This window comes from Streptomyces sp. NPDC088810, assembly GCF_044750305.1.
Classification (GTDB): domain Bacteria; phylum Actinomycetota; class Actinomycetes; order Streptomycetales; family Streptomycetaceae; genus Streptomyces.
Genome location: NZ_JBIVJQ010000019.1, coordinates 1 through 90482, shown reverse-complemented (window position 1 = coordinate 90482; position 90482 = coordinate 1). Strand labels below are relative to the sequence as shown.

75 protein-coding genes and 11 pseudogenes are annotated in these 90482 nt (G+C 69.5%); 41 read left to right on the top strand and 45 right to left on the bottom strand.

Features of this window, described 5'->3' with window-relative positions:
* Positions 1–287: 287 nt before the first annotated feature.
* Positions 288–683 carry a VOC family protein gene (locus ACIP4Y_RS37695; RefSeq protein WP_401401430.1) on the bottom strand — a complete coding sequence of 132 codons (396 nt, stop codon included), beginning with the start codon at positions 681–683 and terminating at the stop codon, positions 288–290.
* A 374-nt stretch (positions 684–1057) separates the two neighbouring features.
* On the opposite strand from ACIP4Y_RS37695, the pseudogene ACIP4Y_RS37690 reads away from it, so the two are divergent.
* The 3 genes and pseudogenes from ACIP4Y_RS37690 to ACIP4Y_RS37680 form a co-directional block, all read left to right on the top strand.
* Positions 1058–1189, top strand: a pseudogene (locus tag ACIP4Y_RS37690) (IS5/IS1182 family transposase); the annotation flags it as partial.
* Positions 1190–1421: 232 nt separating this feature from the next.
* A complete protein-coding gene (locus ACIP4Y_RS37685; protein ID WP_401401427.1) occupies positions 1422–1877 on the top strand; it encodes a hypothetical protein in 456 nt (151 codons plus the stop codon).
* A 473-nt stretch (positions 1878–2350) separates the two neighbouring features.
* Positions 2351–2554 carry a cold-shock protein gene (locus ACIP4Y_RS37680; protein ID WP_358648341.1) on the top strand — a complete coding sequence of 68 codons (204 nt, stop codon included), beginning with the start codon at positions 2351–2353 and terminating at the stop codon, positions 2552–2554.
* Positions 2555–4145: 1591 nt separating this feature from the next.
* Here the strand turns inward: ACIP4Y_RS37680 and ACIP4Y_RS37675 are convergent.
* Together ACIP4Y_RS37675 and ACIP4Y_RS37670 are read right to left on the bottom strand one after the other, a co-directional pair.
* A complete protein-coding gene (locus tag ACIP4Y_RS37675) occupies positions 4146–4328 on the bottom strand; it encodes a hypothetical protein (protein WP_401401424.1) in 183 nt (60 codons plus the stop codon).
* Positions 4329–4394: 66 nt separating this feature from the next.
* On the bottom strand, positions 4395–4562 hold the full coding sequence (locus ACIP4Y_RS37670) for a hypothetical protein (protein ID WP_401401421.1): 168 nt from the start codon (positions 4560–4562) through the stop codon (positions 4395–4397).
* Between the two features lie 253 nt (positions 4563–4815).
* Between ACIP4Y_RS37670 and ACIP4Y_RS37665 the strand changes: the two genes are divergently transcribed.
* Together ACIP4Y_RS37665 and ACIP4Y_RS37660 are read left to right on the top strand one after the other, a co-directional pair.
* Positions 4816–6771 carry an amino acid transporter gene (locus tag ACIP4Y_RS37665; protein WP_401401442.1) on the top strand — a complete coding sequence of 652 codons (1956 nt, stop codon included), beginning with the start codon at positions 4816–4818 and terminating at the stop codon, positions 6769–6771.
* Between the two features lie 383 nt (positions 6772–7154).
* Positions 7155–7424 (top strand): annotated as a pseudogene (locus ACIP4Y_RS37660) (hypothetical protein); the annotation flags it as partial.
* Between the two features lie 4 nt (positions 7425–7428).
* Here ACIP4Y_RS37660 and ACIP4Y_RS37655 read toward each other — a convergent pair.
* Positions 7429–7677, bottom strand: a pseudogene (locus ACIP4Y_RS37655) (transposase); the annotation flags it as partial.
* A 153-nt stretch (positions 7678–7830) separates the two neighbouring features.
* On the opposite strand from ACIP4Y_RS37655, the gene ACIP4Y_RS37650 reads away from it, so the two are divergent.
* Positions 7831–10017 (top strand): NACHT domain-containing protein, encoded by a 2187-nt coding sequence (locus tag ACIP4Y_RS37650; protein WP_401401419.1) that lies wholly within the window; start codon positions 7831–7833, stop codon positions 10015–10017.
* A gap of 152 nt (positions 10018–10169) precedes the next feature.
* Here ACIP4Y_RS37650 and ACIP4Y_RS37645 read toward each other — a convergent pair whose 3' ends face one another.
* The 4 genes from ACIP4Y_RS37645 to ACIP4Y_RS37630 form a co-directional block, all read right to left on the bottom strand.
* On the bottom strand, positions 10170–10676 hold the full coding sequence (locus ACIP4Y_RS37645) for a transposase (RefSeq protein WP_401401439.1): 507 nt from the start codon (positions 10674–10676) through the stop codon (positions 10170–10172).
* 444 nt (positions 10677–11120) lie between these two features.
* Entirely contained in the window at positions 11121–11609 is a 489-nt protein-coding gene (locus tag ACIP4Y_RS37640; RefSeq protein WP_401401416.1) for a hypothetical protein, read from the bottom strand.
* Between the two features lie 266 nt (positions 11610–11875).
* On the bottom strand, positions 11876–12322 hold the full coding sequence (locus ACIP4Y_RS37635; RefSeq protein WP_401401413.1) for a hypothetical protein: 447 nt from the start codon (positions 12320–12322) through the stop codon (positions 11876–11878).
* Between the two features lie 897 nt (positions 12323–13219).
* A complete protein-coding gene (locus ACIP4Y_RS37630; RefSeq protein ID WP_401401410.1) occupies positions 13220–13645 on the bottom strand; it encodes a DUF6003 family protein in 426 nt (141 codons plus the stop codon).
* A 146-nt stretch (positions 13646–13791) separates the two neighbouring features.
* Here ACIP4Y_RS37630 and ACIP4Y_RS37625 point away from each other — a divergent pair, with 146 nt between their 5' ends.
* On the top strand, positions 13792–14754 hold the full coding sequence (locus ACIP4Y_RS37625) for a hypothetical protein (RefSeq protein WP_401401407.1): 963 nt from the start codon (positions 13792–13794) through the stop codon (positions 14752–14754).
* 1394 nt (positions 14755–16148) lie between these two features.
* A pseudogene (locus ACIP4Y_RS37620) lies at positions 16149–16615 on the top strand (response regulator transcription factor); the annotation flags it as partial.
* A 10-nt stretch (positions 16616–16625) separates the two neighbouring features.
* Here ACIP4Y_RS37620 and ACIP4Y_RS37615 read toward each other — a convergent pair.
* The 3 genes from ACIP4Y_RS37615 to ACIP4Y_RS37605 form a co-directional block, all read right to left on the bottom strand.
* On the bottom strand, positions 16626–18116 hold the full coding sequence (locus ACIP4Y_RS37615) for an alpha/beta hydrolase (protein ID WP_401401405.1): 1491 nt from the start codon (positions 18114–18116) through the stop codon (positions 16626–16628).
* 516 nt (positions 18117–18632) lie between these two features.
* Positions 18633–19598, bottom strand: a complete 966-nt coding sequence (locus tag ACIP4Y_RS37610; RefSeq protein WP_401401402.1) for a hypothetical protein — start codon at positions 19596–19598, stop codon at positions 18633–18635.
* 187 nt (positions 19599–19785) lie between these two features.
* Positions 19786–20262: a hypothetical protein gene (locus ACIP4Y_RS37605; protein WP_401401399.1), complete on the bottom strand. Its 477-nt coding sequence runs from the start codon at positions 20260–20262 to the stop codon at positions 19786–19788.
* A 188-nt stretch (positions 20263–20450) separates the two neighbouring features.
* Here ACIP4Y_RS37605 and ACIP4Y_RS37600 point away from each other — a divergent pair, with 188 nt between their 5' ends.
* The 5 genes and pseudogenes from ACIP4Y_RS37600 to ACIP4Y_RS37580 all read left to right on the top strand — a co-directional run bounded on the left by ACIP4Y_RS37600 (position 20451) and on the right by ACIP4Y_RS37580 (position 24800).
* The gene (locus ACIP4Y_RS37600; RefSeq protein ID WP_401401396.1) at positions 20451–20660 is read left to right on the top strand and encodes a hypothetical protein; all 210 of its coding nucleotides are present in this window, start codon (positions 20451–20453) and stop codon (positions 20658–20660) included.
* Positions 20657–20986, top strand: coding sequence for a hypothetical protein (locus ACIP4Y_RS37595; RefSeq protein WP_401401393.1), 330 nt, complete (start codon positions 20657–20659; stop codon positions 20984–20986). Before ACIP4Y_RS37600 ends, ACIP4Y_RS37595 begins: the two co-directional genes overlap by 4 nt.
* Positions 20987–21131: 145 nt before the next feature.
* Positions 21132–22253, top strand: a pseudogene (locus tag ACIP4Y_RS37590) (methyltransferase domain-containing protein); the annotation flags it as partial.
* Positions 22254–23448: 1195 nt separating this feature from the next.
* Positions 23449–24204: an ASCH domain-containing protein gene (locus tag ACIP4Y_RS37585; protein WP_401401390.1), complete on the top strand. Its 756-nt coding sequence runs from the start codon at positions 23449–23451 to the stop codon at positions 24202–24204.
* Between the two features lie 104 nt (positions 24205–24308).
* On the top strand, positions 24309–24800 hold the full coding sequence (locus tag ACIP4Y_RS37580) for a CAP family protein (protein ID WP_401401388.1): 492 nt from the start codon (positions 24309–24311) through the stop codon (positions 24798–24800).
* Positions 24801–25372: 572 nt separating this feature from the next.
* Here the strand turns inward: ACIP4Y_RS37580 and ACIP4Y_RS37575 are convergent.
* A pseudogene (locus ACIP4Y_RS37575) lies at positions 25373–25603 on the bottom strand (transposase); the annotation flags it as partial.
* A 70-nt stretch (positions 25604–25673) separates the two neighbouring features.
* Here ACIP4Y_RS37575 and ACIP4Y_RS37570 point away from each other — a divergent pair.
* A complete protein-coding gene (locus ACIP4Y_RS37570; RefSeq protein WP_401401385.1) occupies positions 25674–26162 on the top strand; it encodes a hypothetical protein in 489 nt (162 codons plus the stop codon).
* Between the two features lie 143 nt (positions 26163–26305).
* Here the strand turns inward: ACIP4Y_RS37570 and ACIP4Y_RS37565 are convergent, their stop codons facing one another.
* The gene (locus ACIP4Y_RS37565) at positions 26306–26593 is read right to left on the bottom strand and encodes an ArsR/SmtB family transcription factor (protein ID WP_401401382.1); all 288 of its coding nucleotides are present in this window, start codon (positions 26591–26593) and stop codon (positions 26306–26308) included.
* Positions 26594–26915: 322 nt separating this feature from the next.
* Here ACIP4Y_RS37565 and ACIP4Y_RS37560 point away from each other — a divergent pair, with 322 nt between their 5' ends.
* A complete protein-coding gene (locus tag ACIP4Y_RS37560) occupies positions 26916–27092 on the top strand; it encodes a hypothetical protein (protein WP_401401380.1) in 177 nt (58 codons plus the stop codon).
* A 1003-nt stretch (positions 27093–28095) separates the two neighbouring features.
* On the opposite strand, the gene ACIP4Y_RS37555 is transcribed toward ACIP4Y_RS37560, so the two are convergent.
* Positions 28096–28464 carry a hypothetical protein gene (locus ACIP4Y_RS37555; RefSeq protein WP_401401377.1) on the bottom strand — a complete coding sequence of 123 codons (369 nt, stop codon included), beginning with the start codon at positions 28462–28464 and terminating at the stop codon, positions 28096–28098.
* A gap of 181 nt (positions 28465–28645) precedes the next feature.
* On the opposite strand from ACIP4Y_RS37555, the gene ACIP4Y_RS37550 reads away from it, so the two are divergent.
* From ACIP4Y_RS37550 to ACIP4Y_RS37540, 3 genes are all read left to right on the top strand, one after another.
* Entirely contained in the window at positions 28646–29107 is a 462-nt protein-coding gene (locus ACIP4Y_RS37550) for a hypothetical protein (RefSeq protein WP_401401374.1), read from the top strand.
* 925 nt (positions 29108–30032) lie between these two features.
* Positions 30033–30233 carry a hypothetical protein gene (locus tag ACIP4Y_RS37545; RefSeq protein WP_401401372.1) on the top strand — a complete coding sequence of 67 codons (201 nt, stop codon included), beginning with the start codon at positions 30033–30035 and terminating at the stop codon, positions 30231–30233.
* Between the two features lie 669 nt (positions 30234–30902).
* The gene (locus ACIP4Y_RS37540; protein WP_401401369.1) at positions 30903–31055 is read left to right on the top strand and encodes a hypothetical protein; all 153 of its coding nucleotides are present in this window, start codon (positions 30903–30905) and stop codon (positions 31053–31055) included.
* 40 nt (positions 31056–31095) lie between these two features.
* Here ACIP4Y_RS37540 and ACIP4Y_RS37535 read toward each other — a convergent pair whose 3' ends face one another.
* The 4 genes and pseudogenes from ACIP4Y_RS37535 to ACIP4Y_RS37520 form a co-directional block, all read right to left on the bottom strand.
* On the bottom strand, positions 31096–32856 hold the full coding sequence (locus ACIP4Y_RS37535) for a S8 family peptidase (RefSeq protein WP_401401368.1): 1761 nt from the start codon (positions 32854–32856) through the stop codon (positions 31096–31098).
* A gap of 772 nt (positions 32857–33628) precedes the next feature.
* Positions 33629–34453, bottom strand: a pseudogene (locus ACIP4Y_RS37530) (transposase).
* Positions 34426–36450, bottom strand: a complete 2025-nt coding sequence (locus tag ACIP4Y_RS37525; RefSeq protein WP_401401365.1) for an alpha/beta fold hydrolase — start codon at positions 36448–36450, stop codon at positions 34426–34428. Before ACIP4Y_RS37525 ends, ACIP4Y_RS37530 begins: the two are co-directional and overlap by 28 nt.
* 127 nt (positions 36451–36577) lie before the next feature.
* Positions 36578–37078 carry a GNAT family N-acetyltransferase gene (locus ACIP4Y_RS37520; protein ID WP_401401362.1) on the bottom strand — a complete coding sequence of 167 codons (501 nt, stop codon included), beginning with the start codon at positions 37076–37078 and terminating at the stop codon, positions 36578–36580.
* A 419-nt stretch (positions 37079–37497) separates the two neighbouring features.
* On the opposite strand from ACIP4Y_RS37520, the pseudogene ACIP4Y_RS37515 reads away from it, so the two are divergent.
* The 3 genes and pseudogenes from ACIP4Y_RS37515 to ACIP4Y_RS37505 all read left to right on the top strand — a co-directional run.
* A pseudogene (locus ACIP4Y_RS37515) lies at positions 37498–37632 on the top strand (DUF2267 domain-containing protein); the annotation flags it as partial.
* A 136-nt stretch (positions 37633–37768) separates the two neighbouring features.
* A complete protein-coding gene (locus tag ACIP4Y_RS37510; RefSeq protein ID WP_401401359.1) occupies positions 37769–38746 on the top strand; it encodes a GNAT family N-acetyltransferase in 978 nt (325 codons plus the stop codon).
* A 3-nt stretch (positions 38747–38749) separates the two neighbouring features.
* Positions 38750–39593 (top strand): IS5 family transposase gene (locus ACIP4Y_RS37505; protein ID WP_401401356.1). Its coding sequence is split into 2 segments (ribosomal slippage): positions 38750–39103 and positions 39105–39593, totalling 843 coding nucleotides; the frame shifts between segments, so codons are not numbered across the junction.
* Positions 39594–39891: 298 nt separating this feature from the next.
* Here the strand turns inward: ACIP4Y_RS37505 and ACIP4Y_RS37500 are convergent.
* Positions 39892–40719 carry a class I SAM-dependent methyltransferase gene (locus ACIP4Y_RS37500; RefSeq protein WP_401401436.1) on the bottom strand — a complete coding sequence of 276 codons (828 nt, stop codon included), beginning with the start codon at positions 40717–40719 and terminating at the stop codon, positions 39892–39894.
* A 2053-nt stretch (positions 40720–42772) separates the two neighbouring features.
* Entirely contained in the window at positions 42773–43048 is a 276-nt protein-coding gene (locus ACIP4Y_RS37495) for a hypothetical protein (protein WP_401401353.1), read from the bottom strand.
* Positions 43049–43130: 82 nt separating this feature from the next.
* On the opposite strand from ACIP4Y_RS37495, the pseudogene ACIP4Y_RS37490 reads away from it, so the two are divergent.
* The 3 genes and pseudogenes from ACIP4Y_RS37490 to ACIP4Y_RS37480 form a co-directional block, all read left to right on the top strand.
* A pseudogene (locus tag ACIP4Y_RS37490) lies at positions 43131–43315 on the top strand (DUF1343 domain-containing protein); the annotation flags it as partial.
* Between the two features lie 1348 nt (positions 43316–44663).
* Positions 44664–45635 carry an ankyrin repeat domain-containing protein gene (locus ACIP4Y_RS37485; RefSeq protein ID WP_401401351.1) on the top strand — a complete coding sequence of 324 codons (972 nt, stop codon included), beginning with the start codon at positions 44664–44666 and terminating at the stop codon, positions 45633–45635.
* Positions 45636–45754: 119 nt separating this feature from the next.
* Positions 45755–45976, top strand: a complete 222-nt coding sequence (locus tag ACIP4Y_RS37480; RefSeq protein ID WP_401401348.1) for a hypothetical protein — start codon at positions 45755–45757, stop codon at positions 45974–45976.
* Between the two features lie 297 nt (positions 45977–46273).
* Here the strand turns inward: ACIP4Y_RS37480 and ACIP4Y_RS37475 are convergent, their stop codons facing one another.
* From ACIP4Y_RS37475 to ACIP4Y_RS37455, 5 genes are all read right to left on the bottom strand, one after another.
* Positions 46274–46651 (bottom strand): toxin Doc, encoded by a 378-nt coding sequence (locus tag ACIP4Y_RS37475; RefSeq protein ID WP_401401346.1) that lies wholly within the window; start codon positions 46649–46651, stop codon positions 46274–46276.
* Positions 46651–46890, bottom strand: coding sequence for a hypothetical protein (locus ACIP4Y_RS37470; protein WP_058084289.1), 240 nt, complete (start codon positions 46888–46890; stop codon positions 46651–46653). The genes ACIP4Y_RS37475 and ACIP4Y_RS37470 overlap by 1 nt, the downstream gene beginning before the upstream one ends.
* A gap of 32 nt (positions 46891–46922) precedes the next feature.
* Positions 46923–47672 carry a WhiB family transcriptional regulator gene (locus ACIP4Y_RS37465; RefSeq protein WP_401401342.1) on the bottom strand — a complete coding sequence of 250 codons (750 nt, stop codon included), beginning with the start codon at positions 47670–47672 and terminating at the stop codon, positions 46923–46925.
* Positions 47673–47767: 95 nt separating this feature from the next.
* Entirely contained in the window at positions 47768–47992 is a 225-nt protein-coding gene (locus ACIP4Y_RS37460) for a hypothetical protein (RefSeq protein ID WP_401401445.1), read from the bottom strand.
* An 833-nt stretch (positions 47993–48825) separates the two neighbouring features.
* Positions 48826–48981 (bottom strand): hypothetical protein, encoded by a 156-nt coding sequence (locus tag ACIP4Y_RS37455; RefSeq protein ID WP_401401340.1) that lies wholly within the window; start codon positions 48979–48981, stop codon positions 48826–48828.
* A 2-nt stretch (positions 48982–48983) separates the two neighbouring features.
* Between ACIP4Y_RS37455 and ACIP4Y_RS37450 the strand changes: the two are divergent.
* The 5 genes and pseudogenes from ACIP4Y_RS37450 (at position 48984) to ACIP4Y_RS37430 (ending at position 52638) form a co-directional block, all read left to right on the top strand.
* Positions 48984–49635, top strand: a pseudogene (locus tag ACIP4Y_RS37450) (IS6 family transposase).
* An 810-nt stretch (positions 49636–50445) separates the two neighbouring features.
* Entirely contained in the window at positions 50446–50616 is a 171-nt protein-coding gene (locus ACIP4Y_RS37445) for a hypothetical protein (protein WP_401401338.1), read from the top strand.
* Between the two features lie 714 nt (positions 50617–51330).
* Complete coding sequence (locus ACIP4Y_RS37440) at positions 51331–51468, top strand: hypothetical protein (protein WP_401401336.1); 138 nt, start codon at positions 51331–51333, stop codon at positions 51466–51468.
* 334 nt (positions 51469–51802) lie between these two features.
* The gene (locus ACIP4Y_RS37435) at positions 51803–52213 is read left to right on the top strand and encodes a hypothetical protein (protein WP_401401333.1); all 411 of its coding nucleotides are present in this window, start codon (positions 51803–51805) and stop codon (positions 52211–52213) included.
* Positions 52210–52638, top strand: a complete 429-nt coding sequence (locus tag ACIP4Y_RS37430) for a hypothetical protein (RefSeq protein ID WP_401401331.1) — start codon at positions 52210–52212, stop codon at positions 52636–52638. Before ACIP4Y_RS37435 ends, ACIP4Y_RS37430 begins: the two co-directional genes overlap by 4 nt.
* A 55-nt stretch (positions 52639–52693) precedes the next feature.
* On the opposite strand, the gene ACIP4Y_RS37425 is transcribed toward ACIP4Y_RS37430, so the two are convergent.
* The 3 genes from ACIP4Y_RS37425 to ACIP4Y_RS37415 form a co-directional block, all read right to left on the bottom strand.
* Positions 52694–53953 (bottom strand): MFS transporter, encoded by a 1260-nt coding sequence (locus tag ACIP4Y_RS37425; RefSeq protein WP_401401329.1) that lies wholly within the window; start codon positions 53951–53953, stop codon positions 52694–52696.
* 49 nt (positions 53954–54002) lie between these two features.
* On the bottom strand, positions 54003–54761 hold the full coding sequence (locus ACIP4Y_RS37420) for a GntR family transcriptional regulator (protein WP_401401326.1): 759 nt from the start codon (positions 54759–54761) through the stop codon (positions 54003–54005).
* Between the two features lie 305 nt (positions 54762–55066).
* Positions 55067–55474 carry a DUF6191 domain-containing protein gene (locus ACIP4Y_RS37415; protein WP_401401323.1) on the bottom strand — a complete coding sequence of 136 codons (408 nt, stop codon included), beginning with the start codon at positions 55472–55474 and terminating at the stop codon, positions 55067–55069.
* Between the two features lie 300 nt (positions 55475–55774).
* Here ACIP4Y_RS37415 and ACIP4Y_RS37410 point away from each other — a divergent pair.
* The 4 genes from ACIP4Y_RS37410 to ACIP4Y_RS37395 all read left to right on the top strand — a co-directional run bounded on the left by ACIP4Y_RS37410 (position 55775) and on the right by ACIP4Y_RS37395 (position 58389).
* Positions 55775–56592 (top strand): IS5 family transposase gene (locus ACIP4Y_RS37410; RefSeq protein ID WP_401401433.1). Its coding sequence is split into 2 segments (ribosomal slippage): positions 55775–56120 and positions 56120–56592, totalling 819 coding nucleotides; the frame shifts between segments, so codons are not numbered across the junction.
* A gap of 62 nt (positions 56593–56654) precedes the next feature.
* Positions 56655–57590: an ADP-ribosylglycohydrolase family protein gene (locus tag ACIP4Y_RS37405; protein WP_401401319.1), complete on the top strand. Its 936-nt coding sequence runs from the start codon at positions 56655–56657 to the stop codon at positions 57588–57590.
* A complete protein-coding gene (locus ACIP4Y_RS37400; protein WP_401401316.1) occupies positions 57505–58179 on the top strand; it encodes a hypothetical protein in 675 nt (224 codons plus the stop codon). Before ACIP4Y_RS37405 ends, ACIP4Y_RS37400 begins: the two co-directional genes overlap by 86 nt.
* 51 nt (positions 58180–58230) lie before the next feature.
* Positions 58231–58389 (top strand): hypothetical protein, encoded by a 159-nt coding sequence (locus ACIP4Y_RS37395; protein WP_401401313.1) that lies wholly within the window; start codon positions 58231–58233, stop codon positions 58387–58389.
* A gap of 28 nt (positions 58390–58417) precedes the next feature.
* Here the strand turns inward: ACIP4Y_RS37395 and ACIP4Y_RS37390 are convergent, their stop codons facing one another.
* Entirely contained in the window at positions 58418–58723 is a 306-nt protein-coding gene (locus ACIP4Y_RS37390; RefSeq protein WP_401401310.1) for a hypothetical protein, read from the bottom strand.
* Positions 58724–58943: 220 nt separating this feature from the next.
* The gene (locus tag ACIP4Y_RS37385) at positions 58944–59090 is read right to left on the bottom strand and encodes a hypothetical protein (protein ID WP_401401308.1); all 147 of its coding nucleotides are present in this window, start codon (positions 59088–59090) and stop codon (positions 58944–58946) included.
* A 270-nt stretch (positions 59091–59360) separates the two neighbouring features.
* On the opposite strand from ACIP4Y_RS37385, the pseudogene mobF reads away from it, so the two are divergent.
* Positions 59361–61099: pseudogene (gene mobF, locus ACIP4Y_RS37380) on the top strand (MobF family relaxase).
* Positions 61096–61419, top strand: a complete 324-nt coding sequence (locus tag ACIP4Y_RS37375; protein WP_401401305.1) for a hypothetical protein — start codon at positions 61096–61098, stop codon at positions 61417–61419. Before mobF ends, ACIP4Y_RS37375 begins: the two are co-directional and overlap by 4 nt.
* A 113-nt stretch (positions 61420–61532) precedes the next feature.
* Here ACIP4Y_RS37375 and ACIP4Y_RS37370 read toward each other — a convergent pair whose 3' ends face one another.
* Entirely contained in the window at positions 61533–62081 is a 549-nt protein-coding gene (locus ACIP4Y_RS37370; RefSeq protein WP_401401302.1) for a putative phosphothreonine lyase domain-containg protein, read from the bottom strand.
* A 113-nt stretch (positions 62082–62194) separates the two neighbouring features.
* Between ACIP4Y_RS37370 and ACIP4Y_RS37365 the strand changes: the two genes are divergently transcribed.
* The 5 genes from ACIP4Y_RS37365 to ACIP4Y_RS37345 all read left to right on the top strand — a co-directional run bounded on the left by ACIP4Y_RS37365 (position 62195) and on the right by ACIP4Y_RS37345 (position 71486).
* The gene (locus ACIP4Y_RS37365) at positions 62195–63307 is read left to right on the top strand and encodes a hypothetical protein (RefSeq protein ID WP_401401299.1); all 1113 of its coding nucleotides are present in this window, start codon (positions 62195–62197) and stop codon (positions 63305–63307) included.
* Positions 63304–66564 (top strand): hypothetical protein, encoded by a 3261-nt coding sequence (locus tag ACIP4Y_RS37360; protein ID WP_401401296.1) that lies wholly within the window; start codon positions 63304–63306, stop codon positions 66562–66564. The genes ACIP4Y_RS37365 and ACIP4Y_RS37360 overlap by 4 nt, the downstream gene beginning before the upstream one ends.
* Entirely contained in the window at positions 66564–69356 is a 2793-nt protein-coding gene (locus tag ACIP4Y_RS37355; protein WP_401401293.1) for an RNaseH domain-containing protein, read from the top strand. The genes ACIP4Y_RS37360 and ACIP4Y_RS37355 overlap by 1 nt, the downstream gene beginning before the upstream one ends.
* 98 nt (positions 69357–69454) lie before the next feature.
* On the top strand, positions 69455–70237 hold the full coding sequence (locus ACIP4Y_RS37350; RefSeq protein WP_401401290.1) for an exonuclease domain-containing protein: 783 nt from the start codon (positions 69455–69457) through the stop codon (positions 70235–70237).
* Positions 70238–70703: 466 nt separating this feature from the next.
* On the top strand, positions 70704–71486 hold the full coding sequence (locus tag ACIP4Y_RS37345; RefSeq protein WP_401401287.1) for a Ku protein: 783 nt from the start codon (positions 70704–70706) through the stop codon (positions 71484–71486).
* Here the strand turns inward: ACIP4Y_RS37345 and ACIP4Y_RS37340 are convergent.
* The 14 genes from ACIP4Y_RS37340 to ACIP4Y_RS37275 form a co-directional block, all read right to left on the bottom strand.
* Positions 71464–72027 carry a cysteine hydrolase family protein gene (locus ACIP4Y_RS37340; protein ID WP_401401284.1) on the bottom strand — a complete coding sequence of 188 codons (564 nt, stop codon included), beginning with the start codon at positions 72025–72027 and terminating at the stop codon, positions 71464–71466. The two genes, ACIP4Y_RS37345 and ACIP4Y_RS37340, sit on opposite strands and share 23 nt — an antisense overlap.
* Positions 72028–73549: 1522 nt before the next feature.
* The gene (locus ACIP4Y_RS37335) at positions 73550–73819 is read right to left on the bottom strand and encodes a hypothetical protein (RefSeq protein WP_401401281.1); all 270 of its coding nucleotides are present in this window, start codon (positions 73817–73819) and stop codon (positions 73550–73552) included.
* 573 nt (positions 73820–74392) lie between these two features.
* Positions 74393–74644 carry a hypothetical protein gene (locus ACIP4Y_RS37330; RefSeq protein ID WP_401401278.1) on the bottom strand — a complete coding sequence of 84 codons (252 nt, stop codon included), beginning with the start codon at positions 74642–74644 and terminating at the stop codon, positions 74393–74395.
* Positions 74645–75468: 824 nt separating this feature from the next.
* Positions 75469–76311, bottom strand: coding sequence for a TniQ family protein (locus tag ACIP4Y_RS37325; RefSeq protein ID WP_401401276.1), 843 nt, complete (start codon positions 76309–76311; stop codon positions 75469–75471).
* Between the two features lie 77 nt (positions 76312–76388).
* Positions 76389–77423, bottom strand: a complete 1035-nt coding sequence (locus ACIP4Y_RS37320; protein WP_401401273.1) for a TniB family NTP-binding protein — start codon at positions 77421–77423, stop codon at positions 76389–76391.
* Positions 77417–79570 carry a transposase gene (locus ACIP4Y_RS37315; protein ID WP_401401270.1) on the bottom strand — a complete coding sequence of 718 codons (2154 nt, stop codon included), beginning with the start codon at positions 79568–79570 and terminating at the stop codon, positions 77417–77419. The genes ACIP4Y_RS37320 and ACIP4Y_RS37315 overlap by 7 nt, the downstream gene beginning before the upstream one ends.
* Entirely contained in the window at positions 79564–81378 is a 1815-nt protein-coding gene (locus ACIP4Y_RS37310; protein ID WP_401401267.1) for a Mu transposase C-terminal domain-containing protein, read from the bottom strand. The genes ACIP4Y_RS37315 and ACIP4Y_RS37310 overlap by 7 nt, the downstream gene beginning before the upstream one ends.
* Positions 81379–81419: 41 nt before the next feature.
* The gene (locus ACIP4Y_RS37305) at positions 81420–82259 is read right to left on the bottom strand and encodes a TnsA-like heteromeric transposase endonuclease subunit (protein WP_401401264.1); all 840 of its coding nucleotides are present in this window, start codon (positions 82257–82259) and stop codon (positions 81420–81422) included.
* Positions 82260–82448: 189 nt separating this feature from the next.
* The gene (locus ACIP4Y_RS37300) at positions 82449–83834 is read right to left on the bottom strand and encodes a DNA-binding protein (protein WP_401401261.1); all 1386 of its coding nucleotides are present in this window, start codon (positions 83832–83834) and stop codon (positions 82449–82451) included.
* A gap of 383 nt (positions 83835–84217) precedes the next feature.
* Entirely contained in the window at positions 84218–84832 is a 615-nt protein-coding gene (locus ACIP4Y_RS37295; protein ID WP_401401258.1) for a hypothetical protein, read from the bottom strand.
* A gap of 74 nt (positions 84833–84906) precedes the next feature.
* On the bottom strand, positions 84907–85578 hold the full coding sequence (locus tag ACIP4Y_RS37290) for an RNA polymerase sigma factor (protein WP_401401256.1): 672 nt from the start codon (positions 85576–85578) through the stop codon (positions 84907–84909).
* Positions 85579–85580: 2 nt separating this feature from the next.
* The gene (locus ACIP4Y_RS37285) at positions 85581–85892 is read right to left on the bottom strand and encodes a hypothetical protein (RefSeq protein ID WP_401401254.1); all 312 of its coding nucleotides are present in this window, start codon (positions 85890–85892) and stop codon (positions 85581–85583) included.
* A gap of 590 nt (positions 85893–86482) precedes the next feature.
* Complete coding sequence (locus ACIP4Y_RS37280) at positions 86483–89200, bottom strand: Helicase associated domain protein (protein ID WP_401401251.1); 2718 nt, start codon at positions 89198–89200, stop codon at positions 86483–86485.
* The gene (locus ACIP4Y_RS37275) at positions 89146–89712 is read right to left on the bottom strand and encodes a hypothetical protein (RefSeq protein WP_401401248.1); all 567 of its coding nucleotides are present in this window, start codon (positions 89710–89712) and stop codon (positions 89146–89148) included. Before ACIP4Y_RS37275 ends, ACIP4Y_RS37280 begins: the two co-directional genes overlap by 55 nt.
* Positions 89713–89864: 152 nt before the next feature.
* Between ACIP4Y_RS37275 and ACIP4Y_RS37270 the strand changes: the two genes are divergently transcribed.
* Positions 89865–90158 (top strand): hypothetical protein, encoded by a 294-nt coding sequence (locus ACIP4Y_RS37270; RefSeq protein ID WP_401401246.1) that lies wholly within the window; start codon positions 89865–89867, stop codon positions 90156–90158.
* Positions 90159–90482 lie beyond the last annotated feature (324 nt).

Here is a 90482-nt window from a genome sequence, read left to right as displayed (position 1 = left end):
AGCCCGAGCGCATGGACGAACTCCGTGCGGCAATCGGCATCGAGCCCTTCGACGAGTACGTCGCCAAGTTCGCCATGGCCTGACGCCCCCTTGCCGGTCGCGTCCGGTGGATTACTGCCCAGGCTCACCTGCCGACGGCAATGATCCGAACGGGCTGAGAGATCTCGTAGCTCCTCGCACACGAGATCAACTAGCTTCGCTGGTCACCAAGAAACCGGACAAAGCGAAGTTTGCGGCAGGCCAGATCACGGCGGGAAACCAACGTTGATCCCGTTCTGCAACAGGCTTTAGTTGCGCGGTGCCAGGGTGCGTAGGACGTCGAACTCGTTGCCCTCGGGATCTGCCATGACCACCCAGTTTCGGTCTGAGCCCTGGCCCACATCCGTCCTGGTGGCGCCGAGGCCGAGCAGTCTGGTCACCTCGTCCTCGGTGCTGCCGTCGATCGGGCTGACGTCGAGGTGAAGCCGGTTCTTCACGGTCTTGCCCTCGGGTACCTGGATGAACAGCAGGGTGGGGGGCATCTGGCGGGCCCGAACATCCTCGACGGTCGGCACCCAGGAGCCGATCTCGACCTTACCCTCGCTCCGGTCGATCACCTTGAAGTCCAGGACCTCGCACCAGAAGGCCGCGAGCCTCTCCGGATCGTGGCAGTCAACGGCTAACTCGGTGAACCTACTCGTCATGACTCTCCCAGATAGTGCGGACGGGGCTCAGAGTATTGGCTGGGCCGCCCGTCCGACAGATCCGCGATCTTCCTGACTGAATAGGGCCAAGAGACGGGTTTGACCCGGCATCAGATACGCGAGAAGCCCCTGGTAAGGAACAAGTCTGCGGAGATCACGTTCCGGAACCCAGGGGCTGCACGCGTTGACCAGTATCACCTACACCGCAACACTCGACGTCGGCAGGGAGACCGCCGAGACTCTCGCCCGGCTCTTGCGCGAGCACCGCGAACGGCTCGGTACCCGCAAGGGGGCCCGCGCTCTGGGCGTCTTGTCCGACCGGCTGGCCCAACTCGCCCGGGACAACGGGGTTCAGGTACCCACCGCCTACCGCTCTCGCCTACCAGGGCGGCAGCCCCTGGCTGACCACGGGCATCAAACGCAGGCCCGTGCAGGAACTCACCCCCACCGAGAACCGCACGACGTCAATCGCCAAAGCCATCCTCACCCTGGAGCGTCAAGGCTGAAGAAGCTCGATTGACCGATCCACTTTGGATCGCATTCATCATTGAATCGTGCGCGACATGTAAAATCCTGCCGACTTGCGATCAGGATTGCGGAGTGCTGCTCTGGAATAGGCAGGGGGTAAAGGGCTAAATGATCCGGGCTCGAATGGGTGGCGTTCAGCCCGAGGAGGGGGACGACGCGTCGTGTGACGACGGGATGCCCCGCGCTGCGACCCGCTATCGGAGGTTCACGATGACACAGGTCTCTTCTGCCCGCATTCCACTACGCCAGATCATGGCCGTGCTCTTGACGGCCGCCCTGACGCTCTCCCTCTCGGTGGTGCTCACCGTCACCTCGACGAAAGAAGCAGCCGCCTCGTGCTCCGCCAGCCGGTTCAACGGAACGTGGCGCTCGTCCGACGCGAGGCTGAAGCGTATCGACGTATGGCAGGGAGAGGACTGCCACCTGTACGCCAGGGCCTGGTCCGTCTGCGAGAACGACTCGTCGCATATCTGCAGCTGGGGAAACAGGAGAATGGGAGACAGTCCCGAGCCGAACTTCCAGTTCGTCGGATACAACTGGAGCAACGCCGATGAGGTGCTGCACCTGCGGATGCAGGACAGGTCTCACATCTCGGTGTGGGACAGCACCGACTACCACAACGGTAAGAAGGTCAGCTTCACGGTCACGATGTACAAGAGCGGTTGAGCCCGCGAAGGGCAGCAACTCCGCCCGCGCCGCTACTGGACGAGACCCCCTACCAAGACAGGTCGGGGCCTCGCCACTCGTCCCCCGCCCCCGACAGGATGCGAACCGCGCCGGGGTGAGCCCCTGTTCGCGGATCCCGTGCCGGCTCGACGGGGGCGGCGCGGGGCCTCCTACCAAACCAGGCTGGCTGTCCGTCCAACGTGGCACAGACCGGGCATCGGACGCCAGCCTGCGCATGGCGGCAAAGGCTCTGCAGCCCGGCAGCCGATCATGCCCACCAGGCAAGGCAGCAGAAGAAGGACCAGGAGCGGCAGGTACTACCGCGCGCGAGCTTGACCTGGGGTGTGTCGTCGGTCGGATAAACAGGGTGGTCAGGGGTACAACGGCTTCAGGCTCGTGCGGTGGCAGGAGCCGGAACCGGAACATGCCCGCTTTGCCGGGCTGTTCCCAGGCATGAACGAAGGATTGACGGTATGGCCAGCGGCACCGTGAAGTGGTTCAACTCCGAGAAGGGCTTCGGCTTCATCGAGCAGGACGGCGGGGGCCCGGACGTCTTCGCCCACTACTCCGAGATCAAGGGCACCGGGTATCGCGAGCTGAACGAAGGCGAGCATGTGACCTTCGACATCGGCCAGGGGCAGAAGGGCCCGCAGGCACAGAACATCGTCCGCGGCTGAGCGGACAGCACAAGCGCAGAGTGAGGCGGCTCTCCGGACCGGACAGCCGCCTCACTCATCCAGTGACGCAAATCCCGTCCGAGCTCCCCCCAATCACGGCTGCGGAGAACCAATGCAGGTCAGCACGTTGGCGTACCCCGCCGGCATCGGCAGGCGAGGGCTGGGGAGACGGCCTCTCGCGTCCTTCGCCGAGCACGGTCGGCGAAGCCCTCCCCGCGGCAGGTGATCTTGGCGTCGCCCGCGGGGTGTCTTGCCGCTCGGGTAACGGGCAGGCGAACTGATCGGCGTGCCGCATCCAGCAGCCACCGCCGCCCATGCCGCACACACACCCGCTCCCACCACGGCGCGTAGCGCCCCATCCGCACGGCCACCCCCCTACGCCGGGCCGTGCACAGCCGGCAGCCGAACCCCACCGGACCGACCACCGCGCCGGCGATACGCCACAGCCCCACCGGATCACCAGCCCCGGCGGGCAGCTTGGCATCCTCTTCCGCCCAGGACGGCAACACCCGCGCCAGCCCGCGCGCCGTCCCCCCATGCCCAAGCGGGTAGTTGCGCCACTTCCAGCACGCCCGCCGCACCTTCGCCTCCATCCCGTAGCGGCTGGCGATGCGGGCAGATCAGCGACGACGCCGTCTCCCTCCGCAGGGGGAGCGGTCCGCAGGATGCCGAGGTTACGGATCACTCCGCCACGGTCTGGTGCTCACCGCCCCCTGCGGGCGTTTTCGTAACAACTGTGCAGCGGATCAAGCGAACCGGATCTGCGCGGGGCTGTATAGATCCGCGGCCTGCTGCTGGCTTACCTATCAGACGGGGCGGGAGGCCATCCGAAGCCACCCATCGGCGCTGGCTTCCACCACCAGCTCGGGTTCCACCAGCGTCACGTCCAGCTGCTCCCGGCTGCCCCACGCGGCGGAGGACATCGGCGACGTCGTCGTGGTTCTTGGTGAGGAACTGCGCGGCGAAGTCGATGACCGAGCGGGCGATGCCCTCCGCAGTGTCCGACCCGGCCTGCGTCCAGATCCGCAGCGAGGTCACGAAGACGCGCCCGAGTCCTCCAGGGCGAAGGTGTCCTCGCACGGCTCGCCCGCGGCCGGGCCGGGCAGCGCGGTGATCGGGACGACGATCCGGGCCGCGACGTCGGCAAGCAGCTCGGGCTCCGCGGTTCGGCGCCGGCGAATTCACGGGCGGCGTCGACGTCGCCGGCCTGGACGGCCGGGAGGTAGTGGAAGGCGCTGATGGCCGCGTGCGGCATCGGGGCGAGCGGCGTGGTGTCGGGCATGTCGGCTCCTCAACGTACGGGCGCCCCGCTGATCGCGGCGGCCTCACATGGATCGTCTGTCATTGAAGTTGGACCCCGCACCAACAGCGTCGCCGACGCGTCCGCAGCTGTGCGAGCGCGTCGGCGACCTGCACCGCGAGGTGCTGGAACTGGTGCGTACGGCCCGACAGGTCGAGCAGCAGACGGACGCCGCGGCGACTCGTTGGAGACGTAGCCGTACTCCCGCTGGCGCCTTGAGATCTCGGCTCAGTCAGTGACGTCGCCGGGGAGGGGCATTGCAGGGACGGAGGCGTCGTGCACCTTCGAGTGCTAACGGATCTCGTTGCACTCGAACGCGCGGGCTTGGTCCAGCACCTCGATGGTGAGGACATCGATGTCCTGGATCGTCGGGCAAACGTCCCGGATGTCAACGTTCTGCGAGTAGTGACCAGGTACCTCGTCGTCGGCGATCGCTGGCGCGACGGCCATCCCAAGAGCGGCCGGCGTCAGCATCGATCCGGTGAGAAGCTACTTGTGGTTCACGGGCGTGTGCCTTCCTTGCATCCGGAGCTGCGGCGCCTAGTGGTAAGCGAAGAGGTGACTGCCCGGGACCTCGTCGCCGCCATTGACGACAAGCGTGAGGTACTGCGACGACTGCCGCTCCCACTTGACCTGCACGATCGTGTCCGCCCGTACCGTCCGGCTGCCGGAGAGGGTGCACTGCGCCCGCACCCACACGTCCTGCATCTTCTTGAGCTCTGGCCTCCCGTACCGCGGCTATGTCGACGTCCCGATTCTGCTGCTCCGTGATCACCCGGGCGACTTCGGGGAAGACCAGACGAGGTGCTCGACCCCCCACAGCACAAGGCCGGTGTCGGGTGGTGCCCCTGTGAGGCGCATACTCGGTGATCGTTGTGGTGCCATGAGGGCACTCGAGCGTGGTGATCGGTTCAGGGTTGGGAAGGGCATGGGGGACATGAGTGAGGCGAGTCGGCCGGTGATGCCGGAGACGGTGGACAGTCCCGCTTTGCGGGCGCAGCCGAACGGCAAGGCGGCGCGGTGGCTGCTGCGTCACCGGGTGCAGCCGGTGGGGCCGGCGGCTGGAGAGGCGCATGCCGAGCAGCATGCCTGGTGGAAGGTGATGTGCCTCACCGGTGTCGACTACTTCTCCAGCCTGGCCTACGTCCCGGCGATCGCGGCTCTGGCCGCAGGCGCCGTCTCGCCTTTGGCGACGTTGCTGATCGTGGCGTTGACGCTGCTGGGGATGCTGCCGATGTATCGCAGGGTGGCCAGGGAGAGTCCGCACGGGGCGGGGTCGGTGGCGATGCTGGAGGATCTGCTGCCGTTTTGGTGGGGCAAGCTGTTCGTGCTGGTCCTGCTCGGTTTCGTGGCCACCTCGTGGATCATCACCATCACCCTGTCCACAGCGGACGCTTCGGTGCACGTGGTGGAGAATCCCTTCTTCCCCGCCGCCCTGCACGGCCATGAGGTCGCCCTGACGGTGGCGCTGCTGCTGATCCTCGGCGGGGTGTTCCTGCTGGGCTTCAGCGAAGCGGTCAAGGTGGCCATTCCCTTGGTGGCCGTCTTCCTCCTCCTCAACGCCGTCGTCATCGCCGTCGGCGTGGCACATGTGCTCACCACCCCCGACGCCTGGTCGGCGTGGACCGGCTCCCTCACCGACCTCGGCGGCTTCGGTGACCTGGTGGGCCCGGCGCTGCTTGCGTTCCCCTTGCTGGTGCTGGGCCTGTCCGGTTTCGAAACCGGGGTGAGCATGATGCCGCTGGTGGCGGTCGACGGCGCCGACGCGCAACAGCGGCTCCAGGTCCGGATCCGTAATACCCGCAAGCTGCTCACGGTCGCCGCGCTCATCATGAGCGTCTACCTGCTGGCCGCCAGCTTCGTGACCACCGTCCTCATCCCTCACGAGCAGTTCGAGCCCGGCGGTGCGGCCAACGGCCGGGCTCTTGCCTGGCTGGCCCACGAACACGTCGGCGAGGCTTTCGGCACCGTGTACGACATCAGCACCATCCTCATCCTGTGGTTCGCCGGAGCCTCCGCCATGGCAGGCTTGATCAACATCGTTCCCCGCTACTTGCCCGACTACGGCATGGCCCCGGAGTGGGGACGCGCGGTGCGCCCGGTCGTCCTCGTCTACACCGCCCTGTGCATCCTGATCACGATTGCTTTCGAAGCCGACGTTGACAAGCAGGCCGGCGCCTACGCCACCGGCATCCTGGCGATGATGGTCTCCGGTGCCTTTGCCGTCACCGTGTTCGTCGCACGCAACCGCCGACGCGCAGCCACCGCAGGCTTCGCCGCGCTCACCGTGGTGTTGCTGTACGCACTGGTGGCCAACATCGTTGACAAGCCCGACGGCATCGCCATCTCCGGCTTCTTCATCATCGGCATCATCACCGTGTCGCTGATCTCCCGCATCTCCCGCACCACCGAACTGCGCGCCGACCGCATCGTCTTCGACGAGACCGCACGCCGGTTCATCTCCGACTCCCTCGCCCATGACGAGTCCCTCAACATCATCGCCAACCGCCGTCAGGCCGGCGACGAAGCCGAGTACAGGGCCAAGGAACGTGAACAGCGCGGCACCAACCCGGTACCGGGCCTGGCCGACGTGCTCTTCCTGGAGATCGACGTCGTCGACCCGTCCGACTTCAGCGACACTCTCACCGTCCACGGCGTCGAGGTCGACGGCTACCGCATCCTGCGTGCCCAGGCCCCGGCGGCGCCCAATGCCATCGCCGCCATCCTGCTGGCCCTGCGGGACGCCACCGGTGTGCGGCCGCACTGCTACTTCGCCTGGGCCGAGGGCAGCCCGTTGAAGCACATGTTCCGCTATTTCCTCCTCGGCCGCGGCGACACCGCCCCCGTGACCCGCGAGATCATCCGCAGCAACGAGCCCGACCCGGACCGCAGACCCGGCATCCACGTCGGCGGCTGAACCTTCATCCCCGCGCCCAGGCAAAAGGCTGAGGCTCCCCACGACGGGTCGGGGGTGCACCGCTTAGCGAGCGGCTGACCCGGTCACCGGCCGCCGGAACAGGAAAACGGCCCTCCACGCGCGCGCGTGCAGGGCCGTTTTCAGTGCTGTGCCGTCACCGGGTCACGGCTTGAGGACGAGCGTGTCGCTCGAGAGGCAGGCGCGATGACGGACTCCGGTGCCCTCTTCCGGCGTATCCGGCGGATCGAGTAGGTCCTGCTCTTGCTCGTGGCAGCCTTGGCAGCCGCCGGAGTCCTCGCTAAAGGCCGGGTTCGCGGCCTGACGAGCAGGGCCAGGCCGTGCCCGAGCAAAAGGCCGTCAGTGGCAACTGCCAGGCTGAACGGATGGACCGTGATGACGAGCAGCTGCTACGCCGCCGTGTCTACGGCGCCGACCACGACCAGCCCGGCCCGCGACCCGACGCGGCGCTACGCCGAACGGGTCGGCGGCCCGCTGGACGGCCTGCTGCTCGACATGACCGGCTGGATGCAGGACGAGGTCGACACCGGCGTCGCGCTGGCCACCGAGCTCGGGCAGTTCGGCGCCGCGGCCGGGCCATGTACGACCCGCGCCCCGGCAAACCAGCCCGCTTCCCCTGGAGCGGCGACATCCCGCGACCAGGATCCGGTCAAGGGTGCCGTCGGCCGCCCAGCGAACGAAGCGCCCGTGCACCGTCTGCCAGGGCCCGAACCGTTCCGGCAGGTCCCTCCAGTCCACACCGGTACGGAACTTGAACACGATGCCCTCAAGGACCTGGCGGTGATCACGCCATCTGCCCCGGGCGCGGCCTGCCGGCGGCAGCAGCGGCTCCATCACCACCCAGGCGGCCTCAGTTATCTCCCCATCCCTCACGGGACGCCCAACGATCGGATGATCGGAAAGACACCCCCTAGGGCTACCCGTGGCAGGATCAGCGCATGCTCAGCATGCCCCGGCCGGAGTCGACCGCGGATACGGCTCCGGTGGCGTCAGCGAACTCAAATCCCGGGAACATCGTCCACGGTCCCGCATGATCACTGTGTGAGACGTGTACTGAAGCAGGTCGGACTGCTCTATGTCGTCCTCGTTGGGGCGTTCCTGGCCTGGTACATCGCAAGCGGCCACAAGGTCGAGTTTCTGGTCACCGTGGTTTCCGCGTTCACTGCCCTGCTCGCGCTGCCCGTGGCAGTAGTCACCGTGCTCCACTCCCGCTCCGGCAATGCCGGGCCAGCACTCGTCCGGCTGGGGGACGTGGCCGACCAGCTCGCCCAGGCGGTACGTCAGCAGTGGGAGGCCGAGGCCCAGCTACGCCGCCTGAACGACCCTTTCCCGCTGCCGGTCACATGGGAGGCGGCCGACGCGGACCTCGTCGAATCGTGGTCGTACCTGAAGGAGCTGGCCGAGGACTGGCCCGGCCAGCGCCCCGAAGCCGACTCCGCGTGGGCTCTCAGCCCGACAGGGCTGGCCGGCAAAGGTGGCGACATCATCGAGGTCTTCGAGCGCGTACCCACTCGCCGCCTGGTGGTTCTCGGTGAGCCCGGTGCCGGAAAGACCATTTTGCTCATCCGCCTCCTCCTGGCCCTGCTCGAACGCCGTCCGTCCGGCGGCCCCGTCCCGGTCCTGTTCCACATGGCCTCATGGGACCCAGCCAGACAGGACCTGTACTCATGGATGGCCGACCAACTCATCCGAGACCACCCCGCCCTGCAGACTCCCCCCGCCCTTACCCCTCAACCCAGCCCCGGCACCGAGGCATGCGCCCTGCTTGAGCAGCGGCTGATCCTGCCCCTCCTCGACGGTCTGGACGAACTCCCCGAACCCGTGCGCGCCCTGGCCCTGCACGCCATCAACCAGTCGCTACCAGCCAGGCAGCCGCTGGTGCTCTCCAGCCGCTCCGCCGAGTACCGCCGCGCTCTGACCCCACCAGTGGGGACCACCGTGCTCCTGAACGGAGCCGCAGGCATCCGCCTCCTTCCACTGGAGCCCGCGAAAGCGGCCGCCTACCTGGAGCGCGACGCCGGCGGCCCGGGCACCGGAGCCGCCGCGCGCTGGAGCCGGGTCAATGCCTCGCTGGGCACCGGCATCCCCGCCTCCCAGGCGCTGAGCACCCCCCTCGGACTGTTCCTGGCCCGCACCATCTACAACCCCCGCCCTGACGAGCACCTCGTCGACCTCGCCCACCCCGACGAACTCCTCGACCAAGCCCGCTTCCCCACCCGCGAGCACATCGACACCCACCTGTTCACCGCCTTCATCCCCGCCGCGTACCGCCCCCACCCTCATCACCCCACCCGTTGGAGCACCGAACGAGCCCAGCGCACCCTCACCTTCCTCGCCCACCACCTCCAACACACCCTCGACGGCACCCCCAACTTCGCCTGGTGGCAACTGCCCAAAGCTCTCCCCAAACACGGAGTAGCGATCGCGGTCGGCCTTACGGCCGGGCTCATCGGCGGGCTCGCGGGCGGGCTCGGCTTCGGGCTGCCGTTCGGGCTCGCCAGCGGGCTCGTGTATGGGCTCGGCGCCGGACTCACCAACGGACTCCTGTTCGGGCTCCCATGCGCAGCGGGGGCGGCGTTTATCACCTCGTCCGCCAAAGAAAGAAATCCGAGTTCAGGGATCCGCTGGAGCTGGAGAGGGAAATCCTGGCTCATTTTCGGGCTAGCAACCGGGCTCGGTTTCGGGCTGGTGACCGGAGTCACGAATGGGCTCGCGGTCGGGCGCGGCTACGGGCTCGCACTCGGGCTCACGAATGCGCTTGCGGCCGGGCTCATGGGCGGGTTCATGGGCGGACTCAGGTCGGTACACCCCGACCTGGACAAGGCAGTGGGACCAGGCGCGGTCCTGGCTCGGGACCGCCGTACCTTTTCGGTCATGACGCTCGCGGGCGGGCTCACAGGGGTACTCGCGCTCGCGCTCGCGCAGATGCTCGTGCTCGTGCTCGCACTCGGGTACAGGCCCGGCCTCCCAACCACGCTCGAGTTCGGACTCCCGCAGGGCCTCGGGTACGGGCTCCCGTTCGGGCTCATGCTCGGAGTCGTTCGCTCGGTGTGGTTGGAGTTCCTGATGGCACAGATCGGATTGGCGGTACTGGGGCGCGTGCCCTGGCGTCTTATGAGTTTCCTGGCCGACGCCCACGAGCGGCGGGGCGTACTGCGACAGGTGGGAGCGGTGTACCAGTTCCGTCACCTCGATCTCCAGCGTCACCTCGCACAACACCAACCATGATCAGCCGCATTGTCGATTCAAGAACGCGGTCAGTAGTTCCCCCTACCGGCAAGTCCGGCCGCTCACGTCGGCCTGACTTGGAGCCAGCTACCGCCCACGCCGGGGGTGGCGACCCAGGGCTTCGGCGTAGTCGTGTGGCGTCCGGTTCGTGATCATCTGAGGCCGAGGAGTGCGAGGGGGCGGCGAGGGTCGCGGGCGTTGCGGCGAAGGCCGGCCGCGATGTTCTTCACTCCGGCCGTGCGGAGGCTCGGATGGCGAGGTTGCGCCAGGTGGCCATCGAGGGGCGCCTTGCCGGTCCGCAGCTGCGAGGCGTCCTCGGCGAAGGTGGTGTCGCTGACATGATGCAGGGCCTCGATCTTCCAGTGGCTGCGGACGAGTTCGGCGAGCTGGGCCGCGGTGACCTGCTCGGCGGTCAGGCTGGTGACGGCGTAGACCGTCTTGACGGTGGTCTTGCCAGTCTTGCGGTCGGTGCGACGGCGCTTGATCTGGGCGGCCTGACGGGCGCCGGCGAACTGGAGGCTGTTCACGGTGGCGGCCTTGACCCGGCGGATCTCGGAGCGGCCGTGGCCGATGCCGCGGGTGCGTCCCTGCAGCGGCATGTCCTGCCACGGACGGGACTCGAATTGTCGGCGCAGCTCCTTCTGGTTGCCCTTGACGATCCGTCACGCCCTGGCGGGCTCCACCGGCGCGAGGAGGGGCCCGGACCCTTGCAAGCCTGGCAAGGGTCCGGGCCCCTCCTCTGAGCACGCGTGGGCTCTTCGTCAATGTGCCCGCCGTGCGCTCGGTGCTGCTGCAACTGGCCAGGGCGCACAGGCAAACGGCCGCACCACCGAAGCCGAGTTGCTCCTCGGCCTGCGGCAAAGGCTGATCCATGATCCGAGCACCCAGCTGGGCGAAGGATTTGAAGCTCCTGCGTCGCGTAGGCTTTGGCTCGGCTTACAGCGGCCTCACCCAGGTCGATCGACGGAATGCCCGTGTACGCGACGGCCGTTCCGGACGGCCAACAGGGCCTCGGCCGCGGCCCAAGTCCTGGACCTCGGGCGCGACTGGCGGCTCGGCCAGGGCCTTGACCCCTACCCACTTGTTGCCAAAGCTGTGCGCAGTCACTGGTCCTCCTCCGCGGCGCGGCCCTCTCCCGCCATGAACCGCCAGGTGAGGGCGTGGCCCAGGATGATCAGGGTGATCAGCAGGACCGCCTCGGCCTGGATGGGGCGTAGCCGGACGTGGTCGGCGAGTTCGGGGGCCGCGCCGACGATCGCGATCAGGGCGTAGAGCAAGGTGGCGCCGGCCTGTTCCCAGGCGACGAAGTCGTCGCCGCGGGTGCGGGCCAGCAGCCGCAGGGTGGACCAGCATCCGACCACTGCGAGGACGATGAAGGCCCCCCGCCAGATCCGCGGCTGCTCGGCACCGCCGACCTGGGCGAACAGGCCCATCACGGCGGGCAGCAGGAAGGACAGGTACACGCCGCCGGCGACGCGGCGCTTAGCGGGGTCGCTCATCCAGTCGGTATGGCTCTGGACCACGTTCCACCAGAGGCCGACCAAGGTGAAGCAGGTCGCGGAGAAGAGGGCGTAGAAGGTGGTGATGTCCATGAACGACGAGGGTCGCAGCGCTCGCGGCCTCGACGTGGGCCCCACGCCCAGCGCCCGCCCGGACCCGCCAGTACGGACTAGCGCCGGCACGCGCCCCTCTGCCCAGGGGGCGCTTCCGCGGCGGCCGCGCCCCTGGAACTCCGCCAGACGTCATACGAACACCCAACCCGCACGGCCCCCTTCACGTCACGGCAACCGCTGCGACTGCCGCGCAACATGACGTCGATCTGCTCTCCATCGCTTGCGGTTGCGGCGATGCGGGCGGCTCAGAAGGTGTCGAGCGCGCCCACGGCCGCACGGATGTGGGCCAACCCGAGAGGCGGCCGCTCTCCGGCGCACCACCAGGAGAGCTGCCCCTCCACCTCGCGCGCATGCATGCCCAGTTTGTGTTCGACGCACAGGGGCCACGCCTGCCCTAGACGCTCAGCGACGGTATCCTGCGCGGCGTCGGCGACGATCGCCAAGGCATGAGCAAGGTCTTCGGCCACCTTTGGGTACAGGTGACCGCCGTGCCACTCGCCATTGGCCAGGGCAACGTAGACATACTCCGGCTCGCCCGCCTCGTAGGAAGGCTGGGCCACCAGTTGCAGGGGCCCCTGCTCAGGAAGAGTCACTGCCAAGTCCCGGTTGAGGAGCACAAGAGCCTCGTCCCACAAGGGGTATTCGCCCAGCGAGACGCGACGGAGCCCGGGACTATCGAAGAGAGCATGCATAGGGCCATCCTCCACTACAGGCAAACACCGCCGAGCAAGCTGCCGTCGTGTACCAGGGCGGTGTCCAGCAATGGGTGTGTGAACACATCCTCGGAATCGAGCCCGCCGGCGAGGATGAGAAACGAGCTCGGGGCATGGGTCGCGAAGCGGTAACGGGGACGGACCATGTACGCAATCCGTACCTTTATGTTGCGCAGTCCGTACGCGTGCGCGACGGCAAACGTCGGAAGCCACAGGCTTCCCAGCGAACCGGGGGGCGGTCGGCAGAGGCAACGAGTACCAACCCTACGGACTCCGGGGTGCGGCCCTGCCGACGGGCCGCTCGGAGAGGCGGACATGGGACAGATCGAAGAGGGACTGGAGCGCGGCGTTGCGTATGTCGCCGAGGCTGGTGATCCGACGCTGGTGATCCGGTGGGGCTGTGGCGTATAGCCAGCGCGGTTCGGTCCGATGGGGTTCGGCTGCCGGCTGCGCACGGCCCGGCGTACGGGGGCGGCCGTGCGGGTGGTGCGGTACGCGCCGTGGTGGGAACGGGTGTGCGTGCGGCACGCCGATCAGCCGCTGGAGCACCTCGATCTGCGTCGTTTGCCGGAGGCGGTGGCGGCGCAGCGGCGGTGGGCTTGGGTGGCGCGGCGGGCGGTGCGGTCCGGTGTGCAGCCGGAGCGGGTGTTCGCACTGGCGCAGGCGGTGGTGGCCCGGTGGTGGGAGCAGGCCCTGCAGCGCGCAGACGCAGAGGCCGCTGCGGAACAAGGTTTGATGGCCTGCGGGCGGTCCGCCCCGGCCCCGGGTGCGGCCGGACACTCCACCCGGCACTCAGGTGGCGTCGTGGCCGCTCGCCGGTCCGGTTGGATGGCCCTGGTGCGCCACGGGCGCCGGGGCGGGCTCCACGGCGTCTGATCAGCGAGCGGCGGCGGCCCTGACCGTGGCGATGTCCTCGCCGGTGAGCTCCGCGATGCGATCGGGTGCGAGGCCTGCGCCCAGCGCCCGGGCGAGCAACTCGTCGCGTCCGTGCGCGCAGTCGCGGTAGGCGAGGAGTTCGTCCTCGACCGCCGCCAGGGCTTCCGGAGCCGTCCGGTGGCGCAACCGGCTCAGTTCCTCTGCGCCGAGCGGAACCGGCAGCCGCTCCGCCTGCGCGGTGATGAGCCCGGTGTCCTCGGGAGGCACCACCCGCAACCGCGGGGACGTCGCCGACACGTCATGGGCGTCGAGCCACGCGCGGACCGCGGGCGTCTCCATGCAGTCGAGCGGCCCCACCACCGCCGGTGGCACGCCGAACGGCTCGGCTGGATCGTCCACGAGAAACAGGTATGCGTCATCGGTCATGGGTGACTCCTCGTCAGTTGCTCGGCGGCCGATCGCCCTCCCCTTACCCCGTTCGCGTCCCCTCAAGGGCGCGCATCGGCAGCCCAAGGGCTAAGAAACAGGTATTGAGCTTGTCCCCTTGACCTCGTCCCTGTTGGGGGTGAGGGATGGAGCAGGCCACCACACTCGGCTTCGGCCGGGTGTCGCGCACCAGCGTGCAGCGCCTGCGCCTGGCCCACCGCAAGCAGGGCCTGTGCAGGCTGCTCGACCACCGCACCACCCGCGCCTCCAGCCCCACCGGGCGAGCCGACGAACGGGTCGCCGCCGCCGTCCGCGAGGCGCTGCGCCGTCGGCGCGGCCGCTCACGGGGCACCATCAACGGCCTGTTCCCGCTGATCACCCAGATCCTCGAGGACCGGCACGACCCCGGCACGGTGCCCGCGCCGTCGCAAGCCACCCTGTACCGTCTGGTCACCGCCCTAGCCCGGCCCGGCGAACTGCCCACCGGGCCCGTCCGGCAGGTGCCCGCGAGCGTCGACGGGCGGGCCTTCACCCCCGCCACGGCGCTGCGGCCCGGTAAACAGGTCCAGGCCGACACCACCCGCCTGGACGTCCTGGCCCTCTTCGACGACGGGCGTCTGAACCACCGACCCGCCCGGTCCTCGCTGATCGTCACGGGTCCCGCCGCAGCCAGGAAAACGACCGCCCTCCTGAACGTCGGCCGCCCCTGCCACCTCGCGCACACCCGCACAAACCCCGAACCGCGTGGATCAGCCCACACTGGGGCACCCATCGCCTATGTCCCCGTCCCGCCCGGCGCCACCGCGAAAACCCTCGTCACCGAGTTCGCCCGCTACCTCGGTAGGCCCGTCGCCACCCGCATGAACCAGACCCAGATCACCGACGCCGTCTGCCACACCTCACCGCCGCCGACGTCCAGCTCGTCCTCATCGCCGAGCTCCACGGCCTCAACCCCGCCCCACCACCGGCGCTTAGACCGTCGACCCCCTGAAAGACCTCACCGAACGTCTCCCCGCCACGTTCGTGTACGTCGGCATCAACGTCTCCGACACACCCCTCTTCAGCGGAACACGGGGCGCCCATCCGCTTCGACCACCCGAAACCACTAACCCCACCCCACCAGCACGAACAGCCAGCGACTCGATCAGCCCCACGTCGAGCACCCACGGCTCGGCCCATCCATCGCCGCTGCTGAAGTACGCTCCCAGCTCCACACTCCACCCCCAGTCTGTGCTTCCTGGGGACATCGTTGACCGCGGCTCGCATGGCCACCGGATGGCGTACGGCCAGGGGTTCTGTGCCGCCTGCGGGCCGGTTTTGCGCACCCGGTGTCGCGCGCACCCGGTGGCCCGTCCGTCCGAGTCCGGCTTACGGGGCCACGGGGGTGGCTTGGGGAGACCGCCCCCGTGGCCCCGTAGCCGAGCAGCACGTCCCCTGCGGCAGGGGCCCCGGTCCGGTGTCGCGCCGGACCGGCAGGGGGCAGGGCCTGGCCGTGGGCCATGGTCTTCTGCCAAGCGTCCCCGGCGGCTGGATGGTTGTCTGGCGGCCCGGTCAGGTGTCGGCGGACATGGCAGTCTGTCGACGACCCCGGGCATGTGAGTTCGGGCTGGACGAGGCACGACCGGAGGGTCTGGTCATTCTGGAGCCGCCCTTCGGCCCACTCGTATATCGCGCACGGCTCGGAGGACACCGGCCCAGGCGGCCCGGTCAGGATCCTCGGGCGACGGTCCAGCAGGGCCTGGGCGGCCTTCTCGCCGGCACCGTTGGCGGCCGAGAAGTCGATCGACAACTGCTCACTGGCCGGCCGCCGACCAGTCAGGGCGCCGTGGAGGGCCCTGCGGGAGAGCCAGACCTTCGTCGGCGGCTGCCGGAAGCCGGCGAGACTTCCGCCGCCCGGTCATGGCGGGCCGCGTGCCTCGTGTCCGCCTCCGGGATGCAGCGCCGGTGTGTACCGGCGCCGGTCCGCGGCACAGGGCCGGTGCCGCACGGGCGCGGCTGCACACCCGGCTGCACCCGCGCTGCTTCACACCGCTGCTCCACGCCGATGGGTGAAGCGCTGTTGCTTCCCGCCGGTTGCGGCACGACACCGAGGGGCGCGGCACCTCCGGTACTGCTGCGTGTGCTGCCCGCGTCATCGGTCCGTTGCTGCAAGCTGTGCTGCCTGTGCCTGGTGCGTGAAGAGCCTGCCCGGTTGGTGCCGGCGGACAGCAGCCATGAACGGGTTCAGGCAGTCGGCGGTGGGCTCGGCCTCACCCCTTGGCATCGTTGCCGAACGTGCGGCCGCGCACCCCGGCGGCCGGGACACGGTTCGTGCCGTTCGCCCCGCAGACGTGGGAGGACCGCAGGCCCTCTTCCCGTACGCCGTGCCCTGCTTCTGGCCGTGGCGGCCTGACCGGACACCTGCCCGTCCCTGGGGGCCGCCGTGCGACTGCGCGCAGCGCAACACCGGCGGCGGACGCGTCGGGGCACCGGCCGGCGTCCCGCCCCGGGGTGACGGTGTCCGCTGGTCCGTGCCGCGTTCGCTCTGCTTGTCGCCTCGGCGCCCGGCGTGGAGGTCGTCGGTGAGGCCGGCACAGCCCGTGAGGCTGTGGTGGGACTGGTCCGCGCCCGCCGGGGCGACCTCGTCGTCCTGGACGTCCGCATGCCCGACCTGGTCGGTATGAACTGATCCGCACCGTGATGGCCGGCGCGGCTCTGCTCTCGCCCGGCCCGACCGCCCGTCTGATGGAGCGGTTGCTGCGCAGCCGCGCGTTCCCGCGGTGGGCGCGGTGGTCCTGGCTGCCTGTCCGTGCGGGAGCGGCAGCGGCGGGTCCTCACTCTGGTCACGTGGGGCCTCACCAGCACGGAGATCGCCGACTTGCTCAGGCTGAGCCCGCTGACCGCGTGGACCCGGGTGAGCCGCATTATGGGCTAGCTGGGCGTGCGGGGCTGTATCTGTTCATTGTGGCCTGCGAGTCGGGGCTGGTGACACGGGCGGCCGTCAGGCGCAGTAGGTGTCGGTGCCCGGCCGCTGCCCGGTTGCCAGGAAGCGGGAGACGGTGCGGTCGCCGCAAGTGTTGCCGTTGGCGAGGTAGGCGTCGTGCCCGGTGGAGTTCACTGTCACCATGACCGCGCGCCGGCCGAAGGCCTCGCGGAGTTTTTGGGCGCCGCTGAGCGGGGTCGCGACGTCTCGCTCGTTCTGGACGAGCAGGATGCCGGACGGCCCCCGGTCGGTGATCCGTACCGGCGCCTCACGCGGTGGATACGGCCAGGCGGCGCACGGCATCGCGTTGCGGGGCATGCCGGCGGTGAGCGGGTACGTGGCGCGGCTCTCGGCGACGTCCTTCTCGTACACGGCCTTGGACCTGGGCCACGCGACGTCGTTGCACAGCGTGCCGGCGCCGACGGCGGCGACGTTCTGCAGGACGGCCTCGGGCGGCGCCGCGGGCGCGGGTGGCACGGTGCCCTGCTGCGCGGCCCGTATCAGCTTGGCGAGCGCGGGGTAGCGGCTGGGGGAGTAGAGGCTGTCCAGCATGGTCTGGCGCAGGACGTTGCCGTTCAGCTCCTGCGGATTGGCGCCGGGCCAGGGGAGGGGATCCCGGTCGAGCCGGGCGGCCAGCCGCAGGAACAGCGGCCGGACGTCGGCGGCCCTGCCCGCGACGCGGTCGGGGTTGTCCGGCTTCGACGCCCACGCGGCAAAGTCGGGGAAGGTGTCCTCCACGCCCTGCTCGTGCCCGGCCAGCCAGGTGCGGGCGACGCGGGTGGGGTCGGGGTTGTCATTGCTGTCCAACACGATGCGGTCGGTGCGGTGCGGGAACAGCTGCGCGTACACGGCTGCGACGTACGTCCCGTACGACACGCCCCATGCGGAGAGCTTGCGCTCGCCGAGTGCGGCGCGGAGGCGGTCGATGTCGCGGGCCTCGTTGGCGGTGCTGAGGTGCCGGATCAGTTCGCCGCCGTTCGCGGCACAGGCGTCGGCCATGCGGCGGGCGGTGGCCATGTTCGCGTCCACCGAGCCGTCGGCGGCGGGCCAGGGGCGGAGCTTGGAGGTGGCGAGGTCGCCGTGGTCGAGCCCGCAGTCGACGGGCGTGGACGGGGCGAGCCCGCGTGGGGCGAAGCCGACCAGGTCGTAGGTGTCCGCGACGTCCTGGGGGAGTTTCTGCCCCTTCCCCGAGGGGTCGTTCAGACTGGAGCCGCCCGGCCCGCCGGGGATCAGCATCAGGGTGCCGCGCCGGGCCTGGGGATTCTCGCTCGGAATGCGCGAGACGGCGATGTCGATGCGGGGACTGTCGGGGTCGGCGTAGTCCATGGGGACTTGGAGGGTGGCACACTGCTGACGGGGGTCGATGCCGGAGCCCTCGCAGGCGGTCCAGGCGAGGCCCTGGGAGGGGCTCGCGGCGGCGGAGGCGGTCACGGGCGCGGTGACGGCCAGAAGGGCGGTGCAGACGCCGACGATGGCGACGTTGCGGATGGTGCGCGTGCGCTGCGTCATACGTCGAGCCTCGCGGATCTCAGGGGCCCGCCCCATCCGGGCAACAACCTGAAACGCCTTGGGGTTTACCCCACCATCCCCCTGACGGGCTCCACCCAGGCGGCGGCCCCGAGGAGGACACGGACCGTCGGCCGCCTTGCTGTCCCGGACGGGAACGTCACCGGGGACTTCCGTCGGCGACCTCGGCGCAGTTGCCGCCGTCACGGTTGCAGAAGGTGTTCCTGCGCCGGCGGGCGCCGCTCAAGGTTGTACTCACGCAGCGTCTGAAGTCCTCGGCCGCCCAGTGGCGGCGGTGCCCGCGGGCGGCGTGTCACCGGTGTGGGCGGGTGCCGAGCACGCGGAGCCCTCGCACGCGGCCCGCGGTGGTCCCGCTGCACTTGCGGGCGCTGCCTGGGCGGCGGTGGCCAGCTGCTGCTTCGGCAGGTGGTGTTCGGGTGTTCCACCCGGCCCCCGCCGCCACGGGGCCCGCCTTGCGGCGACCGCACACCGCGCGGGGGGCGAGGAGCGCGTCGCGGGTCACGTGACGCGGCAATGCCGTTCGTCCGCCGTGATGCCGTGCCGCTCCGGTTCGCCCGACGGGCCGACGCTGTAGATCAGGCCGTCCGGGGTGGTCAGCACACTGTGGGCGCTGATCTGTGTCGGCTGCCGGTCGCCGGCCGCCGACAGGGTCGTCACCCGGCCGTCCGACAGGAAGACGCCACAGTCACGGAAGACGCCTATCTCGCCGTCGCTGTTCGCCGAGGTCCTGCGCACGGGCGCGGACCGGTCCGCGGGGGCGAGGGAGATCGTCTGCCGGGCTTCGCCCGTCCCCGCCGAGAACGCCCCGAGCACGGTCGTGCTCCGGGAACTGGCGCAGTCACTGAGGAACTGCGGGACCTCACGGAGCTTCCTGCCGGTCGCCAGGTCGAACTCGACGGCCTTGTCGCCGAGCGTCCACATGGACTCGCGCTGCTGGGACAGGCAGCCGATGCTTCCGGGCAGGGCGTCGGAGACCAGGACCGGTGACAGCCGGGCGCCCGTGAGCCGGAAGCGGTAGGCGCTCCAGGTCTTCGCTGATCCGAACTGGACGGAGACGACCAGCGTGCTCCCGTCGTCGGAGACCCGCCCCATCGCGTCGCCGACCCCTCCGGCGAACTTCTTGCTGTGGAGTCTCCCGGACTCCGACCAGGTGATCGAGGACTCGTCCGACGCGACCCAGGTGTCCGGGTCCTTGGCCCAGTGGACGACCAGGGACCGGCTGGGCGACGTGCGGACCGTGGAGGCGGTTCCGGTCTTCCAGACGGTGTGCGTCCGCGTCTCCCGCTCGTTCATGTCGGGGGTCGCCGATATGACGGCGTTCGGGCAGGAACCCGCGCAGTGAACGTCGGTGGGGAAATAGCGGCTCTCGCGCCATTTCTCGCTGCCGTCGCTCGTGTATCCGGCCAGTACCTCGTGCTTCGTGTCGTACGTGATGTAACCACTGGAATCACCGTCGGCCAGCACGATGGAACGGTTTCCGGCAGGCGCTGCTTTCGATCCCGACGGCGCAGTGCATCCGGTGGCGAGAAGAAGTCCGCTCAATACCGAAGCCAGTACGAAAAGCCTTTTCTGGGTGCTCATGCGTTTCCCGGTGTCAGGGACACCGCTTGGGTGCGCAGCGCCGCTGCGCACCCAAGCGACGGTCGGCGGACTAGAACACCCAGGACTGGGCCTTGCACTCGGTCGGCCAGGTGTCGAGCGCGTACCAGCCGTGGACGACCAGGCGGGTCTTGCCCTTCTTGGTCACGGGACGCTGACCCTTGGGGTAGTCATAGCTGTACGAGTTCATGTCCCAGCGGATCGAACCGGGCTTCTCGTGTTCCCAGCCCTTCCGGCTGGAGCCGACGAGCAGCCAACTGGCCACGTCCGTATCCGAGCGGGACTTCTTGATGCCGTGGCTGCTCGGGTAGAAGTACCGGCTCAGGTGCTGCCAGGTCGTGCTCGTCTTCTTGGTGTAGTACGTCCGCACCTTGATCTTGGCGTCCGCCGTGGGAGTGAGCGAGGCGGAACAGGTGGCGTCCGCCTTGTGCGTGGCGGCGGACGCCTGCGGGGCCGCCATGCCGGCCAAAAGAATTCCGGCGGCGACCGGAGCCGCCAAAGTGGTCAGCCATTTCTTGCTGATGTTCACCGTGTTCCCCGTTCTTCGGCTTGTGCGATCATCCTTCCGTGTGAACGAGTGAGACGGCAACTGAGTTGAGTGTTCTCTGAGGTTCCGTTTTCCGCAGAATTTATGCAGTCGGCGTCTGCGTGAATGTGTCACAACAGCCGGATGCGTCGTACCAGATGACGGACTGTTGCGCGGGAATGTCAAGCGATGTGCCAGAGAGAATGCCGCAGCGCCGCTTCGTCGAACCGCTCCAGCAGGAGACGAGCCACCTCCGGGGCCGGCCCGAGCACGCCGGCGAGCACATCCGCCCCGGCCGCGCCCCGTGCGATGCGGTCCGGCAGGAACCCGGGGGCCAGGACGTACCGAGCGACGGCGACTCGACGCCGCCCGGAAGTTCGCCGCCGACCATGGCCCCGTGATCTACAAGACGTTCCGCGGCCTGCCCCGGGACGAGGAGGGCTACACCGGCGCGATCTGGGCCCAGCGCGTCGACCCCGACACCTTCGACGACTCCCTCGCGGTGACCGCGCACCTGTTCCAGGCGGAGATCCCCAAGACCGGCGACGTGCGCGTGACCGCGGCCGGTCGGCGGGTATCTGCCCGGCAGATGGCCGCACCGGACGGCGCATGGGACTGGCGCCGCGGTGACTGGGGCCAGCTCCTGCACGCCTCGTTCGCCGTACCGACGCCGGTCGAGGCCGCGCTGCGCAGCAACCTGTCGGCGTTCGGCCTGGTCTTCGGCTGATTCGACTTCGTCCCGGCGACGGCGACGCGGCGGAGGACTGGGTGCTCATCGGGTGCAACCCGAACGGCCAGTGGGACTGGCTGCCCGACGCCGACGATCACCACGGCGTTCGCCGACATCCTGAGCACGGAAGGAGGCGGAGCACATGATGCCCGACGACCTGGAGACCAACGCCGCCCGGCTGCCCGAGGCGATGGCAAAGGCCCTCGCCGAGGACGACGTCCTTGATGATTCCGGCTGGCGGGCGGCCGTGGAGACGGTGCCCACGCACCGGTTCGTCCCGGGCTTCTACCTGCCTGCGGCCGGGCTGGACGGGCAGGGACTGACGGTGTGGGAGCCGGTCACCGCCGAAGTCGACGATGGCCGGGGGCTGGCTGCCGCGTATTCCGACACGACGCTCATCACACAAGGAGTGGGCGCCCCGCCGTGCCGCACCTGCGGCGCCTTCCAGTCGGGTTCATCGCCGTCGACATCCCTACGACGAGCGACGGCAAGGTGGATGGGCGGACGTCGACGTGCAGGAAGGCCACACGGTTCTGGAGATCGGCACCGGCACCGGTTACTCCACCGCGCTCGCGTGCGAACGTCTCGGTTCGGCGGACGTGACCTCGATCGAGGTCGATTGCCGAGGGCTGGAGCAGGCCGCGAGCGCGCTGTACGGCTGCGGGTACACACCCACGCTGGCGGTGGCGGACGGGCTGTACGGCTACTGGCCTGAGGCCAGATTCGACCGGATCGTGGCCGCCTGCTCCTTCCGTGCGGTCCCCCCCCGGGCCCTGCTCGCCCAGGTGAGGCCGGGGGGAATATCCTGCTCAGTCTGTCCGGCTGGCTCTACGGCTACGCCCGCGTCCTGCTCACCGTGAACGGCGACGGCACCGCCGAGGGGCAGCTGCTTCCCGGCACGGTGTCGTTCATGTCCGCCCGCACCCACGCGGCGCCTGCGTTCGGCAACCCCGCCCACTGGGACGCAGGGCTCCCCGAGACCGGCCGGGCGGCCCGGCACTCCCCGCAGCGGATCACGACCGGGACCGTTGAGGCGTTCCACCTGCGCTTCCTCGCCCAGTGCGCGGTGCCGGACGCGCAGATGACAACCGTCGGCGACGTTGTGCACCTGGACGTGACGACCCGGATCCGCCGCCACCCTCACCCCCTCGAGGGCAGGTGGGAGGTGCGCGAGGCCGGCCCCGTGCAGCTGTGGGAGCGCATCGAGCGGGTGCTGTCCGCATACGACGAGGCGGGCCAGCTCGGGCCGGAAGCGTTCACGCTGCAGCCCTGACGGGCCTGTAGTCTCCAGGCGCCCGACGGAGGAATGTGACGGACCTCCGGCCGGGCGCGCCTGGCCTTGGGTGTCTCAGCCGCCCCTTCCGGCCTCGCACACGCCGCGTATGGCGTTGCGGATGTCCAGGGCTTGGCCTTCGCCGCGGCGGACAGCCCGCCTTCATCCGCGGCTCGTTCTCCTCCGCGACGGGTCTGCTCGCGGACCGCTCGCTGAGGCAGCACTGCGCCTGGCTCTGTATTGCCGCCCTTTTGGCCGGCCTTGCAGTGACCTGGCGGCACCACGACTGGCCTCAGCGCGTCACACGCGCGCCATCGAGCCGCCGGTGCACCATCGACAGCGTGGTCAGCAGCTCCAGCAACTCCTCGTCGGTGACCGTGCGGTGCAGCCGCGGCCCGTGCGCGGCGGGGTAGCGGTACGTGCTGAACTAGCCCTTGACCAGTTTCGCCAACCCTTCTGCTCATCCAGCTCGGGACCGGTGGCGTCCGCATTGACGGCCACCCGGGCCGTGCCCTGGCACGACAGCCGTCGTTGTCCTGGCTGGTGCCGCCCTTTACTTGCCGCGCTGTGCCGGCTAACTCGTGCTGGACATAGATCACTTGCACGATCCGGCCGCCCTGTCCCGGACGGAAGGGCGTACCGGCCCGGCGCCCGAAGCGGCCCCGACGCTGCCGGACGCGCAGGCTCACGACCCGCCGGGCTGCGTGCGCCGAGTATGCCAAGCCCGTTTGCGGCAGGCGGGAGAGCAGTACACCGCCGAGACGGGACGGTCGACGGTCGACCCCGGCCGTCGACGACGCCCCGCACTGGGGGCAGGAGGCCGTCACGTCGGCCTGCACCGCCTGGGTCCTCGTCCGGGCCCAACGCATCCGCCGCCAGTGCCTCGAACGGCACGCGGAAGAGCAGAACACCGCCATCGCCTTCGCCGTCGGCATGAGCGGATCACCGCACCCGCGGCACAACCGCGGCCCCGGATCGTCGTCCGTGATCACGATCAGCCTCAGCCTGGGCACTGCATCCCTGCCCACGGGACCACCATGGGGGTCAAGCCAAGGTAAGCCGAAACCCTGTGGAGCCCGCCTGCGTGGCGTGGAATGCTCTTGGGCGACTACTGAAGGAAGGAAAGGTCACAAAGGTGTACGTCCCGTCATCTGCACGAGCTCTCGATGATGATGAGCGTGAGCTCGTGGAACTGGCACGCCGGACCATAGACGCGCATACCGACGCCGGGCCCGACGAAGATGGGATCCACACGATGGGCGCCGCGGTCATGGCAGCCGATTACCGGATGTTCGCCGGCGTGAACCTCTACCACTTCACCGGCGGACCCTGCGCCGAACTCGTGGCTCTGGGAGCCGCGCGAGCCCAGGGCGCCCGCCAGATGCGCTGCATCGTCGCCGTGGGAAACCACGGGCGCGGGGTCATCGGCCCGTGCGGGCGCGATCGGCAGGTCTTCCTGGACTACTACCCCACCATGCGCGTCATCGTGCCCACCCCCGCGGGGCTCAGGTCTGTGCTCGCCGCCGACCTGATGCCGCTGGCTCAGCAATGGACCCCGGAGTCGGGCATGAACGTTCTCGACCCATCGCTCTACCAAGACCCTGAGACGGCCGGTCCCCCGATCATCCGGTTCAACCCCCGCTACCTCGAAGTCGTCCGCTCCGGCGCCAAGTCCACGACCACCCGCTTCCGGGACCCGGCGCAGCTCGGCCCGGCACGGCTGGTGTTTGAGAGCGACCCCGAAGTCGTCCTGGCGGCAGAGGTGACCGGTATCAGGCACTGCCTGGTCAGCGAACTCACCAACCAGGACGCCCAAGCTGAGGGACTGACGACCGCAGTCGAACTCCGGGAAGCCCTCAAGGGCCACTACCCAGATCTGGCGGGAACCGACGAAGTCGACGTCATCACCTTCCAGATCAACGACAAGACGGGCGCCGCCTAACCCGCGGATGCGCCAACGACGGCTGGGCCGCAAGTGACGACGTGCACTCAGAGACCAGAACCATCCCGCTGCCCTTGGGGGCGGATGTGGCCGCGCGAGGGTGCGTGACACCCTCCGGGATATCGCAAAGCGAGGAGTGCCTGGCCGCGCGCAACGCCTACCGCGCCCGGCATGGCGCCCCGTCCCTGGTCCTGGACGACGCGGCCATCGCTCACGCCGTGCAGCGTGCCCAGGCCGCCTCGACGCTGGACGGGCTGTCCACGCCGCCGGGACCGGGGGCGAAGGGCTATGGCGAGAACCGCTACTGGTTTGCCACCTACGAGAACGAGCCGGCCTCGTGTGAGGAGGCGGTAAGGCTCTGGTACGAGGCCCGCTGGACGGGCGGGTACGACTGGGACCGGCCCGGTTACTCGCCCGACACCGGCTCCTTCACCCAGGCCGTGTGGAAGGACACGGACGTGCTCGGCTGCGGCCGCGCCTCGGGGCGCCCGGAGGGTGGGGAGTCGTACCAGACGTTCATCGTGTGCAGCTACGGCCCGGCGGGGAACATCATCGGCCGCTTCCGCGACAACGTGGGAGAGCCCGTCGGGGGCTGACCACCCGGCGCCCGTACAGAGACCACGAACCCCGGGTGCACAGCGCAGCAAACCAGCCAACGCACGGACAGCACCGGACCCCGAACCTTCAGAGATCCGGGGTCTGTTCACGGTGCTGGAAGCGGTCAGTGGCTGTCCAGGACGGCCTGGAGGCTCGTCACCGGCCTGCCCACTCTGCCGCCACCCAGTCGCTCCAGGCATGCGAGCCGGTAGGGGGCGGGGAACCTCAAGCCCCCGCCCGAGCCGAACGCCCACAGCGGGCACCTGGAGCGTCAGCCGACAGCCAGGTGGCACCCCGCCACGCACACCGTCACCAGTACCTCCACCACCACCCTTCTTCGCGTGCTGCGCCACCTCGCCAAACACACCGCCCGTCCCTGCAGCGCTGCGGTCACCGAACTCATGGCCGACGTCTCCATAGCGGTCACCGCCGGATGGCTGCGCGAACCCAACTTCGACATCCCCTACCCGGACCGGACTTCGCCGACCGGATCACCGAACTCCTCGAAGCAGCCGCGAACAAGCCGGACGTCTCCGACACCCTCCCCGCACGATCCGCAGACTAACAAGGGCTAACACAATGAGCCGAGTTGTCGATGGGTGATTAGACAGCAGGCGAGTCTGAGGAACGCTTCGTGGATGTCGGCCCGTCGTTCCCATCGGATCCGCAGGCGTCGGAAGCCGTGCAGCCACGCAAACCTGCGCTCGATCACCCAACGGTAGATGCCCAGCGCCGTGCCATGCCGCGTTCCACGGCGGGCGATGGCCGGCATGATGCCGCGCTCGCGAACCTGATCGCGGTAGAGGTCGGGCTGGGACACGATGATTGGTTCGGATACCGTCCGAGCGATCAGACTTCACCAGGGGGATGGGATGAACGCAGAAACCGTCACCGCGGTATGCGCGGTCGTGATCGCCGTCGCGTCGCTGGTCGTCTCGGTCTACCAGACGCACGCTATGCGGCAACACAACCGCCACTCGGTGCGCCCGATACTCCAACTGCACCGCGGTTGGCCGCCGGGAGGTAGGGCGGGGATACGGCTCATCAACTCCGGACTCGGGCCGGCGGTCATCGTCGACAGCACGCTCACCGTCGATGACGAAGTGCTCGGCGCCTGGAACGCATGCAGTGTCGACCGCGTCCGAGACCGCCTGTCGGTGCGCCCATCCGCTGTGACCTTCAACCAAGGAGAGGTCATCGCCACCGATTACGAGCAGTACGTATTGAGTGTGGCCAGCTACGACCCGCAGAGCCACGCCGAAGTCGACGACCTGATCAACCGGCGGCTCACGCTCATAATCCGCTACGAGTCCCTCTACGGCGGAGAGAACTACACAGCCGTCCTAGGCCCCATCCGTTGACCGGGCGCTCCGCACCACGCCGCCGATCATTCTGTTAGAGCTTGAAAGGCGCAAAGATCGTGATTCCGGCAGGGTCAAGCAGTGGGTGGCCAGTGCTTCGCGCCTCTCGGCCGATATCAGACGTCGAAGCTCCTGGTTGACGATCACGGAAGAAACGGAGGGGGCGTGGCGGACAGGCCGGCCAATAGATCGTAACCGAGGGCGGTGCAGGCGTGCCAGACAAGCTTGCCGTCGCGGTAGGTGGAGATGAGCCGGGCCGCACGAAGTGCTTTGGTGTGCTCTGAAGCGGAGGACTTGCTGATGTCCAACTCTTCGGCCACCTCGGTGGTGGTGCGCTGCCTCACCAGTAGCTGAAGTACGGCGGCCCGCGTCCGTCCCAGCAGCGTGGCAAGACCGTCCTGGACGGAATCGTCACTACCTGGCTCAAGCAACGGAAAGGGGGGCTGACGCAGGGTAGAACAGGACGCTGGGGGCGTCGTCGTGCAAGGCCACAAGGGGGCGGCCTTGCCAGAGAACGGAGGGGACAAGAATGACGCCTTGGCCGGTCAGGAACCCCTCTGCCTCCTCAGGGCCGTCATAGATGAGTGTGGTGTCTTGCTACCTTCCCCGGGTCCCAGAGCTGCCAGCGTGCCCTGAATGCCCAGCTTTGCCATCCTCGAACGCCTCCCGACAAGGCCTACCGCTTCCCACGCGAGACCAGCCAGGTCATCGCACGCCGCTGGCGCGGCTTCCAGGCTGAGCCCGCTGGCAGTCGTGGCCTTCGCGCTGCACCACCTCGGTGCACTGCTGCCTGACCTGACGAGTGAGCAGTGGGAGCGGCTCGATGCCGCCGCCATCGCCCTGTGCTCCCGGACCTGCGAGTACCTGACCGGAGCGAACGGCACCGGCGACGATGCGTCCCCGCCCCTCGTACCCGACCCTGCGGACTGAGCCTCGGGCCGCCGGGCGGAGGCGGGCACCGGCTCCCACCAGCGGCAGGGCGATCACCGGCGTCGATGTCAGTGGTCGCCCTTATGCTGCGCCGCACAGCGAGGCATGACCCCGCTCATCCTTCAGGAGCGGGGAGTTGGACCCATGGCGCGCACCGGCCGACCGCGGAAGGACACCCGCGAGCCGGAAGAGATCATGCGGGCGGCGGGCCTGGAGCCGCTGGAGCCCTACCCCGGCAGTGACCGGAAGTGGCGGTGCCGCCACGTCGCCTGCGGGCGCGAGGTCACACCCACCTACGTCCGGATCAACTCCGGTGCCGGGCCCTGCCGGTGGTGCGCACCGAACGCGCCGGTCGACCCCGACGTCGCCGCGGCTTACATGCGGGCCGCGGGCCTGGAACCCCTCGGCCCGTACCCGGGAGTGGACACGCCGTGGCCCGTCCGCTGCCAGACGTGCGGAGAGCCCGGAACCCCCACGCTGGGCTCCATCCGGCAGGGGCAGGGCGGCTGCTACCCCTGTGGCCGGCGCAAGGCCAACGCGACGATGCGCCACGACGCCGAGACCGCGGCCGGCGTGATGCGGCCGGCCTGGAGCCGCTGGAGCCCTACCCCGGCACCGCGTTCCCGTGGAAGAGCCGCTGCACCAAGTGCGGGGCCGTCGTCTCCCCGCGCCTGGGCTCCCTGACCGGCCGGAGTCGGCGTCCAGCTGCAAGCGGTGCGCCGATCGCACCCACGGTAAGGCACAGCGCCACGACGAGGACCTGGCCGTCGCCGAGATGCGCGAGCACGGATTCGAACCCCAGGAACCGTACCGCGGGGTCAAGTACCCCTGGCGGTGCCTGTGCCACGGCTGCGGCACCATCCCGCACCGACCTTCGGATCCATCCTCGCCGGCCAGCGGATGCCGACGATGCGCCGACCTCCGCGCCGGTGCCGCACGACGGGAAGACCCCGAGCGCGCCGCCGCCTCCATGCGCGAGGCCGGCCTCGAGCCCCTAGAGCCCCTAGAGCCCTACACCACGACCATGACTCCCTGGCGCTGCCGCTGCACCACCTGCGGCCGCACCTCGACCCCCACCCTGGCCAAGATCCGCAGCGGCCGCGGATGCAAGTACTGCGCCCGCTTCGGCTTCGATCGCGCCGCGCCCGCCCGCGTCTACGTCGTCACCCACGCGCAGCACGGCGCCGTCAAGATCGACGTCGCCGGCGCCCTTCAGCGCAACGACCGCATCGCCCAGCACCGCCGCCTCGGACGGGCCCTGTTCCACGAACAGCACGTGCCCACCGGCGACGACGCCCTGTCCGTCGATCAGACGATCCTGCGCCGGCTGCGACCAAATGCCCAACGGCTGGACCGAGACGTTCGATGCCACCCGCGTGACCTCAGCCCACCTGCGGGACGCCATCCGGGCACACCAAACCACCCCGCCCCTACCTGGGCCCCTGACCCTGTTCTAGGCCCCGCCGCTCCCAGGCGGTATCCACCCGCGCGGCGGCGTGATCTATGGTCTTTACCGCACCAGCACTGATCTTCAGCAACGGGGAAATACGCACATGCGCAAGACAGCAACCCTCACCACCAGCCTGCTCGCGGCGGCGCTCCTGGCGACCGGGTGCGGCAGCGAGAAGAAGGACGACAGCCCGGCCAAGGAGAGCGAGGCCTCAGGGCGCACCTCGGCGAGCAGCGAGGCGAAGGGCTCGTCCTCGCGAAAGAAGAGTGTTCCGCATCAGGTGGTCTTCGAGGTGCGCGGCACGGGCGCGACCCAGGTCATGTGGAATGGGAACGGCAACCACTTCGAACAGGTGAAGCTGCCCTGGACCAAGACCGAGACCGTGCAGCTGGAGGGCGCCGAGCTGAAGGTCGGCGTCACGGTGTCGGTGGTGCCTGGCTCGGTCACGGGCCCGGACGGGATGCTCAAGCCAGCCCCGTGCACGATCAAGGTCGACGGCAAGCAGGTCGCTGACAACCAGGACGGCAAGTCCCCCAAGCCCTGCGAGTACAAGCTCAAGGACTGACAGCCGCTCCCTCCCCTGGCTCGCACCGGCGAAGCATTCACGCACGCCCTGCCGCACCGGCCCAGGCGATCCCCGCCGGACCCGGTTCGCGGCGCAGACCGCCGGTTCCCGGCCGTCCGCCTGAGGGCGACCGGCCGGGGTGAGGCCGCCACCCGGCTCGGCGGTTACGCATCCTCCTGCCGCCGCAGAGGGAGCCGAGGGATCCGGCGGAGTACATGGTCCCCGGCGTTTACATCGTCCCCGCGGAGCCGGCCGCGCGCCTCGCGAAGGGCGGTTTCCGGCTCTTCGAGGACGAGGCCGGGCGACAACCGCAAATATGAGAGGCTGCTCAGGCGCGCCCTGCACACCATCGAATGCCGTGAGCTCGACCCCAAGGCTGCCAGGCAGACGTTCGGACCCTTCGCGGACACCGTGGACGGCCGCGTGACCGTGATCATGGACGAGGGCCGGCTCCAGGCCCACCACCCCGGCCAGAGCGAGCTTCACCGGCTGGCGCGTGCGGTCCGTGAGCGAGGACCGGCAGTGGACGTCGTTCTGGTGGCGCCTCCGTCTGCGGGGTCCCTGGACGAGATGACCCACGTCGTGAGCAAGGCCGCCGAAACGGCCTCCAGGACGGGGCCGGCCGGTCGGCCTCGGTGGGTGTACGAGACGAGTCGGCCGCTTTGGCGGTCTCCGAGGGGTGACCGTGAGGTGGCAGTCGAGCGGTGAACGGCTTGGCCCCGGCAGGAGGGACCGACGCGCTTGCGGGATGGCGTGTACACACGCCAGGAGCGGACAGCCGAGCAGCAGCGCGGAGGGCCTGAGCTGGGGAAGCGGCCCGAAGAAATCCTCTCGGGCCGCAGTTCGGAAACTGGATACGCTTTTGCGGCCGGCCTGTGCGCCGACCTTCAGCCGGGCACGGCCCGGGACGAATCAGGGGGATCAGATGACCACCACGCAGACCTCACGTGAGGCAGCACCCGCGCCCGTCCGGACGCCGGGCAACCTCGTTGCCGTTTTCAGCGACGCGGCGTCCGCGGTGACGAGGGCCGTGCCCGGCGCGGCCCGGAACCTGCCGAGGCCTTTGGAGACCTTGACCTGGCAGGAGCCCCCCGCCCTGGAGGGCGCGGACGACGACGCGCGGTGACCGTACCGCACGGGCGCCGTCGCCTCTCGCCGCGCGGCTGATCCGCCCGGGCACCGGAACAGGGTCAGCGGTTGTGCCACGCGGCGTGGTTCTCATCCCACTGCTCGCGGGCCCGGGCCTGCTCCGATGCTGCGTCTAGACGCTCGTCCGCGCTCCGTCCTTGATGTAGGCATGGGCCGAGGACGAAGCGGCGTGGTAGCGGTGGCGCTGGCTGACCGTGATCACGGTCCTGGCGGTACCCGCTTGGTTCGGCATCGCCATCGCCGTGGACACGACGAGCCCTGCCGGGGGGCTTGGTCGAAACCGTGCGCGGAACTCGGTGCCCGCCTCGCTCGTATTCGGCCTCCTTGCCGGTGGGCGTCCTGGGCGGAGTTTTTTTACGTCGTGCCTGTAGCGGCACTGGAGTCCTCCCGAACCATGGGTGAGGAGGAAGATGCCGCGCGCAGGGTTACTCGCGGCCGCCCAGCAGGGGTCGGTGCGCAAGGCGTAGGACTCCCGCGGTGAGGCCGCCTTCGCGGTCCAGTCCGGGAGGGCGGCCCGCCGCTCGAGCCGGCCGGCACTCCTCGGGGCCGTGGCGCGCGCAGCCTCGGTCGCGCTGCCCGTACGGTCAGCGCGGACACGGCCCTGCAGCTCCTCAGGGAGGCGCACGGTGAGCCGGACACCGGCTCGATGCCGTCCGCAGCCTTCCTGGACGCCTCTGGCATGGGGGCCCCGACCGCGGCGTACACCGCCGCCGAGGCCCATCTGCCCTCTGCCGCCGAGCAGTTCGCAGCCCTGGCCGAACAGACCGCAGCCCGCCTTGTCTGGGGCCGCGGGCGGTGAGCTGTCGCCGGCGCTGTTCGTGCCGTACGCGGGCCCTGCGCTAGAAGGTCAGGTTCCAGGCGTCGATCTTGCCTGTGTCGGAGGCGGCGTTGTCGTTGACGCGCAGCTTCCAGGTGCCGTTCGCGACCTCCGAGGAGGCGTTCACGGTGTACGTCTGGGCGATGTTGTCGGCGCTGCCGCCGGCGTGGTTGTGCAGCGTGTAGACGCTGCCGTCCGGCGCCACCAGGTCGACCTTCAGGTCACCGATGTAGGTGTGCTTGATGTCCACACCCACCTTGAGGGTGGCCGGGGCGTTGCCGGTCACACCGGTTACGGCGATCGGGCTCTCCACGGTCGCGTTGTCGTTGACGGCGAAGTCCGTGAGGTTCTCGAAGTACTTGCCGGGCGGCGGGGTGGTCCCGACGGCCTTGAGGGCGTCGACCTGTCCTTCGCCGAAGAACGAGTTGTTGGCCGTCGTGCCCGTGCAGCGGCTGTCCGAGGGGCAGGCGATGTCGTTGGCCTGGGCGGCCAGCTTGGCGCGGAGCTGCGCCGGGGTGATGCCCGGGTTGGCGCTGGCGATGAGTGCCGCCACGCCGGCCACGTGCGGGGTGGCCATCGAGGTGCCGCTCTTGCTGCCGTAGCCGCCGCCGGGGACGGTGGAGTACACGTTGCTGCCCGGAGCCGCGACGTCGATGACGCCCTGACCGTAGTTGGAGAACGAGGCCTTGGTGACGCCCGTGCCGTTGGCCGCGACCGTGACCACGCCCGGTAGCTCGGTCGGGATGTCGAGGCAGGCGTTGGTGATGGTGCGGGTGACCGGCGTCGAGTCGTTCGGGCTCGCGGAGTCGGTCGTCTTGTGGGCGAGGTCGTAGTTCTCGTTGCCCGCGGCGGCGATCTGGAGGGAGCCCTTGCCCTCGGCGTACTCCTGGGCGCGCTTGACGCCCTCGACGATGGCGGCCTGGTCGATGTCGTCCGGGCAGTTGAACTGCCACGGGTCCGTGTAGTAGCTGTTGTTGGTGACCTTGAAGCCGTGGTCACCGGCCCAGACGAAGCCGCAGATGGTGTTCTCGGCGAAGAAGAAGGAGTTGCCCGGCTCGGCGACCCGGACCGCGGCGATCTTCACTCCGGGTGCCACGCCGACGACGCCCTTGCCGTTCTTGGCCGCGGCGATGGTGCCCGCTACGTGGGTGCCGTGCGTGTCGACGTCCCGCCAGGCGCCGGCACGGGTGTCGGGCTTGCCGTAGGCGCAGGAGACCGAGTCGGCCGCGTCGAAGTTGGGCGCCAGGTCCTGGTGCTGGTCGTCCACACCGGTGTCCAGGATGCCGACCTTGACGGAGGCGGAGCCTGGGTTCACGGCCCAGGCCTGGTCGGCCTTGATTTGGCTCATGTCGGCCCGGATCGGTTCTCCGGCCGGGGTCGAGGCCTGGGGCGGATTGGCAGGGAGTGCCGGGTTGTAGGCGTCGGCCGGGACGTCCGAGGTGCGCGTGGCGCCGACCTGCTGCACGCCGGAGACGCCGCGCATGGTGACGGCGAATCCGCTGGACGCCGAGTGGGCGACGATCACGCCGATGGCGTCGAAGTTGGAGAAGACGGTGCCGCCGTTGGACGCGATCGCGGAGCGTACCGCCGAACTGTCACCGGGGGCGGTGATCACGAGGTAGGCACGCGTGCCGGCCACCCAGGTCGCACTCTGGGAAGCCGGCACGGCGGCCGGAGCGTTGGCCTTGGCGGCCGGCCCGGTGGAGGGGACGACGGGAAGCGTGCCCGCGAGGGCTCCCGGGGCGCCGAACGCGAGGGCGGCGCCGAGCGTGGCCGCCAGCACCAGCGTGCGTCTAGGTCGGCTGGGTATGTGGGGTATCAATGCGTCCTCCGGAGACGGCCCGGCCGAGGCTGAGGGCACCGGCCGGGCCGTACGAAACGAGTGGTGGATGCAAAATGTCAGGTGCATGCCCCTGTCCGGAAGTACCTTTCCGTCCAGGGACGCTATAGGGGCATGGCTGAAAAGAGACGCGCTCCGGGCTCGGGAGGTCGGGATCCATCGGGAGCTCGGCGACGTCGACTGGGCCCTGGCACATCGAGGCAATCATGGATGCCGCCTACACGGAGGACGTGACCCGAGCCTTCCCGCTGAGCCCGCCAGGCGGCCACCGGCTGGTGACGTACGCAGAAACGCCTCGGTCCGCCAACCGGACACTCGACGAGAAGCGCGCGGCCGCGCATGCTGCCGCGTCCACCTGGACCGGTGACACCGGCGATATCAAGGGGGCCACCATCCTCATCGTTGACGACGTATTCACCAGCGGGTCGCAGCTCCAGCACGTCGCGCGTCGGCTCCGGGCAACCGGGTGCCGCCGACGTCCGAGGGCTGGTTCTCGCGCGGGTCCCCTGGAGCGGGTGACCTGCTCCGGCGGGCCATGTCGCCCAGGAGCATGATGATCCCCACGAACGTGCCAGCATGACGTCGTAGCCGAACGGAGGAGCTGTCCGCTCGGGCCTCGCACCGCCGTGAGACGCAGGTGCGCGATTAAAAGGTTGTCCCGTAAGTGATCTTGGAGGCGCTGCGGACGCTGGTGACCGGGGCACGGTCCGCTCGGTCATCCGGTGAGGGCGAGGTTGTACAGGCGGGCAATGCCGAGCATGGCGGGGTGGACGCCGTCGCCTTTCAGGCGGCAGTCGCGGAGGATCTTCCAGCCTTTCATTCGGGCGAAGGTGTGCTCGACGCGTGCCCGAACTCGCTAGTGAGACCGGTTGTGTTCCTCCTTCCAAGCGGAGAGTTCCTTGCCATTGGTGCGGTGGTGCGGTGGTGCGGTGGTGCGGTGGTGCGGTGGTGCGGTGGTGCGGGATGACGAGTCCGGTGCTCTGGTAGCCGCCGTCGGCAATGGTCACGGCGTGGCCGACGGCGTCCTTGGCGCCGGACTCCTCCCAGCCACGGGAGTCATGACGGTTGCCGGGCACGGGCCGGCCGACTACCACGACCATGCGGGTGTCGGCGTCTATGACGACCTGGTGGGCGGTGGAGTGCCTGTAGTTCTTGGACTGCTCGGCGATGCTGCGGTCGCGGGTGGGTACCAGGGTGCCGTCCACGATCAGCACTGCGCCCTTCGCGAACCGCTTGCGCGGCTTGAGCGCGAGCTTCGGACCGAGGTGGTCAATGACACGACTGGCCGCGGACTTCGACACACCGAACAGTGGCGCCAGTTGTTGCCGCAGCGTCAGGTTGGTCCGCCAGCACGCGGCGATCAGCAGCACACGGTCCGCCAGCGGCAGCTTCCACGGCCGCCCCCGTCTCGGAGCGTCCGCACCCTCCCTACGCAGCTGGGTCACCAGCTGCTCAAGACGCGCGGGCTCAGTCCAGTGAACGGGGCTATCCAGGACGGCTCCGCCGCCGTGATCACGCCAGCATTGCGGGGCGCCGCCATTCCTGTCCGAGGACATGGTGGTCGAGGAAGTTCAGCACCGTCTCGTACATGAGGCGAATATGGTTCGGCGCCCCGATGGCGTGGCCCTCGTCCGGGAAGTGCAGGAAGCTGACTTGAGCGCCGAGCCGCTGCAGATCGCTGTACAGGCTCAGTGCCTGGCCCATCGGGACTCGGTGGTCCTTGCCGCCGTGCACGATCAGTATCGGCGTGGTCACCTTCGCGGCGTGGAAGTGGGGCGAGTTGGCTTCGTACCGTTCGCGCTGCGTCCGGGGGTCGCCGAAGATCCTCCGGAAGTATGCGTGCATGTTCGTGTCGATCTGGAACGCCTCCAGATTCCACATGCCGGCGTGGGTGATGATCGCCTTGAAGCGGTCGGTGAGGGTCGCGGCCCGATTGGCCAGGTATCCGCCGTAGGACCAGCCGGCGAGGCCGGTCCTGGTCGCGTCGAGGTCGTCGCGTGCCAGTGCCGCGTCCGTCAGCGCGATGAGATCACGGTAGGGCTGACCGCCGTACTGGCCCCGGCCGCGCTCCTGCATGCGTTGCCCGTAGCCGGTGGACAGCGCCGGATCGGGTAGCAGCACCGCGTAGCCGCGCGCCACGAACGGCCAAAGGTTCCACAACCACGTCCAGGCGCTCCAGGACATCTGTGGTCCACCATGCGGGGCGATGATCAGCGGCGCTGGACGCTCGGCCGAGGCACCCTCGGGCAGCACGAGCCAGGCGCGCAACGGGAAACCGTCTTCCGCCTCGACGTGCACTTCGGCCAGCGTGCCGGGAAGCGGGTCGAGGTCGCCGAGGGCCTTGAGGAAGGCGGTTTGTTGATCGGCTGTGACGGCGTCCAGCCGGACCACTCGAGGCGGGCTGTCGATCGTGCTGCGCAGTGCATAGAGGGTAGTCCCATCGGGCGACACGCAAAGCGAGGCGTAGGCGCCGGAGGCCGTCAGGCGGGTGATCATGCCGTCCGCGTCGCGGCGGAAGATCGGGCAGTGGCCCCGCTCGTCACCGGTGAACCACAGCGTGGCGTCCCCACGGATCGGCGAGAGGACCGCCCGTCCCGGCCACGGCCAGTTGTCGAACTCCGGCAGAAGGTCGGTCTCTTCACCAGAAGCCAGGTCGAACGCCACCAGCGTGACTCGCCACGCCGTGGCGTAGGTCTCCTCCTGCTGGCGCTGGCAGACCAACGCCGAGCCATCGGCCGTGAACGCCAGGCGGTAGTACTGCTGACCAGGGCGCGAGAACGTGTGCCGCTCGACGCCGGTGGCCGCGTCGGCGACCACCACGACATTCGTGTCGGGAGCGCGGCCCGTCGCGGCCCGCGTGTAGGCCACCAGCGTTCCGTCCGGCGAGAGCGCCATATCTCCTGTGCCGGCCAGCCCCTGGCTGCCGGCGTTCACCGGAGCCCCGTCGGCGTGCTGGACGAAGGTGTGGGGTTCGTCGGGGCCGAGACCTGCGCCGAAGGCACACGTTGTGGTCACCTCGTACAGAATCGCGTTGACCATGACGCTTTCGCGCTCACGGCGAAGGTCGGCGTATGCCTCGGCCGTCACGGCGCCAGGCCGCAGATCAGCCATGTAGGCGACGGTGCGGGCGTCCTTGGCGACGGCGAAGGCGGATATGTCTCCCGGGTGGAGGGCGATTTGTCTGGCCTCGCCGCCCTCCGGCAGTGCCCACAGTCCCACGCCCTGGCTCTCGCTCTCTTTGGCGGCGGGATCTGTGTTCTCACGGCCGGAGAGGAACAGCAGCGTGCCGTCGGCGGCGAAAGCGGGAGCGAAGTCGCCCTGCACGGACCGGGTAACGGGGCGGCTCTCACGCTCGCCCGAGGGGTCCACTTCACACAACCTCGAGACGTACCCGGTCCCCTGGTCGTTGATGATCTGCACGGAGGCGATCAAGCGCGTTCCGTCGGGCGCCAGGGCCAAGTCGGTCAGGCGAGGATGTGTGGCGAACAGGCCATGGAACGAGGTGGGATCGTCCGAGGCGCGGAACATGACGATCATCCTGCCTGCCGCACCCGAACTGTGACAGGGGTCGGACGATCTGAGGGGACCGGAACCGAGGAGAACCGGCTCGGCGGTGGTGCCTCCTCTGTGGTGGAGCCACTTCGAACTGACCGCAACATGTCTCCTACGGCAGGGAACGGGTGAGCCACACCAGTTCGCCACTGTCTTCGGTCGAGACATGGTCGCGCTGGAACCCAAGTTTTTCCAGGACGCGAAAGGAGGGCGCGTTCCAGGGGCGCACCGTCGACCAGAGACGCTTCCGCCCCGTCGCGATCGCCGCGTCGAGCACCGCGGACGCCGCCTCGGTGGCATAGCCCTGCCCGTGCACGCGCCGAAACAGCTCGTAGGCGATCTCTGGCTCGTCAACGGAAGCCCGGCCGACCGTGAGCCCGCAATACCCGATGAAGTCGCCCACATCGCGGCGGATGACGGGCAGCAGCGCAATCCCTGTCCGTGCCGACGCAGCACGCTGATCCTCGATCATGCGCAGGTTGTCCTCGATCGACGGCATGCCACCACCCCGTTCGGCGACGAGCGCGCGATGGGCGTCGATGTCGGGCTCGGTCCATGGACGCAACGTCAACCGGGCGGTGTCGAGTCGGAGCGCCATCGGCGTATACGGCATGGCGGCACTCTATCGACGCCGCTGCCCTCAGCGGCATTCTTATCGGAGATGCTGGCATCCTCGGCCGCATTCGACTTGGGGTGCCAGTGAGGGGTCTGTAAAACGATCGGTGTAACTCCTGATCAAGGAAGATGCATCGATGACCAATCGAGCGGGTGCGTACTCCGGGCCTGTCCATGGACCAGGTGTCGAGGTGGCCCTGCTCGAGCGTTGCGAGCTCAGTCGGCGTGCCTCCAGCCAAGCCAGGAATCGGATGGCGACGCGGACGTTGCCGCAGTCGCCCATGTGTGCGTTGAAGGTGTAGCGGCCCCGTGCAGAGCGTCGTCGGGGCATCGCGGATTGACTGCCAATGGGCAAAGGGGCGGATGAGCGTGACGTGGTGGGAAGGGATGCCGGCGAGGGTTCGTGCAAGCCAGCAGAAGACGGACACCTGGGACGTTAGCGCCGTACTCAGCGTAGTGGTCGACATTGCGGGGGAGGACTTGATGAACCGCATCCTGCTCCAGCTCCCGCCGGGCTACGACCTGCTCGTCGTACACCCACAGCCGGACTGATCGAGTGCCGGCCGCCTTGCCGGATGAGCGGCACCGGCCGTGCCCGGGCCGCGTTTGTGTCCTGGGTAACCTCTTTCCTTCCGGGTGTGGGCAAAAAGGCGGGGCGAGTGCATGACAACGCGACTAGTGTGATCATGTGACGGATTTCAGCATCGTGGGTGATGCCACCGAGTGGCAGCAGGATTTCGAGCGACGGCTGCGCGCCGCGTACACGGCGGCAGGCCTAGACGTCGCGGCGGTGGACCGCATGCTCGACGACCTGCGCACCGGCGTCGGTGACTGGACCGTCGCTGAGATCACGGACGCCGGAACCCGGGTGGGACACGTCGCCGTGGTCGTGGTCGACGGCAACGGCGCGCCGGCGGGCCGCATCGGCGACCTCCACGTCGACGCACCCCACGCCGGGCGGGGGTACGAACAGGCGGCCCGGGACTGGGCCGAGGAATGGTGCGAAGAGCGGGGCGCACGCCGGCTGGACATACGGCTCACCGAGCCCGCCGGTGAACTCTTCGCCGACTATGGCGTCCGCGGGCAGCTCAGGGCGCGGCGCGTCACCTCCCCGCCGGAATCGATCGACGGTTTCACCGCCCGGCCCATGACGCAGGCCGAGTACTCCGAATGGGTCGCCGCCGAGAAGTCCGCCTACGTCGGTGACATCGTCCGGTCGGGAGCCATGAGCCGCGAGGAAGCCGTACGCAAAGCCGACCGTGACTTCGCGAACTTGCTCCCCGAGGGCCTAGCGACGCCCGACAGCTCCCTGCTGGTGTTCGAGGCGGAGGACGAGCGCATCGGCTCCGGCTGGCTGAAGCACGGGTACCTCCCGGGGGTCACCTACGGGTACTCGCTGCACGTCGAGGAGCGGTACCGCGGCAGGGGGCACGGGCGGGCCGCGATGACCGCCGGTGAACAGGCCACGCTCGCGGCCGGCGACTCGACGCTGATGTTCACTGTGTGGGGCGGCAACGAGGTGGCCATGAACCTGTACACCAGCACCGGTTTCCGCGTCGTGGAGGAGAGTCGCTCTCTCCGCCTTCCGCGCGGCGCCGCCCTTAGACGCCGGCGCCCGATCCATGCCCCTAGGCCGTTTCCTTCAGATCATCTAATCGTTGGTTGATGCGTGTCGTTGACTGATGCCCAGTGGGCACGCATCGAGCCGTTGCTGCCGGACCGGACGCCGAAGCGCGGTGGGCGATGGCGTGATCACCGGCACGTGATCGATGCGATTGCGTTCAAGTACCGCACTGGGACGCCGTGGATGGACCTGCCCGAGCGTTTCGGTTCCTGGAAGGGCGCCCACAACCGGCTACGGAGGTGGGTCGCCGACGGCACCTGGGAGAAGGTCTTCACCGCCCTGCTTTCGCAGGCCGACGCCGAAGGAGACCTCGACTGGGTCGTCGCGGTCGACTCCACGATCGTCCGCGCTCACCAGCACGCCGCCGGGGCCCTTCAAAGGGGCCCCGTCCGGCGAGCCGGACGACCATGCCCTCGGACGGTCCCGCGGCGGCCTGACCACGAAGATCCACCTCGCCGCCGACAGCCGCTGCCGCCCGCTCGCTTTCACCATCACAGCCGGCCAGGCGGGTGACGCGCCGCAGTTCCCCGAGGTCATGTCCCGGTTACGGGTGCCCCGGCCAATCGGTCGACCAAGGACCACACCGGACGTGGTCCTGGCCGACAAGGCGTATTCGACCCGGGTGATCCGCAGTCACCTGCGACGGCGCGGAATCCGGGCGGTGATCCCACAGCCGGCCGACCAGGCCGCGAATCGCAAGCGACCCGGCCGGCTCAGCGGCCGTCCCCCGACCTACGACCGCGACGCCTACAAACAGCGCAACACGGTCGAACGCTGCATCAACGAGCTCAAGCAATGGCGCGGCCTGGCCACCCGCTACGACAAGACCGCAACCATCTACCTGGCCGGACTCCACCTCGCCGCCATCTTCATCTGGCCAGCAAGGTGATGCTAAAGAAACGGCCTAGTCGGAGCCCACCTCCTGGTCCTCTGATGACTCGTGGTCCGTGGACAGGAGGAAGAAGCGGCAGTGCAAGTAACGTCGCAGAAGGTGTTTGACCAGGGCCCGGCCAACGCCATTCCACCACAACAGGGGAACGTGGTTCACGAGGTGGTGCGGGGGAGCTGACGCGCGGGTCGGAACGTGACGGGCCGTTCAGCCGACGGAGAGGGAACCGGCACCGGCGCCCCGAACGGGGGCAAGCACGCGTGCTGCTTGCACGGCATCGCGGCCGGGGGAAGGAGGCTCAACGTACAGCCAGCAGGCCGTACAAAAGGGGGATCCGCGGCTCGGGCAGCCGCCACCAGCCAGAGTCCGTACGGACCATCCGCGGCCATCGCGGCCAGGGAAGCTCGTCGCTCTCCCGCAGTCGCCGGACGCTCATTCCCGCATCCGTCAACGCGTTCAGGACCTCTCCTAGTCCGTGCATCCACTCGTAACTGTCCGTGGCACCCTTGACGGCCGGGCCGTCGGTGTAGGTGTAGGTGCCATCCCGGTGCACCGGACCGGAGCCCCCCAGGTAGTCGTGGCGCAGCAGCAGTTCCGGTCCCTCACCCGGACCGGGTTTCGGGCCGAGCGCGTTGAGTAGCGGGTGGAACTCCACGACGTACATCCGCCCGCCCGGCCGCAGAAGCTTGGCCACGACATCCGCCCACCGATCGAGGTCTGGCAGATAGCACAGGGCGCCCTTGCCAGTGTAGACGACGTCGAACCGCCGGCCCTCGAGCGCTGTCACGGCGTCGTACACGTTGGCCTGGACGTAGGTGACGTCGAGGCCCGACTTCGCGGCGAGGTCCCGTGCGGCCGTCACGGACGCCGCCGAGAAGTCCAGGCCGACCGCCCGGGCTCCACGCCGGGCGAGGGCGAGCGTCTCCGTGCCGAGGTGGCACTGGAGGTGCAGCACATCCCGGCCGGACAACTCGCCCAGGTCCTCCCACTCGAACGCGGCGAACCAGCGTTCCGGATGCGGGTCCTCGTCCAGGCCGTAGAACGTGCTGGCGACGTGGACCGAAGTGCGGGCGTCCCAGTTCGCCTGGTTGGCGCGCATTAGCCGCGCGTGTTCTGGGGAGGTCATGAGGGCATCCAACCGCGCCCCGGCCGCGCGCGGGGGAGGAAAGCCGGAAAGGTGCCGCGCCGGGTGTCGATGCGGCCGGTTCTCGTTCGTCGGTGGGGTGTAGGAGGCCGACGCCGGGTGGTTCTGGCCCTGTCGTTCAGCGCTCCGGAGTGCCTGCTGGGCGGCCACGGGATCGGCCTGGTGCAGGTAGGCGGCCTTCTGCTCGCGCAGCCAGCCTCGCAGCGCCCGGTCGCGGCCGCCGAGGTCGTTCACCGCCTTCTGCACCCGCTCGGCCGCGGCCGGGGCGCGGCCGGTGGCCGCGAGGTCGAACGCCTCCCGCAGCGCTACGGCCTCCGGCCGCACGGTCCCATGGTCGGCGTAGCGGACCTCCGCCAGCGCCCGCCGGCTGCGCTCCCTCCACTGCGGCACCCGCCCCAGACAGGCCCGCCCGCTCGGCAATCCGCCGCCCACCAGCGCGCTTCGGCGCCGCCACACGTGGGCCACCACTGCCGCGCTCGTGGAGTTGTGGCGCGCCCGCCACGCCATCACCGGTGTGCCCGGACTGGGCCCGCGCCCCGCCGCCCCAGAGGCACAAGCAGACCCCTTCGCCGCTCCCGTCCCGACAGGCGATGACCCCTTCGCTCCCTCCATGGGGTCAGTCAGGCGGCCCGTCACGGCCGCGGTGTCGGAGGTCTGCAGCATCGCCACATCGAGGCCCTGCTGGCCCTTGACAGCCACAGAAGCCTCGGCGTCATGAGAGAGGAACAGCAGGACCGGATCCAGCAGATCGCGCAGGCAGAGGACACGGCCCCCCAGAAACGAGCTGCCGAATACCTCGAACGGATCGGTGAGGACGAACCACCCGGTGCGCCGAGAACGAGACCAACCCCAACGCCTACCAGAAGCACAACCCCGACGGACACAACCTCGACACCTGCCCCGTCTGCGGGCATGAGACATTCTGCGTCGAGGGCCTTGACCCGATCTTCGGCCGGGTTGGGCACGGACAGTGCCTGGTGTGCACCTACACCCGCACCCCGGGCGCCACAGAGGACGAGGCGTTCACCGCACATCTCCGGTCGATGGATGACGAGTGATGCCATCAGGCACGCCGAGGGAACGACCTTCACGCCCAGCCGTTAGGGGGACCCGAGCCGTCAGCGCCCGACCGGTTTCGATGGTGCCTTGCTTGTCCGCTGGACGCGAGGCTGGGCGAGCTTATGGCCCGCCCAGCACGATCGCTTCAGTGTCGCGATTCGATCCAGAAGACGACCAGGCCGACGGCGCTGGTCCCCGCCGCGTATGACGCTCCGCGTAGCACGTTGAGCGCCGCAATGTGCCGACGACGGTAGAACCACAGGGCCACGTCCGTCACCCGAGCGCGGAAGTTCCCCGGTGCCAGGTTTCCAGAGTCGTTTGGGTTCACGTTGGGTCAATTCCTTTCGAAGCCTTGTGCGATGAATTGGTTGGGATCCCAACGCGCCTTTGTTGACGCTGAGTTAATGACACAACGCGGCGGCGACCTATGTCTGCCTATCTGAGGGAGATCTGAACATCACAGTCCGGTCGCAACGGGAATCGCTGCAGACTGGAGTACCCCAACGTCTTCGATCCCCCATCGCTCCAGGTCAGAGCGTTGCAGCAAGATCACCCGCGCGATAGGGGTGCACCTGCTTCTTGTTCTCCTCTCAGGAGATCTCCTCCTTGTCCCAGGAGATCTCGTTGGGAGGGTGCGCACTGCGCCTGGTCAACCTCCTTGGGGATTGCTGCTAACGGTCGTTCACTTCGAGCGGTCGGTTAGTGGCCGCCCGGAAGTCCGGCATTCGATCGGGCGCGGGGCGAGCGGGTGGTGTCTGGAGGAGCTGGCCAGCCGCTTGGACGACGTGCGGAAGTCCCAGGAGACTTAGGCGAACCGGCGGTACACCTTCGCCTCGCCTCGGCAAGCCCCGGCGTGGCATGGCCGCGCCCCTTCGGCAGCCAGCCCCGTCACTGACCCGCAGTCCGCGGCCCGGCGTGGGCGCGCCCGCCTCTGCGGGCGGGCAGGGCTGGTGATCCGGTCGTCGAGAGCCCGACGTCAGGCGAGGGCGGTGCGGAGGTAGGCGGGCAGTGCGTGGCAGACGGCCGGATCGGCTTCCCAGTCGGGGTCGGTGAGTTGGTCGGCCGTGATGACGACGTGGTTGCCGTGGTCGGCGCGGACGACGACGCGGAACGTTTCGCCCCGGCTGTCCCGGCTGTCCCGGCTGGCGAGGTAGGCGGCCAGGGCGGCCCGGCCCAACTCGGCGAGGTCCGCACGGGTGGTCGCTCGGCCGAGGTCTTTGCAGATCCACACGTCGCTGAACCGTTCGTGCATCAGGATCTCCCACCGCACGCAAGCAGACGGGTCCGACAACGCCACCGCCGTCACGGCGTCGCGGCGGGCCATGGACGCCGGCGCCACCGGTCTGCCGTGGGCCGTGCCCTCGCCGAGCATCCCCGACGCCCGCGACCGCCGCCGTCTGCCCCCGGCACCTGTCTGTTCGAGGGCACCAACGTCTCGGAGGGCCCCGGGACGACGCGGCCTTTCGAGATCGTCGGGGCGCCGAACGTCGACGCGCGCGCCCCGGCGGCGACCCCGGCGGCGTTGTGCGCCGCGCCCGCCCAGCCCGGCCGTGGGCGGGGCGACACCGTCGCCCGCTGCTCCACTGACCCTCCCGCTGCTCCGCCCCCCTGGCACGCACCTCGGCCCGCCGTGTCAACGTCCGGGGACGCGACCCCGCACGGGCCCCCGCAGAAGGGGACCGATCTCGTCTATGACCGATCGCTTGCACGCCGTGCGAGACGTGACGCAGCCGACCGCGGAACATGACGGCCACCTCCCGCACTCCGGGGCGTTCATCGCGGGTACCTGCCGCGTGCACAAGGCGTCCGTCCCCTCCGGCGCAGGGCATCACCAGCGGCCAGACCTCGGATGGGGATCAGCGGGCCTGGGCGCGCGCTTCGTAGTGTTCCTGCAGCCGGCCCAGCATGATGCGGCAGTACTCGGCCAGCGGCCGGTGCTGTTCTCGTCCAGGGACGAAGGCGACGGTATGGACGACGTCGTCTCCCGGTATGACCGCGCGGGGCTGGGACGCTCGCAGGTTGGGCCAGTAGCGGCCGTGTGCGAACCCAAGCCGCCCGCCAGGCGGCGCCCACCTTCACGGCGGTCAGACCCGCGGCCGGTGCGGCGGTGAGCAGGATCTTCCTGGGTGCGGTCAGCGGGGCCAGGCGGAGCTGATCGGCGAGGGCGCGGATCTCAGCCCGGCGCTGCGCACCGGTCAGGCCGCCGCCGGACGGCAGGTGGCCGGTGTCCGTCTCGTGCTGCTGCCGGTTGCGCATGTCCTCGTCCCACAGCGACAGGGCGCGGCACCGGCGCTCGCTGCGCCCGGTGCCGTCGAGGTGCCACAGCCCGGTGGCGAAGTTCTCCAGGGCGCCGCGCAGCAGCGTCCAGGGGCTGGTCGCATCGACCTCGCCGGCCGCCGTCAGGCGGCGCAGCGCGTCGGCGTGGGCCAGACCGGCGGCGTAGGAGTTCTGGATCAGGTGCGCGGCGGAGTACGGGCCCAGCGGGGCGTCGTCGGCGGCCAGGCTGCTGGCCGGTGCGGGTGCGGGCAGCTGCCAGTAGGCGTGCTCACCGCGGGCCTGCTCCCAGAGGCAGAAGGTAGGCGCTCTGGAAGGCCTGCGTACTCATGCCCGGCAACGGTAGAACGCGACGGCCGCGCGCGGTAGCCGTTTTGATGCCCCGGTCCGGGCGCGCCGGTGAGACGTGAGCTGGACTGCTGCCAGCCGCACTCGTCCGGGTGGGCGAGGCGCGCTTTCTGGCCAGTACTCGCAGGTAGCGGTACAGGAGGCCGGTTGGTGGGGGCATGATCGCGGCTGTGTTACACAACGACGTGCCCGCAAGGGTGGCCGGGGTGCGGCAGGGTGCCGTCGGGCGGGGCGCGGGAGGCGACATGGGGACGGGACCGGGGGACGGCTGGGAGGGCGGCGTCGACTGGGAGGGCTGGCGGGACCACCGGGACATCCGGCGACGGCTCGACCAGGGCGCCGATCCGGAGGCGCTGCCGTGCGGGGAACGGCCCCTGCACCGGGCCGTGGCGTTCGGCTCGCCCGAGGTCGTCGCGGAGCTGGCCGGGCGCGTCGCCGACGTCGACGCCCTGGAGGACGGTACGACCGCGCTGTGGGAGGCGGTGGTCGGGCACCGGCCTCAGATCGCACGCGTCCTCGTCGCCGCGGGAGCCGACCCGTGGCGGAGGGTGCTGGCCGGCTGGTCACCGGGGCGGCTGAGCCTGGCCGGGCCGACACCGCTGTTCCCGCTGCCCGAGGGCGAACCGGGGCTCAGCGAGGCGGAGTCCGCAGCGGCGCGGGAAGGCCGGCGGCGCATCGCGGCCCTGGCCGGCATCGGCTACTACGACGGCACGGGACTGGCCTGCGTGGCCGGCATCGACGCGCAGGAGGCCGTACGGCGCCTGGCAGCGGTGCCGCCGGAAGCCGGGCTGCTCGCCGAGCTCCTGGACGACCCGTACGGCGTCGACACGGACGACAGCCTGCGCATCGTCGGGGTGACGACCGTGCCGGGCGGTTGCGTCGTCACTCAGCCCTGGGGGTACGGGCCGCAGATGCCGGGCGTACAGGCCCTGCTCTCCGCCGGTACCGTCTGCTACGGCATGTACGCCAACCCCAAGAGCGGCAACCAGGGCAGCCTCGTGCGCGACGGTGTCGTCGAGGGCTGGGACCTGCACCCCGGCGGGGGCCCGTACACCGGTATGTCTCCCGAGGAGGTGCTCACCGCGTACATCTACGGCTCCCACGCGATCGCCGAGTGCTGCGCCCACGCGGGCCTCTTCCCCGCCGACCCGCGGCCGTTCACCGGGCCCCCCGACCTGTGGGTGGAACTCCCCGAGCGCGACTACTGGCAGCACTGACCGGTACCCCTTCCGGGGGCGCCCCCGTGTCGGGCCGGCAGGTGCGCGCGAGCCGCTGCCTGCCCGCCGTCCCCGGATGCGGCGGGCGGTGAACGAACCGGGGTACGTTCGAGGAGACCGTGCAGCTGCTGGAACTCTTCCTGCACCGCGAAGGCCGCATCCCCGCCGCCCGCGAGATCATCCGTGTCGACGGCGACACCGTCAAGATCGGCGCCTGGCTTGCCAAGGCCCGCCACCGCCACGGCTGCGGCCAGCTCCCCGAAGGGGACGCGCGCCTGGTCGCCGCCCTGTTCGACGGGGACTGGACGGCCGAGGACGCCGTCCCGGCCGTCCTGCTGTAGACGCCGGCGTCGTCGGGCGCGATGGGGGGACACAACTCGTGCGGCATGTCCTCTCAAAGAGACATCAAGGTCAAGCAGAGGTGACGTTTGCCGCGCCAGGCCTGGCCCTCTCCGCCGCGCAGGAGTTCGCGGCAGCGCCGCGGATGTGCCAGTCGGCCGGCCACGGCGGGTTCCAGTCCTCGTCGACGGCTTCCAGCGCCGCCCCTCCCACCCGGGGTTCCCCCAGCCAGCGTTCCCGGCCGCCTGCCTCGTGGAGGTTGCAGTGCTGCGCGCAACAGGGCCGGCCCGCCGCCTGGATCAGATGCGCCAGGACCGCAGGGCCTCGGCGACGGCGTAGACGCTCAGCCGGGTGTCCCGGACCTTTCTGACGAGGTCGGACAGGGCGCCGTATGGGGGGTCGATGCCTTCGCCGAACTGATCCATGTACTGAGCGGCCACGATAGCGGCGAAGAGGCTGTTGCGGTGGGGGAGTGGCTCCAGGCGCACGATCGTGTGCAGGAGTGCGGCCGCGCGCCAGGCGGCATCCGGGTCGGAGGCCTCAAGCGTCGGCATCCGGGTCTTGTGCCGGGCGACGGCCGCCACCAGCGCGGAGTAGTCGGTCACGCTCACGTCTTCATGCCCGAGGGCGGCCTCCTGGACGTCCAGGAGCCAGGAGACGTCGATGTGGACAACCATCAGGCAGCCGCAGCCCCGTCGCCGCGCTGGGAGGGTGGAATCTCCTCGGGGAACGCCTCGTCGAACTCCCCGCGCAGCCTGTCGGCCCAGGCGGTGGCGCCGGCGACGAACCGCTTGCGGTGCATCTCGCGTACACCGAGGTCGTGCAGGTACTGCTTGAGGCTCTTGCCCTCGGCGGCGGCGGCGGCCCGGACGCCTTCCATTTCCTCGTCAGAGAAGGACACGTTCAGTGATGGCATGACCTGATGGTACCTAGTTGGTACCACGCTCCTCAAGGCCGGTGAGCGTGGTCAGAAACAGCCAGACCATCACCGGCGCCTGGATGCGATGGAGGGCATCGGGGGCGCAGCAGCCGGGATGATGGCAGGGGCGGCCGCCTGCCCGGCCAACCCGGGCCAGCGGCCAGCATCGATGCCGAGCACGTATGCCGGGCCGCGACCGCCGTGGCGGCCGTCTTGTATCGCGCAGCGCCAGCAGGACGCTGACGTTCGCGCGGGTCATCCCGTGCCGGCGACGACCCGGGGAGACCGCCGTGCTTTGCACGACATGTCGTCCTCTGGCCGCCGCCGCGCACGGGCACACGACTCCTGCTGTATGCCACACGCCCTGTCTTCCCCGGTTCGCCGGGCACTGCGCGCGGCGGGAGCCGCGACAGGGGGAGCGGGGGAGCGTGCGTCGGTGTCGGTGCCCGGCATCGTTGGCGTAACTCGGTCGTTCGGCCTGTCTCGTCGTTGTGGTGTCTGGTCGCCGGGCTGGGTTCTGAGGTGGCTCGTCGTATGGCGCGGCGTTGGGCGGCGGTGGTGGCGCCCCAGATGCCGTCGTCCTCTCCATGAGCGAGTGCCCAGGTACGGCAGTCGATGATCACGGGGCAGCGGCGGCATATTGCCCGGGCCAGGGAGGCCTCCGCGCCCGGAGCCGTGAGGTCGGCGAGAGGGAAGAAGATCTCGGGGTCTTCTCCCACACAGGCTGCTTGATCACGCCAGTCGGACTCTGCCGGCTCTCCGCTTGATATGCAGGTCATGATCAACTCCCCTTCCGGGCTGCCTGCATGGCGAACGGTGACCGCGGCGCTGGTAGCGCGGTGGTTCCGGCAGAGGTTTGGAGAATATTAAACGATTACGTCACATATGCGGTAGGGGGTCTGCTCCGGGTACCGCTGTGGAGTGACTGGCCTTGGTAACGGCGCAGCGTGGCGGTCGTGCGGGCGGCTGGGACCCGGATGCGAGCGGCGGGCAGGCCGAACCGTTCGCACGCGGCCTCGGTGAGCGCCAGCAGCGGGTCGGCGTCCTTGCCCGAACCGTGCAGCCGCTCCGCACCGAGCTGAGCTCGGTGAGCGTCCACTCGACCAGGGCGGGCAGGGGCTTGGCGGGTACGTCCAAAATCAGACCGCCGACGCCGTAGCCGGTCACATTCCGGTCGGCGTCTGCGTCCGGCCCAGGTACGCGGTGAAGCCGATCGCATACATCGCCACCTGGACAGACGATGCGCCTGCCCGCACCGCAAAGCGTCAGCCCGGGTCTTTCGCACGCCGCTGTGCCTCCGGCACCCGGCAGGCCGGCCGTCGCGCCGTGACCTCGGCAGGCCGGGCAGATACCGGAGTCCGAGGGGGCGACGTCATGGGCCCAGGCGGTGACGCATGTCGTCTTTCAAGTACGGGCAGTGGTGGCTATCCTCGATTCTCACGTGCCTCGTCTCGCGCGTGCTGCGGCCAGGACCCACCTCCCGGCCGAGAGCGAACCTGAGCGGCCGCTCGGAAGACGAAGAGGATGGATGGTGCTTCGCGAACGCGCCGTGACGTCCGTGCATCTGGCACGCCGTGGTGGGACGGCACCGCCGGTGCACTGGAGCAGTCATGACGAAACCGAACACCACCCACCAGCAGCGCATCGCAAGCCCTCCACCACGCCGTGGGATGCGGCTATCAGGAGGCCTTGCGCCGTGTCCGGGAGGCCGCCGCCGGCCTGCTGCCCGCCCGGCTGGATGCCGCAGGACGCGCGGCGGCCGTCGAGCTCTTGGCCCACAGCGTCACCGCTCCGGCCGCCACCACTACGAGCCGGACACAAGCCGCACCGCAGCCCGCCCCTGTGCCACCCTCTTCAGCGCCCGGTGTCCTGCCCTCGGCTGGTGGGGCCGCACTGGCCTCTCTTGCCCCGGGGACGGTGACGGGCCTGGTGTCACTGCCGACGGCCGGCCGTTCGACGCTGGCCCTGAACATCGCTCTCCATCACGCCCAGGCCGGCACCGCCGCCTTGTTCACCTCCGGGGAGATCTCTTTCCGCTCCCTGCAGCAGAAGGTTCTCGCCGCCCGGTACGGCGTCGATGTCCGCCATCGTTGTACTTCCGCTTCCCGCTGTCGTTCCGCGAGGTTGAGGAGCTCATGCTCGAGCGCGGGATCGTCGTCTCCTACGAGACGGTGCGCCGCTGGTGCGGCAAGTTCGGGCAGACCTACGCCAACGCGCTGCGCCGCCGGCAGCCTCGGCCGGGTGGCAAATGGCACCTGGAAGAGGTCTTCATTCAAGATCAATGGAGAATAGAAGTACCTGCGGCGGGCCGTCGACCAGGACGGCAACGTCCTGGACATCCTGGTGCAGAACCGCCGGGACAAGGCCGCGGCCTGGCGCTTCTTCCGCAGGCTGATGAAGAAGAGCCGAACGGTGCCACGGGTGATCGTCACCGACAAGCTCCGCTGCTACGGCGCCGCCCGCCGCGAAGTCATGCCCTGCGTCGAGCACCGCCAGTTGAAGTACCTGAACAACCGGGCGGAGAACAGCCACCAGCCCACCAGGCAGCGCGAACGGGCGATGAAGGGCTTCCGCTCAGTGGGCAGGGCCCAGCGGTTCCTGTCCGCGTTCAGTGGTATCTCGCCCCACTTCTGGCCCCGCCGCCATCTGATGCCTGCACACGACTACCGCGCCGAGATGACCGTCCGCTTCGCAATCTGGGAGCAGATCACCGGCGTCGCCGGGCTTGCCACCGCGGTCTGACCACAGCCCGGAACCGGGCTCCATCACGCCACGACGTGCCATCAGCACCTACCCACCCACCAACGTGACAGCGCCACTCCAGGCGCTCGCGCTGCTCCGGCGAGAGGTGCGGCAGGTCGGGTGGACCATCGGGGCCTCCGTGTTTCGGTGGCTTCGCTCCCCTGCACCCTCGCTTGCTGCGTCGCCTGCGGGGGCACTCGCGCGGCCCACGTCCCGGCAAACGCTCCAGCGACCTCGCCCGTCGTCCCGGGAGACGGGCACGAGGGCTCCGGGGCCCTCGGGATCGCCTGTACCCAACTGCAGCTACCACACGTCATCGTGGTCGCGGCTGAGCTGGAGCTGTTGACGGTGCCTGTCGCCAAACGGGGTTCGACGGCGGCCAGGTTCGGCACGGCGGGGTCCTTCACGATCGCTTCGACCGGTTTGTCGACGCGTGCACCATAGCGGTCGATCAGTTGCTGGGCGGCCCGGTCGCGCCCCGTGAACCAAGGGGCGCCGAGGTGGGCGAGGTCGGTGGGGTCGCCCGGTGGATGGCATCTCACCGCCCGGCCCGGCCTCGCGCACGTGCCGATCACGGGGTGCCTTCGCGCCTCGAATGTGAATGGCTGCGGTGCGGCCATCAGCACCGAGTCAGGCGGTGGGGGCAGGTGCTGACGTCCGCCGGCCGACCGGGTGGTTTGCGGGCAGGGTCGGCCCGGCAGCACCGCACGTGGCGCCGACCCTTGACCGGCAGCCGTGTGTCTGGTGATGCTTCCCTTGCTTTGCTCGTCCGTAGGGGCGGAGCAGGACTCACCGCGCGTAGGGGGACGCATGAGTGATCGCGAACTGTGGGCCAGTGTGGTCCTCCTGACCACGTTCCTGGGTTTCGTCGTGTCTATCTTCGTCGGCCCGCCCGCCTGGTTCCTGGGCATCCTGTCCGCCTTGCTGGTCCTGAGCACAGTGATCATTTGGACCGAGCAGAAGAAGCGCGGCCATCGCTGAAGCGGCAAGGGGCGTCTCAGCGAGTGGGTCCTGGCCCACTACGTCTGGGCATAACAGAACACTGGTCGCGGACATCCGCCACGTACTGGGCACCGGCTCTGCTGGACCGCCTTTGGCAGCCGTGCTTTCGAACGCGGATTCCTTAGTTCGCACAGGCATGCGCCAATGACGCGAAGGCAGTGCAGCGATGCGACCGGCCGTCGAGCAGTGGGGGCTCTCACGAACAGGCCCAGAATGCCGTGCCCCTTTCTGGACAGTGACCGCCCCTCGGCGACGCGGTCACAGGACGCGAAAGCGCCTGCGCTGAAGGACATCTGGTGCGTGGGCGTCGGCGCGGTCAGCGGACGGCCGTCAGCTCGCCATCATGGCCTGGAGGTCGCTGAGCGACAGCTCGTTCGTGCCACGGTCCGCCGCCTTGCTCTGCGTCCATGCGAGGATCGCCGGGTGCGCATCCTCGTGCTGGGCACCGGGCGGCGGCGGGCGGTGAGTGCGCCGGTGCGGGGCGGGACTTCCGTCGGTGCAGCCCCGCACCAGGTGCGCAGTGCGTGCAGGCCGCGGTGGCGAACAGCAGCACCCGACGCGGCGCGGTCCCGCGCGCACTGGATGAAGCCACCTTTGTCGCAAGAAGTGGCGTTCCACCCCCGGTCCAGGACCGGCAGCCGCATCCAGTTGATCGGCTCGCCGGCCTCCGCGTTGACAGGCATCTTGTAATGGGTGAGGAAGTGCTCCTCCTCACCCATGCTGTGCCTGAAGAACTGGCGCGTGCTCGGCAAGGTACGCACCGACACGAAGTGGGCGACCGCGCTCGTGATGGCCCTGCTGGTCCTCACGAACCGTGAAGTCTCCCGGTGACCGACGATCTTCGCCGAGGCCATCCGCCCACGACCAGCACGAGTATCCCGACCCCCACGCACACCAGACCGTGACCTGCAACGTCGCGTCACTGCCGTGGGGCGGTTTCTGTAGCGGTGCGGCTGTCATGGGGCGGTACACCCCACTCCGCTCTACTGTCTTGAGATTCTGAACCGGCGTCGACGCGCACGCTCGCGATGCGCACTGCTACGACCCCTCCTGGGCCCGCCTCCTCACCACCGCCATCGCCGAACGCCGGTTCCAACGACTGAGGGACCTCTTCGACCCCGACAGCCGCGGCGAGGCCATCGGCTTCGGGCCCGGCGCTGACCAGATGCGTTCGGCCTTCGCTGCCGTCCGGGAGAAGGCCGAAGCCCTCCGAGCGAACGGAAAGGCACAGCGAGGGGACATTCGCGTCGAACACGGCCTGCTCAAACGCACGCACCTGTCGATCCGGTTCGGAAAGCTCAACCACTGCACCATGGACGAGAACAACCCCGTCGGCGCGAAGTGCCTCGAAGACGCCATCGTGCCCCCGGGACACCGAGGGCCACTCATCGACCGCTGCCAGCCCGCACGCTGCAGCAACAGCATCATCGCCCCCGAACACCTACCGATCTGGAAGGCCGAGCACGATTCGCTGAGCCGACTCCGCGACCAGCCACGGCTGCCCCCGAACGGAGCTGCCATCGACGAACAGATCCGTGACGTCGAACTCGCGCTCAGGAAGGCAGACGGCGCATGAGCGAGGCCCCTCAGCTCAAGGTCTCGGCACCGGCCGAGAAGGCACTGCGGGAAGCTATGGAGCGACTATTCACCGGCCGACCGGCCCGTACCGACGGCAAGCTGACAAAGAACAACCTCTGGCGGGAGGCCGGCGTCAGTCGAGCCACCATGAACCGCGCCACCGACGTGCTTGCTGATTGGGACGACCACATCGGCCGGAGCCCGGCAAGTCTCCACGACCAACGGCAGACGCTGGAGATCGCTGATCTTCGACGCCAACTCAAGAACAATCGGCAAGAGCGACAGCAACTCCAGGACCAGGTCGACGCAGCCGCTACCGTCATCGCCGTCTTGCTCGCGGAGAACACAGCCCTGCGCGAGCAGGCCACCAAACAATCGGCTGTCGTCATCCCCCTCGACCGCACCCACTTCATTTCTGAGTGAAGACGCTTGCCCCTACAGGCCGTACGCGCTTGTTTGGTTAGCCATCAGTGACACCTCAACGCGCGAATCCGGGGGCCTTCTCCGTGGGCACCGTGCGCATTGTCCGAAGCGGTGACAGGAAGTTTGGAAGGACACTCAGCGTCATACCCGCTGCACCGATCCACAAAGTGCCTGCCGCTCCGAACACAGAGCCCGAGGCTCCACCCAAAAGCCCACCGAGAGGAATGCCACCCCAGGAAACAAACCGAGCTGTTGCGCTCATCCGACCCAGAAGCCGATCCGGCGTCAGGGCCTGCTGGAAGCTTGACTGAGCCACCACGCGGACGACTCCACCCAGTGACAGAGCCGCGAGTCCGATCGCGGCCACATACACGCTCCAACCCGCTCGTGCCAGCGGCATGAGCGCGGTCAAGGGACAGCTAACCAGCGACGCCAGCCCGATGACCGGACCTTGCCCGACCCGCTTGGAGACCCTGGTTGCCAACAGTGCGCCCAGCAAGGCACCGCAACCCATCCCCGAGAAAATGAGGCCGATACCAAAGGAATGGAGACCAATCTCCCGCTCCAAAAAAACCAGCAGCATGGTCTGATACATGACCAGGAAGAGGTTGAATACCGCATCCCCCAGCATGATCGCACGGAGGGTAGGGCACTTTACGACGAACTTCAGCCCCTCCTTGATCTCGCCAGCCAATTGAGGACGCTCGCTCGGCTCAGGCTTCTCTTCGCGTTTCCTGATGGTAATCGCGAGCAGCCCCGACATAGCCATCCCGACCGAACTCACCAAAAGCGTTGCAGGCGCTCCAACCAGGCCGACCAGCGGCCCCGCCACCGTCGGCCCGCTGATACTGGTCACCGAGCGTATGGCCGACAGTTTCGAGTTTCCTTCCACGAGATGGTCTCGTCCCACCAAGTGCGGGAGATAGCTGACGTATGCAACATCGAAGAAGACAGTCAATACTCCATGAACCAAGGCGACTGCATAGAGCCACCAGATGGTGAGAAGGCCCGCCCACCATGCCACCGGAATCGTCGAGAGGAACAGCGCGCGAGCGAGATCAGTGCTGATCATCACCGATCGCTTCCGCGCGCGGTCCACCCATGCGCCTGCCGGCAATCCGATCAGGAGCGATCCTGCCGAAGTCATCGCGGTCAGTAAGCCCACCTGGAACTCGTCGGCACGTAATGCCGCAATGGCAACCAGAGGCAAGGCCAGGAAGATGATGCGGTCGCCTAGCTGACCGAGCGCAGTGGCAGCAAACAATCGCCCGAAGTCCCGATTATGCAAGAGGCCGAGGCGGGAGGATTTTGCCATGGAATACCCTGCTGTCGAATTTTAGATGTCTCTCTGATGGCTTCAACGACTACGGACGGTCGATTCCGAACTCGTAGACCACTTCCCGGCATATGTCCGGAATGACCATGTCGGCTGTTTCCACCGGACGTCCGTCCGTGTCGAAGATGGTCCGCTCGATCTGCAGAACGAGGTCTCCCAGGCTGATCCCCAGGAGGTTCGCCTGAACCTGGGTGGCACGAGCCGGGCGCGGCACCTCGACCACAGTCGAGATGGCTACGCCAATGGAACGCATGCGCTCGACCACCCCCTTACCCGCCAGGGGACCCTTCTCGGGCAGCACAATCGGCGTTCCATCCGTGATAGCCATCGGCTCCCAGGATTCTGAAAGCTGGACAGGTTGCCCGTCGGCGAGAAACTCGTAATGCGTACAGACACAGGGGTCCCCGGGGCTGATGGCGAGCCGCTCGGCGATTGGCTCGGGGGCGGGGACGCGGACCTGACTGTGTGAATCCCAGGCGTCGGCCCTGCCCCGCTCCCTCCTGTCCTGCCAAGGAAGAGAACTCTCCCGGCGTTCGCGGTGCCGCGAGCGGATCAGTCGGAGGCGCTCTCGCGGCCTGCGGACGTAGGTGCCCGAGCCGGCACGGCCTTCGAGGAGACCTTCGATGATCAAACGGTCCATGGCCCTCTGTATGACGTTGCGTCCGAACCCGTACTCCACGGCAAGCCGAGCCCGGGACGGCAGGCGCTCCCCGATCTCCCACTCTCCGGAGAGAATCCGCGCGCGCAGCACGTCGGCTACTGCGAGGTACGGCGCCTGTCGGGGCATGGATGATCCTCCGGTTGTCCTGCTCTGCGGCAACTGACCATTTCCAGGGGGGCGCTGGCAAGTTACTGCACCAGGGAAAAGCTGCTGGAGTAGAAATACGCTCCGAGCTCATGCGCCTACGGAAGTAGCCGGCGAGAAGACCCAACTCGCCGCTGATCGACCGTCAAGGCGCGGACATAGCCTGCTGGTGCGGGGCAGCGGTCCGGCAAGATGACCGGCTGCTGCCGGTCCGTGGATGCGCAGGGCTGGAGGAAACCGAGAACTCCGGGCAGCCGCGCTCGGGCGGATGGCGACGTGCCGAACCGTTACGGCGCGTCGTACTTGCTCGTGGCGCTCTGCGCGGGGCGGATAACCGCCTTGCCGGAGTCGAGGTCAACAGAGCTGGGGGGTGCACCGGATTCGGCGTCGTCCCGGAGGACAAGTTGGCGTTCTCGCTCCTGCTGCACGTGCCGCTGTGACGGATGGAAGAGCTCGCCCCATGCCTCAGCAGTGGATGCTCCGCCGCCATGCCTGCGCCGCCGCCAGCCGACCCAAGTAAAGAGGATCAGCCATAGACAGATGACGACACTGCCAGTCGCAAGGAGCAAGAGTTCTCGCCTTCCGGGCACCGATGGTTCGTGCTGACAGTCTGCTGACAACCGTGCACAACGGCCAGTGCAAGCCGAGCCAATGACTTGGCGGTAAGAGAGGCAGCTCAGCCGCCGGTGTCTCATTAGACACCTCGCAGTCTGGAGAAGGATGGCTACCGGGCGATCGTCTTCACCCCGTGGCCGGTGCCCGGCCCGCTGCTCGTGCAGTCCCGCCGCGGCGGTCTCCTGCAGAGCCGTTTCCCTGATCTCGTGGTCGCGGCCGCCCACCTGCCCGACGGCCCGGCCCTCGACGGAGTTATGTCACCTGTACGGGTGTCTCAGCCTCAGAGTGTCTCAGGTGGCGCACCTGCCGTGGACGGACACGCTCCGGGTCGGGGAACCTAAGACCGTGTCCTACATGGTCAGTTGGTCGTTGGGCTGCACATGGGGCGGGGTACGTGGAGTTGGATTGTTCCGGATGGCTTGTGGGAGATCGCCAAGCCGTTGATTCCGGAGGACCGGGTGCGGCCGCAGGGCGGCGGGAAGCAGAACACACCTGATGAGACGCTGTTCGCGGCCATCATCTACGTGCTGGTCAGCGGATGCGCCTGGCGGGCACTGCCGCCGTGCTTCGGGATATCGAAGTCGACCGCGCACCGCCGGTTCATGATCTGGTCGCGAGCCGGCGTCTGGGGCCGCCTGCATGAGGCGGTCCTGCGTCAGCTCGACGATGCCGGCCTTGTCGACGTCTCCCGTGTGGTCCTCGACTCCGCCCACGTCAGGGCTAAGAAGGGGGCGAACACACAGGTCCGAACCCCGTGGACCGGGGCAAGCCGGGTTCCAAGATGCACATCCTGTCGGATGCGAACGGACTGCCCCTGGTCGTCGGCGTCTCGGCCGCCAACGTCCACGACAGCGAGGGCCTGAAGCCCATGGTCGCGGGTATCCAAACGCAACACGACCCGCATCGAGGCCGTCACTTCAAACCCAAGCGACTCCACGCCGACAAGGCATACGACATCCCCCACCTGCGGAAATGGCTGTGGGGCAAGCACATCGGTGTCCGCATCGCACGCAAGGGCATCGAGTCCAGCGAACGACTGGGCCGCCGCAGGTGGGTGATCGAACGGACCATCTCCTGGCTGTCCGGCTACCGCAGACTCAGCCCCCGATACGAACGCCACCCACGCAACTACCTGGCCTTTCTCGGCCTCGCCGCAGCCCTCTGCTGCTACAAGCGGCTCCTGAAACTCACCATGTAGGACACGGTCTAAGAAGGAACTAGGGCTGCGCGGCCGTCGGCGCGGCACAGGAACCTGCGCGGATGGAGCGGATTCAGCGGGCCGCTGGTGCGGTCGTCGGCTCAGCGGTGGGCGACGCCCTGGGCGCCCCTTTCGAGTTCGGTCCCCCGGGAGCGTTCTCCGCGCGGTTTCCCGCGCCGAATGCCGGTGGCGAGATGTGCGCAGGCGGTGGCTGGGACCCCGGCGAGGCCACTGACGACACGCAGATGGCCGTCCTGGTCGCGGAGTCCCTGCTGGAGCGGGGCAGACTGGATCTGCCGGACATCTTTACCCGCTTCCAGCGGTGGGCGGCATCAGAACCGAAGGACATCGGCTTGCAGACCGAAGACGTCCTGACCAACGGCATGCCCTGGGACCTCGCCGCCGCGATCCATTTCCAGGTCAACCAACGAGCAGCGGGAAATGGCTCCTTGATGCGGGCATCGACCTCCGCGGTCTACTTCGCGGCCGTCGGCCAGGAAGCCACCATGGACGCGGCCCACCGCATCGCTGCCCTCACCCACGGTGACCGCGCGGCCTGGGAAGGCACTGCGATCTTCCACGAACTCATCCGCGTCACACTCGAGGACACCGACCCCCTCACCGCGCTCCCGGACATCCTGGCCCTTGTCCACCCCGACCACCGCGGCCGCTACGCCACCGTCCTCGCGCCCGACTGGCACCCCGATCGGGCGACCGAGTTCAACGGCGCCGTCTGGCCCTGCCTGGGCTCCGCCGTCTGGGCCCTGCGCACCACCACCAGCTTCGAAGACGCGATACGCGCGGCGATCGACCTCGGCGGCGACACGGACACCGTCGCCGCGGTGACCGGAGGCCTCGCGGGCGCGTACTACGGGCTGGACGCAATCCCCGCCCGCTGGACCCAGCCGCTCCATGTCCCCCTCCCAGGATTCGACGGACGCGTGCTGCGCCTGGCTGATCTGCTCCACCTTGCACACCGCCTCGGAGAGGGCCGTTGATGAGACAGACGTAGTAGCCCGCATAAACGGCGAGCTGGTTGTGTGGGCCGAGGAGAAGATGTCGTTCGAGGCGCTCCAGCGGCGCGCGGTCTCCGGCGGCCGGACCGCGGCCCGCCTCGCCCAGGAGATGCCAGAGCACTTCATCGCCTTCGACGTCCTCCAGATCGACGGCCAGGAGCTGCTGCACGTCCCGTACGGCGAGCGGCGCGCGCGGCTGGAGCGGCTGTTCGCCGACCACGGGCTGAGTGCCCCGTGGACGCTCTGCCCCGAGACGGCTGACGTGACGACGGCGCAGGAGTGGCTGACGTCCTGGACGCAGGTGCCCGGCGTCGAAGGGCTTGTGATCCGGGGGAGCGGACAGCGGTACTTGCCGGGAGCCCGTGCGCTCTACAAGGTGCGCCGCCGGGACTCCACCGAGGTGGTGGTTGGCGCCATCACCGGGACCGTGCGCCGGCCGCAGACGCTTGTGCTGGGCCGTCTCGACGCGGCCGGGGTGCTCCGGCCGGTCGGCCCCAGTACGCCGCTGCGGTCGGACGCGGCGCGCGAGCTGGCCGACCGGCTGACACCAGCCGGGCCCGGACATCCATAGGAGGGCGTTCGGTTCACGACCTCGTGGGGGTCGCGGACGCCGCTCGACGTCGTGCTGGTCGAACCGGAGCTGGTCGCCGAGATCATGGTGGACACGGCGCTGGAGCGCGGAGCCTGGCGGCACCCGGTGCGCTTCGCCCGGCTCCGGCTGGACGTCGCCGTTGCGGACGTCCCACCGTTCGGCGCGGGCGCCGAGCCCGCCAGCGGGTGACCGGCCGTGCCCACCGTCCCAGATGCTGTCAGGGGCCGGTGAGGATGTCGTGGGTGCCAATGCGGCGCCAGATGACGTGTTGCACGCCGGGGCGGAGCGCAGGCCCGTATTGCCAGGTGGCGCGTCCTGCGGGTCCAGCGCCCATGAACCAGGTGAGTTCGTAGATGCCGGATGCGCGCTGGACGCGCTTGACGCGGAGGCCGGCGCGGAAGTGCCCGCCGGTGCGCAGGTCCTCGACGAAGGCCGCCACGGTCTGGAAGAAGCGGCGGCGCTGTGCGGGGGTCAGGCGGTGAAGGTCAGCGGTGAAGCGGGGCGTGGTCTCGTAGGTGGGCACGGCGAACTCCTCCAGGACGCACGAAGCCCCCGGCCGGTTGGCCGGGGGCGGTGGTGGCTGTTCGTGTTGAAGGGCGTCGGTGACGTGGTGCTCAGTGGTGGTCGTTGGGCGAGGGAGTGGTGCGCTGGTGTGCGCTCGATGACGGTGGAGTCGGTTGCATGGCGATTGCGGGGTTGGTGGGGCTCGTGTGGTTGCGGCGCAGTATTCGCACGGCCCGGAGTCAGCTCTCGTAGAGGGCGCGCATCGCGTCGTAGAACTCCTGGGGGCGGGCGGCCTCGCAGCCGACACAGTGGTACCGGTGGAAGTCGGTGCGGGCGGGGTGGTCCTGTTGGGCGGAGCGGCCGACGCTGCGGAACTCGGGTTCCATCGGTCGCGAGCACAGCGGGCAGGGGTCTGCGTAGATCAGTTGCTTCAAGATGCGGCGGACTGTGCACAGGTCGGTGGCTTACCGTCTCGGCCTGAGCAGACAGACCGCCTGACGGGCGCTCCGGTAAAGATCTGGTGATGGCCTCCCGCCCGGCGGGAAGCACCCCGGATCACGCTTTTCCGCAGGTCAGTGCAGGGGTTCCATGGGCCGATGATCAGCATGTCGCCAGTTCGCCCCGGGAACGGGGTGCGCTACCTCTTCCGTGGCGTGATGGTCGGCGACGGCCACCGCCGGGCGGGCACGCCGCTGCGCGCCGCCCAGGACGAAGCCGGTGTCCCGCCCGGCGTGTGGAAGGGCCGGGGCCCGGCCGCGCTCGGCCTGGCGGCCGGGGACGTGGTGACCGAGCGGCAGGCCGAACTGCTCCTGGGAGAGGGCCGGCACCCGGACGCCGACCGGATCGAGCGCGAGCTCCTGGCGCAGGGCAAGAGCCCAGCGCAGGCGAGGCGGGCGACCGTGCTGGGCAGGCCCATCGAGCACAACCGCTCACCGAAGACCGACAAGGCCAAGGAGCGCACCCCCTGGCTGGCCTTCGACCTGGTCTTCCGGCCTCCGCCGACGGCACACATCGCGTGGGCCCTGATGGACGACCGGCACCGCCGGGTGCTGGAGCTGTGCGACGACATCGCCCGCGACAAGACCCTGGCGTGGCTGGAGGAGTCGGTCGCGGAAATCCGCTCGAAGGCCGGCGGCAAGCAGCGGGCCCGGGTCAAGGACGGGCTGATCGTCGCGGTCTTCCGGCACTACGAGTCCAGAGCCACGGAATCGAGGCCCCTGCTCCACGCGCACGCGGTCGTGTCGGTCCGCGCCCGGCGGCCGCATGACGGGAAGTGGGGCAACCTGTCGGCGGACTCGCTGATGACCCACATCGTCGCCGCCGACACCCTCTACACCCTGTACTGGTGTCCGCCCGGCTCGGGTGGGCGTGGGAGCCGCGCGAGGTGACGCCCGGCCGCCGGCCTGTCATGGAGATCGCGGGCATCGACCAGCGGCTCATCGGCTGGCAGTCGACCCGCCGCCAGCAGATCGAGGACGCCCTGCCCGTCCTCACCGCCAAATACGAGGAACGGCAGGGCCACCCGCCGGGGGAGCGGGCCTCCTACGCGCTGGCCTGCCAGGCCGCCGACCAGACGCGCCCACCCAAGCGCACGGAGCTGCTGTCACTGACCGAGCTGCGCAAGCGATGGCGCACCTCCGCGATCCGGGCCTACGGCGCCGACGTCGTCGACGGGCTGGCGGAGCGGGCGCGGGCGGTGGCCGCGGCGGTGTGGGCACGGGTGCGGCCGGTGGTCGACATAGCGCTGGCGGCCGTCGACGTCGTGGCTGTGGTGTACGTGATGCGCGGCGCGTTCAAGCGCCACCACCTGCTCGCCGAAGCCCGCCGCTACCTCTCCTACGTCCTGCGCGGCCGGCCCCACCAGGCGGGCCTGGACGAACAGATCGTGCAGACCGTCGTCGACGACTACACCCGCCCGGCAGGTCGGCGGATGATGACGGCCGACCTGCGCGCGCTGTATCCGCGCGACACCGAGGACCAGGCCGTGCTGCGTCCGCTGACCCGCAACCGGTCCGCCTCCCTCTACGAGCGGGCCCGCCTCGCCGCCGACGCGCTGACGGCCCGGGTCCAGGCGGAGCGCCGCGCGGAACGTCTGGGCTCCCGGAGTCGGCCGTACCCCGTCGCCGTGCCCGCCACCGCGAGGTCCCGCCCGCGGCTGGGCCGCCCGGATCGGAAGGCCGGCCGCGTCCCGGAGCCGAAGACCGACGTCGCCACGGTGGAGCAGACCCGCCGGACGCTCGAGGCCGCCGTCGCCAAGCTCCAGGACGGCATGCGGGAGCGCGCCGTCACCCACGGCCCACAAACGCAGCCCGCGCCGACGACGGCACCGTCGCCGCACACTCAGCAGCCCGGCACTCAGCACGCGCCGGGCCGGACCACAGGAGGAGTCGGGTGAGTACCCCGGAAGAACAGCCCAGCCTTGACGACGTCCTCGCTCGGGCCCGCGCGGCCTCGGAGAAGATGGCCGCCGTCCTCGATGGGCCCCCGGCGTGGGAGCCGATCTGGAAGCGGCCTTGGAAACCAAAGTCGAAGGCGGAGAAGAACCGGGAGCTGAGCAAGCAACGGCGGCGGCTCCAGGATGCCGGACGCCGCCGCCTCGCCGCTGGGCAGTCCCGTCGGCCCCGTGCAAGGCAAGGCAGGATCGGCAACGCGGCCGCGCGCCGCGACGCCCGCGCGCTGTCCCGGGTGCGGCGCTCCACCGCCTGGCTGTGGTGACGGTGCTGTGCATCGTCCACCGAGTGGAACCCCAGACGTCCTGCACTCAGTGGCGGTGCACGACATCGGGTGGAGCCCACTCGGTGGTGTCCACCCGAAAGAATCGTGGAGTGCTACGAGGGCGGCGTCACGCTGCGCCAGGTCATGTACCGGCTCGCGCGTTGTGCCGCCGGCGAGTCTGACGGTCGCTGGATGATTTTGGTGGTTCCCGCGGGGCTGGTGTAGATGCTGGTTCCGTCGCCGTATTCTCCGCGCGCGGTGGCCTCGTCGGTCTTGTAGGCCAGAGTGTCGCGGACACCGAGTGCGCGCAGGGCGTTCAGGACGCGCCGTACGTCCTGTTCGTCGTGGTGGTTGGCGGTGTAGATGATCACAGGTCGGCGTGTGGGATCGCCGTCGAAGTCGCTGCCCAGCGTGGCGACCTTGGCTCCCGGCCCGAGCTGTCCGGCTTCCACGGCCGTCTTGATGAGGCGCCATCCGGCATCGAGGGCGCGCAGGGGCAGGAACCACAGCCACTTGCCCGCTTTCGCGAATTCGTTGACAGCGGCCGGGGCCGAGAAGTCGACCCCGGGCGCCATGGCCCACTGCCATCGGTGGCGGGTGTCGGCCGCCGGCGGGGGCGCCTTTGCGGGCTGTTGACCTGTCTGGGTGGGCTCCTTGTACATGAATTAACGGTATGTGACATTAGTTATGTTTCGTGGCTATGTGTTCCGGTGTGGGTGTCAGAGAAGTTGTCGCGGACGAGGAGCGGCGTGACCAGGCCTTGACGGCATGCTGCATGGCGGTCGTCGCGGAGAGCGATCCGGTACTGGCGCCCGGCCGCCGGAGCAGGCTGCTGATGGACTGCTTGGCGGTGCTTCGAGCGGCCCACCGTCCTGAGCGGGCGGCGCAAATCGGGATGAAGGAATTCCGTCAGGGACTGCGCGGCCCGCTGGGAGCTCTGCTCCCGCCGGCTTCAGGCAGGCCCGACCGGTTCGACAGCATGAGACTGTTCGACGCGCAGGGGCTGGCCCGTGACGCTGTTCAGGACCTGTGCAGCGAGCACCTGATACCGCAAGCGGCGCTCGAGCAGTACTGGCCGTGGGCCCGGGTGCGCGCCGAGCAGGAAGAACAGCGTCTGTACGGCCTCATGCGGCGCCTTTCGCCGGAGGAGTACCGACGCGCCCGCGCCCTTCTGGGAACGCATGCCGCCGGCTCGGTGCGGGTGTTGAGCCGCCAGTGGGACCGGCTGTGGATGCGGTTCGACTTCTTCGAGTCGGTGGCCGACTGGCCGTGGTGCCAGGTCGACGGCTGGTGGTACCCGTGCCCGGTCTGCCGCTGGCCGATGCGGGCCGTTCGGTTCGGGCCGCAGTTCGACGTGCGCTGTGAGGCCCATGCGCCGCGGGGTGTGCACTACCGGTACATCCCCGGCAAAGGGCCGGGCCCGGGTGAGCTGACCGGGACCGGCAAGGCGGCGGTGCCGGTGACACCGCTCCCGGCCAGCTCCGATCACCTGGCCGTGAACCGGCACGTGTGGCGCTACGGGACCCTTCCCGTGCTCCTCGAACTCCAGTTGCGCGACGAGTTCGACGGCCTGCCGTTCGTCGAGCTGGTGATGTGGCCGGGCCAGCAACGGCCGGACGAGTACGACCTGCACATCACCGTCGCGGTGCCAGGCAAGCGTGCTCGGCACTGGAGGGTGGACGCCAAGGCGTGGGAGTCGGTCGTCGCGCTCGGCAAGGCGCTTTCGGACCGCCCGGGGCTGCGGAAGGGGCTGACGATCGTCCTGCCCGACCACCAGCACAGCGAGCGGCACTTCCTCGCCGCGCAGGTACGCGACCGGGGCGTCAAGGTGACCACGGTCAGCCGTCTGGTCAAGCAGGTCAAGGCCGCGTGCGGAGCGTCGCGGTGAGGCCGGAGGAGTGGGAACTGCGCAAGCTGTCCGTTTCCGCGGCGCTGGCGCTGGCCGAGGAGCACTTCGGCTTCCGCAACGCCGACGGCCGGATGGTCGTGCCGCTGGACCAGGCGCATGTGTTCGCGGCTGCCCGAGTGGACCTGTGGGAGGGCTGGCCCCAGGTCCCGCGGCGCGTACGGGAGCTGGCCGGCCGGTACTGGCACGTGCGCCCCGACGACCTGGCAGGACGCCGCATGTTCGAGGCGCTCGCGCGAACCTTTGCAGCCTCGGGCGGCGGCCTCTACCGGCTCCCTGATGATGTGCCGCCCCGCCAGGCGACCTATCTCCTGGCCGCGCACGCGCAAAAGCCGCTGGAACTGGCACGGGAACTGGTGCGCGAAGCCGAGGGGTACCACTACAGCAACCGTGGACCGCTGCCCGTGGCCGGCCCCGGCCGGTGGCAGTTCGGGGGATCCGAGCCTTCGGTGGTGACCATCCCCGACACCGAAGAAGGCGCCCACGTACGGCCGCTGCGCCTGACGACCGCCCCGTACATGGCCACGACGACCGCCACCCGCAAGAAGATCCTGCGCCTGGCCCGACGCCAGGCCGCTGCCGGACCCGCCCGCCACGGCTGGAAGCCGGGCGTGCTCGCCTCCTTCATGGACCGGCTCCAGGACAGCTCCGGCGACTCCGTCACCCGTCTGAACCTGCCGGCCGGGAAGCTCACGATCGTCAACGCGCCGACCGGCGTAGGCAAGAGCGTGCTGATGAATGCCTTGGCCCCGCTCCTGGCCGACCGGGGCCAAGGCCCCGTCGCCATCATCGTCAGCACGATCCACGACAGCCTGAACAATGCCGAGAAGATCGAGGCGGACGACGAACTCGTCCTCCAGGTCACCGCCCAGCTTGCCCAGGCCACCGCCCGCCACAAGCTGCGCTGCGTGCCGCTGGTCACCGAGACCCGAGTCGCGGAACAGGCCCTCCGCGCCGCAGAACAGGGCCGCGAGGACCGTCACGACCGACTCGCCTACGGATGCGATCTATCCGCCTGGGTGACGGACGGGCCCAAGGTGACCCGCGGCCGCGAGCCATGCCGCACGCTGATCAAGGTCACCGATCCCGTGGCCGGATCCGGGGACGAGGAGTCGGCCGGTCTGCACGCCTGCCCGCGGATGGGAGTGTGCGGGAAGTACACGCTGCTCCGCGAGGCGGTTCAGGCGGACATCATCGTCACCAACCATCACAACCTGCTGCGCGGCCTCATCCAGGTCCCAGTCGACACCGGCCGGCATCTCCTTCGGCAGATTCCCGTGATGGAGTTCCTCAACCGTCACTGCCGCACACTGATCGTCGACGAGGTCGACAACCTCCAGAACAGCTGGTGCTCCACGGGCGCCCATGACTTCTCCCTGGCCACGCGCGGCATCAGCAAGACCTCGCTGCTGCTTCAGGTTGACCAGCAGCGGCAGAGCCTGGCAGCGGCGGCCGACCGCCGGGTGGTCAACGCCTTGTTCAAGGCCAGGGGACTGGGAGAGCAGTTCCTCAACTACGTGCTGGACGGCGAGCTCTGGCTCGAGCAGGACGCTCAGGAGGAAGAGCGTCCTGGCTCCGGGTGGCACGTGCCCGGCATCTGGGACCGCATCCTGATCAGGGATCTCCTCGGACTCGACGAACACGTCCGCCTCGATCCGGACACCCACAAGGCGTTCCGTGCCATCTTTCCCGACTCCGACGACGACACCAGACCTGACCCGCGCTTCCAGGAACTGGCCGGCATCCTCGCCCGGACCGTCAGCCGCAACACCAGCGAGGACGAGCTGCCCGTCCTCAAAACGGAAATCTCCCGGGCGCTCAAACGTCTCAAGATTCCCAGAAGGCGGCACCCGGACGTCACCAACGCGCTGCTGGTGCGTGCCTGGCTGGGTAGTCTCCACCAGAGCCTGACCTACCTGAAGTCCGTGATCGCCGGGCTTGGGGCCCAGCTGACCGTCGGCCGTGAACTGGCACGAGCGCTCGGCTCCTTCACCCAGAACGGTGCCCTGCCCTACGGCCCCCTGGGCTACCAGCTGTTCGGATTCAAGGTAAACAAGGACACCCGGGGCGGCGGCGAACTCTTCGTCCAGTCCCTCGGCGGCGACCCCCACACCGGAACCGTCCAGCTCGGCGGCACCATGGCCCTCGCCACCGCCGGCGTCGAGCGCAGCGTCCTCGCGCTGTCCGCGACCGCGTTTTTCCCCCGCGCGGCCTGCGAGCACGTGCACACCGAGCCCGCCTACGTCATGACCGATGCCACACCCGGCGCGGTCACCGCTCTGGCCGGCAGTGTCTCCGCCTCGGACACCGTATGGGACCCCATCACCATCGGAGGAATCGCCGAAACCCACAAACCGCGAGAGATCCAGAGACTGGGGGAGCGGCTGTGGCAGACCCGGCTCTCCGAGCACCTCCGCCAGCTGGAGATCGACGACCCCGACCGGGCCAGAGCCATGGTGGTCTCCAACTCCTACAAACAGGCCATCCTCTTCGCCGTCGGCATCGCTTCGGTCGCGGTGCAAGCTTCCTGGATCGCCGTTGTCGTCCCCAGGACAGGCATTCCGCCTGGCGTCCACCTGCCCACCGGCGTAGTGACAATCACCATCGACCAACTCGAGGACCTGCCCCGCACCCACCCCCACGTCAAAGTCATCTGCGCGCCCTTGTCACTGGTCGCCCGCGGACTGAACATCCTCGTCCCCGGCACCGAGAACTCCGCGCTGGCCTCGGTCTGGGTCGGCCTACGCCCCGTCACCGACCTGCACTCACCCGAGGCGATGTACGCCAGCATCAACGCAACCGCCATCCGCGCGGCCTGCCCCGGCCCCGACCCCGCCCGCATGCTCTCCATCCAGAGCCGGGCCGCCCGAAGACATCTGCACACCCTGCTGCGCAGCGACTCCCGCTTCAGCAGACTCCCGCGCTACCTGAAGACCGAGATCCTCGCCGGAATCCTCGTCGACCTCATCCAGCTCGCCGGCCGCGCCCGCCGAGGAGGCACCCCCGTACAGCTGTACCTCGTCGACAACTCCTTCCTCGACACCCGGCTGGGCTCCGATTTCCCCTCGCTGCTCCGCTCCTACTACGACGGACTCACGGAAAAAGAACAGGCCAGCCTCCGCCGCGTCTACGGATCCACCCTGACCGCGTGGCTCGACTTCGCCCACCAACCCGACATCCCCCAGCTCACCCACCTCCCCCTACCCCGCAGCGAAGACCTTGATCACGAAGGCGTCTGATGACCACGGACCAGACCCAGCTGTCCCTGCTGGCCTGCCACACCAACGAAGAACTCTTGGGCTCGGTATGGCTGTACCGCCTGCCCGAGGTGAAGATCGACACGGCCTGGAAGAAGCTGCGCGAGGAATACCGTGGCATCACCGGCTCCACAGCCAACCTTCCCTACAGCGGGCTACTGACCGTCCTGCGCGCCATCGGCTACACCAGCGCCACCCTCTACCCCACCTCCAAGAGCAACCCGCCGAAGTTCCTCGCCACCACCCGGCCCATCGACCGCGACGACCTGCACGCCGCCATCACCCTCTGGGAACAGGCACTGCTGCAGACCCCGGCCGACCGCTTCACCTTTCAGCACCCGAGCCAGATCGCCGACCTCATCGCCGGGACTCCCCCCGAACAAGTCCCGCTGTGGGACCAGATCACCCGCAGCACGGCCTGCATCGACGCCCCCGGCTGGGTATGGACGGCAGCCAGCTGGACCATCGCCGAGAAACTCTCCGGTCAGAGCTGGAAGATCGACGGCAAGACCGTCACCTTCCGCCGCGATCTCGCCAACTGCCTCCAGGTCTGGAACCGCGAACTGCTCTGGAGCAACACCTGGCTCGCCGCCCGCGGAGAAACCCTCGACGCCATCGCCGCCGACGACGAAGACGACACCGACAACGCCTGGAAGACGGCCACCAGATACGCCACCCTCCGGCTCGACGTCACGATGAAGTCCCACCCCGGCCTGCCCCATCCCGTGGCCGTCGTCCAACCCTCAGTCTCCCGGCTGAGCAACACGCTCCGCAGCGCCCGCACGGCCTGGTACGAACCCCGCGACGCAAAGGGCCCCCTCCTCAACCTCGAACTCGGCGGATACGGCGACCACACCCACATCAACCACACCACCCGCCTGGCCTTGGACTCCTGGACCCGCCTGCACGGCGAACACGTCTTCCCCCGCGACAAAGACGACGAGTTCCTCGCACCCAGTGCCCTCGAGCTGAGCGGCCCTCCCGGCAAGCTCCGCGCCCTCCTGCCCTTCGCCGTGAGCTATCCGGTCGGCAGGGGCGTGGGCATGTACAGCCAACGCGAACTCGCCCGGCACGTCAGAACCGTCCTCGACCAGCCCCTGGTCAAGTGCGTACAGGTCGCCGGTCGCCGCCCCTTCGGAAACCGGCGCACCACCGTCGAAGGCCGCGACACGGTCCTGTGGGACGACGAGAACCTGCAGCAGATCATCGCCGCATCCGGATGCCGGAAGCTGCGCATCCTCGCCCTCTACAAGACCCAGGCCATGCGCACCCGCATGCAGTTGCTGCTGGCCTACCATTTCAACCGCCCCGACCTCGCCACCACAGGCATCGGCGAGAACAAGCCCGTCTCCCTCAACGAACACATCGAAGTCCTGTTCCAGCCGGCACCCGAGCTCCTGGCTCACGGAGATCACCACGACCAGCGCCCCGCCCTGGTCAGGCAACTCCATGGTCTAGACGCCCCCGAGGACACCCGCCTGCTCGCCCTGTGCGAAACCGAGTACGACCCCAAAGCCTGGGCACGCCAACGACGCGCCTCGAAGAAGACTGACTCGACCGTCGTCAACCCCGACACCCTGGACGCCAAGCACCGAGTCAACGGCGAACTCGCCAAACACCGTGTCCTCGCCCAGTTCCTCACCCTGTACAAGCCCGGACGCCGCAATCCCCGCAAGAAGGACCGCGAACCCACCACCGACCTCGAGCTCTTGGGCCTCGAACTCCAGGGACACCACCGCGGCCACATGGCCATCGCGGATATGTCCCGTGTGGCAGGCCTCGTGCACCCGCGACTGACCAAAGCCCTCAGCTCCGGCCCCAACGGCCTCAAGGAACCCCTCGTCCACGTCGGGCTCCACCTGCGCCAGCAGCGCGGCGAACGCCGCGTCGCCACCGACGAGCCGAAACTCATGTGGACCCTGGTCGCCCTCGTCCCCCACGGCCCGTACTGGCGAACACTCGCCTACCTCCCCGCCGAACACGCTGGCCAGGGGACCTGGCTCGACTACGCGCCCGCCAACTACCACTTCCGCGCCCGGGCCCTGCCCGAAGGCCGACGCCGCGATGAACTCCTGCCCCGCCACATCGACCGTGCACTCTACGAGCTGGGCGGGCACGCAGGCCGGGCCCGGGGATACGTCATGTACGTGTCCGGAGGCGAAGCCCGCAGCATCTGGCCGCTGCTCGCCAACAAGAACCTGGGCAAGACACCCGACGCGGCTGGTCAGATCAACAAGCGGCCGGCACTGCCCGGCTTCACGCTCGCACCCGACCAGCGACCGCGGGCAGTCGTCCGGGTCACCTCCGGCAGCGAGGATGTGGCCCGGCCGGCCGTTATCGAACGGCTCCGCCACATCCCGGAGTACGACGAGTCCGTCACCGAGGAAGGCAAACTCGCCACCGGCCTGTTCCAGATGGAACAGGCCGAGCAGACGTTCATCATGTGCAACCTTCCCCACCAGTTCACAGGAGGAGCGCGATACGCGCGCGCTGGCGAGTCCTACAGCCGGTGGGGCAGCAGCGACCCCAAAGAGCAAGCTGAGACCTGGTACAGCCACACGGCAACGGAAATCACCGTGCTCCACCACCCCGCCGATCAGGCTCTGCTCACCTACGGGCTTGCGGCCGCCCGCCTCTGCGATCACGCCCTTCACTGGGAACACCGCACGCAGTACCCCGCGCCGGTCCACCTCGGCATCCAGATGGACAAGGACCACCCCGAATACCGCCGCACCGTCGATCCGACCGACGGTGACGACGACGCGCAGCCCTGAGGCACGACCGAACGCGAAGCCCCAGCCGATCGACCGGGCCGCTGGGCAGCGTCCCCCCGCATCGACGCCTCACACAGGAGGAAGGCAGTACGGTCAACGTGGACCCGGATGACGTGACGCAATGGGATCACTGGCTCGATCACCTGGTCGACGGCGCGCCTGTACAACTCGTACGCCCCAGCGACACCGACCGGCCGACCTGGGCCGCCTACGAAGAAACTCGGTACCTGGGCACCGTCCACGGCCAGTTTGACTTCGACGGACGCTGGCACGTCCAATCCCTGAACGAGCGCCACCTCAACCTCGACGACGCCGTCCGCGCCCTGCGCCGCCCCGCCACCTGGGCAGCCGACCGAGAACGCGTCCGACGGTGGGCCCGCAACACCCTGAGTGACCCGCGCCTGCTTGTCCTCGACATTCAGACCACCGGTCTCGACACGGCCTGGGCCGTCCAGATCGGCGTCACCGACCGGGACGGCAACGCCCTCTTCGACGAACTCGTCAACCCGCTGGCCGACATCACGCCCGAAGCCACAGCCCTCCACGGCCTCGCACCAAACCAACTGGCCTCGGCGCCCACCTTCGACACGCTCCTGCCCGACCTCGCCCACCTCCTGGCAAACCGGTGCTGCCTCGCCTACAACGCGGACTTCGACAGAGCAGTCCTGGAACGGGAAATCCACCGCCTACCGCAACTTGCGCGCACCAATTGGGCGACACTGCACCCTCGCACGTGGACGGATGCCATGGCCCCCTACGCAGCCTGGAAAGGACTCTGGTCCGCGCGCCACTGCTCCTACCGCTACCAGCCTCTTGGCGGCATCTACGAGGCCGTCACCAACTGCCGGCGCCTGCTGAGCACCATGCGCCACATGTGCTGAACGTGCTGACGCTGCCCTCAGAGACGCGGGCCGACCGGTGGCCGCGGATCCGGCCGTTTCTTACCCGCACCTCTCCCTGCCTACGCAGGCGGCGAGGCGCACCTGGCCGACCGCGGCGCCCTGAAGGTCCTGCTGTCCGATCTGCCGGCCGAGCCGGTCGTCGTGCTGGTCAATGTCCTGTCCTTGGTCGCCGAGTGGCAACGACCGCCAGGAAATCCGGTGGGAGGTCCCCGCTGAGGTTCCGCTCAGTGGCTGAGCTGGTCGTCGGTGCAGTCATTCGCCTTCAAGGTGATCACCATGCTGCAGATCACCTGCCTCGGGTGACCCCGCCCGACGTGCCAGCCGCCCCGGAACAGGTGTCGTGCGCCTGCAGTGTGACGGTCATAGCCTGATGGTGCTCGGGGCTAGCACAGGAGGTCTGCCAATGCCCCGAATCATATGGTCAGGTGCCATTTCATTCGGTTTGGTGACCGTTCCGATCAACGTCCAGAGCGCCACCGAAGATCACTCGATCAGATTCCACCAGTACCACCACCAGGACATGGGGCGTGTACGGGTGCGGAAGGTGTGCGAGCTGGAGGGCCGCGAGGTCTCCCAGGACGAGATCGGCAAGGGCTACGAGCTGGCCAAGGACCGGGTCATCCCGATCACGGACCAGGAGCTGAGCAACCTGCCGCTGCCGACCGCCAAAGCGATCGAGATCGACGCGTTCGTGCCGCAGGAGGACATCGATCCGCTGAAGATCGGCGAAGGGTACTACCTCCAACCGTCCCAGCCGGTCGCGGCCAAGCCGTACAAGCTGCTCGTGGAGGCGCTCGGCAGATTCAGCAAGGTGGCCATCGCCAAGTACGCCTGGTCCGGCCGCGAGCGCCTCGGCCTCCTGCGCGTCCGTGACGACGTCCTGGTGCTGCATGCCATGCGCTGGCCGGACGAGATCCGCTCCCCCGAGGAGCTGCTGCCGCCGCCGGTGGAGGTGTCCGAGGAGGAGATCGAGGGGGCGCTCGCACTGGTGGACACGATGACGGTCCAGGATCTGGCCCAGCTGGAGGTACGCGACGAGTACACCGAGGTGATCGGACACGTTGCGGACATTGTTGGCGGCCGTGGAGACCGGGCGCGCGTCGAGATGCCCGCCGGCGGGCTAGCCGAGGAGAGCGCGCAAGTGGTCGGGGTCTTGATGGGTGGGGTCGAGCCAGGCCTCGTAGTGATCCTCGGTGAGCGTCCCGCTATTGCAGTGGGATGGCTTTGAGCCAGTCCTCGACGGCGACGACATCTGCCCACTGCGGGAACAGCTTTTCGGTGAGCATCCGGTGCACCTCGGGGTCGGTGTCGAGGCAGCCATCCGCCAGGACGGTGAGGCCGAGGTCCAGGTCGATGGCGTGCCACAGGGTGGACAGCACCACAGCGCTGGTGGCGATGCCGGTGAGAACAAGGCTGTCGATATCGCGGGCCCTGAGCACCAAGTCGAGGTCGCTGCCCGAGAACGCGCTCCCCCGCCTCTTGGTAACCACCACGTCGCCCTCCTGGGGCGCGACATCGGGATGGATCTCGGTGCCAGGGGCGCCCTCGGTGAACAGGCCGGCCCGCACGGCGTTTGTCATCACCCTATTGCGGGGGCTGACTTCCGGATCGCCCGGCCGTAACCCCATCACCACGTAGATCACGGGGATGCCGGTAGCCCGGGCACCGTCGATCGCACTGCGCAAGCGCGGCAGATACCCGGAACCATCGTCGGCGATGGCCACGACGTCCCGTTGAACGTCCAACACCAGGAGTGCGCTGTTCGCCATGCTTGCCGACACCTCTCTCCGTTGGGAACCAAGAGCAAGTCTGATGGATCAAGCGAGCCGAGGTGGAGCTTTGGAGATCCTCAGCAGCATCGCGCCACAGTGCGCACTGGTGTCGGTTCGCATCGACATTTTCTTGCTCTTTGATCACCAAGTGCTGGGCAAACTCGGTGATAAGCGGTGTCGCCCGTCAGTTACGAAGCCACCCAGGCGGACGCCCGCCGTCGGCCCCCACACGATAGGCCGGTGAGGAAGGCCAGCCTGCAGGGACGCTTACCGGCCCGGGCGGGCCGGTGGCCGGCGTCTGCGGTGCGGAGCGCGACACGTTCACGTGGCCGTACGCAGGCTAAAGCGCTTCTTCCGGATCGCATGCCGTCCTAGTCATAAGGCCAGCAAGGAGGCCTGACAGGGCGTCCAGTTCGGCGCCGCCACAGTGGCTGAAGGGGTCGCTGATGAGCAGCCCGGCGAGATTGCCGTTGGCGGCGCCGGTGCCGTGAGTGGTTGTCCCGTCGGCCTGGGATCCGCCGTGGATGGCGCATGAGGTGCCGAACGCAGGCGAGGTGATCGGCAGGATGCCGCCGGCAGCGGCCGGTGCGGCGGCGAGACCGACGGTGAGCAGGGCGAGGCAGCTCGCGGTGTAGGTCCGTTACGTGCACCGGGTAACGATCGTCGCTGTTGCCGGACACGTTGGCGGCCTGATCCAGAAGAAGCGGCCTAGCCGTCTCCATGGGCCTGGTGGGCGTAGTGCTGTTTGAGGGGCAGGGCCCCGATGACTGCCGTTCGGCGCCGAACGCCGCACTCCCATCCGCCGTGTCAACGACGCCTGTCGGCTTCCGGCCGGTCGCTGAAGCTGTGGGGGAACAGGCGGGGCCTGTGCCGGCTGGCTTTCCTAGCACCACCGGCTGGCGCCTGCCGACGGGAACATCCGCCACGCAGTCGACTTCCGACTCCGCATCCACGTCATCCCCCGGCCTCCGCAGGGTTTTCCGCTCCCGCCTCACCCACGCATCCGACGGGCCGTCCCTCCGCCAGAACTTCGTTCTCTTCCAAGGGCTGCCGATAGAAGCCGGCCCTGCTGCTCGTCGAGCTGTCGGAGTGAGCTGTCTTTCTCAACGGCCGAACGTCCTATCCGCCATCGGGCACCACCTTCTCAAGTGCCGGCCACCGCCGGAACACCACCCGCGCATGCCTGGGCTGTGTGGCGGTGTACTGCGGGATACGGTCTTGGAGGACCGCTCAAACGGTGAGGGCGACTTGCTGGCCGAAGGTGAAGGCTCCATCTCCATCGATCTCCACCAGAAAATGCAAGCCCGGACCTGTTGCTACAGACGTTGCCCGGCCTCAGCGTGCAGCGGTGCCCGCAGGCGTGTTCGCACACCACAGGCCTTCCCTTTCGGGGTGGGCGGTGCAGGGTCGTCCGCGCGGTGCTGCCGGATGTCGCGGAAATAATAGGTCGGCCAGCGGACCTTCGAGGCAGTCCAGACCTCGCGGAAGCGCCAACCGCCCTCGTGGCCCCAGCCATCGGTCAGGCCGTGGCCTCGCCCGCCTTGCCATCCTGATGCCTGTCGCTCCTGTCTATCTGGGCAGCGAGCCGGTAGCGCCAGTCGCGAAGAAATCTGCGGTTGTATTCGCTGGGGAACTCATCCACATCGTGAATGATGCTGTCCTCGGCGCGTATCTCCTCCTCCACGAGCTTGAGGGCTTCCTGGAGGTCGCCGTTGTTTTCCAGTGCCCTGGCAAGGGAGCTTCGTGTGAGCCGGATGCCGTCGTTCCGATACGGCCAGGAGCCTTGCATCTCGGTGAGCAGGTCGGTCAGCAGTCGGACCGCTTCGGCCTTCTGGCCGCTCTCGCCTATGAGCTCAGCGAGGAACCGCCGCTGGCGGTGGGTGTCTGTATGGTCAGGGCCCAGCGCCCGGCTCGTGTCCTCGACAAGGGTTCTCAGTTCCGCATCGCCCCTGGCAGGTCCCCTACCGCGCGGCGGCGACGGGCCAGCATCATGCGGGCGGACAATGTGTCGGGGTGGTCAGCGCCGGACTCTGTCATCCAACCGAGCCTCAAGTGTGTACGGATGTCTGCGGCCCAGTTTCCCGGCCAGGTACTCGATCCCCTGATCTGCCTTCCCCGCAGTCATCGACTTCGGCCGCGGCCAGTGCCGGAAACGCCGCCTGATCAGCCAGGCGCGAAGCATGTGACCTCCGCTCCTCACCGGCTTCTTCGATCTCATCTCTGCTCCTTGCCACTGGCCGGCACCGCACCAGGAGGGGCGACGCCGTTCTCCCGCATCTCGTTGCCTGGATGCCACCCCGACGGTGAACAGAGCGCCGGCGGCGCGGACACCTGGCTGTGTAAGGTGCCGGGTCACAGAGCGCTAGAGACCCCCAAGGCCGATCCCACCATCCCCCTTGGTCTCACCCCCCGCCTCGTCGAAGTGCGGACCCATGATCAACATACCTAGGCCGACGAAGCACGGGCCGAGAACGAACATACAGAGGATGTACGCCCAGAACATGTGGTCGCGGTACGCCAAAGTACCCAGAAAAACCTCGGCCGCGATCGAAGGCACCGTGATCAGCAGACCGGTGACGCGGTTCCGTTCCAGAATGCGGCGTTTACCGGCCATGCTCCCCCTCCAGCGGCAAGACTGTCACCGCTCGCAGTGATACCCGAACGCCCAGCAAGGAACACGTCGCTCCGCGGGACGTGGCGCTCATGCCCGCTGTGGCGCTTTGGACTTCACTCGATCTCAAGCAAGCCGACCGCATGCGACAGACCCGGGGAAAGCGCAGAAGGCCATCATGTAGCGGCGGATCACAGCTTCTCCTCGTATCCCATGCCAAGGGGTCACCCCGGTCGATCCAGGAAGCGTTTGCTGCCATCCCCGACGAACCGGGCTGCCCAGGGCGGACAGTGCTGGCCACACAAGGAAGGACATCTGGAGTGCACGGTGATGACCGGGGGATGAGATCGCCAAGGTTCCCGGCGCCGACCAGCTCTGGATTGGCACAACCCACCAGGGCACCGGCAAGGACCGCATCCTCAAGGTGACCATCAAGTAGAAATCTCAAACGGTCTCCAGAGCCAGCGCGGGACAGAACACTCTCGGCGTCCAGCTCGATCGCCGAAACACGCACCGTGCGGTAACCCATTTGCGGCGCCGCGATGCTCGCCGTATCGCTCGTATGGCGTAGCTGATGGTGTGCTTATTGATCTTGATTGTGGCCTGCTGTTGTTCAGTTGTACTGGGTGGTAGTTCTGGTCAGTCGGTGGGGTTTACGCGGAACCGAGTGTCCGGCATCGGGGGATACGTGGGTTGAGCTGGGTGTTTGGTGTTGCGCAGTGTGCTGAGCGGGGTGGTGTTTTTTGCTCAGTGTGGTTGGCGCGCTCTATAGGTACCGGTGCTGGCCGGCTTTGTGAGGGCTGGGGCGGTGTGGGGTGTGGGTTGGTTCAGCGGGTGGTGAGGCGTTGCCAGAGCAGGTCGTGGTCGGCGGGTACGAGGTGGGTCAGGTGGAGGCGCCGGGCGAGGTGGCGGAGGAAGGCGGTCTGCTGGGTGCGGGTCAGGGGGGTGTGGCGGGGGAGGCGGTCGAGGGTTGTGGCGAGGGTGAGAGTTTCGGGGTAGGTGATCAGGGTCCGGCAGGTCAGGGCGGGGGAGGCCGGGCCTGAGGTGAGGTGGGGGTTGGCGGTGGTGAGCTGGTGCAGGCGGGTGTGCCAGCGGGTGTGGAGGTGCTGGTGGTGGTCGTACCAGCGGGTGGTGATCGTGGTGGCCCAGCTCAGGGAAGCCGTGGTGGGTGGACGGCGGGCGGTGCGGTGGGCGTGGGTGAGTTCGGGCAGGGTGCGGATGTCGAGGGGGATGCGCTGTCGGGGGTCGCTGGAGGCTTGCTGGTGACGGGTGCAGATCATGGCCCGGGGCAGGTCGGGCGCGGGGTGGATCCACGCGGGGGCGGTGTGGTGGGGCGGGCGGCGCAGGGTGCAGGCGGTGCAGGCCGGCAGGGGCTGCACGGCGGGGGCGAGGGGCTGCCAGCGGGCGGTGGCGGTGGGGGCGGTGGCGATGGAGGCTGGCGGGGGCCGGCGGGTCAGCGCGCGGTTGAGGTGGGCGGGCGGGATGCGGGTGAAGGCGGCCAGGCGGCGGGCGGCTTCGCAGCTGAGGTGGAGTTCGGTGGCGTGCGGGGCGGCGGGGGTGCCGGTGGCGGTGATGTGCAGGCCGTCCAGGAGGTGGGCGGGGGAGAGGCGGTAGGCGGCGGCGAGGCGGGTGAGGTAGGAGGCTGCGCTCTCGCGGGGCAGCGGTCGCACACGCAGCGCGCCGGGCGGGCTGGGCCATATCGTGCCGGGTCGCACCGCCGGCGTGGGGCGGGTCCGGGTGGGGGCGGTCACCGGCGGGGGCGGGTGCGGCGGGCGGGGGTTCGGGGCCGGTAGTGCTCTTCGGCGAGGTGGTCCAGTGCGATGGTGTCCAGCAGGGTCTTGGTGATCCGCTCGGTGCCGTCGAGGATGGCTTCGATGGCGGCCTGGCGGATCAGGCGTGAGAGGCTGCCGATGCGTCCGGCGGTCCGTTCGTGCAGGTACGGCGCCAGCCTGGGCAGGCTGCCGGTGCGGTGTGCGGTGAGGTCGAGGGCCGCTTCCAGGGTGGCGATCAGCTCGCGGAAGGGTTCGCGGTGGCCGGCGCGGGCGGGCAGCGCTCCGCAGTCGATCAGAGAGGCGCGTCCGGCCAGCTGTGCGCCGCGTATTCCGCTGAAAACGGCGCTGGTGGTGACATCGATGCCTGCGTAGACGAATGTGGCGCCGATGCGTTCGGTGAGGTCCTTGAGCCAGTCGGCGGCCTCCGCGCCGCTGGAGGAGCGCGGGTTGAGCCGGTGGATCTCGTCGATCAGCACGAGTGCGACGCCGGCCGTGGTGTAGGTGTGGCAGACGGCGGTCGTGATCTGCGCGGTGGTCATGCGGTCGGCCACGGGGATGCCGAGGTAGCGGGCGAACTCGGCGGCCAGGGTCTTGGCGGTGGCGCCGGGCGGTACCAGCACGTAGGCGACGGGCACGTTGGTGTCGCCCGGGTGGGCGCGGCGGGTGTGGGCGAGGTGGCAGGTACGGCCGACCTGGAGCAGCGCGGTGGTCTTGCCGGTGGTGGCCGGGCCGGTGACGATCAGCGACGGCCGGGCGGTGGCCTGCTGGTGGCGGCCCAGGACCATCAGGGTGCGGACCTGGCGTGCCAGGGATTCGATGGCCGGGGTGCGCACGGTGACGAACTGCGAGTGGTAGGCCAGGCGTTCCTCCGCCGAGCGGGGTGCCTGGCCCGGCTGCGGCGGCGTGGGGGGTGCGGCGTGGGCGAACCGGGCGAAGCCGTCGAACGTCGTCACCGTGCCCGCGGCCGTCTCCCCGTCGTTCGGGGGCGAAGGGCGGGCAGGGCTCACCACAGTTCGGCCTCCTGGTCGGCGTCGTACAGCGTCAGCGCGCCGCTTCCCGGCAGCGTGAGTGTGCCGGACTCATCGGCGCCGGCGTCGTCCCGGTCTTCGGCGGGGGATCGGGCGTCCAGCGCATCCAGGCTGTCCTCCGCCTCCGTTGCGGCCTGGGCCGCAGTACGGTGCGGTGCTGCCGGTTCGCCGCCTGCTGCCCGGGAGGCTGCCTTCTCGGCGCGCGTGCCCGGCGCCGTGGCGGGCACGCCTGGCGGCGCCGGTGTGGTGGGCCGGGTGTGGCGCAGGATCTGGTCGGCGGCCTCGGCGAGGGCGGCCTCGTGTGCCTCGCGTTCGGCGCGCTGCTCGAGAGTGGTGCGGATGTGGCGCCAGGTGGTCTCGCTCATGGGCGCGTGGACGTGGTCGCGGTGGATCCACGGGATCTCGTGCAGGTGTCCGTCGGGCAGGCGGAGGTAGATCTGGCGGACGTCGTGCGGGTTGAGGTGGACCTCCCACTTGCCGCCGGGGCCGGTGGGGCAGGGCCGTCCGCGGTGTTCGTTGAGGAGGGCGTGATCGTAGGTGCGGTAGTTGATGCGGATGCCGCGGCCGGTGACCGGGTGGAAGCGCACCGGCAGCAGTTCCGTGTAGTCGGCTCCGGTCAGCGGCAGCGGCACATAGCCGCTCGCGCCCAGCAGCGCACCCCACATCTCGCCCGGGGACAGCGCCTTCTTGGGCAGGAAAGGGTGGCGCAGCCCATCGTGAGGGCGGTGCTGCCAGCACGCGGTGATCCACTCGTCCAGCAGTTCCTGCATCTGGGCCACGGTGAAGCGGGCTTCGTCTTCCACCGCCTCGCCGCGCGCCAGGATGTGGGGGCCGGTGTAGCCGGCGACGTGCTGGGCAAAAAGGGTGTTAATGCTGCCAAAGGTCCGTTCCACGGCGCCCTTGGCGGTGGGGGAGCGGGGCGGGGCGGGCTGCATGCTCACCCCGAGGGATTCACAGGCGGCCAGGAAAGCGGCGGAGAGGAACACCCGCCCGCGGTCGATGACGATCGTCTCCGGCACCACCACCGGCCGCGCCGCCGCCTGTTCAAGCCGCGCGTCCAGGGCGAGGAGCCGGTCGTAGGGGACGGCGGCGTGGGCCAGGCGCAGATGCTCGCCCCAGCCGGGCCGCACCGGGTGGGGCACGGCCATCTCCGCCAGCAGCAGAGCCGCGTCCACCGCCTGGGTGCTCTGCTCGCGCAGCACGGCCGCCACCACCGACCGTGTTGCCACGTCCAGGGCGATCGTGAGCTCCGGGCGCACCGGCTTTCCGTCTTCGCCGATGGCCATGATGTCCAGCCGGGTGGTGTCGACCTGCACCAGCTCGCCCGGCCGCAGCGCCACCACCGGCGTGAACGGCCGCACCGGCACGGCGGTGGCGGTGCGGGCGGGACGCCCTGGGTGTTCCAGCGGGTCGGCCAGGACCCGTACCAGCCGGTTGAACGTCGACGGCGCCGGCAGCGCCACCGCGCCTGGCCCGTGGGCCTCGGCCATGATCTGCCCGGTCACCTCCCGCAGCCCCTTCAGCGTGCCCGTGGAGCGGCCGCGCTGGCGGCGCAGCGCCTCCAGCACCGCGGCCACCACCCGCTCATCCGCACGCCCGGTTGCGCTCGACGGCTTGCGCTGCCGGACCAGGCCCATGACGCCGCCCGTGTGGTAGCGGGCGCGCATGCGGCGCACGGTGGCCCGGCTGGCCCGCGGCCAGCCCAGGGCCGCGAGTTCGTCGGCCTTGGCCTGCTCCCGCTCGGCCATCGAGGTGCGCTGCGGGTCGTACTCGGGCCGGGGGGAGCAGGTGCTGCCGGGCCCGTCGGGCAGCCCGGTCTCGATCTCGCGGATGTGCCGCTGCCAGGCCATCGCCCTCTCCCGCTCCCGTTCGGGCACCGTCTCCAGAAGGCCCCACGGCGCCGCGGCGGGCACCGGGCAGTCCACCACCGCGAAGGTGGGATCGGCGAACAGCAGCGAGGTCAGAACCGAGGCGGTCCGCCCGTCCTCGTCGACGAGGCGTACCGAGGCCCCGGCCACGGCGGCCACCTGCCAGGGGCGGCCCTCGAACGTCACATACGCCCCGAGTTTGACCTGCCGGCGCCGGGCGGCGGCCACGGCGCGGGCCGGGCGGCCGGGGGTGCTCACCACTGTCCGGCCTCCGCCTCGGCGTCATACACCGACAACCCGCCCGGTTCCACGGCCGCCGTGCCGCCGTTGGCGGCGCGGTGTGCGAGGACGGTGCCCGTGCGGCGCCGCAGCAGCTCGTCGAAGGGTCGTAAGCCGTGCTCGCCCTGCGAGGGCACCGCGTGGAGCTGGCCGTCGGGCAGCCGGACGAAGACCTGCCGCGGGTCATGAGGATGGTGGTGGACCTCGAACCGGTCCCCGCGGCCGCGGTGTTCGTCCAGGCACGCATCGTCGTAACGGCGCCCGCCCAGCCGGATGCCGGATTCGGTCACCGCGCTCCGCCGGGCTGGCAGCAGTTCGCCGTAGGCCTGCCCGGCCAGCGGCAGCGGCACCCTCCCGGCCGCGCCCAGCAGCACCTGCCACATCTCCTTGGGCGTCAGCCCCGCCCGGGGCAGCAGCGGATGCCGCAACTGCTCCTGGGGACGGTGGTGCCAGACGCCAGTGATCCATTCGTCCAGCAGGTCCTGCAGCTGCGGCATGCTCCAGTACACCCCGTTCGCCTCGTCCGCCCGGTCCTCCTGTCCGGCGGTGACGGCCGGCCGGGCTGCCACCGCGTGCCGGGTGAACAGGTCGGCGAGCACCTGAAGCGTGCGCAGCGCACCACTGGCGGCGCCCGCCGCTCTCGGCGGGGCCGGCTCCAGGCTGATGCCCAGGCTCTCGCACACGGTCAGGTGCGCCGAGGTGATACCGGCCGGCCCCCGGTCGAGGACGAGTGTCTCGGGGACGGCCGCCGGACGCGACGCGGTGGCCTCGATCCGGTCGGGCAAGGACATCAGCCGCCGTGCCAGCCCGCCCGCGTGGGCCTGTTCCAGCAGGGCGGGCCAGCCCGGGCGCAGCGGCCGGGGCACGGCCATCTCGGCCAGCAGCACCGACAGCTCCACCGGCCCGTCCTGCTCCGGGTGCAGCACGGCGGCCAGCACGCAGCCGCTCGCCTGATCCAGCGCGGCCGTCACCGCCACCACCACCGGGGTCCCGTCCTCGCCCACCACGCCGACCGGCAGGCGGGCGGTGGCTACCTGCACCCGCTCCGCGGGCCGCAGCGCGGCAGGCGGGCCACCGGCCCGGCCCGCCGCGGTGGCGGTGCGCGCCGCGCTACCCGGCGGCTCGGCCGGATCCGCCAGCGCCTTCACCAGCCGGTACAGCGACGAGCGGGCAGGCAGCCGCACCTGATGCGGCCCGTGGGTGTCCGCCACGATCTGCTCCGTCAGCTCGATCACCTGCCGGATGGTGGTCTTCTTCCGGCCCCGGCACCGGCGCAGGGCCTCCAGCACGGCGGCCACCACCCGCTCGTCCGCACGCCCGGTGGGCGACGGGCCCCGCAGGTGACGTTTGTCGACCAGCCCCCACAGCCCCTGCCGGCCGTAGACCAGCCGCATCCGCTGCACCGTGGTCCGGCTCACCCTGGCCCAGCCCAGCCCTGCAAGCTCCCGCGCCTTGGCCGCCTCGCGCTGCGCCAGAGTGAACGCCTGCGGGTTGTACTCGGGCCTCGGCGTACCGCTTCCGGGGCCGCCGGGCAGCCCGGTCTCCACCTCGCGGATGTGCCGCAGCCAGGCCAGGGCACGCTCCTGCGCCGCCAGTGGCACCGCCTCCCACAGCACCGGGACCACCGGCGGCGCCGCGCTCGCGCCGATCACCGCGAAGCCGGGCGCGGCCACCAGAGCGGAGGCCAGCACACAGGCGCTGGCCCCGTCCCCGGCCACCAGGTGCACCCGCCCACCGGCCAGTCCGATCACCTGCCAGGCGCGGTCCTCGAACCGGACCTGCGCGCCCACCGCAACGCACCGCCCACCGGGGGCGGCCGTATGGCTCCTGCTCACCTCGCGTACTGCTCCTGCTCCGTGCCGTCCTTGGCCGTGTCCGGGCAGCCGGCCGAGACGAGGGTGTGCTCGCCCAGCGGCCGGGTCAGGTCCGCGGCCAGCCGCCCGCTCCACAGCGCGTGGTAGAGCACCGGCAGCGCGCTCAGGACCTCACCCGCCGCCGCGGCCCCGGCCATCAGCGGCCGCGGCGCGGTGAACGCCTCCAGCACCGCCTGCTCGAGCCCGTCTGCGTCGCGGTAGCGGGGATGGCGGTAGCCGGCCAGCCACCGCACGTTCGCCGCCACCACCGCATCCGGCGGCAGCAGCCGCCGGTAGGTGAACCCCACCGCCGCACACGCCGCTTCAAGCACCACGGCAGCACGCTCGGCCCGGCCTGCGGCGGGCGACGTCATGGCGGGGCAGTCGGCGAGCAGCGCGCCCCCCTTGGCGTAGCGGGCGAACAGCTGGGGCACCCACGTCAGCACACGCCCGCTGTCAGGATCGCGCCAGATCAGCCGCACCGGCCGCGCCGACAAACCCACCACCTGCGGATCACGGTCCAGCAGCATCAACTGCATGCACATCGCCTGCGAGCCGTGCGGGACGTGCCGCCCCGTGGTGGCCGACCACCACCAGCCCGGCCCCCACCGGCGCCCCGGCACCACCGAGAACGCCGCAACCGGCTGGAGCTCCTCGAACCGCACGTCTACCGCGGCGTCAGCCCAGCGGCGCTGCACGAGCTCGCCCTCGGCTCCGGCGAACTCCGCCTCCACCGCGCCTGGGTCCGGCACCCGCCAGATACTGCCTGCGGCGGCCGGTAAGCCGTCCTGGCTGCTGTCGATGATCACGTACTCCACACAACGTCATGCCGGGCATCCCGCGCAGGCGAACCGGCCGGTAACAGCAACTGCGTTGCAACTTAGGCCGGTTGGGCCACGCGACCCAGGATGCCGCCTGGACCTGCTGGTGTCAGTGCAGACTCCTGCACTTTCCACGACCGGCCGGATCTCTTCCGCCCGCCCGCAGCACACCGGCCGCCGGGCGTGTCAGCCGTCGTCCGAGTCCGCGGCGAGTAGCTCGGCCAGCTCCCGGGGGGGCAGGCGTGACCACGCGGCGACATCCTCAAGCGCCACCCCGGCGGCGACGGCCGCGGCGGCGGTGCCCACGAGGGCCTGGTCGATCAGAGCGGCACTGTGGCCGAGGTGCTCCAGCAGCGTGCGGGCCACCTCGGCGGTGGTGCCGCTGTGCACGCCCCGCAGCTGCACCAGCTGCTCCCGGGCTTCGCTGATCAACTGCTCGATTCGAAAGCGGTGTTCGGCGTCCACCGTGGCACGCCACCGGGTGCCCGAGCCGGCCGACTGCTGCTCGGCCGCCATGACGCGCAGCTGACCGGCCATCGTGGCGGGCTGCTGCTCCCGCCTCAGCCGCCACGGATCGCCCCATCCCGGCGGCCCGGCCTCGCGGCGGCGGGCGCGCACCAGCGCCCCCGTGAAGCCGTGCAGCGGGCTGTCGTGGTCGGCGGCGATCCAAGGCCCCAGCCAGGCGCGGCCCACCCGCTCGCCCATCCGGCGGCAGAACGCATCGTCAGCGCCCCGCGCCCGAGGCCGCGTCCCCCCGCTCGCCTGCCAGGCCAGCTCGGCCGTCTCCGGCTCCAGCAGCGCCTGCGCCACCGCCACCACCTCGGGGAAGATCGCCGCGTCCCGGCCCACGATCCGCCACCGCTCCAGATCCGGCCCCGCGTTGCCGCCCGCAACCTGGTGCAGCCGGTGCGGCCAGATCTCCTCCCGCTCCCAGCGCGGGGCCTCATCCCACCACCGGGCCACGACCGCGTACGCCAAGGCGAACACCTCCCCGCCCTCCGCCCCGGCACGCCCCGCACGGCGCGCCACACCCACCCACCGCCGCTGCGCGGCCACCACCTCCGGGACACTGCGCAGGTCGAGGTGTTCCAGCGGCTGGTCGGCGTCCGCGTCCAGCAGCCACCACCCGTGCCGGACACACACTCGCTGCCAGCGCGGCAGATACCGCATCGCCCGCACCGCCTGCCCGGTACGCCGCGCGGTGCACAGCCGGCAGGCGAACGCCGCTTCTCCCGCCACCGCGCCCGCCGCACGCCACCGCGCCTGCGCCAGGTCGGCCTCCCGGCCGGTGCTGATCTTGGGATCGTCCACGGTGAATGCGGGCAGCGCCCGGGCTAGCACCGCCGGCTCGACCCCGCACAGATCGGCGAGTACATCCCGCCCGGCTGCGTTGAGCACGATCTCCGCGTCGGCCCGCACGCCGCCGCCGTCCAGCCGGGCGGGGGAGTTGCGGCACGTCCACTGCTGCAGCACACCGGCGACCGGCAGACCGTAGCGGGCCGCAGTCCGATTGATCAGCGACGCTGTCGTCTCCCCGGCCAGCGGCACCGTCCGTAGTGCTCCTGCCGCCACAACGCTCCCTGGCCTGCTCGTCCTGCCCGATTTCCGGCTCGTGCGCACCGTACCGCCGGTCCCCGGCCGAACCCGGCACCGGAAGCGAGCACCGTGCCGGTCGGGCGAGGTCGACACCCAGCAGCGCGCACATGCCCGTACGGCATGCGTACGCATAGCGTGCGTATGCCGTACGAGAAGCGCACCTGCGACATCCTCTAGCGCCACCCCGGCGGCGACGGCCGTGGCGGCGGTCGCCGCGGCCCGGCCGGAGCGCCAGCAGCGCGCCCCGCGCGCCTCGGCAGCTCCCGCGCCATCGCCGACCATGGCCTCCCCGGCCGCCACCAGTACTGTCGTGGACGGCGACGATCTCCTTCGCCTCGAGCGCCCAGGAGGTCTTCACCTCACCCCACGCCTGTAGCCGCATCCCGGGCGGTACGGGCGATGCGGATCCCGCTCGCCACGGCCTCGCGCCAGACGTCCCCCCGGTGATTGAGCTTGCTGCGCAGTTCCTGGTACTCGGCGAGGGCAACGGCATCACACCGGGCGCGCGAGGGCTTGGTGGGGCGGGCCCTAGGGTGCCGCGCCTTCCACCTCTCCAGCTCGTGCAGGGCCTGCCGGGACGTGTGCCAGCACGCGGCCAGCACGATGTTCACGAGATCGACGGGCAACCGGACATTGACCTCCTCCGGCCAGCCGGATTCCGGGGATCCGCACGAGCGGCCGGGGTTCCTGGCCTGCTGCAGTATGTCGCCCCACTCGCGGTTCCAGCCGCGTTCCTCCAGAACCTTGCACAGGCCGCCGGTCACCAGCGCATCACGACTGTCGATGAGCTGTCCGCGTCGGCGCAGTCCGGCCTTCTCGTCCTCCCACCGGCCACGCCGGGCGGCTGCTTCCCGGGAGGTCATCCCGGCCAGCGAGGCCGCGAGCTGCTCTTGCGCCCAGGCCCGCTGCTCCTTGAAGAACGGCTTGAAGCCCTTCAACTCGTCGTTGGTCCCTAAGGGGACACGCACGTTCACCTGGCGGTCCCCCAGAAGGGACGCCGAAGCCGAGGCCGGCATGGCGCTCGAGACCACGGTGCGCTGACTGCCGATCATGAAGTCCCCCAGGGCTCGTTCGCGGCATCCGGGGCCGCATGAACGTACATGGCCCGCAGCGTCTTCAGTGCGCGCAGGCGGTTGCGGTCCACGCTCCCGGGGCTGAGGGCCAGGCACCTCGCGGTCTCCCTGGACGTCATGCCGCTCAGGAACAGGCACTCGATCACGCGCCGCTGGACGTGGGGCAGGCTCTGCACCTTCGCCAGGAGCTCCTTGTTCCGCAGGCCGGTCGTGACCACGTCCTCGGCGGACCGCTCGGTGCCGAACTGCGGCTCCAGTGCGGCCCAGTCGTCGTGGGCGGTCGATACCTCGGGCCTGCTGCTCACCCTGCGCAGATGGTCGACGGCCGCGTTGCGGGTGAGGGCGAACAGGTAGGCGCGCGGGTGCTGCGGCAGGTCGGAACCCTCCTTTACCGCCCGGAGCCAGCGCTCGCGCACGCCGGACAGGATGTCCTCCGCAGTGTGCTGGGTGATCCCGAACTTGCGCAGCAGCATGCGGCGCAGTTGCGGTTCGGCATCCAGCATCTCGGCCGCGACCACGTCGAAGGCCGCAGGGGCAGGCGAGGCGGCGTCCTGGTCCGGCGGCGACGGCTCCGGCTGCGGAAGCGGAGCCGGTGCCCCGGCCGCGTACGCGGCCGGGGCACCGGTGAGAGGCTCGCTCGCAAGCATGGCTACCAGCCGAACGCGAGCCGACGCCTGCCGTTCCGGCGCTCCAGCACCACCCGCTCCGGCACCATGCGCCGCAGCATGTGCCCGGCGGTGCACACCGCCGCGGCGATGGTGTCGAGCGCCAGGAGGCCGATCGCGGCGACCAGCGCGCTCTCCAGCGGGTCCTGCCAGGTCACGTCGCCGTGCACGATCCGCACGATCGTGACCACGATGATCGTGACCGAGATCGTGCGGCGGCCGCGGCGCCGCCACGGCCGGGGATCCTCGACGCACGCGGCCGCCTGGGCGGCACGCGGCAGAGATCGTGGATTCATGCGTCCTACCAATTGCTCTGGGGACCCGCCGTGTTCGGGAAGAGCCGTTGGGCCCCGGAATGGATAAGTGAGAGCACTGTGCCCCGATATCCACGGCAGTGTCGAGCTGGCGCAGGTCAACTGGCCCTGTTGTGTGCAACTTTCAGGTTCGCAGGCCAGGGCCGTCGAAGGGGCCTCACAGCGCCTGCATGTACGCCCTTGTATGTGACCGGAGGAACAAACTCCGTCCGGCGAGCGGTTTTTCGGGCCCGCCGCCTTCGGCTCTTCCCAAAGCGGCGACGGCGGGCCCCGGTAGGACGCCAGAGACGTCTTCACCTTCTTAGACGTAGAGGGTAGAGATTTCCCGACATCAATGTGACCTAGGCCACACCAAGTGCCGTTGACGGGTCGCTCACCAGGCACTTTGCCAACGTCCCAGACCAAGGCGTGCCCCGCAGCCTCCCCGCCTGCAGCCGCTGTTGCAGTATGAAATGCAGTCTCGGGCGAGGCCAGGCCCCGATCAAGAGCCCACCCAGGCGCCTCTCCGACACCACCACCTACGAGACGCCCGCACCTGTTTCGGGCCGGGGAACGCACGCGACCTGTCGGGTCTACGCCCACCCCACCCCGAGTTCCCGTAGTGCTGCGAGCTGCTCGGGGGTGAGTCTGTCCCGTCTCGCGCGGGTGTTCGATGTCCAGACGCCCAGCTTCACGGTCACCGGTTCTGTCTCGCCGTCGACCACGACGTCTTCGGTGTGGCCGCGGGGGACGGGCTGGTGGGCGCCTTCTCGTTCGACCCACTGTGCGAGTGCGGCGAGTCCGCGCTGGAACGCCTGCTGCGCCTTGCTGGTGCCCTTCGCCACGCCCTGAGCGGCCGGGGCCGCAGACGGCGCCTCCACCGGTGTCACGCCCAGCTGTGAGAGCCGTTCCTGCTGCTCGGTGGAGAGCCGCGCCCATGTGCCCGGCTGTTTCTGTCGCTGAAGCCACCGCCCCAGATCATCCCCGTCCATGAGTACGCCGGGTGCGATGGCGGGGAGCCGGCCGCCTGGTTCGTCGGCGGCGAGGTCGGCGAGGACGCGGTGGTGGCGTTGCCAGTCCAGTGACCAGGGGCAGTTCCAGTCGGGGTCGATCGCGGTGAGCTGTTCGGCCCGGGTGGCGGCGGTCGTGTTGTTCTTGCCGAGGCCGTGGGGGCGGCGGAGGTTGGCGATCAGTTGTCCGATCGCGACGGGCTGTCCGTCGGGGTCGTTCCAGACGGCGTTCTGCCGTGGCGCCAGGTGCCCCGTGGCGTGCCGGTACGACCGGAGGACGGCGAGCTTGTTCTCCCAGGCCTGGTCGCCGGGTTCCCACACCATCCCGGCTTCGGGGGCGTCGAGCAGTTCCTTGCGGTGAGGGTCGAGCTCGCCACTCCGTAGCGCCTTGCGCTGCTGATGCACCCACCTGCCCAGCGGGAACGTCTTCGTCGCCCCCACTTGCGTCTCGACGTCATAGGGCACCGCATACAGCCCGCTGATGTCTTTCTCCGCCCGCCACCGCAGGAGGGCCTGGTAGCCCTCGAGCCAGACCAGGGACTGTGGCCGGTAGACGCGGGTGCGCAGGAACGCGGCGATGGTGGCCGGATCCCGGGGGCTGGAGAACTGCAGCAACTCCGACTCCGCCGCGCCGCTTCCTGCCTGCGGCCCTTCCGGGCCGGTGCCCGCGGCGGCGCTGGCGATGATGCGCCCTTCTGCGTCCCGCCGGACATGCACCTTCCGCGTCCCTCGGGTGAAGGCCCGGTTGGCGAGCTGCTCGGTGAGGTGTTCGGAGTGGGAGCGCAGCCCTTGGAGGACGGCGACGAGGGGGGCGTAAGAGGCGCTGGCGATCATGTCGGTGGGGTCTTCGCCGGGCTGGAGGAAGACAGGCACGATGATCCGCGCGACTTTCGTGGTGCCGTCGAGGTTGGGTCGCAGCGCCCGGCCGATGTTCTGCACGATCTCGACCTGGGAGCCGCGGGTGTCGGCGAAGCAGACCGCCTCCACACCCCGCTCGCCCCGGATGTCGACCCCTTCACCGAGGACCCGGCAGCTGGCGAGGAACGCCCGGTGCACCCGCCGGCCCGCGGCATCGATACCATTCGCGAACTGCCGCAGGACGTCGCGGCGTTCGGTGACGAGGTGGTCCCCGCACAGCCACGCCGACCACACCCGGTCCGCAGGAACGTGCCGGCCGGCGGCCTCGACATCCCCGGGCTGGGCACCGAGAGGGGACCGCGGCCGGTCGGCGGCCTCGTCGAGGGCGTGGGCTGTGACCTCGTCCGCATACAGGTCCGCAGCGGTCTGCGGGAGATTGAGGGCGAAGGCTTCGGCCTCCTCGACCCGGCTGTGGAAGGTCATCATCGTCTTGATGTTGCGGGCACTGGCGTGCTCCAGCAGTGCGGCCTGCAGCAGCGCGAGGCGCCGGCCTCGCCGCGCCTCGTCGGACAGGCCGACAAAGTAGTCGGGGTCCTCGATCTCCAGGACGTCGATCTCGAACCCGGCGAGGACGCCCCGCTCGACCGCCTCCGCGAGCCCGAACTCGGCCAACCACGGCCCGAACGTGGCCGAGTCCTGGCCCATCGACGCCAGCTCCAGCTGACGCCCGTCCTTCCCGCGCTGTGGCCTGGGGGATGCCAGGATCCGCGGGGTCGCAGTCAGGTAGAGCCGGAAGTCGGCGGGGATGCGGGTGTTGTCGTGGATCGCCGCCCACGACCGACCAAGATCACCCGCAGTCGAGTGGGCTTCGTCGACGACCGCGAGGTCGAATGGGGCCATCCGCTGTCCGTACAGCCGCTCTCCGCCCGCCAGAGCAGCCTCCAGCGGCCCGCGCATCGTCCCCCGGCCCGTCGGGTCGTCCAAGTCGTCCCGGTCCACCAGGGAGGCGTACGTCGCGAACACGACCACCGGCCCCGATCCCGCCCACAACGCGAGCTGAATCGGGTTGGTCGTCGTCCGCACGCCCAGCGAGTCGAGCACCGGATCGTTTTCCAGCGAGCACACCGCCACCATCGCAGCGCGGTGGCCCACCGCCCGCCACGCCTGAGCGGTCTGCACGAGCAGGTCCAGGGTCGGCACCGTCACCAGGATCCGGCCGCCGGGGAAGCAATCCAGCGCGCACGCGGCCGCCGTGATCGTCTTCCCCGACCCGGTCGCGGACACAATCGTCCCCCGCGCCCCCTGCGCCGGAACCGGAGACCTTGCAGGAAACCCCACCCAATCCCGGAAAGCCGATTTCTGTCGTAGTTGGTGTTCGCGAAGCTGAATCAAAAGAGTTCTCCGGACTCGGGAAGAACCTGGACGACGGAAGAGATGCGGCATCCGGTGCGCTGGTAGAGGCCGCCGTCTTTACCGTGAACGGCCCAGGCCCGCTCGGCCGCTGCCTCGGCTGACGCAGCCATCAGATGAACGACCGGTCCCGGCATGCCCGGGCGGAAGCGGCCGGCGACGGGCCGGGCACCGATCCGGTAGACACGGTGCCGCCAGATCTCCACAGCCGCGACACCCGACCGCTCGGCCTCGGCCACCTCGGTCATCAGCCGCTGCAACCGCTGCTCTTCACAACGGACAGCACGCACGTCACGAAAAGGCGCGTACGCAGCCGCCTGCTCCCGATCCACAAAAGCAGCGATCCGCCCCCACTGAAGACGCCGCAGCTCCGCGATGAACCATTCACTCAAGCGATGCGGCTCCGCAGCGCCCACCCGTGCGCACCCGGCGCGTTCCTGCGCCAGCCGTACCTGCGCGGCCACCTGCTGCCGATCGAGTCCGGCAGCCCTCGCGATCACCCCGAGCCGGGCAAGCTCATGCGGGAGATACTCGTAGATCAACACACGATGCGGCTCTCTGCCGGGGGTCCCTCGATTACGCCAATGCTACATGCTGCATCACAGCAGGATGCAGCCAAGTGCCAACCCCTCGAGACGCCCGCACGAAACGCATCCCCGGCCTGATGGACACCGCGCCTCGGGGTACACGACCCCGCATGGCACCGACAACCGAACGCATCCAGTTCCTGCGGGCCGTGCGACAACTGCACCGCGTCCGCTCCTTCTACACCGCGGGCGCCCTGCTGTGGGCAGCATCCTCCGCCTGGACCGGCTGGCAGGCACCCGCAAGCCGGCAGATGTGGGTGTCCCTCACCCTCCTGACCGTCTTCACCGCCCTCCACATCACCGCAAGCCTGTCCCTGCGCCGTCTCGCAGTTCCCACCACAGGCCGACCCGCGCACCACGCCGCCTCACGCAAGGCCACAAGCCCCCGCCACGCCCACGCCTGAGAACCCGTCACCCCCGAGTCCCCGGCAGATCCGGACGGAGGCACCCCTCACCCTTGCTGCCGCCCGGGCCGAAGGCCCGCTAGCCGCCCCGCGCAGTGGGGCCGGCCCCATGGCGCGCAGCGCCATCAAGTGGCTGGAGCGCAGCGTAAGCCACCCCGCTCCGGAAGCGCAGCGAACAGAGCATCACCCGCCTTGCTACGCAAGGCGGGTGAACTGACCGCGCAGCGGTCAGTTATCGCTTCCGCGGAGCGGAAGCGCAACACCCTCGCGCAGCGAGGGTGTTCGCTTGCACATCGCGCAGCGATGTGGTACCCGCTCCGCGGG

Coding starts and splice junctions, on each gene's coding strand:
- ACIP4Y_RS37365 (WP_401401299.1), top strand. CDS start 62,195: ATGGCGGTCGTCGCGGAGAGCGATCCGGTACTGGCGCCCGGCCGCCGG.
- ACIP4Y_RS37435 (WP_401401333.1), top strand. CDS start 51,803: ATGCGTTCGGCCTTCGCTGCCGTCCGGGAGAAGGCCGAAGCCCTCCGA.
- ACIP4Y_RS37495 (WP_401401353.1), bottom strand. CDS start 43,048: ATGCACGAACGGTTCAGCGACGTGTGGATCTGCAAAGACCTCGGCCGA.
- ACIP4Y_RS37635 (WP_401401413.1), bottom strand. CDS start 12,322: ATGCATGCTCTCTTCGATAGTCCCGGGCTCCGTCGCGTCTCGCTGGGC.
- ACIP4Y_RS37545 (WP_401401372.1), top strand. CDS start 30,033: ATGACCACCACGCAGACCTCACGTGAGGCAGCACCCGCGCCCGTCCGG.
- ACIP4Y_RS37405 (WP_401401319.1), top strand. CDS start 56,655: ATGGAGCGGATTCAGCGGGCCGCTGGTGCGGTCGTCGGCTCAGCGGTG.
- ACIP4Y_RS37675 (WP_401401424.1), bottom strand. CDS start 4,328: ATGCTGACGCCGGCCGCTCTTGGGATGGCCGTCGCGCCAGCGATCGCC.
- ACIP4Y_RS37285 (WP_401401254.1), bottom strand. CDS start 85,892: ATGAATCCACGATCTCTGCCGCGTGCCGCCCAGGCGGCCGCGTGCGTC.
- ACIP4Y_RS37470 (WP_058084289.1), bottom strand. CDS start 46,890: ATGCCATCACTGAACGTGTCCTTCTCTGACGAGGAAATGGAAGGCGTC.
- ACIP4Y_RS37695 (WP_401401430.1), bottom strand. CDS start 683: ATGACGAGTAGGTTCACCGAGTTAGCCGTTGACTGCCACGATCCGGAG.
- ACIP4Y_RS37630 (WP_401401410.1), bottom strand. CDS start 13,645: ATGACCGATGACGCATACCTGTTTCTCGTGGACGATCCAGCCGAGCCG.
- ACIP4Y_RS37680 (WP_358648341.1), top strand. CDS start 2,351: ATGGCCAGCGGCACCGTGAAGTGGTTCAACTCCGAGAAGGGCTTCGGC.
- ACIP4Y_RS37335 (WP_401401281.1), bottom strand. CDS start 73,819: ATGCAAGGCTCCTGGCCGTATCGGAACGACGGCATCCGGCTCACACGA.
- ACIP4Y_RS37520 (WP_401401362.1), bottom strand. CDS start 37,078: ATGCCGTATACGCCGATGGCGCTCCGACTCGACACCGCCCGGTTGACG.
- ACIP4Y_RS37280 (WP_401401251.1), bottom strand. CDS start 89,200: ATGCCGCATCTCTTCCGTCGTCCAGGTTCTTCCCGAGTCCGGAGAACT.
- ACIP4Y_RS37385 (WP_401401308.1), bottom strand. CDS start 59,090: ATGGAACCCGAGTTCCGCAGCGTCGGCCGCTCCGCCCAACAGGACCAC.
- ACIP4Y_RS37340 (WP_401401284.1), bottom strand. CDS start 72,027: ATGGCGAACAGCGCACTCCTGGTGTTGGACGTTCAACGGGACGTCGTG.
- ACIP4Y_RS37640 (WP_401401416.1), bottom strand. CDS start 11,609: ATGGACATCACCACCTTCTACGCCCTCTTCTCCGCGACCTGCTTCACC.
- ACIP4Y_RS37445 (WP_401401338.1), top strand. CDS start 50,446: ATGAGTGATCGCGAACTGTGGGCCAGTGTGGTCCTCCTGACCACGTTC.
- ACIP4Y_RS37455 (WP_401401340.1), bottom strand. CDS start 48,981: ATGGCGGACATCGACGCCGTACCGGGCGGCGAGAACCTTCTGCTGCAG.
- ACIP4Y_RS37500 (WP_401401436.1), bottom strand. CDS start 40,719: ATGACCTCCCCAGAACACGCGCGGCTAATGCGCGCCAACCAGGCGAAC.
- ACIP4Y_RS37415 (WP_401401323.1), bottom strand. CDS start 55,474: ATGAGACACCGGCGGCTGAGCTGCCTCTCTTACCGCCAAGTCATTGGC.
- ACIP4Y_RS37400 (WP_401401316.1), top strand. CDS start 57,505: ATGTCCCCCTCCCAGGATTCGACGGACGCGTGCTGCGCCTGGCTGATC.
- ACIP4Y_RS37665 (WP_401401442.1), top strand. CDS start 4,816: ATGCCGGAGACGGTGGACAGTCCCGCTTTGCGGGCGCAGCCGAACGGC.
- ACIP4Y_RS37355 (WP_401401293.1), top strand. CDS start 66,564: ATGACCACGGACCAGACCCAGCTGTCCCTGCTGGCCTGCCACACCAAC.
- ACIP4Y_RS37430 (WP_401401331.1), top strand. CDS start 52,210: ATGAGCGAGGCCCCTCAGCTCAAGGTCTCGGCACCGGCCGAGAAGGCA.
- ACIP4Y_RS37540 (WP_401401369.1), top strand. CDS start 30,903: ATGCCGTCCGCAGCCTTCCTGGACGCCTCTGGCATGGGGGCCCCGACC.
- ACIP4Y_RS37475 (WP_401401346.1), bottom strand. CDS start 46,651: ATGGTTGTCCACATCGACGTCTCCTGGCTCCTGGACGTCCAGGAGGCC.
- ACIP4Y_RS37485 (WP_401401351.1), top strand. CDS start 44,664: ATGGGGACGGGACCGGGGGACGGCTGGGAGGGCGGCGTCGACTGGGAG.
- ACIP4Y_RS37615 (WP_401401405.1), bottom strand. CDS start 18,116: ATGACGCAGCGCACGCGCACCATCCGCAACGTCGCCATCGTCGGCGTC.
- ACIP4Y_RS37425 (WP_401401329.1), bottom strand. CDS start 53,953: ATGGCAAAATCCTCCCGCCTCGGCCTCTTGCATAATCGGGACTTCGGG.
- ACIP4Y_RS37670 (WP_401401421.1), bottom strand. CDS start 4,562: ATGCAGGACGTGTGGGTGCGGGCGCAGTGCACCCTCTCCGGCAGCCGG.
- ACIP4Y_RS37625 (WP_401401407.1), top strand. CDS start 13,792: ATGGAGCAGGCCACCACACTCGGCTTCGGCCGGGTGTCGCGCACCAGC.
- ACIP4Y_RS37270 (WP_401401246.1), top strand. CDS start 89,865: ATGGCACCGACAACCGAACGCATCCAGTTCCTGCGGGCCGTGCGACAA.
- ACIP4Y_RS37550 (WP_401401374.1), top strand. CDS start 28,646: ATGCGCAAGACAGCAACCCTCACCACCAGCCTGCTCGCGGCGGCGCTC.
- ACIP4Y_RS37465 (WP_401401342.1), bottom strand. CDS start 47,672: ATGACCTGCATATCAAGCGGAGAGCCGGCAGAGTCCGACTGGCGTGAT.
- ACIP4Y_RS37330 (WP_401401278.1), bottom strand. CDS start 74,644: ATGGCCGGTAAACGCCGCATTCTGGAACGGAACCGCGTCACCGGTCTG.
- ACIP4Y_RS37570 (WP_401401385.1), top strand. CDS start 25,674: ATGAACGCAGAAACCGTCACCGCGGTATGCGCGGTCGTGATCGCCGTC.
- ACIP4Y_RS37525 (WP_401401365.1), bottom strand. CDS start 36,450: ATGATCGTCATGTTCCGCGCCTCGGACGATCCCACCTCGTTCCATGGC.
- ACIP4Y_RS37370 (WP_401401302.1), bottom strand. CDS start 62,081: ATGTACAAGGAGCCCACCCAGACAGGTCAACAGCCCGCAAAGGCGCCC.
- ACIP4Y_RS37420 (WP_401401326.1), bottom strand. CDS start 54,761: ATGCCCCGACAGGCGCCGTACCTCGCAGTAGCCGACGTGCTGCGCGCG.
- ACIP4Y_RS37685 (WP_401401427.1), top strand. CDS start 1,422: ATGACACAGGTCTCTTCTGCCCGCATTCCACTACGCCAGATCATGGCC.
- ACIP4Y_RS37290 (WP_401401256.1), bottom strand. CDS start 85,578: ATGCTTGCGAGCGAGCCTCTCACCGGTGCCCCGGCCGCGTACGCGGCC.